Origin of the sequence: Streptomyces sp. NPDC049970 (assembly GCF_040660235.1) — a bacterium.
Classification (GTDB): Bacteria; Actinomycetota; Actinomycetes; order Streptomycetales; family Streptomycetaceae; genus Streptomyces.
In genome coordinates this window covers 1-89476 of record NZ_JBFALP010000018.1, presented here as the reverse complement: position 1 = coordinate 89476, position 89476 = coordinate 1, and the positions used below count along the sequence as shown (strand labels likewise).

83 protein-coding genes and 2 riboswitches are annotated in these 89476 nt (G+C 71.3%); of the genes, 28 read left to right on the top strand and 55 right to left on the bottom strand.

Annotated features, from left to right (window positions below; translation table 11 throughout):
- Positions 1 to 110: 110 nt before the first annotated feature.
- The 16 genes from AB0I83_RS25995 to rsmH all read right to left on the bottom strand — a co-directional run bounded on the left by AB0I83_RS25995 (position 111) and on the right by rsmH (position 18141).
- Positions 111 to 1274, bottom strand: a complete 1164-nt coding sequence (locus tag AB0I83_RS25995; RefSeq protein ID WP_363306330.1) for a DivIVA domain-containing protein — start codon at positions 1272 to 1274, stop codon at positions 111 to 113.
- A gap of 49 nt (positions 1275 to 1323) precedes the next feature.
- Complete coding sequence (locus tag AB0I83_RS25990; RefSeq protein ID WP_150490233.1) at positions 1324 to 1620, bottom strand: YggT family protein; 297 nt, start codon at positions 1618 to 1620, stop codon at positions 1324 to 1326.
- A gap of 68 nt (positions 1621 to 1688) precedes the next feature.
- The gene (gene sepF, locus AB0I83_RS25985) at positions 1689 to 2300 is read right to left on the bottom strand and encodes a cell division protein SepF (RefSeq protein ID WP_356537184.1); all 612 of its coding nucleotides are present in this window, start codon (positions 2298 to 2300) and stop codon (positions 1689 to 1691) included.
- Between the two features lie 127 nt (positions 2301 to 2427).
- Complete coding sequence (locus AB0I83_RS25980) at positions 2428 to 3147, bottom strand: YggS family pyridoxal phosphate-dependent enzyme (protein ID WP_356537185.1); 720 nt, start codon at positions 3145 to 3147, stop codon at positions 2428 to 2430.
- Positions 3148 to 3153: 6 nt separating this feature from the next.
- Entirely contained in the window at positions 3154 to 3885 is a 732-nt protein-coding gene (gene pgeF / locus AB0I83_RS25975) for a peptidoglycan editing factor PgeF (protein ID WP_363306329.1), read from the bottom strand.
- Positions 3886 to 3902: 17 nt separating this feature from the next.
- On the bottom strand, positions 3903 to 5117 hold the full coding sequence (gene ftsZ, locus AB0I83_RS25970; RefSeq protein ID WP_356844135.1) for a cell division protein FtsZ: 1215 nt from the start codon (positions 5115 to 5117) through the stop codon (positions 3903 to 3905).
- Positions 5118 to 5393: 276 nt separating this feature from the next.
- Entirely contained in the window at positions 5394 to 6188 is a 795-nt protein-coding gene (locus tag AB0I83_RS25965) for an FtsQ-type POTRA domain-containing protein (protein WP_363306328.1), read from the bottom strand.
- Between the two features lie 49 nt (positions 6189 to 6237).
- Positions 6238 to 7332 (bottom strand): undecaprenyldiphospho-muramoylpentapeptide beta-N-acetylglucosaminyltransferase, encoded by a 1095-nt coding sequence (gene murG, locus AB0I83_RS25960; protein ID WP_356537192.1) that lies wholly within the window; start codon positions 7330 to 7332, stop codon positions 6238 to 6240.
- A gap of 6 nt (positions 7333 to 7338) precedes the next feature.
- Entirely contained in the window at positions 7339 to 8799 is a 1461-nt protein-coding gene (gene ftsW, locus AB0I83_RS25955; protein WP_363306326.1) for a putative lipid II flippase FtsW, read from the bottom strand.
- 109 nt (positions 8800 to 8908) lie between these two features.
- Complete coding sequence (gene murD, locus AB0I83_RS25950) at positions 8909 to 10342, bottom strand: UDP-N-acetylmuramoyl-L-alanine--D-glutamate ligase (RefSeq protein ID WP_363306325.1); 1434 nt, start codon at positions 10340 to 10342, stop codon at positions 8909 to 8911.
- Positions 10324 to 11394: a phospho-N-acetylmuramoyl-pentapeptide-transferase gene (gene mraY, locus AB0I83_RS25945; RefSeq protein ID WP_356537198.1), complete on the bottom strand. Its 1071-nt coding sequence runs from the start codon at positions 11392 to 11394 to the stop codon at positions 10324 to 10326. Before mraY ends, murD begins: the two co-directional genes overlap by 19 nt.
- Positions 11391 to 12809 carry a UDP-N-acetylmuramoyl-tripeptide--D-alanyl-D-alanine ligase gene (gene murF / locus AB0I83_RS25940; RefSeq protein ID WP_363306323.1) on the bottom strand — a complete coding sequence of 473 codons (1419 nt, stop codon included), beginning with the start codon at positions 12807 to 12809 and terminating at the stop codon, positions 11391 to 11393. Before murF ends, mraY begins: the two co-directional genes overlap by 4 nt.
- 4 nt (positions 12810 to 12813) lie before the next feature.
- On the bottom strand, positions 12814 to 14397 hold the full coding sequence (locus AB0I83_RS25935; protein WP_356537201.1) for a UDP-N-acetylmuramoyl-L-alanyl-D-glutamate--2,6-diaminopimelate ligase: 1584 nt from the start codon (positions 14395 to 14397) through the stop codon (positions 12814 to 12816).
- Between the two features lie 163 nt (positions 14398 to 14560).
- Complete coding sequence (locus AB0I83_RS25930; RefSeq protein ID WP_356537203.1) at positions 14561 to 16549, bottom strand: penicillin-binding protein 2; 1989 nt, start codon at positions 16547 to 16549, stop codon at positions 14561 to 14563.
- Positions 16550 to 16553: 4 nt separating this feature from the next.
- Complete coding sequence (locus AB0I83_RS25925; RefSeq protein WP_363306322.1) at positions 16554 to 17120, bottom strand: cell division protein FtsL; 567 nt, start codon at positions 17118 to 17120, stop codon at positions 16554 to 16556.
- Between the two features lie 49 nt (positions 17121 to 17169).
- Positions 17170 to 18141, bottom strand: coding sequence for a 16S rRNA (cytosine(1402)-N(4))-methyltransferase RsmH (rsmH, locus tag AB0I83_RS25920; protein ID WP_356537207.1), 972 nt, complete (start codon positions 18139 to 18141; stop codon positions 17170 to 17172).
- Between the two features lie 410 nt (positions 18142 to 18551).
- Here rsmH and AB0I83_RS25915 point away from each other — a divergent pair, with 410 nt between their 5' ends.
- From AB0I83_RS25915 to AB0I83_RS25900, 4 genes are all read left to right on the top strand, one after another.
- Positions 18552 to 19106: a carbonic anhydrase gene (locus AB0I83_RS25915; RefSeq protein WP_363306321.1), complete on the top strand. Its 555-nt coding sequence runs from the start codon at positions 18552 to 18554 to the stop codon at positions 19104 to 19106.
- 193 nt (positions 19107 to 19299) lie between these two features.
- Positions 19300 to 20352, top strand: coding sequence for a MoxR family ATPase (locus AB0I83_RS25910; RefSeq protein WP_363306320.1), 1053 nt, complete (start codon positions 19300 to 19302; stop codon positions 20350 to 20352).
- Complete coding sequence (locus AB0I83_RS25905) at positions 20352 to 21725, top strand: DUF58 domain-containing protein (protein WP_363306319.1); 1374 nt, start codon at positions 20352 to 20354, stop codon at positions 21723 to 21725. The genes AB0I83_RS25910 and AB0I83_RS25905 overlap by 1 nt, the downstream gene beginning before the upstream one ends.
- Complete coding sequence (locus AB0I83_RS25900) at positions 21722 to 24142, top strand: DUF3488 and transglutaminase-like domain-containing protein (RefSeq protein WP_363306318.1); 2421 nt, start codon at positions 21722 to 21724, stop codon at positions 24140 to 24142. The genes AB0I83_RS25905 and AB0I83_RS25900 overlap by 4 nt, the downstream gene beginning before the upstream one ends.
- Before the next feature lie 473 nt (positions 24143 to 24615).
- On the opposite strand, the gene AB0I83_RS25895 is transcribed toward AB0I83_RS25900, so the two are convergent.
- From AB0I83_RS25895 to AB0I83_RS25885, 3 genes are all read right to left on the bottom strand, one after another.
- Positions 24616 to 25020: a DUF3040 domain-containing protein gene (locus AB0I83_RS25895; protein WP_356537216.1), complete on the bottom strand. Its 405-nt coding sequence runs from the start codon at positions 25018 to 25020 to the stop codon at positions 24616 to 24618.
- Positions 25021 to 25320: 300 nt separating this feature from the next.
- Positions 25321 to 26079 (bottom strand): methyltransferase, encoded by a 759-nt coding sequence (locus AB0I83_RS25890; RefSeq protein WP_356842872.1) that lies wholly within the window; start codon positions 26077 to 26079, stop codon positions 25321 to 25323.
- 129 nt (positions 26080 to 26208) lie between these two features.
- Positions 26209 to 26730, bottom strand: a complete 522-nt coding sequence (locus tag AB0I83_RS25885; protein ID WP_363306317.1) for an SAV_6107 family HEPN domain-containing protein — start codon at positions 26728 to 26730, stop codon at positions 26209 to 26211.
- A 181-nt stretch (positions 26731 to 26911) separates the two neighbouring features.
- On the opposite strand from AB0I83_RS25885, the gene AB0I83_RS25880 reads away from it, so the two are divergent.
- The 5 genes from AB0I83_RS25880 (at position 26912) to AB0I83_RS25860 (ending at position 33068) form a co-directional block, all read left to right on the top strand.
- Positions 26912 to 27829 carry an ATP-binding cassette domain-containing protein gene (locus tag AB0I83_RS25880; RefSeq protein WP_363306316.1) on the top strand — a complete coding sequence of 306 codons (918 nt, stop codon included), beginning with the start codon at positions 26912 to 26914 and terminating at the stop codon, positions 27827 to 27829.
- Positions 27801 to 29888 (top strand): YhgE/Pip domain-containing protein, encoded by a 2088-nt coding sequence (locus AB0I83_RS25875; RefSeq protein ID WP_363306315.1) that lies wholly within the window; start codon positions 27801 to 27803, stop codon positions 29886 to 29888. The genes AB0I83_RS25880 and AB0I83_RS25875 overlap by 29 nt, the downstream gene beginning before the upstream one ends.
- A 29-nt stretch (positions 29889 to 29917) precedes the next feature.
- Entirely contained in the window at positions 29918 to 30529 is a 612-nt protein-coding gene (locus AB0I83_RS25870) for a TetR/AcrR family transcriptional regulator (protein WP_356537226.1), read from the top strand.
- Positions 30530 to 30917: 388 nt separating this feature from the next.
- A complete protein-coding gene (locus AB0I83_RS25865; RefSeq protein WP_356537228.1) occupies positions 30918 to 31535 on the top strand; it encodes a DUF4126 domain-containing protein in 618 nt (205 codons plus the stop codon).
- 30 nt (positions 31536 to 31565) lie between these two features.
- Entirely contained in the window at positions 31566 to 33068 is a 1503-nt protein-coding gene (locus tag AB0I83_RS25860; protein WP_363306314.1) for an NAD(P)/FAD-dependent oxidoreductase, read from the top strand.
- Between the two features lie 40 nt (positions 33069 to 33108).
- Here the strand turns inward: AB0I83_RS25860 and AB0I83_RS25855 are convergent, their stop codons facing one another.
- The 5 genes from AB0I83_RS25855 to AB0I83_RS25835 all read right to left on the bottom strand — a co-directional run bounded on the left by AB0I83_RS25855 (position 33109) and on the right by AB0I83_RS25835 (position 37870).
- Positions 33109 to 34098 (bottom strand): hypothetical protein, encoded by a 990-nt coding sequence (locus tag AB0I83_RS25855; RefSeq protein ID WP_363306313.1) that lies wholly within the window; start codon positions 34096 to 34098, stop codon positions 33109 to 33111.
- A gap of 50 nt (positions 34099 to 34148) precedes the next feature.
- Positions 34149 to 35066 (bottom strand): methylenetetrahydrofolate reductase [NAD(P)H], encoded by a 918-nt coding sequence (gene metF, locus AB0I83_RS25850; protein ID WP_356842879.1) that lies wholly within the window; start codon positions 35064 to 35066, stop codon positions 34149 to 34151.
- Positions 35067 to 35305: 239 nt separating this feature from the next.
- The gene (thiE, locus tag AB0I83_RS25845) at positions 35306 to 35956 is read right to left on the bottom strand and encodes a thiamine phosphate synthase (RefSeq protein WP_356842881.1); all 651 of its coding nucleotides are present in this window, start codon (positions 35954 to 35956) and stop codon (positions 35306 to 35308) included.
- Positions 35957 to 36203: 247 nt separating this feature from the next.
- A complete protein-coding gene (locus tag AB0I83_RS25840) occupies positions 36204 to 36569 on the bottom strand; it encodes an Rv2175c family DNA-binding protein (RefSeq protein WP_356536742.1) in 366 nt (121 codons plus the stop codon).
- Positions 36570 to 36628: 59 nt separating this feature from the next.
- Complete coding sequence (locus AB0I83_RS25835) at positions 36629 to 37870, bottom strand: FAD-dependent oxidoreductase (RefSeq protein ID WP_363306312.1); 1242 nt, start codon at positions 37868 to 37870, stop codon at positions 36629 to 36631.
- A 132-nt stretch (positions 37871 to 38002) separates the two neighbouring features.
- Positions 38003 to 38115, top strand: a riboswitch (TPP riboswitch).
- Between AB0I83_RS25835 and thiO the strand changes: the two genes are divergently transcribed.
- The 5 genes from thiO to AB0I83_RS25810 all read left to right on the top strand — a co-directional run bounded on the left by thiO (position 38113) and on the right by AB0I83_RS25810 (position 43270).
- The gene (gene thiO, locus AB0I83_RS25830) at positions 38113 to 39330 is read left to right on the top strand and encodes a glycine oxidase ThiO (protein WP_363306311.1); all 1218 of its coding nucleotides are present in this window, start codon (positions 38113 to 38115) and stop codon (positions 39328 to 39330) included. Its footprint overlaps the riboswitch before it by 3 nt.
- Positions 39327 to 39551, top strand: coding sequence for a sulfur carrier protein ThiS (gene thiS, locus AB0I83_RS25825; protein WP_363306310.1), 225 nt, complete (start codon positions 39327 to 39329; stop codon positions 39549 to 39551). The genes thiO and thiS overlap by 4 nt, the downstream gene beginning before the upstream one ends.
- Positions 39552 to 39553: 2 nt before the next feature.
- The gene (locus tag AB0I83_RS25820) at positions 39554 to 40348 is read left to right on the top strand and encodes a thiazole synthase (protein WP_356536748.1); all 795 of its coding nucleotides are present in this window, start codon (positions 39554 to 39556) and stop codon (positions 40346 to 40348) included.
- Positions 40349 to 40476: 128 nt separating this feature from the next.
- Complete coding sequence (pknB, locus tag AB0I83_RS25815; RefSeq protein ID WP_363306308.1) at positions 40477 to 42384, top strand: Stk1 family PASTA domain-containing Ser/Thr kinase; 1908 nt, start codon at positions 40477 to 40479, stop codon at positions 42382 to 42384.
- Between the two features lie 22 nt (positions 42385 to 42406).
- Positions 42407 to 43270, top strand: a complete 864-nt coding sequence (locus AB0I83_RS25810; RefSeq protein WP_363306307.1) for a deoxyribonuclease IV — start codon at positions 42407 to 42409, stop codon at positions 43268 to 43270.
- 32 nt (positions 43271 to 43302) lie between these two features.
- On the opposite strand, the gene AB0I83_RS25805 is transcribed toward AB0I83_RS25810, so the two are convergent.
- Positions 43303 to 43935 (bottom strand): sulfite oxidase-like oxidoreductase, encoded by a 633-nt coding sequence (locus AB0I83_RS25805; protein ID WP_356536753.1) that lies wholly within the window; start codon positions 43933 to 43935, stop codon positions 43303 to 43305.
- Between the two features lie 155 nt (positions 43936 to 44090).
- Here AB0I83_RS25805 and bfr point away from each other — a divergent pair, with 155 nt between their 5' ends.
- The gene (gene bfr / locus AB0I83_RS25800) at positions 44091 to 44570 is read left to right on the top strand and encodes a bacterioferritin (RefSeq protein WP_356536755.1); all 480 of its coding nucleotides are present in this window, start codon (positions 44091 to 44093) and stop codon (positions 44568 to 44570) included.
- An 80-nt stretch (positions 44571 to 44650) separates the two neighbouring features.
- Here the strand turns inward: bfr and AB0I83_RS25795 are convergent, their stop codons facing one another.
- Both AB0I83_RS25795 and AB0I83_RS25790 read right to left on the bottom strand, forming a co-directional pair.
- On the bottom strand, positions 44651 to 44914 hold the full coding sequence (locus AB0I83_RS25795) for a (2Fe-2S)-binding protein (protein ID WP_363306306.1): 264 nt from the start codon (positions 44912 to 44914) through the stop codon (positions 44651 to 44653).
- Between the two features lie 161 nt (positions 44915 to 45075).
- A complete protein-coding gene (locus AB0I83_RS25790; protein ID WP_363306305.1) occupies positions 45076 to 46422 on the bottom strand; it encodes a class II 3-deoxy-7-phosphoheptulonate synthase in 1347 nt (448 codons plus the stop codon).
- 103 nt (positions 46423 to 46525) lie between these two features.
- Here AB0I83_RS25790 and AB0I83_RS25785 point away from each other — a divergent pair, with 103 nt between their 5' ends.
- Positions 46526 to 46582: a trp operon leader peptide gene (locus AB0I83_RS25785; RefSeq protein ID WP_173317642.1), complete on the top strand. Its 57-nt coding sequence runs from the start codon at positions 46526 to 46528 to the stop codon at positions 46580 to 46582.
- Positions 46583 to 46679: 97 nt separating this feature from the next.
- Positions 46680 to 48590 carry an anthranilate synthase family protein gene (locus AB0I83_RS25780; RefSeq protein ID WP_363306304.1) on the top strand — a complete coding sequence of 637 codons (1911 nt, stop codon included), beginning with the start codon at positions 46680 to 46682 and terminating at the stop codon, positions 48588 to 48590.
- 21 nt (positions 48591 to 48611) lie between these two features.
- On the opposite strand, the gene AB0I83_RS25775 is transcribed toward AB0I83_RS25780, so the two are convergent.
- From AB0I83_RS25775 to AB0I83_RS25760, 4 genes are all read right to left on the bottom strand, one after another.
- A complete protein-coding gene (locus AB0I83_RS25775; RefSeq protein ID WP_363306303.1) occupies positions 48612 to 49616 on the bottom strand; it encodes a 2-hydroxyacid dehydrogenase in 1005 nt (334 codons plus the stop codon).
- Positions 49617 to 49706: 90 nt separating this feature from the next.
- Entirely contained in the window at positions 49707 to 50399 is a 693-nt protein-coding gene (locus AB0I83_RS25770; protein WP_363306301.1) for a response regulator transcription factor, read from the bottom strand.
- The gene (locus AB0I83_RS25765) at positions 50396 to 51631 is read right to left on the bottom strand and encodes a DUF5931 domain-containing protein (RefSeq protein ID WP_363306300.1); all 1236 of its coding nucleotides are present in this window, start codon (positions 51629 to 51631) and stop codon (positions 50396 to 50398) included. Before AB0I83_RS25765 ends, AB0I83_RS25770 begins: the two co-directional genes overlap by 4 nt.
- Positions 51632 to 51699: 68 nt before the next feature.
- Positions 51700 to 52404 (bottom strand): lysophospholipid acyltransferase family protein, encoded by a 705-nt coding sequence (locus AB0I83_RS25760; RefSeq protein ID WP_356536766.1) that lies wholly within the window; start codon positions 52402 to 52404, stop codon positions 51700 to 51702.
- A gap of 230 nt (positions 52405 to 52634) precedes the next feature.
- Here AB0I83_RS25760 and AB0I83_RS25755 point away from each other — a divergent pair, with 230 nt between their 5' ends.
- Both AB0I83_RS25755 and AB0I83_RS25750 read left to right on the top strand, forming a co-directional pair.
- A complete protein-coding gene (locus AB0I83_RS25755; protein WP_356536768.1) occupies positions 52635 to 53414 on the top strand; it encodes an alpha/beta fold hydrolase in 780 nt (259 codons plus the stop codon).
- Positions 53407 to 54078, top strand: a complete 672-nt coding sequence (locus tag AB0I83_RS25750) for a hypothetical protein (RefSeq protein WP_363306299.1) — start codon at positions 53407 to 53409, stop codon at positions 54076 to 54078. Before AB0I83_RS25755 ends, AB0I83_RS25750 begins: the two co-directional genes overlap by 8 nt.
- A gap of 73 nt (positions 54079 to 54151) precedes the next feature.
- On the opposite strand, the gene AB0I83_RS25745 is transcribed toward AB0I83_RS25750, so the two are convergent.
- From AB0I83_RS25745 to AB0I83_RS25720, 6 genes are all read right to left on the bottom strand, one after another.
- Positions 54152 to 54913, bottom strand: coding sequence for an endonuclease/exonuclease/phosphatase family protein (locus AB0I83_RS25745; RefSeq protein WP_363306298.1), 762 nt, complete (start codon positions 54911 to 54913; stop codon positions 54152 to 54154).
- A 74-nt stretch (positions 54914 to 54987) separates the two neighbouring features.
- The gene (locus tag AB0I83_RS25740) at positions 54988 to 55929 is read right to left on the bottom strand and encodes an ROK family glucokinase (protein ID WP_145802082.1); all 942 of its coding nucleotides are present in this window, start codon (positions 55927 to 55929) and stop codon (positions 54988 to 54990) included.
- A 75-nt stretch (positions 55930 to 56004) separates the two neighbouring features.
- Complete coding sequence (locus AB0I83_RS25735; RefSeq protein ID WP_356536773.1) at positions 56005 to 56496, bottom strand: DUF5304 domain-containing protein; 492 nt, start codon at positions 56494 to 56496, stop codon at positions 56005 to 56007.
- A gap of 80 nt (positions 56497 to 56576) precedes the next feature.
- Positions 56577 to 57758, bottom strand: coding sequence for an ArsA-related P-loop ATPase (locus AB0I83_RS25730; protein WP_363306297.1), 1182 nt, complete (start codon positions 57756 to 57758; stop codon positions 56577 to 56579).
- A 4-nt stretch (positions 57759 to 57762) separates the two neighbouring features.
- Positions 57763 to 58212, bottom strand: a complete 450-nt coding sequence (locus tag AB0I83_RS25725) for an SRPBCC family protein (protein ID WP_363306296.1) — start codon at positions 58210 to 58212, stop codon at positions 57763 to 57765.
- A 120-nt stretch (positions 58213 to 58332) separates the two neighbouring features.
- Complete coding sequence (locus AB0I83_RS25720) at positions 58333 to 59142, bottom strand: metallophosphoesterase (protein ID WP_356842898.1); 810 nt, start codon at positions 59140 to 59142, stop codon at positions 58333 to 58335.
- Positions 59143 to 59423: 281 nt separating this feature from the next.
- On the opposite strand from AB0I83_RS25720, the gene AB0I83_RS25715 reads away from it, so the two are divergent.
- Positions 59424 to 61220: an AMP-binding protein gene (locus AB0I83_RS25715; RefSeq protein WP_363306295.1), complete on the top strand. Its 1797-nt coding sequence runs from the start codon at positions 59424 to 59426 to the stop codon at positions 61218 to 61220.
- 162 nt (positions 61221 to 61382) lie between these two features.
- Here AB0I83_RS25715 and AB0I83_RS25710 read toward each other — a convergent pair whose 3' ends face one another.
- Entirely contained in the window at positions 61383 to 62525 is a 1143-nt protein-coding gene (locus tag AB0I83_RS25710) for a glycosyltransferase family 4 protein (protein WP_363306294.1), read from the bottom strand.
- A gap of 77 nt (positions 62526 to 62602) precedes the next feature.
- Here AB0I83_RS25710 and AB0I83_RS25705 point away from each other — a divergent pair, with 77 nt between their 5' ends.
- Positions 62603 to 63859 (top strand): glycosyltransferase 87 family protein, encoded by a 1257-nt coding sequence (locus AB0I83_RS25705; RefSeq protein WP_363306293.1) that lies wholly within the window; start codon positions 62603 to 62605, stop codon positions 63857 to 63859.
- Here AB0I83_RS25705 and AB0I83_RS25700 read toward each other — a convergent pair.
- From AB0I83_RS25700 to AB0I83_RS25680, 5 genes are all read right to left on the bottom strand, one after another.
- Positions 63816 to 65069, bottom strand: coding sequence for a hypothetical protein (locus tag AB0I83_RS25700; RefSeq protein WP_363306292.1), 1254 nt, complete (start codon positions 65067 to 65069; stop codon positions 63816 to 63818). The genes AB0I83_RS25705 and AB0I83_RS25700 overlap by 44 nt on opposite strands.
- A 16-nt stretch (positions 65070 to 65085) precedes the next feature.
- Entirely contained in the window at positions 65086 to 66099 is a 1014-nt protein-coding gene (locus AB0I83_RS25695) for a C40 family peptidase (RefSeq protein WP_363306291.1), read from the bottom strand.
- Positions 66100 to 66336: 237 nt separating this feature from the next.
- The gene (locus AB0I83_RS25690) at positions 66337 to 67362 is read right to left on the bottom strand and encodes an NlpC/P60 family protein (protein ID WP_356536789.1); all 1026 of its coding nucleotides are present in this window, start codon (positions 67360 to 67362) and stop codon (positions 66337 to 66339) included.
- Positions 67363 to 67815: 453 nt separating this feature from the next.
- Positions 67816 to 69180: an NYN domain-containing protein gene (locus AB0I83_RS25685; protein ID WP_363306289.1), complete on the bottom strand. Its 1365-nt coding sequence runs from the start codon at positions 69178 to 69180 to the stop codon at positions 67816 to 67818.
- 35 nt (positions 69181 to 69215) lie between these two features.
- Positions 69216 to 69458, bottom strand: coding sequence for a hypothetical protein (locus AB0I83_RS25680; protein ID WP_356536793.1), 243 nt, complete (start codon positions 69456 to 69458; stop codon positions 69216 to 69218).
- A gap of 169 nt (positions 69459 to 69627) precedes the next feature.
- Here AB0I83_RS25680 and AB0I83_RS25675 point away from each other — a divergent pair, with 169 nt between their 5' ends.
- Complete coding sequence (locus AB0I83_RS25675; protein WP_363306288.1) at positions 69628 to 70374, top strand: rhomboid family intramembrane serine protease; 747 nt, start codon at positions 69628 to 69630, stop codon at positions 70372 to 70374.
- A complete protein-coding gene (locus AB0I83_RS25670; RefSeq protein ID WP_104784870.1) occupies positions 70371 to 70652 on the top strand; it encodes an Lrp/AsnC ligand binding domain-containing protein in 282 nt (93 codons plus the stop codon). The genes AB0I83_RS25675 and AB0I83_RS25670 overlap by 4 nt, the downstream gene beginning before the upstream one ends.
- A gap of 47 nt (positions 70653 to 70699) precedes the next feature.
- On the opposite strand, the gene AB0I83_RS25665 is transcribed toward AB0I83_RS25670, so the two are convergent.
- The 6 genes from AB0I83_RS25665 to AB0I83_RS25640 all read right to left on the bottom strand — a co-directional run bounded on the left by AB0I83_RS25665 (position 70700) and on the right by AB0I83_RS25640 (position 77802).
- Complete coding sequence (locus tag AB0I83_RS25665) at positions 70700 to 72076, bottom strand: aminotransferase class V-fold PLP-dependent enzyme (RefSeq protein WP_363306287.1); 1377 nt, start codon at positions 72074 to 72076, stop codon at positions 70700 to 70702.
- 180 nt (positions 72077 to 72256) lie between these two features.
- Positions 72257 to 72374: riboswitch (SAM riboswitch) on the bottom strand.
- 85 nt (positions 72375 to 72459) lie between these two features.
- Complete coding sequence (gene trpD / locus AB0I83_RS25660) at positions 72460 to 73524, bottom strand: anthranilate phosphoribosyltransferase (RefSeq protein WP_356536797.1); 1065 nt, start codon at positions 73522 to 73524, stop codon at positions 72460 to 72462.
- Positions 73525 to 73645: 121 nt separating this feature from the next.
- Positions 73646 to 75271, bottom strand: a complete 1626-nt coding sequence (locus AB0I83_RS25655) for a cytochrome bc complex cytochrome b subunit (RefSeq protein WP_356536798.1) — start codon at positions 75269 to 75271, stop codon at positions 73646 to 73648.
- Positions 75268 to 76320 (bottom strand): Rieske 2Fe-2S domain-containing protein, encoded by a 1053-nt coding sequence (locus tag AB0I83_RS25650; RefSeq protein ID WP_356536800.1) that lies wholly within the window; start codon positions 76318 to 76320, stop codon positions 75268 to 75270. The genes AB0I83_RS25655 and AB0I83_RS25650 overlap by 4 nt, the downstream gene beginning before the upstream one ends.
- Positions 76317 to 77126, bottom strand: coding sequence for a c-type cytochrome (locus tag AB0I83_RS25645; RefSeq protein ID WP_356536802.1), 810 nt, complete (start codon positions 77124 to 77126; stop codon positions 76317 to 76319). The genes AB0I83_RS25650 and AB0I83_RS25645 overlap by 4 nt, the downstream gene beginning before the upstream one ends.
- Positions 77127 to 77181: 55 nt before the next feature.
- On the bottom strand, positions 77182 to 77802 hold the full coding sequence (locus tag AB0I83_RS25640) for a heme-copper oxidase subunit III (protein ID WP_205019672.1): 621 nt from the start codon (positions 77800 to 77802) through the stop codon (positions 77182 to 77184).
- 187 nt (positions 77803 to 77989) lie between these two features.
- Here AB0I83_RS25640 and AB0I83_RS25635 point away from each other — a divergent pair, with 187 nt between their 5' ends.
- The gene (locus AB0I83_RS25635) at positions 77990 to 78391 is read left to right on the top strand and encodes a hypothetical protein (RefSeq protein WP_356536804.1); all 402 of its coding nucleotides are present in this window, start codon (positions 77990 to 77992) and stop codon (positions 78389 to 78391) included.
- A 77-nt stretch (positions 78392 to 78468) separates the two neighbouring features.
- Here AB0I83_RS25635 and AB0I83_RS25630 read toward each other — a convergent pair whose 3' ends face one another.
- The 4 genes from AB0I83_RS25630 to coxB all read right to left on the bottom strand — a co-directional run bounded on the left by AB0I83_RS25630 (position 78469) and on the right by coxB (position 82941).
- Positions 78469 to 79722 carry an Ig-like domain-containing protein gene (locus AB0I83_RS25630; RefSeq protein ID WP_363306286.1) on the bottom strand — a complete coding sequence of 418 codons (1254 nt, stop codon included), beginning with the start codon at positions 79720 to 79722 and terminating at the stop codon, positions 78469 to 78471.
- A 125-nt stretch (positions 79723 to 79847) separates the two neighbouring features.
- The gene (locus AB0I83_RS25625; protein WP_356536808.1) at positions 79848 to 80246 is read right to left on the bottom strand and encodes a cytochrome c oxidase subunit 4; all 399 of its coding nucleotides are present in this window, start codon (positions 80244 to 80246) and stop codon (positions 79848 to 79850) included.
- Positions 80243 to 81976, bottom strand: coding sequence for a cytochrome c oxidase subunit I (gene ctaD, locus AB0I83_RS25620; protein WP_363306285.1), 1734 nt, complete (start codon positions 81974 to 81976; stop codon positions 80243 to 80245). Before ctaD ends, AB0I83_RS25625 begins: the two co-directional genes overlap by 4 nt.
- Positions 81973 to 82941 (bottom strand): cytochrome c oxidase subunit II, encoded by a 969-nt coding sequence (coxB, locus tag AB0I83_RS25615; RefSeq protein ID WP_356538174.1) that lies wholly within the window; start codon positions 82939 to 82941, stop codon positions 81973 to 81975. The genes ctaD and coxB overlap by 4 nt, the downstream gene beginning before the upstream one ends.
- Before the next feature lie 272 nt (positions 82942 to 83213).
- Here coxB and AB0I83_RS25610 point away from each other — a divergent pair, with 272 nt between their 5' ends.
- A complete protein-coding gene (locus AB0I83_RS25610) occupies positions 83214 to 84596 on the top strand; it encodes an aminotransferase class V-fold PLP-dependent enzyme (protein ID WP_363306283.1) in 1383 nt (460 codons plus the stop codon).
- Positions 84597 to 84611: 15 nt separating this feature from the next.
- On the opposite strand, the gene AB0I83_RS25605 is transcribed toward AB0I83_RS25610, so the two are convergent.
- Entirely contained in the window at positions 84612 to 85586 is a 975-nt protein-coding gene (locus AB0I83_RS25605; RefSeq protein ID WP_363306282.1) for a carbohydrate kinase family protein, read from the bottom strand.
- A 159-nt stretch (positions 85587 to 85745) separates the two neighbouring features.
- Here AB0I83_RS25605 and AB0I83_RS25600 point away from each other — a divergent pair, with 159 nt between their 5' ends.
- Both AB0I83_RS25600 and AB0I83_RS25595 read left to right on the top strand, forming a co-directional pair.
- Positions 85746 to 85943: a hypothetical protein gene (locus AB0I83_RS25600; protein WP_356538180.1), complete on the top strand. Its 198-nt coding sequence runs from the start codon at positions 85746 to 85748 to the stop codon at positions 85941 to 85943.
- Positions 85944 to 86111: 168 nt separating this feature from the next.
- Positions 86112 to 87551: a hypothetical protein gene (locus AB0I83_RS25595; RefSeq protein ID WP_363306281.1), complete on the top strand. Its 1440-nt coding sequence runs from the start codon at positions 86112 to 86114 to the stop codon at positions 87549 to 87551.
- A 73-nt stretch (positions 87552 to 87624) separates the two neighbouring features.
- On the opposite strand, the gene AB0I83_RS25590 is transcribed toward AB0I83_RS25595, so the two are convergent.
- Positions 87625 to 87981, bottom strand: coding sequence for an iron-sulfur cluster assembly accessory protein (locus AB0I83_RS25590; protein WP_327119342.1), 357 nt, complete (start codon positions 87979 to 87981; stop codon positions 87625 to 87627).
- 220 nt (positions 87982 to 88201) lie between these two features.
- Between AB0I83_RS25590 and nadA the strand changes: the two genes are divergently transcribed.
- Complete coding sequence (nadA, locus tag AB0I83_RS25585) at positions 88202 to 89389, top strand: quinolinate synthase NadA (RefSeq protein ID WP_363306280.1); 1188 nt, start codon at positions 88202 to 88204, stop codon at positions 89387 to 89389.
- The last annotated feature ends 87 nt before the right edge of the window (positions 89390 to 89476 follow it).

The following is an 89476-nucleotide window of genomic DNA, read 5'->3' as shown; positions in this document are numbered from 1 at the left end:
ACTGGCCCGGGCCCGCGGCCCCGCCCACGTCTGTGGGCCGGGCCCCGGGGAAACCCCGGGGCCCGGCCCTCTGCCTGCCGACGGCTACGCGCTCAGCGAGCGCGAACCGCTCAGTTGTCGTCCTCGTCGATCAGGAAGCCGCGCATCGGCGACGGAGCCTGCTGCATCGGCTGCGGCGCCTGCGGCCGCACCGGTGCCATCGGCTGCGTCATCGCGGGCGACATCTGCTGCTGGCCGCCGCCGTACGACGGGCCACCGCCCATCGACTGGTTGCCGCCGCCCATCTGCTGGCTGCCGTGGCCACCGTGGTTGCCGCCCATGCTGTGTCCCATCGCACCCGCACCGGCCGGAGCCAGGGAGGGCGAGGACGACAGCGAGGGGGCCGCGGGGGTCCTCGGAGGAGCCAGCGAGTCGTCGGACTGGGTCTCCAACTGTCGCAGCTGGCTCTCCAGGTACGACTTCAGACGGGTCCGGTACTCGCGCTCGAAGCCGCGCAGGTCCTCGACCTTGCGCTCCAGCGTCGCGCGGGCCGACTCCAGCGAGCCCATCGCCACGCGGTGCTTCTCCTGCGCGTCCCGCTCCAGAGCGTCCGCCTTGGAACGGGCGTCGCGCTCGAGGCCCTCGGCCCGGCTGCGCGCCTCGCCGACGATCTTGTTGGCCTCGGAACGGGCCTCCGCGATCGCCTGGTCGGCGGTCTGCTGGGCGAGGGAGAGGACTCGGGCGGCGCTGTCGCCACCGGGGCCCTGACCGGGCTGCTGCATCTGCTGCTGCTGCATTTGCTGCTGCTGCATCTGCTGCTGCTGCGGGGCGTGACCGCCCATGGGGCCGCCCATCGGTCCACCCATGGGACCGCCCTGCATCGGGCCGGGGCCGTGCGGGCCCTGAGGACCGGGACCGTGGCCGCCCTGGGGGCCATGGCCGCTGGGGCCGGCGGGGAGCTGCGGAGCGCCACCGGGCAGCTGGGGGGGACCCATCTGCGGGGGCTGCTGCTGCTGTACCGGCGGACCAGATATGGCGGCGGGCACAGGGGCCCCCGGCCGGTCCTGCTGCTCCGGCGGTTTACGCATTCCCTGCTGCTGGTTCTGCTGGTTCTGCGCGGCCGCGCGCGTGGCTGCTGCCAGCTTGGCGCGCAGATCCTCGTTCTCGCGAAGCAGACGGGTCAGCTCCGACTCGACCTCGTCGAGGAAGGCATCGACCTCGTCCTCGTCATAGCCTTCTCGGAGGCGGACGGTCGTGAACTGCTTGTTCCGCACGTCCTCGGGGGTCAGCGGCATCTCTTCTTCACCTCTACGTAGTCGTCGGCAGTCGGCAAGACCGTATCGTTCACACGCTGCTCGCAAGCTTGCCCACGATGCTGAGCAGAATGTAGACGATGATCATCAGAACGAAGAAGGACAGGTCGAGTGCCACGCCCCCGAGACGCAACGGCGGTATGAACCGCCGCAGAAGCTTCAGCGGTGGATCGGTGACAGTGTAAGTGCCCTCGAGAACGACCACCATCGCCTTGCCTGGCTGCCATGAACGTGCGAACTGGAAGACGTAGTCCATGACCAGCCGGAAGATCAGCACGATGAGGAAACACATCAGCGCGATATAGACCACATCCAGTGCGACGCCCATGTCCCGCGGTTCCCTCTCCCCTGGCTCTTGCAGCCCCGGCCTCACGGCCGGTGTTGTTCCCGGTGTTCTCAGCTCTGGTTGAAGAACCCGCCCTCTGCGATACGGGCCTTGTCCTCCGCCGTGACATCGACGTTAGCAGGCGACAACAGGAACACCTTCTGCGTCACGCGTTCAATGCTGCCATGAAGACCGAAGACGAGTCCCGCGGCAAAGTCGACAAGTCGCTTCGCATCGGTGTCGTCCATCTCCGTGAGATTCATGATCACCGGAGTGCCCTCACGGAAGTGTTCCCCGATGGTACGGGCCTCGTTGTAGGTCCTGGGGTGCAGCGTGGTGATCCGGTAGGGCTCACGCTCGGACACGACCTTGGGCATGATCACCGGTGCGTTCTTCTCCATGTTCGGGCGGTCAGGTGTGATGGATGCCACGGGTGCGATTCGGGCGGGTCGTCCGCTTTCCGCCGGGAGCTGAACCGGCTCCCGGGGTGCGGGCGGCTGTACCGCTCGTACCGGTTCGTCCCGTTCCCGCTCCACCTGATGCGGAGGCTGGTGCCGCCGCCGGTCCCGCTCGGGCTCCGGCTCGGGTTCGAATTCGTCGTCGGGGTCGAACCCCGGACCGTCGTACCCATCGTCCTCCACGAGGCCGAGGTAGACCGCCATCTTGCGCATCGCGCCGGCCATGCTCCGAGTCCTCCGCTCTGTGGTGGATCGGCATTCGTGTCACCAAGTGCCCGAGATCCACTCCGGCCTGCCCGCGAGAAGCGGGAATGACCATATTTTCTGCTGTGGTCCGACTTGCTTCGCGACGTTACCCGAGCCGGGGTCGGACTCCGAGCACCGCCGTACCGACGCGTACATGTGTCGCCCCGGCCGCGACGGCGTCCTCGAGATCCGCACTCATCCCAGCAGAGACCATGTTCGCAGCCGGATGGTTCCCGCGCAGGCTCGATGAGAATTCCATCAGGCGGTCGAACGCGGCCCGTTGCCGGCCCGCGTACGGACCAGCGAGCGGGGCGACCGTCATCAGGCCGTCGAGCCTGAGCCCCTCGGCCGCCTCCACCGCGGCGGCCAACTCCTCGACGGCGTCCGGGGCCACACCGCCCCGGTCACCGCGTTCGCCGCTCTCCGCGTCCAGGGCGACCTGGATGAGACAGCCGAGTTCCCGGCCGTCCCTCACCGCGGCGGCCGAGAGCGCGGTGACGAGCTTCACCCGGTCCACCGACTGGACGACGTCGGCGTAACCGGCCACGGACCGGACCTTGTTGGTCTGCAACTGCCCGACGAAGTGCCAGGTGAGCGGCAGATCGGCACAGGCGGTCGCTTTCGGCGCCGCGTCCTGGTCGCGGTTCTCGGCCACGTGACGCACCCCGAGCCCGTGCAGGATGCGCACGTCGCTCGCGGGATACGTCTTGGTGACCACGATGAGGGTCACCTCCGACCGGTCGCGGCCGGCCGAGGCGCAGGCGGAGGCGATGCGCTCCTCCACCTGTGCCAGGTTCGCCGCCAGTTGAGTCCTGCGGTCCGTCATGTCCTATCAGTCCAACCAGACATATCCGGCGAGCCGTCCTGTGGTGCGGTCGCGGCGGTACGAGAAGTGGTCGCCGGATTCCAGGGTGCAGAACGGCGAACTGTGCCGGTCGACGACGCCGAGCTCGTCGAGCTGGGTGTGGACCCCGGCCGTGACGTCGACGGCGGGGGTTCCCCAGCTGGTCCGGGACCACGACGCCGGCACGGCCTGTGCGACCTCGGCGCGCATCTGCTCGGGGACCTCGTAGCACCGCCCGCAGACGGCCGGCCCGGTGCGCGCGACGATGCGGGACGGTTCCGCGCCGAGCGCGGTCATGGCCTCGACAGCCGCCGGGACCACCCCCGCGATCAGACCGGGACGTCCCGCGTGAGCGGCCGCGGCCACGCCGGCCACCGGATCGGCGAGCAGTACGGGTGTGCAGTCGGCGGTGAGTACAGCGAGCGCGAGTCCACGCCGGGCCGTCACCACCGCGTCCACGGCGGGGATCTCCCGGGCATCGCCCCAGGGAGCGTCCACGACGGCCACGTCACGCCCGTGCACCTGGTTCATCCACACGACCCCGGCCGGGTCGAGGCCCAGGGAGCGGGCCGCGCGTTCACGGTTCGCGCGGACGGCGGCGGGGTCGTCACCGACCGCGCCGCCGAGGTTGAGCTCCTCGTACGGAGCGGCGCTCACTCCGCCCCACCTGTCGGTGAAGGCGAAATGGGCGCCGCCCGAGGAGGAATCCGCGGTGTGCACCGCGTCCTGCGGACCTATCACTTCAAGAAGTCCGGTACGTCCAGCTCTTCGGCCTGGCTGTCCTGGTAGGGACGGGCCGTCGGGACATGCGGCGGAGAGACAGGCGGAAGCGTGTTCTCGTTCGCCACCGGTGCCGGCTCGGCCGGCGCCTGGGGCTCCTCGCGCGGGGGCACGGAGCCGAGTCCGCCCGTGGAACGGGTGGGCTCGGTGACGCGGGCCGGCGCGGCCGGCTCCTCCCGCTTGCCGGCACCCGCTCCGAGTACGGTCTCCCGGCGGGTCGGCGGCTGTCCGCCGTCGAAGCCCGCCGCGATGACGGTGACCCGCACCTCGTCGCCCAGCGCGTCGTCGATGACCGCGCCGAAGATGATGTTCGCCTCGGGGTGGGCCGCCTCACTCACCAGTTGCGCGGCCTCGTTGATCTCGAAGAGACCCAGGTCGCTGCCGCCGGAGATGGAGAGCAGGACACCGCGGGCGCCGTCGATGGACGCCTCCAGGAGCGGCGAGGAGATCGCCATCTCCGCGGCGGCGACCGCGCGGTCGTCGCCGCGGGCCGAACCGATACCCATGAGCGCCGATCCGGCCTCGGACATGACCGACTTGACGTCGGCGAAGTCGAGGTTGATCAGACCCGGGGTCGTGATGAGGTCGGTGATGCCCTGGACGCCCGAGAGCAGCACCTGGTCGGCCGACTTGAACGCGTCGAGCACGCTGACCTGGCGGTCCGAGATGGACAGCAGCCGGTCGTTGGGGATGACGATGAGGGTGTCGACCTCTTCGCGGAGCTCGGCGATGCCGTCCTCCGCCTGGTTCGCGCGTCGCCGGCCCTCGAAGGTGAACGGGCGGGTGACCACGCCGATCGTCAGGGCGCCCAGCGAGCGGGCGATGTTGGCGACGACGGGTGCGCCGCCGGTGCCTGTGCCGCCACCTTCACCGGCGGTGACGAAGACCATGTCGGCCCCCTTGAGGACCTCCTCGATCTCCTCACGGTGGTCCTCTGCCGCCTTACGACCGACGGCCGGGTTCGCCCCGGCGCCGAGGCCGCGGGTGAGTTCACGGCCGACGTCGAGCTTGACGTCGGCGTCGCTCATCAACAGTGCTTGCGCATCGGTGTTGATCGCGATGAACTCGACGCCCTTGAGACCGACCTCGATCATTCGGTTGATGGCATTGACACCACCGCCGCCGACACCGATGACCTTGATGACTGCGAGGTAGTTCTGCGGTGCTGCCACGTCGAAGGCCTCTCGCCTCGAGTTACGTGTCGTCGCTTCGCGGTAGTCCCGCCGCGACGACGGATGCCGATTGGGTCGGTCCGGACGCCGACCCAAACCCTAACGTTGAAGTTCAGGGTTACCAGTGTGTCTGCTTCTTGGACTCTTCCGAACAGGACACTAAGTCGACAAGTGGCGCACGTTCAACGAACACGCCGAACCTCCCGTTTTTCTTTTCACCCTATGTGATCACCCGTAGCGCTGACCAACCAGGGGGCTGGCCTGGCCAAACGTGCGTCAACTCTTCGACGCCGCAGGGGCGGTGGGAGCACTCACGTCGAAGTGTCCCGCTTTGGGGGACGCTTTCATGAGAGCGGTGAGCACCCGCGCCTTGACGGGCCCCTCCTCACTACTGCCCCACATCACGGTGCGTCCACGGGTCAGCTCGAGAACGGCCGAGTCGTACGAGGTGATCCGTACGGACTCGGTCTCGCCGGCGAGCTTCCCCGGGAGGTCTCCCGCGATGCGGACCGCTTCCCGCAGCAGACGGTCACTGCCGAACCGGCGCAGGCTCGGTGACCGTTCAGGTGCCAGTTCGAGCAGCGGCACATGACGGGGCGCCTCGTCCACGGTAGCGAAGCGAACGCCCTTCGCGTCCACCTCGATGAACTCCTCGCCCTTCTCGACCAGCAGAACCGGCTTGCGTTCGGTCACTTTAAGGCCGATACCGTGCGGCCATGACCGTACGACATCCACGGAGTCGATACGAGGCAACTTCTGGCGCAACCTGTCCGCGACGGCGTCGGTGTCCACGGAGACCAGCGGATCCCCGACCGGGGCCGCGGCGGCGGCCTCGACCTCGGCCCGGGTCAGAACCTCGGTGCCGGTCGTCGTCACGCGCTCCAGGCGCAGCCAGGACGACCCGTACAGGACCCAGACGGTGGCCGCGGCGATCAGGACCGCGCCAAGTACGGCCAGGACCAGCCGCGTACGGCCGGTCAGCCGGCGCCCCTCGGGGCTGATGTGGGGCGGGCGGGCCGGGGTGTCCGCCCGCTCGGCCTCTCCGCGCTGGGCGGTCGTCGGTCCGGCCACGCTCGCTCCTTCACCGGACCCGGGGCGCACGCCCCGGGTCCGCGCCGCCTCACGCCTGGCGGCGTGCGGCAATCGCCTCGTACACCATGCCGACGAGGAGGTCGTCGGCATCCCGTCGCCCGAACTCCGCGGCGGCACGGGACATCTCGTACAGCCGGTGCGGGTCCGAGAGGACCGGCAGGACGTTGCCCTGCACCCATTCCGGGGTGAGGGCCGCGTCGTCCACCAGCAGACCACCGCCGGCGTTGACCACCGGCTGGGCGTTGAGCCGCTGTTCGCCGTTGCCGATGGGCAACGGGACGTAGGCGGCGGGCAGCCCGACGGCGGAGAGCTCGGCGACGGTCATCGCGCCCGCGCGGCAGAGCATCATGTCGGCCGCGGCGTACGCGAGGTCCATCCGGTCCACGTACGGTACCGGGATATAGGGCGGCATACCGGGCATGTTGTCGATGCGCGGCAGTTCGTTCTTCGGACCGACCACGTGCAGGATCTGGATTCCCGACCGCTGGAGCAGCGGTGCGATGCGCTGGACCACCTCGTTGAGGTGGCGCGCGCCCTGCGAGCCGCCGGTCACCAGCAGGGTCGGCAGGTTGGGGTCGAGGCCGAAGGCGGCACGCGCCTCCGGGCGGGCCCGGGCACGGTCCAGGGTGGCGATGGTGCGGCGCAGCGGGATGCCGATGTAGCGCGCGCCCCGCAGCTTGCTGTCGGGCGTGGAGACCGCGACCCCGTGGGCGTACCGGGAACCGATCTTGTTGGCCAGGCCGGGCCTGGCGTTGGCCTCGTGGACGACGATCGGGACACCGGCGCGCTTGGCCGCGAGGTAGCCGGGCAGCGCGACGTAGCCCCCGAAGCCGACGACGCAGTCCGCCTTGGTGCGCTCGAGGATCTGCTCGGCCGCCTTGATGGTGCCGCGCAGCCGCCCCGGGACGGTGATCAGTTCGGGGGTGGGCTTACGTGGCAGCGGTACCGCGGGGATCAGTGCCAGGTCGTACCCCCGCTCCGGTACGAGCCTGGTCTCGAGTCCGCGTTCCGTGCCGAGGGCAGTGATTCCCACGGTCGGGTCCTGCCTCCGCAGGGCGTCTGCGAGGGCAAGCGCGGGCTCGATGTGCCCGGCGGTCCCCCCGCCGGCGAGTACGACATGCACCGAAATTCACCGCTCTCCGGACGGACGCTTCGTGACGCGCCGTCTCATCGTCTTCCATCTGACCCCGGGCCTCCGCATGGCCAGGGCCGCTCTCGCCGCAGGGTCCTCTCGCGCGAAGGCGATCATGAGCCCGACAGCGAACATGGTCGGCAGCAGGGCCGAGCCCCCGTAGGAGAACAGCGGCAGCGGGACACCGGCGATCGGCAACAGGCCGAGCACCGCACCGATGTTGATCACGGCCTGCGCCGTGATCCAGGTGGTCACGCCTCCGGCTGCGTACCTCACGAAGGGGTCCTCCGTGCGTCCGGCCACGCGGATACCCGCATAGCCTAGAGCCGCGAAGAGGGCCAGCACCGACAGCGTCCCCGCCAGACCCAGTTCCTCCCCGGTGATGGCGAAGATGAAGTCGGTGTGCGGTTCCGGAAGTTGACCCCATTTTTCCACACTCGCACCGAGCCCGGAACCGAACCATCCGCCGGACGCGAGAGCGTAGATTCCGTGCACCGCCTGCCAGCAGGAGTCGCCGGGGCCGGGCTCGGACGCGCCGATGCAGCCGAGCCGTGACATCCGGTTGGGGCTGGTCTTGATGAGCACGAAGCCGATGAGGACGGCGAAGGCGAGCACACCGGCGAAGAGCCTGGTGGGAGCGCCCGCCAGCCAGAGAAGGCCGAAAAGGATCGCGGTGAGGATGATCGCCGTCCCCATGTCACCGCCGAGCATGATCAGTCCGAGGATCATGAAGGCGACGGGAACGAGCGGCACGAGCATGTGCTTCCACTGCGCCAGCAGCCGCTTGTCCTGTTTGCGGGCGAGCAGGTCGGCACCCCACAGGATGAGGGCGAGCTTGCCGAACTCGCTGGGCTGGAGCTGGAACGGGCCGCCGAGATAGATCCAGTTCTGGTTGCCGTTGACCGACATCCCTATCCCCGGCACCTGGACCAGGACCATCAGGAACACCGTGCCCATGAGCAGCGGGTAGGCCAGCGCCCGGTGCAGCTTGACGGGCATCCTGGAAGCCAGCAGCATCAGCCCGGCACCGATCACCGCGGCGATGAACTGCTTGCGGAAGAAGTAGGTGCTGGGCCTGGAGAGCTCCAGCGCCTTGATCATCGAGGCTGAGTAGACCATGACGAGGCCGAGGACGGTGATCAGCAGTCCGGCGCCGAGGATCAGGTAGTACGCCGTCAGAGGGCGGTCCCAGGCGCGGCGCGCCCGCTCGTAGGCCCGCCGCACTCCGGAGTCCCGGCGCGGCCGGGGCGGTGTGCCGCCGCCACGGGGCCCGCCGCGGGGCGCGGGTGCTCTGCGGGGGCCGGCTGCGGGGCGGCTCCGCAGAGCCAGCCCCGGGGGCAGTCCCGGGCCCGCGGGCAGCGGCCCGGCGGGCAGGGGCGGGGTGAACGCCCGGCTGATCGCCGCGGTCGCCCGTGAGCGGCCCGCTCCGGGCCCGGCTGATCTCTCGTCGGCCGGCATTGTCGCTGTCCCCTCCACTGCTCGTGCCCGGGGCCGTCGCCGGGGCGCCCGCGGCGGTGCGGCCCGTGCCCCGGGTCCCCCGGAGGGTACGGCGCGGAGGCCGGGCCCGTCAGGCGCTCTCGTCGGCGAGTTCGCGGACCGCGTCCGCGAACGCCTCGCCCCGCTTGTTGTAGTTGACGAACATGTCCATCGAGGCGCAGGCCGGGGCCAGCAGTACGGTGTCGCCCGGCCGCGCCAGCCGTGCGGCTTCGCGGACCGCCTCGGACATCGCCCCAGTGTCGGTCCGGTCGAGGTCGACCACCGGTACCTCGGGGGCGTGTCGCGCCAGGGCTTCCCGGATCAGCGCCCGGTCGGCGCCCATCAGCACGGCTCCCCTCAGCCGCTTCGCCGCACCGGTGACCAGCTCGTCGAAGGTGGCGCCCTTGGCGAGGCCCCCGGCGATCCAGACGATCGGCTCGTAGGCCGCGAGGGACGCCTCGGCGGCGTGGGTGTTGGTGGCCTTGGAGTCGTCGATGTACGTGACACCGCCCACGTCGGCGACGTGTTCGATGCGGTGGGCGTCCGGACGGAAGGCCCGCAGGCCGTCCCGTACGGCGGCGGGCTCCACGCCGAAGGCGCGGGCGAGTGCCGCCGCGGCGAGGGCGTTGGCGATGTTGTGGGGGGCCGGCGGGTCGACGTCGCCGACCTCGGCGAGTTCCTGTGCCTGCTTCTGCCTGTTGGCCACGAAGGCCCGGTCGACGAGGATGCCGTCGACCACCCCGAGCTGGGAGGGCCCCGGTGTGCCGAGGGTGAAGCCGATCGCCCGGCAGCCCTCCTCGACGTCGGCCTCGCGTACGAGGTCCTCCGTCGCCTGGTCCTGCGCGTTGTAGACGCAGGCGACGCTGTTGCCCTCGTAGATCCGGCCCTTGTCGGCGGCGTAGCCCGCCATGGACCCGTGCCAGTCGAGGTGGTCCGGGGCCAGGTTGAGCACGGCGGCCGAGTGGGCGCGCAGTGAGGGCGCCCAGTGCAGCTGGTAGCTGGAGAGCTCGACGGCGAGTACGTCGTACTTCTCGTCGCCGAGCACCGCGTCCAGCAGGGAGACCCCGATGTTGCCGACCGCGGCCGTACGGAGCCCGGCAGCCTGGAGGATCGAGGCCAGCATCCGTACGGTCGTGGTCTTGCCGTTGGTTCCGGTGACGGCGAGCCACGGTGCGGCGTCGGAACCCCGCAGCCGCCAGGCGAGTTCGACGTCGCCCCACACGGGGACGCCCGCCTCGGCCGCCGCCTGGAAGAGCGGCTTGCCCGGCTTCCAGCCCGGGGCCGTGACGACGAGCTCGGTGGACTCGGGCAGGGTGTCGCCGTCGCCGAGGCGCACGGTGACCCCGAGGGCCTCCAGTTCGGCGGCCTGGGCACGGGAGCTTTCGTCGTCGCCGTCGTTCACGACGGTGACGAGGGCACCGCGCTCGTGCAGGGCACGGGCGGCGGGCATTCCGCTGACGCCGAGCCCGGCCACCGTGACCCGCTTGCCCTGCCAGTCCACTTCGCTCACTTCTTTGCTGCCCATCCCGCGTAGAAGAGGCCGAGGCCGACGATCACGCACATGCCCTGGATGATCCAGAACCGGACCACGACAAGGACTTCGGACCACCCCTTGAGTTCGAAGTGGTGCTGGAGCGGCGCCATCCGGAAGACCCGCTTGCCGGTCATCTTGAACGAGCCGACCTGGATGACCACGGACATGGTGATCATCACGAAGAGCCCGCCGAGGAGCGCGAGCAGGAACTCGGTGCGGGAGCAGATCGCCAGGCCGGCCAGCGCGCCGCCGAGTGCGAGCGAACCGGTGTCGCCCATGAAGATCTTCGCGGGCGAGGTGTTCCACCACAGGAAGCCGAAGCAGGCGCCCATGAGGGCCGAGGCTACGACCGCGAGGTCGAGCGGGTCCCGCACCTCGAAACAGGCTTCCGGGTTGGTGAGGGTGATCGCGTTGGCGCAGGACTCCTGGAACTGCCAGAGCCCGATGAAGGTGTACGCGCCGAAGACCATCACGGACGCGCCGGTGGCCAGGCCGTCCAGACCGTCCGTCAGGTTCACGCCGTTCGACATCGCGAGGATCATGAACAGCGCCCAGACGCAGAAGAGCACCGGGCCGATCGACCAGCCGAAGTCCTCGACGAACGAGAGCCGGGTGGATGCCGGGGTGTTGCCGCGGGCGTCCGCGAACTGGAGCGAGAGCACCGCGAAGGCGATGCCGACGATCAGCTGGCCGGCCATCTTGGCCTTGGCCCGCAGGCCCAGCGAGCGCTGCTTGACGATCTTGATGTAGTCGTCGAGGAAGCCGACGAGGCCCATCCCCGCCATCAGGAACAGGACGAGGACACCGGAGAAGCGGATCGGCTCGCCGGTGATCACCTTGGCCAGGACGTACGCGATGATCGTCGCCAGGATGAAGGCGATACCACCCATGGTGGGCGTGCCCTGCTTGCTGCCGTGGGTACGCGGGCCGTCGTCCCGGATGAACTGCCCGTAGCCCTTGCGGGCCAGGAGTTTGATCAGCAGCGGAGTGCCGACCAGGGTCAGGAAGAGCCCTATGGCCCCTGCGAAGAGGATCTGCCTCATCGGACGGCGACCTCGCCCTCGGTCGTCTCCAGCAGCGCCATGGCGACCCTCTCCAGGCCGACCGACCGGGACGCCTTCACCAGCACGACGTCTCCCGGGCGCAGTTCACTGCGCAACAGGTCGACGGCCGCCTCTGCGTCGGACACGTGCACCGACTCCTCACCCCACGAACCCTCGTTGTATGCGCCCAGTTGCAGCCAGGAGGCTTCTTGTCCCCCGACCGCGACGAGCTTGCTGACGTTGAGCCGGACGGCGAGCCGTCCGACCGCGTCGTGCTCGGCGAGCGACGCGTCACCGAGCTCGGCCATCTGACCGAGCACCGCCCACGTGCGCCCCCCTCCCGCCTGTCGGGCCTTGCCCATGGCGGCCAGCGCACGGAGTGCGGCCTTCATGGATTCGGGGTTCGCGTTGTAGGCGTCATTGACGACCGTCACACCGTCCGGACGCTCGGTGACCTCCATGCGCCAGCGGGAGAGGGTGCCCGCCCCGGAGAGCGCCTCGGCGATCTCGGTCACGGACATGCCCAACTCATGGGCGACGGCGGCCGCGGCGAGCGCGTTCGACACGTGGTGCTCACCGTACAGGCGCAAGGTCACGTCGCTGCACCCGGTGGGTGTGTGGAGCGCGAAAGCGGGGCGGCCGTCGTCCGTGAGCCGCACGTTCTCTCCCCGTACGTCCGCTTCCGGGGCCTCTCCGAAGAGGAGCACCCGGGCTTTTGTGCGGGAGGACATCGACCGCACGAGGGGATCGTCGGCGTTGAGCACGGCGACGCCGTCATCGGGGAGGACCTCGACGAGCTCGCCCTTGGCCTGCGCGATCGCCTCGCGGCTGCCGAACTCCCCGATGTGCGCGCTGCCCACGTTGAGGACCAGGCCGATCCGGGGCGGCGTCAACCCGGCGAGGTAGTGGATGTGGCCGACGCCCCGCGCGCCCATCTCGAGCACGAGGTGGCGGGTTTCGGCCGTGGCGCGCAGTGCGGTGAGCGGCAGGCCGATCTCGTTGTTGAGGGACCCGGGCGTCCACACCGTGGGCGCCTTGCGCTCCAGCAGCTGCGCGATGAGGTCCTTCGTGGACGTCTTGCCCGCCGAGCCGGTGAGCGCGACGACGGTGGTGCCGAGGCGCTCGACGACCGCGCGGGCGAGGGCTCCGAGCGCCGCCACGACGTCGTCGACGACGATCGCCGGGACACCGACGGGGCGGGCGGCCAGCACGGCCACGGCGCCCGCGTCGACGGCGCGCTGCGCGTAGTCGTGGCCGTCGACCCGCTCACCCGCGAACGCGGCGAACAGGGAGCCCTGCCGCACCTCCCGGGAGTCGATGACGACGGGTCCGGTGACGGTGGCGGACGGGTCCGGCACGTCGGACGGCTGCCCGCCGACGATTCCGGCGATCTCGGCGAGGGAGAGGGTGATCACTTGGTCATCCCTGACTGTTGTTCTCGTGGGTGTGTGCGCGGGCTTCGGGGGCGGGCACGGCACCCGTGCGCCCCAGGGAGTGCTCGATGGCGGCGCGCAGGACCTTTCGGTCGTCGAAGGGGCGTACCACTCCGTGGATGTCCTGACCCTGCTCATGGCCCTTTCCGGCCACGAGCACGGTGTCCCCGGGCTCGGCCCGGGCGACCGCCGCGGCGATGGCCGCACCCCGGTCGGCGTCGACGAGCACATCGCCGCGCTCGTGGACGGGTACCTCGGCCGCGCCGGCGAGCATCGCGGCGAGGATCCCGAGGGGGTCCTCGGAGCGCGGGTTGTCGGAGGTCAGTACGGCGGTGTCGGCGAGCCGTGCCGCCGCGGCGCCCATGGGGCCGCGCTTGGTCGTGTCGCGGTCGCCGCCGCAGCCGAGCACGAGGTGCACCCGGCCCTCGGTGACCTTCTGCAGGGAGCGCAGGACGGATTCGACCGCGTCGGTCTTGTGCGCGTAGTCGACGACCGCGAGGTACGGCTGTCCGGCGTCGACGCGTTCCAGCCGGCCGGGCACGCCGGGTACGGCGGCGACCCCGTCGGCGGCGGTCTGCGGGTCGACACCCGCGACGGCGAGCGTGACGATCGCGGCGAGGGTGTTGGCCACGTTGAACGGGCCGGGCAGCGGGGCCCTGGCCGTGACGCGCTCGCCCTTGGGACCGACCACGGTCAAGGTGCTGTCCTGGGGGCCGACTTCGACGTCCTCGGCACGCCAGTCGGCGTCCGGGTGTCCCTCGGCGGAGAAGGTGACGACCGGGATGGACGCCTCCTCGACCAGCCTGCGGCCGTACTCGTCGTCGAAGTTGACCACACCGAGCTTGCTGCGCTGCGGGGTGAACAGCTGCGCCTTGGCCTGGAAGTAGTCCTCCATCCCGGAGTGGAACTCCATGTGCTCCGGGCTGAGGTTGTTGAACACGGCGACGTCGAAGACGCAGCCGTCGACCCGGCCGAGGACCAGGGCGTGGCTCGAGACCTCCATCGCGACGGCCTCGACACCTCGTTCGCGCATGACGGCGAACAGGGCCTGGAGGTCGGTGGCCTCAGGGGTGGTGCGTTCCGACTTGATGCGCTCGTCGCCGATCCGCATCTCCACGGTGCCGATCAGCCCGGTGCTCCGGCCGGCACCGCGCAGGCCGCCCTCGACGAGGTAGGCCGTGGTGGTCTTGCCGGAGGTTCCGGTGATGCCGATCTGGAGCAGGCCGACGCCCGGCCGTCCGTAGATCTCGGCGGCGATCTCGCCCATCCGGCCGCGTGGGTTCTCGGTGACGAGGACCGGGAGGCCGGTGGCGGCGGCGCGCTCGGCTCCCGACGGGTCGGTGAGGATGGCGGCCGCGCCGAGACCGGCGGCCTGGTCGGCGAAGTCGGCGCCGTGGAGGCGGGCACCGGGCAGGGCCGCGTACACGTCCCCGGGGCGTACCGCCCGGGAGTCGTGGGTGATGCCGGTGACCTCACCGGCATCCTGCGGTCCGGCACCGAGCCGGGCTGCCAGCTCTCCGAGGGACGTCGGCCGGAGCCGGTCCGGTCGGGGCGCTCCCGGGTAGGTCACAGGCGCGTCCTTCTGAGTGGTTTGGAACTGATCAGCGTGGGGCACGGCGGTGAGCGTACCGGGCGGACCCGGCCTCTCGCGAAGTGAGGGGCCGGGGTTGCGGTACTTCTCGTTCCGGTTGCCGGGTTCGGGGGTGATGGTCGTCACTGAGGGTTCCCCCGAGTCACTCGCCGGGTTTGAAGGTGACCGGAAGCCTGGCGGGATCACTGCCGGACGGGGCGGTCTGGAGGGTCTTGAGGGCGAACTCCATGACCTTCTTGTAGATGGGCCCGCAGATCTGACCACCGAAGTAGCTGCCCTTGGTGGGGTTCTGGATGGCGCAGTAGACGGCGATCTGCGGGTCGTCGGCGGGGGCGAAGCCGGCGAAGGACGCGGTGTAGCCCTTGTAGACGCCCCGCACGGGATCCACGCGGTTGGCCGTACCCGTCTTCCCCGCGACCCGGTAGCCCTGGATGTGGGCCTTGGTGCCGGTGCCCTCCTGGTCGTCGACCACGGACTCCAGCATCCTGGCCAGGGTCCTGGCCGTCTTCTCGCTGACCACCCGGGTGCGCTCGGGCTTCTCGGAAGCCGTGTATCCGCCGTCGCCGTCCTTGCTGCCGCGCACCAGGGTCGGCTCGATGCGTACTCCGCCGTTGGCGATGGTCTGGTACACGGAAGCGGCCTGCATGGCGTTGAGCGAGAGCCCCTGCCCGAAGGGGATCGTGAACTGCTGGGACGTCGACCAGTCCTGCGGCTTGGCGAGGATGCCGGGCGACTCTCCCGGGTAGTCGAGCCCGGTGGTGCTGCCGAGGCCGAACTTGCGCAGGTAGGAGTACAGGACCTTGTTGGCCTCGGCCTGCGTCCTGCCGAGCTGTCCGGTGGCCAGGATGGTGCCGATGTTGCTCGATTTGGCGAGTACGCCGTTGAGCGTGAGGTACCAGGTGGGGTGGTCGACGTCGTCCCGGAAGAGCCGGTCACCGCGGTGGAGGCGGTTGGGGACGGTGACGTGCGTATCGGGCGTGGCGGCCTCCTCCTCCAGTACCGCGGCCATGGACATGACCTTGCTGGTGGAGCCGGGCTCGTACACGTCCTGGAGCGCGGCGTTGCCGAGGCCGGCCGAGTTGCTCTGCGCGAGATCGTTCGGGTCGTAGCCGGGGGCGTTGGCCATGGCCAGCACCTCGCCCGTCTTCGTGTTCTGGACGATGACGTAGCCGCGGTCCGCCTTCGACTTCTCGACCTGGTCGGCCATGGCCCGCTGGGCGGCCCACTGGATGTCGCGGTCGATCGTGAGCTCGACGTCGGTACCGGCGACGGCGGGGATCTCCTTTGAGCCCGCGGTCGGCACGGGACGGCCGCCGGCCTGGGCGTACCTGATCTTGCCGTCCTCGCCCTGGAGCCGGTCGTTCAGCTGTGCTTCCAGGCCACCGCCGCCCTTGCCCTCGGCGTTGACGAATCCCAGTATCCCGGCGGCCAGATCACCGTTCGGGTAGACCCGCCTGGTCGTGGGCTCCTGGAGGACCCCGGCCAGCACGTTGGCTCCGGGACCGCCGTCGGCCCTGTCCTCCGCGGCCTTCTCCGCGAGCACGGACTTCAGGTCCTTGATCTGCTTCCAGACCTGCGGGGTCTGGCGTCGCGCCAGGACGGTGTAGCGGCTCTTGGGGGTCGAGAGCTTCTTCGTCAGCTCGGCGACGTCCTTGTCGAGGATCGGGGCGAGCAGTGCGGCAGCCTGCGCCGGCGCGTCGGGCGCCTTGCTGTCCTCGGGCGTGAAGAGCTTCGGGTCGGCCGTGATGTCGTGCGCGTCCACGCTGGTGGCGAGGGCGATGCCGCCGCGGTCGGTGATCTCGCCCCGCTCGGCGGCGATCGTGTACTCGAGGTAGCGGTTCTTCTCGGCCTTGGCGGCGTAGGCGCTGGCGTCCACGGCCTGGACCTGGAGGAGCCGGACGACGAACGCCAGCATGACGAGGGTGAGGCAGAGGCTGATCAGGCGCAGCCGGGGCCGTGGACTGCCCAGGCGGATCGGCCGCCTGGAGCCGCCCCGCCGTCTCGCGGTGGCCGTGCGCCCTGGGCGCCTGGCCTCGGGACGGGCGGCCGGGCGCGGACGTCCGGATCCCGCCGCGTTGCGGGGGCGTGCGGGGCCGGGCACGCGACGGCGCGGCGGTTCCTTGGTCGGCACTGCGTCACCTGCCGGGGCTGTTCGAGGGCGAAGTCGTCGGGGTGGTCTGCGTCGTGGAAGGCGGCGGGGAGGAGCCCGGCGGCGCTGAGCCCGCGGGGGACGCGGACTCGGCCGCCGACGCGGACCCCTCGGCAGCCGAGGCGGACGCCGAGGGCTCGGGCGCGCTCGTCCGCGGCGCCGGGGCCTCGGTCGGGGTGGGGTCGGCGGTGGCGCGCTCGCGCACTCCGCGCACGGTGCCGTCCGGACTCAGGAACGCGGGGCTGCCCCCGGGCACCATGCCGAGTTGCCTGGCCCGGCGCTCCAGCGCGTCGGGCTCCGCGTAGGCGTCGACGTCCCGTTGCAGGGCCTGCTGCTCGTCGGTGAGCTCGGTGGTCTCCCGCTTCAGCTTGCTCAGCCTGAACGATCCTTCGTTGAGCGCCGAGTTCAGCACCAGCAGCGAGATCAGGCCACCGGTGAGCAGGAGCACGACCAGCAGGACGAAGGGGGTGCGGGCGGCGGTGCTCGGCCCCGACGGCATCAGCCGGGCGAGTCGGCCGGCCCGTCCCTTCATCTGCTCGGCCGTCCTGGTCACCGCGCTGCCACCGGGCCTCCCGGTGCCGGGCGCACGGCGCGGGGGGCGCTCATCGCTCCTCCGCGCGGATGCGTTCGGCGCCGCGCAGCCGGGCCGGGGCGGCACGTCTGTTCTCGGCCACCTCCTCCTCGGTCGGGAGTTCGGCGCCGCGGGTCAGCAGCTTGAGGCGGGGCTGGTAGCGCTCGGGTACGACGGGGAGCCCGGGGGGCGCCGTGTTGGCGGCGCCTGCCGCGAAGACCTGCTTGACCAGCCGGTCCTCCAGCGAGTGGTAGGAGAGGACGGCGATCCGGCCGCCGACGGCGAGGGTGCCGACCGCAGCCGGAACAGCCCGCTCCAGGACGGTGAGTTCACCGTTGACCTCGATCCTGAGCGCCTGGAAGGTGCGCTTGGCCGGATTGCCGCCGGTGCGCTTGGCGGCCTGCGGCAGGGAGTCGCGGATCAGCTCGACGAGGCGCGCGCTGTTGCTGAAGGGTTCCTTCTCGCGTTCGCGCACGACGGCCGAGACGATGCGCTTGGCCTGCTTCTCCTCGCCGTACGCCCGCAGGATCCGCACGAGCTCGCCCGGGGGGTAGGTGTTGAGCACCTCCGCCGCGCCGATGCCGGTCGTCTGGTCCATGCGCATGTCGAGCGGAGCGTCCTGCGCGTAGGCGAACCCGCGGTCGGCCTCGTCCAGTTGCATCGAGGAGACGCCGAGGTCGAACAGCACGCCCTGGACCTTGTCGATGCCGAGCCGGCCGAGGACCTCGGGGAGCTCGTCGTAGACGGCGTGCACCAGGGTGGCGCGGTCGCCGTAGGGCGCGAGGCGTTCGCCGGAGAGCCGCAGCGCCTCCTTGTCCCGGTCGAGCGCGATCAGCCGGGCTTCGGGGAAGGCGGCGAGCAGCGCCTCGCTGTGCCCGCCGAGCCCGAGGGTGCAGTCCACCACGACCGGGGGCCCCGCTCCTGGGCTCGTCGTCTCCAGAGCCGGGGCCAACAGGTCCAGGCATCGCTGGAGCATCACCGGGACATGGCGGGTCTGGCTCAAAGCGCCCTCTCAGGCTCTGTCCCGTGTATGGCCGCACGTACGGTCGGGTCCCCGCCCGCCCGGAAGGGGAGGTCCGCCGGCGCCGGGGAAGGAGGCGTCGGCCGACCGGCGAGCGGGCAAGGGCCGGGCCGCACGTGCGCCGCACATCACGGGAGCGCGAAACGAGTAAACATATGCACAATGCGCGGGCGTGTCGGTAACTTCGCGTCACTTTAGTCCACCCTGCCATTCGATCCGTTCCCGATCAACGAACCGCGCAGCGCGTCGCGGTACCGCGACGCGACCGGGAACCTCACCCGGTCGGGTGCGTGGCGTGAGGCTTGTGGGTTACCTCACAACAAGTCTCGTTGACGTCCTTTGTCCCGAACCACAGCACGCCACGAGCGAACGCGGCGGCTAACGTCGTAGCCATGTCGACATCTGCGCAGTCTTCCACCGAGACCGATTCCTCCGCAGCCCGTTCCGACGGGGCGGTGACCGACCGGCTGGTCAAGCTGAACACCCGCTACGCCGAGGCGTTCAGCGACCCGGGCATGGACGCGCGGCCGGTGCTGCGCGTGGCCGTGGTCGCGTGCATGGACGCCCGCCTGGACCTCCACGCCGCGCTCGGCCTCGAGCTCGGCGACTGCCACACCATCCGCAACGCCGGCGGCGTCGTCACCGATGACGTCATCCGTTCGCTGACCATCAGCCAGCGGGCGCTCGGCACCCGCAGCGTCATACTGATCCACCACACGAACTGCGGTCTCGAGTCGCTCACCGAGGACTTCCGGCAGGAGCTGGAGCGCGAGGTCGGCCAGCGGCCGGTCTGGGCGGTGGAGGCGTACTCCGACGCCGACCAGGACGTACGGCAGTCGATGCAGCGCGTGCGCACGTCGCCGTTCCTGCTCCACACCGACGACATCCGCGGGTTCGTCTTCGACGTGACCACGGGCAAGCTGCGCGAGATCCTTCCGTCCTCCTGACGCACACCCCCGACATACGGACCACATCCGGCATATCGCCCCCACTTGTCCACAGGCGAGTGACACGAAGCGGTAACGGCAACAAGAATGCGGGTGTGACATCTCTCCGGGTCCTCCGGAGAGTGTCCGTATTTCGGGGCGGGCCGGGCACTTCGGTGCCCCGTTCCGTGCACAAGGGGCCGAGGAGGGCCGGGTGACGACCTATGACGATCGAGCGAGCCTCACAGATCTGACGACGACCGCGGAGCGGGTGCGCAGGTCGGTCGAGGGTGTGATCGAGGGCAAGCCTGAGGTCGTACGGCTTTCGCTGACCGTGCTGCTGGCCGAGGGCCATCTGCTCATCGAGGATGTGCCCGGGGTCGGCAAGACGATGCTGGCCAAGGCCCTGGCACGGTCCATCGACTGCTCGGTGCGGCGTATCCAGTTCACCCCCGACCTGCTCCCCTCGGACATCACCGGGGTGTCGATCTTCGACCAGCAGCAGCGGGACTTCGAGTTCAAGCCCGGCGCGATCTTCGCCCAGATCGTGATCGGCGACGAGATCAACCGTGCCTCGCCCAAGACCCAGTCGGCACTGCTGGAGTCGATGGAGGAGCGTCAGGTCACGATCGACGGCCACACCTACGAACTGCCCGACCCCTTCATGGTCGTCGCCACCCAGAACCCGGTGGAGATGGAGGGCACGTATCCGCTGCCGGAGGCCCAGCGCGACCGCTTCATGGCACGGGTGTCGATCGGCTACCCCAGCGCGGAGGCCGAGCTCCGGATGCTCGACGTGCACGGAGGGGCCTCGCCGCTGGACGACCTGCAGCCGGTGGCCCACGCGCACGACGTCGTGAAGCTGATCGAAGCGGTACGCGCGGTCCACGTGGCCGAATCCGTGCGGCGGTACGCCGTGGAGCTGGTGGGGGCGACTCGTCAGCACCCGGACCTCAGGCTCGGGGCCTCACCGCGCGCGACCCTGCACCTGCTGCGCGCGGCCAAGGCGTCGGCGGCCCTCGCCGGGCGGGAATACGCCCTTCCGGACGATGTCCAGGCACTCGCGGTGGCGGTGCTCGCGCACCGGCTGCTGCCCACGGCGCAGGCCCAGCTCAACCGACGTACCGCCGAACAGGTCGTGGTGGACATCCTGCAGCGCACACCCGTACCGACATCGGGCGGTAGGGCCTCGCAGGCACCGGCACAACCGCAGGCCCGTCCGGGCGGCCCGGTGTACGGCGGGCAGCCCGGCGCACGGCGGCTGTGATGGCGGCCGGGGGTCCCGGTCCGGTGGAGAGCGGAGACGCCAAGGGCGGTCTGCGGGCGGCGCTCGGCGGACTCACGACGCGGGGCCGGTCCTTCCTGGCGGCGGGTGTGGCGGCGGCGGTCTGTGCCTACGTGCTGGGCCAGGGGGACCTGCTGCGGGTAGGCCTTTTGCTGGCCGTGCTGCCCCTGGTCTGTGTCACCGTGCTCCACCGCACCCGCCACCGGGTGTCGGGCAGCCGGCGGCTGTCGCCGTCCCAGGTGCCCACCGGCTCGGAGGCACGGGTACACCTGCGGATGCACAACGTGTCCCGGCTGCCCACCGGCCTGCTCATGCTCCAGGACCGTGTTCCGTACGTGCTCGGCCCACGGCCCCGGTTCGTGCTGGACCGGGTTGAGGCGGGCGGTGTCCGGGAGGTGTCCTACCGGGTCCGGTCCGACCTGCGCGGACGCTATCCGCTGGGTCCGCTGCAACTGCGGCTGAGCGATCCGTTCGGGATGTGTGAGCTGACACGCTCCTTCAGCGCGTACGACACCCTCGTCGTCATCCCGCTCACCGAGCGGCTTCCGCCGCTGCGGCTGGCCGGGGAGGCGTCCGGGTACGGCGACGGCAGGCAGCGGTCGCCGGCGCTGTCCGGCGAGGACGACATCATCCCGCGCGGCTACCGCCACGGCGACGACCTGCGCCGGGTGCACTGGCGTTCCACCGCGCGCTACGGCGAACTGATGGTGCGTCGGGAGGAGCAGCCGCAGCGGGCCAGGTGCACGGTGCTGCTGGACACCCGGCGGATCGCCTACCAGGGCGCCGGACCGGGCTCGGCCTTCGAGTGGGCGGTGTCCGGGGCGGCGTCCGCCTTGGTGCACATGCTGGAGCGGGGCTTCGCGGTGCGGCTGCTGACCGACGACGGGAACGCGGTGCCGGGCGACAGCGCCGACGGGTTCGCCGGGTCGACGCAGGAGTCCGCGGACTCGGCGGGTCTGATGATGGACACCCTGGCGGTCGTGGACCACTCCGAGGGGGGCGGACTCTCGCGCGCGCACGACGTGTTGCGTGGCACCGACGAGGGGCTGCTGGTGGCGTTCCTCGGCGACCTGGACGAGGAGCAGACGGCGGTGGCGGCCCGGATGCGGCAGCGGAGCCGCGGTGCCGTCGCCTTCGTGATGGACGGCGAGCACTGGGCACGCGGCCGGGAAGCGGGCGCTTCCGGTCCGGCCGCCGACCGTCTGCGGCTGCTGCGTGAGGCCGGCTGGACGGCGGTGCCGGTGGCACCCGGTGCCGAACTCTCCCAGCTGTGGCAACAGGCGGGCCAGGAGCGCTCGGGCGCGCATTCCGGGGCCGCTGACTCGACGACGGGATTCTCCGGGGGATGGTCATGAGCGGGCGTACCCGGCTGGCGCTGTGCGCCTTCGCGGCCACGATGGCTGCGGCGGCGGCTCTGCTGCCCTTGGTCGAGACGTCGAAGTGGGTCCTGCAGGCCGGCTTCCTGCTGGCGCTCCAGAGCGGGGCGGGCGCGCTCGCCCGCCGGGTCTCACCGGCGCGGATACTGACGGTCTCGCTCCAACTGGTCGTGACCCTGCTGTCGCTGACCCTGGTGTTCGCCAGGGAGCAGGCCCTGTTCGGTGCCCTGCCGGGACCACAGGCGGTCCGGTGGCTCGCCGAACTGCTGACCGTGGGCGGGGACGACGTCGGCCGGTACGCGATCCCCGCACCGGCGACGGACGGCATCCGGCTGATGCTGATCGGCGGGGTACTGCTGATCGGGCTCGCCGTGGACGTCCTCGCAGTGACGTTCCGCGCGGCGGCCCCGGCCGGTCTGCCGCTGCTCGCGCTCTACTCGGTCGCGGCGGGGCTCTCCGACGGCGGGGCGGGTTGGCTCTGGTTCCTCCTCGCGGCGTCCGGCTACCTGCTGCTCCTGCTGGCCGAGGGCCGGGACCGGCTGTCCCGGTGGGGGCGGGTGTTCGGCGGCGTCTCGCATACGTCGGGCGGTCTGGCGGCGGGGCTGGAGGGCGCCGGGAAGGCCTTGGCCCCGGTCCGGACGGGGCGGCGCATCGGCGCGGTGGCGCTGGGTGTCGCGCTGGCCGTGCCCGCGGCGCTGCCAGCGCTGGACGGCGGGCTCCTGGGGGGCTCGGGCGGTGGGTCCGGCCGGGGCAGCGGCGGTGGCACGATCTCCGCGGTGAATCCGCTGGTCTCGCTGCAGAACAACCTGAACCAGCCGGAGAACCGTGAGGTGATCTCCTTCCGCTCCAACGCCGACGAGGCGCAGGACCTCTATCTGCGCATCCTGGCCCTGGACCAGTTCAGCGGGGGCGAGTGGCGCCCGTCGACCCGGCGGCTGAAGGACGTGCCGGACAGGCTGCCGCAGCCGCCAGGCCTGGGCCAGGACGTCAAGGTCACCGAGGTCAGGACGAACGTATCCGCGTCCCGTTCCTACGCCCAGACGTATCTGCCGCTCCCCTACCCGGCGAGCGAGGTCGACGTCCAGGGCCGCTGGCGGTACGAACCCGAGGGCCGCACCCTCGTCGGTGACAACGGCCAGACGACACGCGGCGCGCGGTACGAGGTCAGCAGCCTGGTCGTCGAGCCGACGGCCGCGCAGCTCGCCGGGGCGATGGCACCGCCCGCGGACCTGGTGCGGGAGTACACGCGGGTCCCCCGTTCGCTGCCGGACGTGGTGGCCGAGACGGCCGAGCGGGTGACCGAGGGAACCTCCGACGACTACGAGGCAGCCGTGAGGCTGCAGGACTGGTTCGCCGCGAAGGGTGGCTTCCGGTACGACACGACGGTGACGTCGGGGACCGGAACCGCGGCGATCGAGCGGTTCCTGAAGGACAAGGAGGGCTTCTGCGTCCACTTCTCCTTCACGATGGCCGCCATGGCCAGGACCCTGGGAATCCCGGCCCGGGTCGCGGTGGGCTTCGCGCCCGGCACCGTCCAGGCGGACGGTTCGGTCTCGGTGGGGCTGCGGGACGCGCACGCCTGGCCGGAGCTCTACTTCCAGGGGGTGGGCTGGACCCGCTTCGAGCCGACGCCGTCGCGGGGCAGCACCCCGTCGTACACACTGCCGGACGCGCCCTCGCAGGATCCGAGCAATCCGGCCGCGCCGACCGAGGGCACCTCGACCGCGCCCACGGCCGTGCCTTCGGCCACCGATTCCTGCCCGGCACAGTTGCGCCGCGTGGGTGAGTGCGGTGCGTCGGCGGCTCCCGGGGTGGTGGATTCGGGCGATCCGGGAACCCCGGCCGGCACCGTGGTGCTGTGGACGCTCGGCGTTCCGGCGGTGCTCGCGCTCCTGTTCCTGCCGATGCTCTGGAGGCTGCGGCTCCGGGGCAGGCGCCTCGGCTCATCCGTCGGGCGTACGCCGGCGGATGCCACGGCCAGGGTGATGGCCGCCTGGCGGGAGCTGACCGACACGGCCTGGGACCACGGCATCGCGCCGGACGACTCGCGGACCCCCCGGAAGGCCGCGGCCCGCGTCGTGCGGCTGGGCGGCATCGACGGCACTGCCGCCGCAGCGGCACATCGGGTGGCCGGAGCCGTGGAACAGGTGCTGTACGCGCCCGAGCCCCGGCCCGCCGACGGTGTGGCGGAGGACGTCCGGGCCGTGCGGGCCGGGCTGTGGGCAGCGACCGGGCGCTGGGGCAGGCTGCGGGCGACGCTGGCACCGCGTTCGGCCGTTCGGGTGAGCTGGGCCCTCTCGGAACGCCGGACGGAACTCGGCCGCCGCTGGGCCGACCGTATGGCGCGCGACAACTGGCGAACGAGGCTGCGCCCCCCGTCACGCCAGCAGGGCTGAACCTCCGGGGCCCGTTCCCGGCCCGGTCCGGGGGCGGCCAGAAAGGTCCCGGCCCGGCCCGGGGGCGGCCTGGTCCGGTCCCGGGGCCGGCCTGGTACCCGGCCTTGCCCGGCCGCCGGCCCTGTCCGGTCCCGGGACCTTCCTTGTCCGGGCCGCCCCTGGACCTCGGCCCTGCCCGGTCTTGGGCCCTGCCTGGCCCTGGGCCTGCGCAGCCGGGATCCCGGCACGGGGCTCACCGGGATTTCGCAGGTCAGCCCGGTCGGCGGACCCGGACGGGCAGGTGGCGCCGTCCCTCGACGACAGTCGGCCGTGCCGGCCAGGAGGGCGGTCACCGCCTCGTGCGGACACACGTGAGGGGCGGTCGCCTCGCGGCGACCGCCCCTCACGTGTCGAGGACCGGCGTCAAGTTCTCGTTGTGCGCGGTCCGCGTCCGGGCATGATGGCAGCCTGCCATCGGCCGGGAAGCGGACGGCTCACTGGCCCTGTTCGTCGCGGCGGCGCTGCCACCGCTGTTCGATCCGGTTCATCACTGACCGGCGCTGCCTGGGGTGTCGGCCTTCGCCTCCGCCCCCGCTCGCGTCCCCGGCCGGCTGCTGCTCACCGGGCTTGGGCGCTTTGCGCCACCCGGTGACCGCCAGCACGGCGCAGCCCAGCATGACGAGGAACCCCGCCACACTGACCCAGGTCTGCTGGAAAACCATTCCGGCCATGAGGAGCGCGATACCCACCAGAAAACCGGCCACCGCCTGGTAGACCCGTCGCCGGGTGTACCTGCGCAGCCCGCTTCCCTCAAGCGCTGTAGCGAACTTGGGATCTTCGGCGTACAGCGCTCGCTCCATCTGCTCGAGCATTCGCTGCTCGTGCTCCGAGAGCGGCACGGAGTCCTCCTCGTCGTCGGCCGCGGGGGCGACCGGTATGCGGCCCTTCCAGGATAGGCAGGGATTCGCCCCCGTGAAACCCGCCCTCTAGCCATAGCCAGTCCGGACCGCCATGTCGGCACGGCTGCTGAGGCGTAGATTCCCCGACCTCCGATCCGTCATGCCGGATGGTGTCACCCGATCATACGGGGCTCTCGGCCCGATCGGGGGTTCTGAGCGGTACTCCGTCTGCAGCTGCGTTGCTGATCAGCCGTGCTCCGGTCGCTCCGCGGCCGTCCCGTGGCGGCTCCCCGGGCCGGCTCAGGCGCGCTTCTCTCCCAGAACGTGCAGCTGGGTCGCCACGGCGTGGAACGCGGGCAGCTCCGCGACGGCCGCCTCCAGCCTGAGAAGCTCCTCCATCGCACCCGGCTCGGTGTCGACCAGAACACCCGGGACGAGGTCGGCGAAGACCCGTACGCCGTGGACGGCGCGGACCTCCATGCCTGCGTCGGTGACCAGTCCGGCCAGCTGGTCGGCGGTGAACCTGCGGGGCACGGGGTCGCCGTCTCCCCAGCGGCCGGCCGGGTCCGTCAGCGCGTTGCGGGCCTCGGCGAAGTGCCCGGCGAGCGCCCTGGCCAGGACCGCGCCGCCGAGGCCGGCGCCGAGCAGGCTGAGCGCGCCGGAGGGGCGGAGGGCGTCGACGGCGTTGCGTACGCCTTCGGCCGGGTCGTCGACGTATTCGAGGACGCCGTGGCACAGCACCGCGTCGTAGGCGGCACGGTCGGCCACCTCGAACAGGCCGAGGATGTCGCCCTGGACACCGCGGACGCGGTCGGCGACCCCGGCCTCCTCGGCGCGGCGCTCCAGCGCGAACAGCGCGTTGGGACTGGGGTCGACGACGGTCACCCGGTGGCCGAGCCGGGCGACGGGCACCGCGAAGTTGCCGGTGCCCCCGCCGGTGTCCAGCACGTCCAGGGCTTCCCTGCCGGTCGCCTCGGCCCGGCGCTCGAGAGCGTCCTTGAGGACCTCCCAGACCACGGCGGTACGGAGGGAGGCGCGGGGGCGCAGCTGGTCCGACACGGCAGTTGACTCCTCGGCACGGTGCCGCCGCGGACGGCGGAGCGTGAACGGTGCAGGTGGTACGGGCTCTCCACCTTATTGCCTCGCGCCGCCCGCGCGGTCACCCCGCGTCCTGCCGGGCCCCGGCCGCTACCGGGGCAGGTCCTTGCGCGGCTGGGGAAGCACCGGCTGGAGGACGAGGAGCCGCTCGACCAGACGCAGGAACATGGCCGCGTCGCGCAGCAGATCGTCGGCGTCGCGGCTGGTGGCCGCGCCGGGTATGCCGGCTTCCGCGCGGGCCCGGCGCTGGGCTCCGGAGGCGAACAGCGCGCTCCACTCCGTGAGTTCGGGCGCGATTTCGGGGAGCACCTCCCAGGCGCTGCGGATGCGCTCCCTGCGGCGCCTGCTCGTCTCGGGTCGGCCGCGGGCGGCGAGGACGGCGGCGGCGGAGCGCAGCGCGGCGAGGTGCGCGGTGGCGTACCGCTCGTTGGGGACGTCGAGTACGGCGGCCTCGTCCAGGCCCGCGTGGGCCTGTGCGAGCAGATCGAGAGCGGCGGGCGGCGCCGCGGTGCGGCGCGTTACGGGGTGGACGTCGGTTGCCGGACCGGTCAGTGAGGGGGCAGGGCTGCCTGTGCGGCGCCGCGGTGCGGCTGCTGCGGACGAGCTGGCCATGACGAACCTCCTGTCGTCGTGTGACGGCTCCGTGGCCGTATGTACCCATCCTGACGGCACCCACTGACAATCCATCAGAATACGGCCGTGACCAGCGGCTTTGCTTCGGGCGTGAGTTCGGGTTAGCTTTTGCACTGAGTTTTTGCACTGACCAGTCAGTCTAAAAAATGGGGGTGGGTTCGTGGACGGCCCGCACGGAGCGGCGCTCAGCGCCGAGGGCTTCGGACTGAAGGGCCCGCGCGGCTGGACCTTCCGGGATGTGACGTTCAGCGCCGGGCCCGGATCCCTGGTGGCGGTCGAGGGCCCTTCCGGGTCGGGCCGCACCTGCCTGCTGCTCGCGTTGACCGGACGGATGCGCTCCACGCAGGGCCGGGCGGAGGTCGGCGGCGAGCGCCTGCCAGGCCGGCTCGCCGCCGTACGCGGGTTCAGCGCCCTGGGACCGGTCCCCGGGGTCAGTGAGCTGGATCCTTCGCTCACGGTCGCCGAGCACCTGCGGGAACGCGCCCTGCTGCGGCGCCGCTTCGACGGATCGCTGCGCTCCCTGCTGCACCCACGCGCCGAACGCGCCGCGGCCCGGGCGGCGGTCGGGACGGCGCTGGAGACCGCCGGGCTGGACCTCGCGGACCTGCCCAAGGCCGAGCGGACCTCCGTGCGGGACCTGGAGCGCCTGGAGGCGCTCCGCCTGTCCGTGGCCCTCGCGCTGATGGGCCGCCCGAGGCTCCTCGCGGTGGACGACACCGACCTCAAGCTATCCGCCCAGGACCGGGCCCTGGCCTGGGACCTCCTGCGCGGCGTCGCGGACGCCGGGACGACGGTGCTGGCGGTGTGCAGCGAGGCGCCCGAGGGTGCGCTCGTCGTGCGGACGCGGCCCGCCGAGGACGATTCGGCGCCCATCGGCGCGCCGGCCGAGGAGCCCACCGGTGCGACGGCCGGGGAGCCGAACGGTGCGACGGCCGGGGACCGGGAGGCCTCCCGGTCCGGACCGGTGGATCCCGGGGCCGCCCGCCCGGGACCGGGGGAAGCGGCGCCCGCGACCGCCGACGACACGACGACCCGGAAGGACACGGCAGATGCGATCGCCGAGACTGGCCGCGCTTGAGCTGCGGAGGTTCGGCAGGGGCAGGATGCCTCGTGCCGCACTCGTGGCGCTCCTCCTGCTGCCCCTGCTGTACGGAGCGCTCTACCTCTGGTCGTTCTGGGACCCGTACGGACGGCTCGACCGCATCCCCGTCGCCCTCGTCAACAACGACAAGGGTGCGAGCGCCGGCGGCGAGCGTCTGGCGGCCGGTGACGAGATCACCGGCCGGCTGCTCGACTCCAAGGTCTTCGACTGGCACGAGGTCGGTTCCGCCGAGGCCGAACGCGGCGTCGAGGACGGGACGTACTACCTCTCGCTGACCATGCCGTCGGACTTCAGCGAGCGCATCGCGTCGAGTTCCGGGGAATCCCCCGGCACGGGCGCCCTCCAGGTGCGCACGAACGACGCCAACAACTACATCGTCGGGCAGATCTCCAGGACGGTGTTCGCCGAGGTCCGCAGCGCCGCTTCGACCAAGGCGTCACGCGGCTTCCTGGACAAGATCTTCATCAACTTCTCGGGCCTGCACGACGCGACCGCGAAGGCGGCCAAGGGCGCGGACGACCTGGAGAGCGGTCTGGCGAAGGCGAAGAAGGGCTCCAAGGACCTCGCGGACGGCCTCAGAACCGCCAAGTCGGGGAGCGGAACGCTCTCCTCAGGCCTGGTCAGGCTCGACAAGGGCGCGGGCGACCTGGAGACGGGCTCCCGGCAGGTCGCCGGAGGCACCCAGGCCCTCGCCGACAAGGTCGACAAGGTCGCCGCCGACGTACGTCCGTTCCTGAAGGACAACGGCAAGGCCATCGGCGACACGGCCAGGCTGGTCTCCGACTCCTCGAAGGCCGTACGGGACAACCTCGACCTGCTGGTGGAGGCGGCGCCCACGGCCTCGGCCGCGGCGCACAAGGCCTCCGACGACCTGTCCGAGGTCCACCGCCTGCGCTGCGAGGAGGAGCCGCTGCCCGATCCGGGAGTCTGTCCGCAGCTCAAGCGCGCCAGGACCGCGGCGGCCGACGTGGCCGCGGTCTCCGACGACGTGAACGCCCTGGTGACGAACCAGAAGGGCGACCTGACGAAGCTCCGCGGCCAACTGACCACCCTGCAGAAGCAGGCCGACGCGCTCGCGAAGCGCTCACCGGACCTCGACACGGACGTGGAGTCCGCGGTGGCGAGGATCAACGCGCTCAACACCGGGGCACACAAGGTCGCCAAGGGCGCCGACACCCTGCACACCGGTCTGGGAACAGCGAAGACCGGCGCCGGGAACCTCGACAAGGGGGTCAAGAAGCTCAAGACGGGTGCCAGGAGCCTGGACAGCGGGCTCATCCGGCTGGGCGACGGCTCCGCGACACTCGCCCAGGGACTGAACGACGGCGTCGGCAGGATCCCTGACTACGACAAGAAGGACCGCGACGCGCGTACCGGGGTGATGGCCGACCCCGTACAGCTCGCCTCCTCCTCGCTGCACGCGGCGCCCAACTACGGGACCGGGTTCGCCCCGTACTTCATCCCGCTCTCGCTGTGGGTGGGCGCGATGGTGGCGTACATGCTCATCCAGCCGCTCAACCGCCGGGCGCTCTCGGCCGGGGCACCGGCCTGGCGCATCGCCTTCGCCGGCTGGCTGCCGGTGGCCGCGATCGGCCTGTTGCAGGTCGCCGCCCTGATGTCCGTGCTGCACTGGCGGCTCGGCCTGCAGATGACGCACGCCGCCGGGACGATCGGCTTCCTCGCCCTGGTGACCTGCTGCTTCGCCGCGATCGTGCAGTGGCTCAACGCGCGGTTCGGCGCGGCGGGGCGGATCCTCGTGCTCGCCGTGCTGATGCTCCAGCTGACCTCGGCCGGCGGGACGTATCCCGTCCAGACCAGCCCCGGGTTCTTCGGTGCGATCCACCCCTATCTGCCGATGACCTACGTGGTGGACGGGCTGCGCCGGCTGATCACGGGCGGCGGACTCGGCCCGGTCTGGCAGGGCTGCGCCGTGCTGCTGGCCTTCACGGCGGGGGCGCTGGCGCTGACCGCTCTCTCCGCCCGCCGCAAGCAGGTGTGGACGCTGGACCGGCTGCATCCGGAGCTGAGTCTGTGACCGCGCCCGGACCTGTGAGAATCGTCGGCATGGACAGCAGTAGCACCACGCGCCGCCAGGCCACCCGGCAGAAGCTCTACGAGGCGGCGGTCACCCTCATCGCCGAGAAGGGCTTCTCCGCGACGACGGTGGACGAGATCGCGGAGCGGGCCGGGGTGGCCAAGGGCACGGTCTACTACAACTTCAAGAGCAAGACCGAGCTCTTCGAGGAGCTGCTCCGGCACGGGGTCGGACTGCTCACCGAGTCGCTGCGGACCGCCGCCGACTCCACGGAGGCACGCGGCGGCACCCGCGTGGAGGCGCTGGACGCGATGATCCGGGCCGGTCTGGTCTTCATCGACCGCTACCCGGCCTTCACCCAGCTGTACGTCGCCGAGCTCTGGCGCACCAACCGCGCCTGGCAGTCGACCCTCCTGGTTCTGCGCCAGGAGGCCGTGGCCGTCGTCGAGGGGGTGCTCAGGGAGGGTGTCGCCGGCGGGGAGCTCAGCGAGGAGATCGACATCCAGCTGACGGCCGCCGCGCTGGTCGGGATGGTGCTCGTCGCGGCCCTGGACTGGCAGGCGTTCCAGCCCGAGCGGACGATCGACGACGTGCACTCCGCGCTGTCCCTGCTGCTGCACGGCCGCGTCAGCGGGCGCTGAGGCGGGGCACCCCCGGGCTCCCGGGCCCCACGGTTCAGCAGGCCGGGCAGGCCCGCACACGCACGACGCCGGTCCGGTGGAATTCGATCCCCCCGAATTCCACCGGACCGGCGTTCGTGCAGCCGCGAAGCCCTCCCCCGTGGCCCCGTTTCCCCCGTGGCCCCGGGGCTCCGCGCCGTGCGCCCCCGTTACGTCCGGGGTGCCGCGCCCTTCCGCCGCCCCGTGCCGGCGGTCCTGGAGCGGCGCCCCCTCCGTGGTCTCCACTCTGCCGTCCGCGCAGGTGGCAGCCCATCCGCGCCCCTACTCATCTCCCGTACTAGGTAGAGATACTCAGGCCTGTGCGGAAGCCCCCTACGGACAGGCCCTCCGACTGGTTACGATCGCCTCCGTGTCCGTACTCCCCCTGGTGTTCACAAGCGGCTGGGCGAGCGGGATCAACGCCTACGCGGTGGTCCTGCTCTTCGGTGTGTTCGGCGTGACCGGGCTCTCCGACGAGGTGCCGGAGTCGCTGCAGCGCACCGATGTGCTCGTGGTCGCCGGTGTGCTGTTCCTGTGCGACGCGGTGGCCGACAAGATCCCTTACGTGGACTCGGCCTGGGACACCGTGCACACGGTGATCAGACCCTTGTCAGGTGCGGTGGTGGCGGCCTTGCTGGCCGGTGGGAGCGGGTCGCTGCCGGAGCTCGCCGCCGGGGCGGTGGGCGGCTCGACCGCACTGCTGAGCCATCTGGTCAAGGCGGGCACCAGGATGGCGGTGAACACCTCACCCGAACCCTTCAGCAACGTCGGGGTCAGTGTCGCGGAGGATCTCGGGGTCGCCGGGATCATCACCTTCGCGATCTTCAACCCGGTGGCGGCGGCCGTGATCGCCGGCGTACTGCTGCTCCTCGGCCTGGTGGTACTGGCCTTCCTCGCCTCCCGCATCCGCCGGTTCCTGCGTCGCAGGGCGCAGCGACGCGAGGAGAGACGCCTGGCCGGGGCGGGCGGTCACTGGCCTCACGAATGAGTGTCGGTGGCACCCCTTAAGGTCACTGACATGGCACGAATCGTGGTGATCGGCGCCGGGACGGGCGCGATGGCGGCGGCCGCCCGGCTCTCCGTGGCAGGCCACCGTGTAACGGTGTACGAGCGGTCGCGGACCCACGGCGGCTCGGTAGGCCGCCATGCCCGTGACGGCTTCGTCTTCGACACCGGCCCCGGCCTCCTCCATCTCCCGGCGGTCTACCGCGATCTGTTCGTGAAGACGGGCAAGCAGTCGCTGGAGCAGTGCGTCTCTCTCAGCCAGGTCGACCCGGCGAGCCGTCACATCTTCGCGGACGGCACGTCGGTGTCGCTCCCCAACGCTTCGAGGGCCGGGGTGGTCGGGGCCCTCGACCGGGCACTCGGTGACGGCGCGGGGGCCCGCTGGGGAGAGTTCCTGGACCGGGCGGGCACCGCCTGGGACCGCTCACGCAGACCCCTGCTGGAGGAGCCGCTGCGCGAGGACCGCCAGGCCCTGGCCCGCGACCCCTACCCCTCGGTGCGCCGGCGCAGGCTGCTCGGGCCCGCCCGGCAGGCGTCCACCGTGGCCGAGGTGGGCGCCTGGGAGCTGGCCGACCCCCGGCTGGCCGCCCTGCTCGACGGGTACGCCCTGTCGTACGGACTCGACCCGCACCACGCCCCGGCTGCCGCCGCCCTCCTGCCGTACATGGAGGAGACGTTCGGCAGCTGGTACGTCGCCGGGGGCATGCGGGCGCTGGCCGACGCGGTGTACGAGCGGTGCCTGGCCCGCAAGGTGGAGTTCGTCTTCGGTGCCGAGGCGGTCCGGGTGACCGAGAAGGAGGGCCGGGCGTCGGGCGTCGAGCTGGCGGACGGCACCGGCGTGGAGGCCGATCACGTCGTCCTGGGCGCGTGGCCGGGTCCCGGTCTCCTGCCGGCCGGGGCAGGGTGGCCCGACGGGAGGGCGGAAGCCCTTCAGGCGCCGGTGCCGGGCCGCTTCCTCGTCCTGCTGTCGCTGCGTGGCGCCAGGGAGGCGGCTGCCGTGCACCGGACCGTGGTGCACGGCGACCCGGGCGAGGAGCGGGAGGCGGTGTTCGGCGGACGGACGGCCCGGCAGCCGACGGTGACGGTGCTGCGCCCCGACGATCCGGCCACCCGCCCGGACGAGGAGCACGAAGCGGTGACGCTGGTGGCGACGGTGGCCCCGCAGGGCCCGGTCGACTGGACGGACAGGGCCCTGCGCGAGGGCTTCGCGCGGACGGTCACCGACCGCGCCGCCCTGGCGGTGCCCGGCCTGCGCGAGCGGATACTCCGGACCGAGGTGCGCACCCCCGCCGAGACCGCGGCGGACACCGGTGCCGAGGGCGGTTCGGTGCCGGCTCCGGCTCTGGCCGGAGCGCGGGGGGCGTATCTGCACTCCGGGAACCGCAGCCCGCTGCCGGGCCTGTACCTGGTGGGCGGCTGGTCCCATCCGGGCGGCGGGCTGGCCCATGCCGGGATGTCTGGCGCATTGGTCGCCGGTCTCGTGGTGGAGGGCGACGGCTTCCGCGGCTCGCGGTGAGGGGCGGGAGCCGGCCCGGGGCGGGGCGCCCCGGGCCGGGTCAGTAGCGGTACTGCTCGTTCTGCCCGGTGTCGTATCCGTTGCCGTAGGGCGCGGGCCGCGCGGGTTCCTCCGGCGGCAGCGGCGGGTACTGGTCGTTCTCGCGCTGCTGCGGGACCCAGACGCCTCCGGGCGGGGTGTCGGCGGCGTACTGCCCGGCGTAGGGATCGGCGGGCTGCTGCCGGCCCGTGTCCGTTCCGTAGGAGGGGTCGTAGCCGTTGGCGTCGTCGTACGCGGCGTACTGGCCGGTGCCCGAGCCGGCGTAGGGGTCGGAGTAGGCGGGGTAGCCGGTCTGTTCCGAGCCGTGGTCGTAGTGCCCCGTGTAGGTGCCCTGCGCCTGGTAGGTCTCCTGGCCGGGGTAGCCGCCGCCCTCACCGTAGGAGTTCTGGCCGGGGTAGGGGTCCTGGCCCTCGTACGAGTTCTGGGTGGGGTAGGGCTGCTGGTCGGGCTGCTGACCGTAGCCGGTGTACGGGTCGTACGCGGCGTACTGCGGCTGCTGCCCGGCAGGGGCCGGGTCGGCGTAGACGCCGTACTGCCCGGTGTCGTCCGGCATCGGCTGCGGCTCGTAGACCGCCGAGGGGGCCTGGGAGGCGTCCGCGTAGTGCGGCCCGGCGTCCGGCGGTCCCTGCGGTCCGGGGTCCGGGGAGCCGCCCTCGTACTCCAGGCCGGAGACCTCCAGCACGGGCTCCTGGGTGGCGGGGCCGCCCGAGCCGCGGCGGCGGCGGCTCTCACCGGGGCTGCCGCCGATGGCCCAGCCCGTCGAGAAGCCGCGCCGGAAGGAGAGCGTCACATAGGTCTGCCCCGTGGCGAAGGCGATCGCCCCGAGGACGATCACCGGTACGGAGGCGACCAGGACACCGACGACCACACCGAGGAAGCCGCCGAAGGCGAGCAGCCGCCAGCGGAGCCGCGCCTTGTACTGCAGCAGCACCTCGCCCAGCAGCCACAGCGCCACTATGCCGAATGCGATGTAGAGGACCGTCCAGCCCACGCCCGCCCCCTCCTACGGCCACCGCCCCGGTTGGTGGCGGGTACGGCCGGTCACGACTGCTTGTGCAGTCCGAGATTCTCGTAGATCTCGAGTGTCGCCGTCGAGTTGTTGAGCGTGATGAAGTGCAGCCCCGGGACACCCTCGGAGAGCAGTTTCGCGCAGAACTCCGTGGCGAACTCGATGCCAATGGAGCGTACAGCGGCCGGGTCGTCCTTCGCGGCGAGGATCCGGTCTTTCAGCGACGAAGGCAGGGAGGCGTTGCTGAGCTGGGCGAATCGCTCGAGCTGCTTCACGCTCGTGAGCGGCATCACCTCGGGGATGACCGGGGTGTCACAACCCGCTGCGACCACGCGGTCACGCATCTGCAGATAGCTCTCCGGGTGGAAGAACATCTGCGTGATCGCGTAGTCGGCACCGGCGCGGCACTTGTCCACGAAGTGACCGATGTCGGAGTCCCAGTCGGCCGAACGCGGATGCATCTCGGGAAAGGCGGCCACGCCGACGCAGAAGTCGCCGGCCTCCTTGATGAGCCGAACCAGGTCGGCCGCGTACCGGACGCCCTGGGGGTGCTCGACCCACTCCCCCATCGGGTCACCGGGCGGGTCCCCGCGCACGGCGAGGATGTTGCGGATCCCGGCGTCGGCGTACTGCCCGACCATGTTGCGCAGCTCGGCGACGGAGTGGTCGACGGCCGTGAGGTGCGCGACCGGGGTGAGCGTGGAGTCCGCGGCGATCCGCTGCGTCGCCCGGACCGTCCCGGCCCGGGTCGACCCTCCGGCGCCGTACGTCACGGAGACGAAACTCGGTCCGACCGCCTCGACCCGCCGCAGGGCGTTCCAGAGGTTCCGCTCGCCCTTCTCGGTCTTGGGCGCCCAGAACTCGAACGAGTACGACGTCTCGCCGGACGCGAGCAGCTCACGCACGGTCCGCGCGTGATCTGTCCTGGTGGAAGGTGTGCCAAGGGCCATACTGGGAGGTTAACCAGGGCCGGGCGCTCCCCCAACCAGAGGGAGGGAATTGACCGGAATGAGGTGGCTTTTGTCCACCCATCGGACACCTCGCTCGGGCACCCTCGCGGGCAGCTCTTCGGACACCCCCTCGGGCATCTCCCAGGCAGCTCCCCGAGCACTCGCGTCGGACGTCCCGGCAGGGCACCGCCGACGGCCCCCGTCCGCCGCCGTCTTGGGCGGCGGACGGGGGGACGGGCTCAGAGGGCGCGCGCCCGGACCCGCCGCGCGAGGGCCTCGGCCGCCGCCGCCGGATCCGCGGCCTCGGTGATCGCGCGTACGACCACGACACGGCGCGCGCCGGCGTCCAGGACCTCGTCCAGGTTGCCTGCGTCGATCCCACCGATGGCGAACCACGGCCGCGCGGTGCCGAGCGAGGCTGCGTAGCGGACGAGGCCGAGGCCCGGGGCGTACCGGCCGGGCTTGGTCGGGGTGGGCCAGCAGGGACCCGTGCAGAAGTAGTCGACGCCGGCCTCGGCGACGGCCGCGTCGACCTCGGACTCGGCGTGGGTGGAGCGGCCGATCACCACGTCGTCGCCGATGACGGCGCGGGCGGCGGGCACCGGAAGGTCCCCCTGCCCGAGGTGCAGCACGTCGGAGCCGATGGCGTGGGCGACGTCGGCCCGGTCGTTCACCGCGAGGAGTGCGCCGTGGCGTCGGCAGGCGTCGGCGAACACCGCGAGGTGTTCGAGCTCCTCGGCCGCCTCCATGCCCTTGTCGCGCAGTTGGACGATGTCCACGCCACCCGCCAGCACGGCGTCGAGGAACCCGGGGAGGTCGCCCTGCCGCTTGCGGGCGTCCGTGCACAGGTAGAGCCGGGCGTCGGAGAGCCGGTCGCGGCGCGTGGACATGATGAGTTCCCCCGTCGTGCGTGAATGGAGCACCGGTGCTCCCGTGGAGCGCGTGTGCACGTGGATGAGCCCGGTGCGTGGATGGGCCCCGGTGTCGACGGACCCTGGGCCCTGGACCCGGACGGGCCCTGGTGCCGGGCCGTCGACGGAGCACGCGTAGGTGGCTCGGCCGCCGCGTCGGAGACAGCCGGGGAGTGGGGTGCGGGCCGTGTGTGCCACGGCCCGCACCCCACTCACGGTCGTCCGGTCAGACGGCGAGCGCCTGGGCGCGGCGCTTCACCTCCGTACCGCGATTCTCACTCAGGGCCTGCGCGGGTGTCCCGGGCAGGCTCGGGTCGGGGGTGAAGAGCCAGTCCAGCATCTCTTCGTCGGTGTAGCCGTCGTCCCTCAGGAGCGTCAGGGTCCCTGCGAGCCCCTTGACCACCTTGTCGCCGTCGATGAAGGCGGCAGGCACCTGGAGCGCCCGGTTCTCACCACGGCGTACGGCGATGAGCTGGCCGTCCTTGACCAGCTGCCGTACGCGCGTCACCTGGACATCGAGCATTTCCGCGATGTCGGGCAGGTGGAGCCAGGCGGGGACGAGAGCATCGATCTTTGCGTCAATCTCGGTCACAGGGACAAGCGTGCCATCCCGGACCGACAGTCGGTACCCGGGCCGACCGTACGGGGCTGTCAGGGCCCCGGGAGGACCGCCGATTTCAGCGGTACGGAGGAGTCGGCGGCGAGTGCCGGATCGATCCGGGCGCCCGATTCGACCAGCTTGCGGCCCTGGGACAGGTCCCGTGGCCTGTTGACCGCCAGCACCGCGACCAGGACACCCTGCCGGAGCCAGCAGACCGTCCAGGACGGATCCGCGGGATCGCCCCGCCACAGCAGCGCCTCGGCTGCGGCGTGGTGGCCGGCGTACTGCACGAAGCGGCCGAACTGCTCGGACCAGAAGTAGGGCACCGGGTCGTACGTCCCGGGTACGCCCGTCGCGAGGGCGGCAGCGACCACCCGGGGGCCCTGGAGCGCGTTGTCCCAGTGGTGGACGAGCAGGCGCTCCCCGTAGCGGGCGGAAGGGAAGGAGGCGCAGTCGCCCACCGCGTACACGTCCGGCAGCGAGGTGCGCAGCGAGTCGTCGGTGGTGACCGAGCCGTCCGGGCCGAGCGCGATTCCCGAACCGGCGAGCCATCCGGTGGCGGGCCGGGCACCGATGCCGACGACCACCGCGCCGGCGGGGATCGCCCGGCCGTCCGCCAGACGGACGGTGCCGGGTTCGACGCGCGCGACCCGGGCGTCCGTCAGGAGCCGGGCTCCGCTCTCGGCGTACCAGGCGGCCATGGGGGCGGCGACCTCTGCGGGCATCGTGCCGGCGAGGGGGCGGTCCGCGGCCTCGACGACGGTGACCTCGCAGCCGGCGTCGCGGGCCGCGGTGGCGAACTCGGCGCCGATCCAGCCGGCCCCGACGACGACCACGTCGTGCTGCCGCTCCAGGACGGGCCGCAGCCGCGCGGCGTCGTCGAGGGTGCGCAGCAGGTGGACGCCGGGTACGCCCTCGGTGCCGGGCAGCACGACCGGCTCGGCTCCGGTGGCGACGACCAGCACGTCGTAGCCGAGGGGCCCTTCCGGGGTGTCCAGTTCGTGCGCCTCCGCGCGCAGGCCGGTCACGTCGAGCCCCAGGCACAGGGTGATGTCCAGGTCCTCGAAGTCGACGTCGAAGGCGGAGTCCTCGGCCTTGCCCAGCAGGACGGCCTTGGACAGCGGCGGGCGGTCGTACGGCTGGTGCGGTTCGGCGCCGACCAGGGTGACGGGCCCCGCGTAGCCCTGTTCGCGCAGGGCCACGGCCGTCTGCACGCCGGCCATGCCCGCTCCCACGACCACGACACCGCGCGGCCGGTGTCCCACTGCCGGGTCCTGCGTCTGCTCGCTCACCCGTCCACCCTAATCACCTGACATGAGGTCAGTTCGCGAGCGCCCCAGCACGCTCGTCCCGGCGCCCGGGGACCGGGCCGCGGGGCACTGCTCCCTTACCGGGCGAGGGCCGCGGAGTTAGGGTGGCCACCGTAAGACACTCGCGGGAGTCCGGGCGTACCGGGCTGAGAGGGAGGCTGACCGGCCTCCGACCGTACGAACCTGATCCGGGTCATGCCGGCGAAGGGAGGGGCTGGACACCCATGGGCATCTCCGCTGACAGTTCCGACGTCCTGGTCGTCGGAGGCGGCATCATCGGGCTGGTGACCGCCTGGCGCGCGGCCCAGCGGGGGCTGAGCACCACGCTCGCCGATCCCGAACCGGGCGGCGGGGCCGCCCAGGTCGCGGCCGGCATGCTCGCCGCCGTCACCGAGCTCCACCACGGCGAGCAGACGCTGCTCGGCCTCAACCTCGCCTCCGCCGCGCGCTATCCGGAGTTCGTGGCCGAACTGGAGGAGGCGAGCGGGCGGACCGTCGGCTTCCGCGCCTGCGGGACCCTGTCCGTAGCGCTGGACTCCGACGACCGGGCCCATCTGCGGGAACTGCACACCCTGCAGCAGCGGTCGGGGCTGGAGTCCGAGTGGCTCAGCGGCCGGGAGTGCCGCCGCCTGGAGCCGATGCTCGCGCCGGGTGTGCGCGGCGGGCTGCGGGTCGACGACGACCACCAGGTGGATCCAAGACGGCTGGCCTCGGCACTGGTCACGGCGTGCGAACGGGCGGGCGTCGCCTTCCGCCGTACCTGGGTCGGGCGCCTGCGCGTCACGGACGGCCGGGCCGTGGGAGCGGTCCTCCGGGACGGTACGGAGTTGGCGGCCGGCCAGGTGGTCCTCGCCGGCGGGAGCCTCAGCGGGCGGCTGGAGGGGGTGCCCGAGGCGGTCGTGCCACCCGTGCGCCCGGTCAAGGGGCAGGTGCTGCGGCTGACCGTGCCGGCCGCGTACGCGCCGTTCCTCAGCAGGACCGTGCGGGCCGTCGTACGCGGCAGCCACGTGTACCTCGTACCGCGCGCCGACGGTGAGCTGGTGATCGGCGCTACCAGTGAGGAGATGGGCTGGGACACCACGGTCACCGCGGGCGGGGTCTACGAACTCCTGCGTGACGCCCACGAGCTGATCCCGGGCATCACCGAACTGCCGCTGACCGAGACCCGGGCGGGACTGCGGCCGGCCTCGCCGGACAACGCGCCGATGCTGGGACCGACGGCGCTGCCCGGTCTGCATCTCGCGACCGGGCACCACCGCAACGGCGTCCTGCTGACCCCGGTCACCGGCGACGTGATGGCGCACGTGCTGACCACGGGTGAGCTGCCCGAGGTGGCCCGCCCCTTCGCACCCGGCCGCTTCGCACGGGCCCCACGGGCCGCCGCACCGGCGGTCCCCGCTTCCCGGTACACCGCCCCCGCGCAGCAGGAGCAGTCCGTATGACACAGCACGTGCCCGCCTCCGTCTCCGTGTCCGTCAACGGGGAACACCGCGACCTCCCCGCCGGCACCGCGCTCGACGCCCTGGTCGCGGCACTGACCCCGGCACCGTCGGGGGTCGCCGCCGCCGTAAACGAGACCGTCGTCCCGCGCGGCCGGTGGGCCGCCACCGCACTCGCCGACGGTGACCGCGTCGAGGTCCTCACCGCTGTCCAGGGAGGCTGACCGTGTCCGACGACCTCTTCACCCTGGGCTCCACCGCCTTCACCTCCCGGCTGATCATGGGAACGGGCGGTGCCCCCAGCCTCGACGTGCTGGAGCGTTCACTGATCGCCTCGGGCACCGAGCTGACCACCGTGGCGATGCGCAGGCTCGACCCGACGGTGCGGGGTTCGGTGCTGTCCGTACTGGAACGCCTCTCCGTGCGGGTGCTGCCGAACACCGCCGGCTGCTTCACCGCGGGAGAGGCCGTGCTGACCGCGCGGCTGGCCCGGGAGGCGCTCGGCACCGACTGGATCAAGCTGGAGGTCGTGGCCGACGAACGGACCCTGCTGCCGGACCCGATCGAGCTGCTGGACGCCGCGGAGGTCCTGGTGGACGACGGTTTCACCGTCCTGCCGTACACCAACGACGACCCGGTTCTGGCCCGCAGGCTGGAGGACGTGGGGTGCGCGGCGATCATGCCGCTCGGCTCCCCCATCGGCTCCGGGCTCGGGATCCGCAACCCGCACAACTTCCAGCTGATCGTCGAGCGGGCCGGGGTCCCGGTGATCCTGGACGCCGGTGCGGGGACCGCGTCGGACGCGGCGCTGGCGATGGAGCTGGGGTGCGCCGCTGTGATGCTCGCCTCGGCGGTGACCCGGGCGCAGGAGCCGGAGCTGATGGCGGCGGCGATGCGGCACGCGGTGGACGGCGGGCGGCTGGCGTACCGGGCGGGACGCATCCCCCGCCGCCATTTCGCCGAGGCCTCCTCGCCCACGGAGGGCAGGGCGGCCCTGGATCCGGAGCGCCCGGCCTTCTGACCTCCGGGCACCGGCGGCCGTCACCTGGTCACAGCACGTGCATACGCCTGTCACGGCTCGGCACCGGAACGGCCCCCGGGAGGCCCTGGCCCATCCGCGGTGTCCGTGGCAGCTCGTAGACTCGACCCGTGGACACGACCCTCCAGGACCCCCTCGTCGGGCAGCTGCTCGACGGCCGCTACCGCATCGATGCGCGCATCGCCGTCGGCGGTATGGCCACGGTCTACCGGGCCGTGGACACCCGGCTCGACCGGGTGCTCGCCCTCAAGGTGATGCACCCGGCCCTGGCGACCGACGTCGCCTTCGTCGAGCGCTTCATCCGCGAGGCGAAGTCCGTCGCCCTGCTCGCGCACCCCAACGTGGTGGCCGTCTTCGACCAGGGCGCCCAGGGCGCGTACGTCTATCTGGCCATGGAGTACGTCGCCGGGTGCACCCTGCGCGACGTGCTGCGCGAGCGCGGTGCCCTGCAGCCGCGGGCCGCCCTGGACATCCTGGAGCCGGTGCTGGCCGCGCTGGGGGCCGCGCACCGGGCGGGCTTCGTGCACCGGGACATGAAGCCGGAGAACGTCCTGATCGGCGAGGACGGCCGGGTCAAGGTCGCCGACTTCGGCCTCGTGCGCGCCGTCGGCACCGTCACGGACACCACCGGATCCCTCCTGGGCACGGTGTCGTACCTCGCCCCGGAGCAGATCGAGCAGGGCACCGCCGACACCAGGTCCGACGTGTACGCCTGCGGTGTCGTGCTCTACGAGATGCTGACCGGCGGCAAGCCGCACGCCGGGGACACCGCCGCCCAGATCATCTACCAGCACCTCAACCAGGACGTCCCGGCGCCCTCCGCCTCCGTCCCCGGACTGGCCGCCGGGCTGGACGCACTGGTGGCGGCCGCCACCGCGCGCAGCCCCGAGCTGCGCCCCCACGACGCCGTGGCGATGCTCGCCGAGGCCCGCGAGGCCCGGAGCGCGCTCTCCGAGGAGCAGCTGGACGCGGTGCCCCCGCAGGCCCTCGCGGAGGTGCGCGACGGCGCCGACGACCGTACGAGCGTGATCCCCCGGGTGATCCCCGCCGGCCAGGGCACCGCGCACCACACCAGCCGGCTGGAGATGCCGCCGGAGCGGGTGGGGGGGCGTGGCCGGTTCGTCCTCGGCGGCCGGCGCGGTGTGGTCGCCGCACTCGTCGCCGTACTGCTGGTCCTGGGGGCCGGCACGGGCGTCTGGTATATCAACTCGGGCCAGTTCACCCGGGTGCCCTCGCTCCTGGGCCGGACCCAGAGCGCGGCGGAGCAGCGGCTCTCGGACGAGGGCCTCGACCTGAAGGGTGTCGAGCGGGCCTACAGCGACACGGTGGAGCGCGGCACCGTGATCAGCAGCGATCCCGGCTCGGGCGAGCGGATCCGGGGCAACGACGCGGTGGGGCTGGTGGTCTCGCGCGGCCCGGAGATCGTGAAGGTCCCCGACGTGGAGGGCATCGCGCTCGCCGACGCGCGGCGGGAGCTGAAGGGTTCGGGGCTCGCGCCAGGCATGGTGACCCGTGAGTTCAGCGAGGATATCGGCCGGGGCGAGGTGATCCGTACGGACCCGGAGATCGGTTCCGAGCGCCACGCGGACTCTGCGGTCGCGCTGGTCGTCAGCAAGGGCAGCCCCGTCGACGTGCCCGATGTCACGGGGCTCGGTGTCGAGGAGGCCGAGGCGGCGCTGGACGAGGCGGGTCTGAAGGCCGAGGTGCTGCCCGACCGGGTCGACTCCCCCGAGGAGCAGGGCGGGATCGCCAGGCAGTCGCCCGAGAGCGGCGCGGAGGCCGCCGAGGGCGACACCGTGGAGCTGACGGTCTCCAAGGGCCCACGGATGCTCGCCGTTCCGGACGTCACCGGGAAGGACGTCGAGGAGGCCCGGAGCGTACTGGAGGAGGCGGGGTTCGAGGTCGAGGTCGACCGCCCGTTCCTGTCCTTCAGCGACACGGTCGCGCGTCAGTCGACCGAGCCCGGGAAGAAGGCACCGGAGGGTTCCACCATCACCATCAGGACCAAGGGCCTGTAGGACCACGAAGGACCGGCAGCAGATGCGCAACCCCGTAGGCGGACACGTCCCCGTGGCCGGCGGACTCGCCAGGACCGGCCTCGGCTACGCACGCGAGCTGGCGGCGGAGACCGTGCAGGTCTTCGTCGCCAATCCGCGCGGCTGGGCCACCCCGCCCGGCAATCCGGCGCAGGACGAACTGTTCCGTTCGCAGTGCGCGGCCGAGTCGGTCCCGGCGTACGTCCACGCCCCGTATCTGATCAACTTCGGCTCGCACACCGAGGCCACCGTCGAGCGGTCGGTCCTGTCCCTGCGGCACTCGCTGCGCCGGGCCAGGGCGATCGGCGCGCTGGGTGTCGTGGTGCACACCGGATCGGCGACCGGCGGGCGCCCGCGTGCCGAGGCACTCGCCCAGGTGCGTGCGCACCTGCTTCCGCTGCTGGACGAACTGACCCACGACGACGATCCGTTCCTGCTTCTGGAGTCGACGGCGGGGCAGGGTTCCTCGCTGTGTTCGCGGACGTGGGACTTCGGCCCGTACTTCGAGGCCCTCGACTCCCATCCGAAGCTGGGCGTCTGCCTGGACACGTGCCACATCTACGCGGCGGGGCACGACCTGACCGGCCCGTCCGGAATGCGGCAGACCCTGGACCTGCTGGTGGACACGGTCGGCGAGGGGCGGCTGAAGCTGATCCACGCCAACGACTCCAAGGACGTGGTGGGGGCCCACAAGGACCGGCACGAGAACATCGGATCCGGCCGTATCGGAGCCGAGCCGTTCCGCGAGCTGTTCTCGCACCCGGCGACCGAGGGCGTGCCGCTGGTCATCGAGACGCCCGGCGGCAAGGAGGGGCACGTCGCGGACGTGGCGCGGCTGAAGGAGCTGCGGAGCGGCGCCGTCGGCTGAACCTCCCCGACGTGGGCACGGCTCCGGGCGGTTCAGAGCTCGGGACCGTCCCCGGGCTCCTCCTGGTAGGAGTAGCGCTGCTCGCTCCACGGGTCACCGATGTTGTGGTAGCCGCGCTCCTCCCAGAAGCCCCGGCGGTCGGCCGTCATGTACTCGATGCCCCGGACCCATTTGGGGCCCTTCCAGGCGTACAGGTGCGGCACCACCAGCCGTAGCGGGAAGCCGTGTTCGGCGGTGAGCAGTTCACCGTCCTTGTGGGTGGCGAACAGCGTGCGGTCCGACGCGAAGTCCGCGAGCCGCATATTCGAGCTGAATCCGTATTCGGCCCAGACCATCACATGCGAGACATGGGGGGCAGGCGGTGCCAGTCGCACGATCTCGCGTGCGAGGATTCCGCCCCATTCGGCTCCGAGCATGCTGAATTTGGTCACGCAGTGGAGGTCCGCCTCGACGGACGAGAAAGGCAGCGCCGAGAATTCGCGGTGATTCCAGCAGTGCTTGTCGCCGTCGGCCGTGGCCCCGAAGACCCGGAACTCCCAGCGGTCGGGTTTGAACTTGGGCACGGGCCCGTAGTGGGTGACCGGCCAGCCGCGCTGCAGCCGCTGCCCCGGCGGAAGCCCGGGCTCCTCACCTGTGCCGCGTTCCCGGCTTTCCGGCTGACCCATGCCTCCATGGTGACAGACAGCCAGGGGTGGTCATGACCAGGGGAGAGTTGATCAGCGCAACTCGTACTAAGCGTGTACTTACTGGACGGCCGGATGGCTCGGTGCGAGGATGCGCCGAAACATGCCCAGTTCACCGGTTGGAAGGAGCCTCTGCGATGCAGGGCGACCCCGAGGTCCTCGAGTTCCTCAACGAACAGCTGACCGCCGAATTGACTGCCATCAATCAGTACTTCCTGCACGCCAAGATGCAGGAGAACTTCGGCTGGACGAAGCTGGCGAAGTACACCCGGTCGGAATCGTTCGACGAGATGAAGCACGCCGAGCTCCTCACCGACCGGATCCTCTTCCTCGACGGCCTGCCCAACTATCAGCGGCTGTTCCACGTGCGGGTCGGCCAGACGGTGACCGAGATGTTCCAGGCCGACCGCCAGGTGGAGGTCGAGGCGATCGACCGCCTCAGGCGCGGCATCGAGATCATGCGGGCCAAGGGCGACATCACCTCGGCGAACATCTTCGAGTCCATCCTGGAGGACGAGGAGCACCACATCGACTACCTCGACACCCAGCTGGAGTTGGTCGAGAAGCTCGGTGAGGCGCTCTACATCGCCCAGCTGATCGAGCAGCCGGAGAGCTGACGAGCAGTTCCCGGGGCGGGCCCCCGCGGCGACCAGGACGCGGTGGTCCGGGAGCAGTGATCCGGGAGCGGTGGCCCGGTTCAGGCGGCTTCGGAGAGCCCGGCGTCCGCGGTGGCGGCGTAGGGGGCGGGCTCGGCGGCCGTGGCGCCGGTACGACGTCCTGCGGCGAGCTCGCGGCTGGGGCACTCGCCCCGGCCCAGCAGCGCCTGGATCCGTCGGACGCAGCCTCCGCAGTCGGTGCCGGCCTTGCAGGCGGACGCGATCTGGCGGGGCGTGCACGCTCCGCCGTCCGCATGCTTCCTGACCTGCGCCTCCGTAACGCCGAAGCACGAGCAGACGTACATGCGGTTCACCTCCCGACGGGTCGTCGATCGCTGCGCCGTCCCGATTCCCGGTGAGGCTAACCTAACCTTACCTGTCGCTCCTCGCGCGCAAAAGCCCCGGTACGCCTGTGGGGCACGGATCACATCGATCCGTGCCCCACAGGTGTCACCAGGAGTGGTCCTTACTGGTCGCGGTACATCTCGGCGACGAGGAAGGCCAGGTCCAGGGACTGGCTGCGGTTGAGACGCGGGTCGCAGGCCGTCTCGTAGCGCTGGTGCAGGTCGTCCACGAAGATCTCGTGGCCGCCGCCCACGCACTCGGTGACGTCGTCACCGGTGAGCTCGACGTGGATGCCGCCGGGGTGCGTCCCGAGCTGCTTGTGCACCTCGAAGAAGCCCTTGACCTCGTCCAGGACGTCGTCGAAGCGGCGCGTCTTGTGGCCGGACGCGGCCTCGAAGGTGTTGCCGTGCATCGGGTCGGTCACCCAGACCACGGTGGCTCCGGAGGCGGTGACCTTCTCGACCAGGTCGGGGAGCTTGTCGCGGACCTTGTCGGCGCCCATGCGGACGATGAAGGTCAGTCGGCCGGGCTCGCGGTCGGGGTCGAGGCGGTCGACGTAGCCGAGTGCCTCGTCGACGGTGGTCGTCGGGCCGAGCTTGATCCCGATGGGGTTGCGGATCTTCGAGGCGAACTCGATGTGCGCGCCGTCCATCTGCCGGGTGCGCTCACCGATCCAGACCATGTGGCCGGAGGTGTCGTACAGCTGTCCGGTCCGCGAGTCGATGCGGGTCAGCGACGACTCGTAGTCCAGCAGCAGCGCCTCGTGGGAGGCGTAGAACTCGACCGCCTTGAACTCGGCGGGGTCGGTGCCGCACGCTTTCATGAAGTTGAGCGCGTTGTCGATCTCGCGGGCCAGAGCCTCGTAACGCTGGCCGGAGGGCGACGACTTCACGAAGTCCTGGTTCCAGGCGTGCACCTGGCGCAGGTCGGCGTAGCCACCGGTGGTGAAGGCACGGACCAGGTTCAGCGTGGAGGCTGACGCGTGGTACATCTGCTTCAGCCGCTGGGGGTCCGGGATGCGGGCGGCCTCGGTGAACTCGAAGCCGTTGACGGAGTCGCCGCGGTAGGTCGGCAGTGTCACGCCGTCGCGGGTCTCGACCGGCTTGGAGCGCGGCTTGGAGTACTGGCCGGCGATCCGGCCGATCTTCACGACCGGCACGGAGGCCGCGTAGGTGAGGACGGCGCTCATCTGGAGCAGCGTCTTCAGCTTGGCGCGGATGTCCTCGGCGGACACGCCGTCGAAGGCCTCGGCGCAGTCACCGCCCTGCAGCAGGAACGCCTCGCCCTTGGCGACGGCTCCCAGGCGGGCGCGCAGCTGGTCGCACTCGCCCGCGAAGACGAGCGGCGGATACGACTCGAGGTCCGCGATCACTTCGCGCAGAGCCCCGGCATCGGGGTACTCGGGCTGCTGCGCCGCGGGAAGGTCTCGCCAGGTGTGGCCACCGGCGACGGAGGTATTGGCGTTCACGGTCACCCTGACAACATTACGGGGTCGGGGAGCCGGTCCATTCGCGCGCTCAGCCAGTGAGACGTGCGCTCATCCGACCACCACGTCCGCTAGGGTTCGTGCCATGTTCGCGCCGACGATCCAGAACTGGTGGTGGACCGCTCATCCGGCGGCCCGCTGACTCGTAGCGCGTACAGACTTCGAGAAGGCCGCCCCGAGGGGCGGCCTTCTCTGCGTACCGGCGCCGGGAACCGTCCCTCCATCCGGAAGGAACGCCCATGCCCGACCGTGCCGTCGACCTCCCGTCCCTCCTGCTCCGGGACGACTCCCCGCCCTTCGCGCTGCTGCGCAGGCGCACTCCGGGACGGGACCACGACACCGTCGAGATCCTGACCGGCGAGGTGCGGGAGGTGGACCGGCTCGCCGACATCCCGGTGGGCGAGATGCCCTCGCTGGCCCTGGTGCCCTTCCGGCAGATCGCCGAGCGCGGATTCGACGTACGGGACGACGGCACGCCACTGGCCGTGCTGGTCGCCGACGCGGTGTACGAGCTGCCGCTGGCCGAGGCCCTCGCGCAGCTCCCCGGCCACGGGGTACGGGTACGGGACGGTGCCTTCGACGTGACCGACGACGCGTACGAGGACGTCGTCCGGCGGGTCGTCGAGGACGAGATCGGGCGGGGCGAGGGCGCGAACTTCGTGATCCGGCGGACCTTCGGCGGCGAGATCCCCGGTTTCGGCCGGGCCGACGCGCTGGCGCTGTTCCGGCGGCTGCTGGACGGCGAGCGCGGGGCGTACTGGACGTTCGTCGTGCACACGGGGAACGCGTCGGCGGCGGGGGCGGGCGGCCGGACACTGGTCGGCGCCGGCCCGGAGGTGCATGTGCGGATGTCCGGGGGGACGGTCGTGATGAACCCCGTCAGCGGGACTTACCGCTACCCGGAGGAGGGGCCGACCGCAGAGGGGCTGCTGGCCTTCCTCGCTGACCGCAAGGAGACCGAGGAGCTCTCCATGGTGGTCGACGAGGAGCTGAAGATGATGTGCACCGTCGGCGACATGGGCGGGGTGGTGATCGGCCCGAGGCTGAAGGAGATGGCCCATCTCGCGCACACGGAGTACGAGTTGCGCGGGCGTTCCTCCCTGGACGTGCGCGAGGTCCTGAGGGAGACCATGTTCGCGGCGACGGTCACGGGATCCCCCGTGCAGAACGCCTGCCGGGTCATCGAGCGGTACGAGCCGGGGGGCCGCGGCTACTACGCGGGGGCCCTCGCCCTGCTGAGACGGGAGCCGGGCGGGGCGCAGACCCTGGACTCGCCGATCCTGATCCGTACGGCCGACATCTCGGCGTCCGGCCGGCTGAGCGTGCCGGTGGGGGCGACGCTCGTACGGCGTTCCGATCCGGCGGGCGAGGTCGCCGAGACCCATGCGAAGGCCGCCGGGGTGCTCACCGCCCTGGGTGTCAGGCCCGGCCGGCCCCGGACCGAGGCGGACCGTCCGGGCCTGGCCTCCGACCCGCGGGTCCAGGCCGCCCTGGACGGGCGGCGCGGCGGGCTCGCCCCCTTCTGGCTGCGGATGCGGGAGCGCACGAGTGAGCTGTCGGGCCACGCTCTGGTGGTGGACGCCGAGGACACCTTCACGGCGATGCTGGCGCACCTGCTGCGCTCCTCGGGCCTCACGGTGTCGGTGCGCCGCTACGACGAGCCAGGACTGCGCGGGACCGTGCGTGCCCATGAGGGGCCCGTAGTGCTGGGGCCGGGTCCCGGGGACCCGGGGGACGCGGCGGACCCGAGGATGCGGATCCTGCGGGGGCTGACCGCCGAGCTCCTGCGGGAGCACCGGCACGGGCTGCTGGGGGTGTGCCTGGGCCATGAGCTGATCGCGGCGGAGCTGGGCCTGGAGACCGTACGCAAGGCCGTGCCCCACCAGGGGGCGCAGAGCAGGATCGAGCTGTTCGGCAGGCCCGAGACGGTCGGCTTCTACAATAGCTTCACCGCGCGCTGCGACGAGGCCGCGGCGCAGGAGCTGGGCGCGCACGGTGTGGAGGTGAGCCGGGACCCGGTCACCTGCGAGCTGCACGCGCTGCGGGGCAGAGGCTTCGCCTCTGTCCAGTTCCACCCGGAGTCGGTGCTGACGCTGCGCGGCTCCACGATCGTGACCGAACTGCTCGCGGCGCTTCCGGTGCCCGGCTGAGGCCGGCTCCGGGCGCGGCCCTCAGCGTGCGGGGAGCGCCGGGACCAGGACGTTGTCGCTGCGGCGGCCCGCCAGGTAGTCGGCGACGTTCCCCACGGTCGCCTCGATGATCTCTCCCACGGCGTCCTTCGTGTAGTACGCCTGGTGCGAGGTGACGATGACGTTCGGGAAGGTGACGAGGCGGGCCAGGGTGTCGTCGTCGATTCCCTCCAGGGACTTGTCGACGTAGAAGAGTCCCGCCTCCGCCTCGTACACGTCGAGCCCTACCCCGGTGAACCGGCCGGCCCGCAGTTCGGTGACGAGCGCCCGGGTGTCGACGAGGCCGCCGCGGCTGGAGTTGACCAGGATCGCTTCGTCCTTCATCGCGGACAGGGCCTCCGCCCCGATGAGGTGTTGGGTGGCGGGGAGCAGCGGCACGTGGAGGCTGATCAGGTCGGCCTCGGCGAGCAGCTGCTCCTTGTCGACGTACCTCATGCCGAGCGCCGTGCAGGCGGGGTTCTCCGCGACGTCCCAGCCCAGCAGTTCCATGCCGAATCCGTGGGCGATCCTGGTGAACGCCTCACCGATCTTCCCGGTGCCGAGCACACCGGCGGTACGCCCGTGCATGTCCCGGCCGAGCAGCCCGTCGAGCCGGAAGTCGAAGTCCCGGGTGCGGCTCACCGCGCGGACGACGCGGCGGTTGACCGCCATGGCCAGGGTCCAGGCGAACTCCGCGACCGAGTAGGGCGAGTAGTACGAGACCCGGGCGACCCGCAGGGCGAGCCGCTCGGCGACCTCGAGATCGATGTTGTTGAAGCCGGTGGAGCGCTGGGCGATCATCTGCGTGCCGCCCGCGGCCAGGGTCTGCAGGACGCGGGCGCCGAGGTCGGCGTTGACGCTGGTGGAGATGATCTCGTAGCCGGACGCGATCGGAGCGGTGTCCTCGGTGAGGAAGACGTCCAGGCAGCGGACGTCGTGGTGGCCGGCGAAGGCCGCCTCGATCAGAGGCTTCTCGTCGGACTGCACACCGAATGCCAGGATTTCCACGACGTCTCCCGAGGGGGTGGGGCCGGTTGTCGCGAATATACGGCCCCCGCCCCCGGCGCGCCGCCCGGAGCACCCGTACCGCCCGGCCCGTCACACGTCGTCGAGGCCGGCCTCGATCGCGTAGCGCACGAGCTCCACCCGGTTGTGCAGCTGGAGCTTGCCCAGGGTGTTCTGGACGTGGTTCTGCACGGTCCGGTGGGAGATGACCAGGCGTTCGGCGATCTGCTTGTACGAGAGTCCCTTGGCGACCAGCCGCAGGACCTCGGTCTCGCGGTCGGTGAGCTGCGGGACCTTCGGGTCGTCGGCCGCCGCGGGGGCGGGGCCGGAGGCGAGCCTGCGGTACTCGCCGAGGACGAGTCCGGCGAGGCCCGGTGTGAACACGGGGTCGCCCGCCGCGGTGGCGCGCACGGCGTCGGTCAGTTCCCGGGTGCTTGCCGACTTGAGCAGATAGCCGGTGGCCCCCGACTTCACCGCCTCCAGTACGTCGGCGTGCTCACCGCTGGCGGAGAGCACCAGGACGCGCAGCCCGGGGTGGGAGCCGACGAGCTCCTTGCAGACCTGGACGCCGGGCATACCCGGCAGGTTGAGGTCGAGCACCAGCACGTCGGGGCCCACCGCGACGGCCCGGCGCACGGCGCTCGGCCCGTCTCCGGCGGTCGCGACCACGTCGAATCCGGACTCGGTCAGATCGCGGGCGACGGCGTCGCGCCACATCGGATGGTCGTCGACGACCATGACCCTGATGGGCCGCTCGCCGGATGCCTGTGTGTTCGGTGTGCTCATCGGGCCGATCCTGCCTTCCCCCGTGAAATCTTCGGAACCTTCAACTCGACCTCGGTGCCCTGGCCGGGTACCGAGATCAGCTCTGCCGTGCCGCCCAGGTCGCGCAGCCGCCCGCGGATGGACAGGGCGACACCGAGCCGGCCCTCTCCCTCCGCCTGGTCGAGCCGGCCCTCCGGGATGCCGGGTCCGTCGTCCCGGACCGTGACGATCACCTCGTCCGGCTCGTCCTCCACCAGGATCCACGCCTGGGCGTCCGGCCCGGCGTGGGCCCGGACGTTGTCCAGCGCGGCCCTCACGGCGGCGGCGAGTTCACGTGCCGCCCGCGCGGAGAGCGGCACCGGGGCACCGGGCTCGGCGAAGGTGACCCGGGAGCCCGCGTGCGGGGCGAGCAGGGCGCGCAGGTCGTGCTCGGACGCCTCGGAGCCGGCTTCGAGTGCACCGGGGTCCGGGTCGACCCTGCGGACCACGGCTCCCTCGGCGCTGTCCTCGGAGACCCTGGTCGTGGGCACCAGGCCGCTGGAGACCAGGGTCCGCAGGGCGACCTCCTGGTCCCCGGCCATCCGGCCGAGCTCCGCGGCCTCGCCGCCGAGGGCGGTGCCGCGGCGCTGGACCATGGACAGGACCTGCAGGACGCTGTCGTGGATGTCGCGGGCGAGCCGCTCCCTCTCCCTGGTGGCGGCCTCGATCTCCAGGGCGCGTGCCAGGGTGCGCTCACTGGCGCGGGCGACCTCGACGACGTATCCGATGGCGATGGAGGCGACCCAGACGAGCAGCACGTTGTGGAACGTGTCCTCGCTGGGCTCGCCCCGCTCGACGATGTTGGCCGCGGCGACGAGCGTGGAGGCGAAGGCGGCCCAGCGCCAGCCGCCCTTGAGCGCGAAGGCGAGGACCGAGCCGGCTGTCCAGATCGACGGCAGCGTCGGGCCGTCCATGTGCTGGGCGTCGGCGTCGGCGAGGGGGGTCAGCAGGATGCCGGTCATCGCCACGACGAGGTCCAGGCCGAGGAAGCGCTTGGTGCAGCTCGCCGCGTTGGCCACCCTGGGGAGGGTGGCGAGGGTCCAGAGGGCGAGGAACGCCAGGAACGCGAGGGCGACCCAGGTCCGCTCGTACTTCTCCAGGCCGAAGCCCGTGAGGAGGGCCGCGTAGACCAGTGTCAGCACGCGGTACGCGGTCAGCGCCCTCCACAGCGGCTGCTCGACCGACATCCGTACGACCCGTTCACGCCCGGCCATGTGCCCCTCCCCCGGTTCCCGCCCGTTCCATGTTCCCCGACCCGGGCCGCCCGCGACGCCCCGGACCGCTACGCGCTCTTGTTCTTCGCGTCCTCGGCGATCTGGCGCTTGGCCGCGGTCGCGTAGATGTCCACGTACTCCTGGCCGGACAGCTTCATGATCTCGTACATGACCTCGTCGGTGACCGAGCGCAGGATGAAGCGGTCGCCGTCCATGCCCTGGTAGCGCGTGAAGTCCAGCGGCTCGCCGATCCTGATGCCCGGCCGCATCAGCCTGGGCACCACCTGGCCCGGTGGCTGGATCTTCTCCGTGTCGATCATCGCCACGGGGATGACGGGCGCGCCGGTGGCGAGGGCCACGCGGGCGAGGCCGCCGGGCTTGCCCCGGTAGAGCCTGCCGTCGGGCGACCGGGTGCCTTCGGGGTAGATGCCGAAGAGGCCACCGCTCTCGATGACCTGGATGCCCGCCCTGATGGCCGCCTCACCGGCTCCCCGGCCGCCGGAGCGGTCGACCGGGAGCTGCCCGACGCCCTTGAAGAAGGCGGCGGTGAGCTTGCCCTTCACCCCGGGCGCGGTGAAGTACTCGGCCTTGGCGATGAAGGTCACCTTGCGGTCGAGCACGGCCGGCAGGAAGAAGGAGTCGGAGAACGACAGGTGGTTGCTCGCGAGGATCGCCGGCCCGTGCACGGGGATGTTCTCGAGGCCCTCCACCCATGGCCTGAAGGCGAGCTTCAGGGACCCCCCGATGGAGAACTTCATTGCGCCGTAGATCAACTCTTGTGCCTCCTGTGTGCCGTCCGGGAGACCTTAGCCTGTGGTGCCCCGGCCTCTTCCTCCCGGACGGGGGCGGTCTGCCCCCGCCGACGGCCTGCGGGCGGCGACGGCCCCGGCGGGACTGCTCGCACGGTGACGGCCCTGGTCGGTGTCGGTCCGGTCGCGTACGGTGAAGTAATCCTTCCGCACACCCCTCGCACCCCGCCCCGCTTCATGAACAGGAGACCCCGGTGCCGGTCCTCCCTGGAGCCGAGCCGTTCCGCCACGACGGCGGAGAGGTCGGCGTCCTCCTCTGCCACGGATTCACGGGTTCGCCGCAGTCGCTCCGCCCCTGGGCGGACCACCTCGCGGAGCGCGGACTGACCGTGTCCCTCCCGCTGCTGCCGGGACACGGCACACGCTGGGAGGACATGGCCGTCACGGGCTGGCAGGACTGGTACGCGGAGGTGGACCGGGAGCTGCGGTCCCTGCGGCAGCGGTGCTCCAGCGTCTTCGTCTTCGGCCTGTCCATGGGCGGCGCCCTGGCGCTGCGCCTCGCCGCGAAGCACGGGGACGGTATCGCCGGCCTGGTGCTGGTGAACCCGGCGAACAAGGTGCACGGCCTCTCGGCGTACGCCCTGCCGGTCGCCCGGCACCTGGTGCGTACGACGAAGGGGCTGACGAGCGACATCGCCCTGGAGGGCTCCGAGGAGGTCGGCTACGACCGGGTGCCGCTGCACGCCGCGCACTCGGTGCGGGCCTTCTTCCGGCTGGTCGACGCCGATCTGCCCCAGGTCACGCAGCCCCTCGTCCTGCTGCACAGTCCGCAGGACCACGTCGTGCCGCCGGCCGACTCGGCGCGGATCCTGAGCCGGGTGTCGTCGAGGGACGTCGAGGAGATCCTGCTGGAACAGAGCTACCACGTCGCGACGTTGGACCACGATGCGGGGCGGATCTTCGACGAGAGCTACCGGTTCATCGGCCGCCTCGCACCCGTCGCAGGCGAGAAGGGGGGCACGTCCGATGGCTGAGCACGACGCGGAGCGCACGGGCAGTGACGAGGAGCGCGAACCGCGCCCCACGGAGGGGACGGCCGTCCCCGAGGGCACCCAAGGGGCGCGTCCGCTCGACGAGGCGGCGGCCTGGGATGCGATCGTCGCGGGATACGGCGAGGAACCGCCGGACCCGCCGGGGGCCAAGCCCTTCAAGTCGATCGAGAACCTGGCGCTGCTGGACGACGACCAGTTGAACGTCCTGGACCCCGCGCCGGAGGCGGGCTCGGGCGAGGACCCGGACAAGGGCACCGCGGGGAAGGCACCCGGCGGGCCGGCGGAGAAGAAGCCGCTCGGCGGTTCCGTCGTCTTCGCCCCCGGTGTCGCCGGACCGCGTGACTACACGGTGGCGGAGCCCGGGGACGACGACATCGACGACCCGGACGACGGCGGGGAGGGGCACTTCGTCCCGCCGGAGCCGCCGCCGCTTCCCGAGGCCGACGTGACGGCGAAGTTCGCCTGGCTCGCGGTCGTGGGCGGACCGGTACTGATGCTGCTCGCGGTACTGATGCAGTGGGAGATGACGTGGTGGCTGACCACGCTCTCCATCGGCGGCTTCCTCGGCGGCTTCGCCACTCTGGTGGCGCGCATGCCGCACGACGACGAGGAGGACGACGACCCGGGACGCGGCGCGGTCGTCTGACCTGCCGCGGACACGACCGCCGCACACGGTCCGGCGCGCTGCGGGGCGGCGGCCTTCGGCTTCGCGGCCCGGCTCAGCCGCCTGCGGGCACCCTGAGGGCCGCCAGCACCGGCAGGTGGTCGGTGGCCGCCCGCAGGTCCGCGTCGGTGACCCCGGGCAGACCGGCGGGGACTCCGCAGCCGAGCACCTCGATGCCGTCGGTCGCGAACACCGCGTCGATCCGCTTGCGCGGGGCGTCGGGCGGGAAGGTCAGCTCGCCGCCCCACGGCCGTACGGTCCGGCAGTCCTGGAGCCGTCCGGCCAGCCGGCGGAACGCCCGCCCCTCGGGTACGTCGTTGAGGTCGCCTGCCACGACCGCGTGCGGTACGCCCATCGCTCCGATCCGGTCCAGCACCATGTCCGCCTGGGCCAGGCGCTCCACGCCCGTCAGGCTCAGATGGCAGCTCAGGACACCGATCCTGGCCCCGGCGATCCGCACGACGGCGGTGGCGAGCCCCCGCCGGTGCTGCCCCGGGGTCAGCGGGAGGAGGACGTCCTCGGTGTGTTCCACCGTGGCCCGAAGGGAGCAGAGGAGCATCGGACCCGCCGCGGTGGCCCCGCCGCTGAGCATCACCAGGTCGGTCATGGCCGCGAGGCGGGCCGCGGCCTTGCGCCACCGGAAGAAACGCGGAGCCTCCTGGACGCACACCAGGTCGGGTGCGCAGGCGCGGATGACCCGGGCCAGCGCCTCGGTGTCGTCACGCAGTGAGCGGACGTTGTAGCTGAGCACCCGGACGACGGCCGAACCGTCCGGCTCGGTACGGGAGTCGGGCAGGGACATCGGCGTCGTGACCATGGGAGGCACGATACGGCGGACGCCCGTCGCTCCCCGGAGGGCGCGACGGGCGTCCGGTGTTCCGTGGCGGGCCGTCAGCCCTGGCGGGCCAGGTCGGCCGCGCCCACCAGGCCTGCCTTGCCGCCCAGTTGGGCCGCGAGGACCTGCGCGTGCGGGCGCCACTCGCCACCGATCAGCCAGCGCCGGAAGGACTTGCGGATCGGGTCGAGGACCAGCTCGCCCTCGTCCGACACACCGCCGCCGACGATGAAGGCCGACGGGTCGAAGAGCGAGGCGAGGTCGGCGAGTCCGGCTCCGGCCCAGCGGGCCAGCTCGCGGAACGAGTCGACGGCCACCGGGCAGCCCTGGCGGGCGGCCTCGCTGATGTGCTTGCCCTCGATGCCCTCGACGGAGCCGTCACCGAGGCCCAGCAGGATCGTGGCGTTCTCCGGGGTGGCGTTGGCGCGCTGCTTCGCGTAGCGCACGAGCGCGCGCCCGGAGGCGTACTGCTCCCAGCAGCCCTGGCTGCCGCAGCCGCAGAGCAGCCCGTCCGGGACGACCCGGATGTGCCCGAACTCCGCCGCCACACCGAAGCGTCCGCGGCGCAGCTTGTTGCCGATGATGATGCCGCCGCCCAGGCCGGTGCCGAGCGTGATGCAGATGACGTCGTCGTGGCCCTGGCCGGCACCGAAGCGGTACTCGCCCCAGGCCGCCGCGTTGGCGTCGTTCTCGACGACGACGGGCAGGCCGACGCGCTGCTCGACCTTGTCCTTGAGCGGCTCGTGGCGCCAGTTGATGTTCGGAGCGAACAGCACGGTGGCGCGCTTGTCGTCGACGTATCCGGCGGCGCCGATGCCGACGGCCTCGACGTCGTGGCCCTCGCTCGCTCCGGACACCGCGGAGCTGATCGCGTCCACGATGCCTTCGGCGGTCGGCGGGGTCGATACCTTGAACGTCGAGAGGATCCGGCCCTCTTCGTCGACCACTCCAGCCGCGATCTTCGTGCCGCCGATATCGACGCCGATGGTGAGTCCCATGAATCCCTCAGTTTCGGTCGAGCCCCGCTACGGCCAACCGTACCCGAGCCGGGGACGGGTACTTCCTGCCCAGGGTCAGTCCAGGTCGATCTGTTCGCTGCCGCCGTCGCCCTCGCCGCGCGGGTCCGAGGGGTCCTCGGACGCCTTCTTCGCGGGGCCGGGGGTGTGTCCGGTGCCGGCCGACGCACCGCCGGCCCCCTCGGTGCCGCGGGTCCAGCGGCCTTCCTGTCCCTCGACGGCGGAGCGGTAGGCGGCCTTGAGCTCGTTCCCGGCCGCGGCGAGGTGGTCGAAGAGCTCCGGGTTGCGCTCGATGACGGGTTCGACGGCGGACCTGGCCTGCCGGATCACCTGCTGCACGGTGCCCTGTGCGGCCATGCCGAGCAGCGGCGACTGAAGGGAGGAGACCTTGTCCGCCACCGCGTCCATCAGCTTGCGCAGCTCGTCCGCCGCGGAACCGGGCTCCTGCCCGTACCGGGCCCTGCGGCGGGCCTTCTCCGCCTCGAAGTCCTCGGCGCAGGCCTCCGCCCACGCGTCGTCGTCGACGGGACGATCGGTGGATTCAGTCATGGCGGACTCCTGCGACGCGGTTGTCTGCGTGACCGTGCGGGCCACGTACTACCGACGTTACCCGAACGGTGGTATCCCGTTCATCGTGTGCGTGGCCAGAGCGCCGGGTCGGGCGTGAACCGGACACGCAGGACGCCGTCGGTCAGCGCGGCCCCGGAGACGGTGCAGCGGCGCAGCGCGGACTCCAGGCGCACGATCCGGTGGAACGGGCCTGCGGTGAGGAGGAGTTCGTCGCCTCGCCGGACGAGCTTGAGGTCCTCCTTGACGGCTCCGGGCAGCGGCAGGCACCAGGAGATGACTCCGTCGTCGGCCCGCTCGGTCCACCAGGAGTCCTCGGCGTGTCCCGGCGACCGGTCGTCCGTCGCGCACGTCTCGGCGAGAACGGCCAGGTCGTCGACGGTGCGCGGCTCGTGGCCGAGATGGGGGGTCTCGCGTACGGGCGTACCGGGCTCCCACTCCTGGTGCCACTGGTCCAGGCACTTCTCCTGGCGGGCCGCGAGATCGGCGAACCAGGGGTCGGCGGAGTGCCGGGGCAGGACCCGTGCCGCGACGACCGCGTCGACACTCAGCCCGTGCAGGGCCAGTCCGGTACGGGCCGCGCTCAGCGCCTCGCCGGCGGCCGGCCCGGGTTCGGCGACCAGCCGCACCGTGGTCGCGGCGTCCTCGATCAGTGCCTCGACGGCGGCGAGTTCGGCGTCCTTGCGGGCGGCGGCCTCGTACAGCCATCGGGCGGGCATGGGCACCCCGGCGAGCTGGGCGAGCACCGGGCGCAGGGCGCGGGCGGCCTGGCGCTCGCGGGGCAGGAGACGGCGGAGGTAGCGGCGCAGCTGCCCGGGCAGGGCGAGCAGGGCCAGGGCATCCGTCAGCGGGGGGAGGTCGACGACGAGTACGTCGTAGCCGTGCCTCGCCCAGTCGCCCTCGGCGGCACGGCGCAGGGTGTGCAGGACGGCGAGCTGCGCGCTGCCCGGCAGCTCGGTGAGCTCCTCGGCGTCGAGCCGGTTGGCGCCGAGGAGGTCGAGGACCCCGGAGGCGCGTTCCTGGAGGTCGAGGAGTTCGCCGCGGAAGTGTGCGGCGGAGTCGACGCGGACGCATTCCAGCCGCTCGGCGGCCTCGGTGGGTTCGGCGCCCGCGGGAAGGGCGGGCACGGCGTCGGCGGAGACCAGGAGTGTGCGCCGGCCGCTGCGTGCCGAGGCCAGCGCGGTCGCCGCCGCGACGGTGGTACGGCCTGCGCCGCCGGGGCCGGTGACGAGGACCGTACGCACGTGATCAGGCCTTGGAGACGGACTCGACGCGCTTCTTCAGGCCGGCGAGGGCGCGGTCGATGATGACCTTCTCCGCCTTGCGCTTGATCATGCCGAGCAGCGGGATCTTGACGTCCACGGCGAGCCGGTAGGTGACCTCGGTGCGGTTGCCGTCGCCCAGCGGCGCGAGCGCGTAGCTGCCGTCGAGCGCGCGCAGCATCTGGGACTTGACGAGGGTCCAGCCCACCTCGTACTGGCTGTTCCAGGTGTAGGCGAGGACGTGGTCGTCCTTGATCGCGCCGGCGTCCAGGACGAGCCGGACCTGCTCTGCGCGGCCCTGGTCGTCGACGGCGAGGATCTCGGCCTCCTTCACCTCTCCGGTCCATTCCGGATAGCGGTCGAAGTCGGCGATCACTCCCATGACGTCGGCCGGTGCCGCCTCGATCGTGATGCTCGAGCTGGTGTGTTCAGCCATCGCCGTGGCCCTCCAGTGCGGTGTACCGGTCGCGTTCGGCAGAGGCCTGCCGTGTGCAGGCTATCGCGTGTCCACGGCCGTCCCGTCCGCGCCCCGGCCGCCGGCCGGTGCCCGTGTCGCTCACCACTCCAGGGCCCAGGGGCGCCCGGTCGACGCGAAGTGGCCGACGTTGACGCACTCGGTGACGCCGATCCGCATCCGGCGGACCAGGGGCTGGTGGACATGGCCGAAAATCGCATAGCGGGGACGGGTGCGCCGGATGGCGTCCAGGAGGGCGTGGCTGCCGCGTTCGAAGCGCCGGGCCACCGTGTCGTACGTCAGCTCGGGGACCTCGGGCGGGATGTGCGAGCACAGGACGTCCACCGGCCCGAGCGCCTCGACCTTGGCGGCGTACTCCTCGTCGCTGATCTCGTACGGGGTGTTCATCGGGGTCTTCAGACCGCCGCCGACGAAGCCGAAGACCCGGCCGCCGATCTCGACGCGTTCGCCGTCCAGCACGGCGGTACCGGGGTTGGCGTACTCGGGCCAGAGCGCCGGCACGTCGACGTTGCCGTAGGTGGCGTAGGTCGGCGTGGGCAGGACGGCGAACATCTCGGCGTACTGCTTGCGTACGGCGGACAGGATCGCCGCGTTGCGGTCCCGGCCCGCCCACAGCTCCTGGCCGAAGGCACGGGCCTCCTCGAAGCGCCGCGCGGTGCGCAGTTCGACGATGCGGTCCGCGCTCTCCCGGCCGAACAGGTCGGGGAAGATCCCGCGTGAGTGATCGGCGTAGTCGAGGAAGAGGACCAGGTCACCCAGACAGATCAGGGCGTCCGCGCCGTCTCCGGCGCGCGCCAGTGCCTCCGTGTTGCCGTGGACGTCGCTGACGACGTGCACGCGTGTCCGCGGGGTGGTGGTCGTGTGTCGATCTCGGGGTGCGCCGGCTCGCATGGACTTCACCCTAGATCTCGGCGCACCGCTCTGGGTAGAGGCCGTCGGACCTGCGATTACTTCCGGATCGGGACACGGGTGGACTAATGTGCGCCGAAGGACCACCGATATGTGTGATGCATGAGACATCTGACCGGGACCCCCTTTCCGGAACCGCTTACCGGTGGGTAACGTCCGGCCAGTCCAGTCGTGCTCACCCCACTGAGCATCTGCCAGTCTTGGACCGCATCCGGTACGTCGCACAGAGCCGTGGAACCGGAGCCCTATGAGGAGCAGCAGTCTTGCGCGAGTTCAGCCTTCCGGCCCTGTACGAGGTCCCTGCGGACGGCAACCTGACGGATCTCATCCGCCGCAACGCCTCTCAGCACCCCGATGTCGCGGTGATGAGCCGGAAGGTGGCCGGCGTCTGGACGGACGTCTCGGCGACACAGTTCCTCGCCGAGGTCGAGGAGACCGCCAGAGGCCTGATCGCGGCGGGCATCCAGCCGGGTGACCGGGTCGCACTCATGTCCCGCACCCGCTTCGAGTGGGTGCTGCTGGACTTCGCCATCTGGAGCGCGGGCGCGGTCACCGTGCCGGTCTACGAGACCAGCTCCGCCGAGCAGGTGCAGTGGATACTCGGCGACTCGGGCGCGGTCGCGGTCGTCGTCGAGAGCGACGGCCACGCGCGGACCGTGGCCTCCGTACACGACCGGCTCCCCGGCCTGGAGCACGTCTGGGAGATCGACCGGGGTGCGATCGCCGAACTCGCCGCGTCGGGCGCCTCGGTCTCCGCCGAGACGCTGGACATGCGCATGGTCAGTGCCAAGGCCGACGACCCGGCGACGATCGTCTACACCTCGGGCACCACCGGACGCCCGAAGGGCTGTGTGCTGACGCACCGCAGCTTCTTCGCGGAGTGCGGCAACATCGTGGAGCGGCTCAAGCCCCTCTTCCGTACCGGCGAGTGCTCCGTCCTGCTCTTCCTGCCCGCCGCGCACGTCTTCGGCCGGCTGGTCGAGGTCGCCTCGGTGATGGCCCCGATCAAGCTCGGCTGCGTGCCGGACATCAAGAACCTCACCGATGAGCTGGCCTCGTTCCGGCCGACGCTCGTCCTCGGCGTACCGCGGGTGTTCGAGAAGGTCTACAACTCGGCGCGCGCCAAGGCCCAGGCCGACGGCAAGGGCAGGATCTTCGACCGGGCGGCCGACACGGCGATCGCGTACAGCCGTGCGCTGGGTACGCCGCCGGGTCCGTCGGTCGGCCTGAAGGTCAGGCACAGGGTCTTCGACAAGCTGGTGTTCAGCAAGCTGCGGGCGGTGCTCGGCGGCCGGGGCGAGTACGCGATCTCCGGCGGCGCACCGCTGGGCGAGCGGCTCGGCCACTTCTTCCGCGGTATCGGCTTCACGGTGCTGGAGGGCTACGGCCTGACCGAGACCTGTGCGGCGACGGCCTTCAACCCGTGGGACCGGCAGAAGATCGGCACGGTCGGCCAGCCGCTGCCCGGTTCGGTCGTCCGGATCGCCGACGACGGCGAGGTGCTGCTGCACGGCGAGCACCTGTTCGCCGGGTACTGGAAGAACGAGGCCGCGACGGCCGAGGCGCTGGCCGACGGCTGGTTCCACACCGGCGACATCGGCACGCTCGACGAGGACGGCTACCTCGCGATCACCGGCCGCAAGAAGGAGATCATCGTGACGGCGGGCGGCAAGAACGTCGCCCCCGCGGTGATCGAGGACCGTATCCGCGCGCACGCGCTGGTCGCCGAGTGCATGGTGGTGGGCGACGGACGGCCGTTCGTCGGCGCGCTGCTGACGCTCGACGAGGAGTTCCTCTCCCGCTGGGCCGAGGAGAACGGCAAGCCGGCGGGTTCGACGGCCGTGTCGCTGCGCGAGGACCCGGATCTGCTCGCCGAGGTGCAGCGCGCCGTGGACGACGGCAACGCGGCGGTCTCCAAGGCGGAGTCCGTACGCAAGTTCCGGGTCCTGGCGAATCAGTTCACCGAGGAGGCCGGCCACATCACGCCGTCGCTGAAGCTGAAGCGCAACGTCGTGGCTAAGGACTTCGCGGACGAGGTCGAGTCGATCTACCGGGGCTGAGCCCGGACGGACTCGGCGTACGAGGAGGGGCCCGCACCACGACCGGTGCGGGCCCCTCCTCGTACGCGCGTCGCGAGGTAGGTGTCCGAAGCGCGTCCCGGGGCGCGTACGCCGAGCGGGGTTACGACGCGCGCCCCTCTGCCGACGTCCCGGGACGCGGGCTCAGAGCAGCGTCTCCAGCTTCCCGGCGAGCAGGTCCCAGCGCCACTTCTCCTCGACCCAGGCGCGGCCCCGCTCCCCCATGCGCCGCCGCAGCTCGGCGTCGCCGAGCAGGGTGACGATCCGGTCGGCGGACTCCTCGGCCGAGCCGCCCCGCACCACCCAGCCGGTCTCGCCGTCGAGCACGGCGTCCGGGGCGCCGCCCGAGTCGCCCGCGACGACCGGGAGTCCGGTCGCGGACGCCTCCAGGTAGACGATGCCGAGGCCCTCGACGTCGAGCCCGCCCCGCCGGGTGCGGCAGGGCATGGCGAACACGTCGCCGGCGCCGTGGTGCGCGGGGAGTTCCTCCCACGGCACCGGTCCGGTGAAGCGCACGGAGTCCTGCACACCCGTCTCGGCGGCCAGCTTCCTCAGCTGCCCCGCGTACGGGCCACCGCCCACGACGAGCAGGACGGCGTCGGGCACCTTCGCCAGGATCGCGGGCATCGCGAGGATGAGCGTGTCCTGGCCCTTGCGCGGCACGAGCCGCGACACGCATACGACGACGGGCCGGTCCGCGAGACCGAGGCGGGCCCGGATCCGGTCCCCGCCCGATCCGGGGTGGAACGTCTTCTCGTCGACACCCGGCGGGAGCTGGACCATGCGTCCCGCGGCCTCGGGGGTGAGCGCGGCGGCGATCCTGGAGCGGGTGTACTCGCCGAGGTAGGTGATGGTGTCGGTGCCCTCGCCGATACTGCGCAGCAGCTGCCGGGAGGCGGGCAGCTGGGCCCAGCCCGCCTCGTGGCCGTGGGTGGTGGCCACGATCCGGCGCGCTCCGGCCCGTCGCAGCGCGGGCGCCATCAGCCCGAGCGGGGCGGCCGCGCCGAACCAGACGGAGGAGCACCCGTGCTCCCGCAGCAGGTGGACGGCCCGGCGGGTGACCCGCGGGGTGGGCAGCAGCATCGTCGTACGGTCGCGTACGACGGTGAAGGGCTGTTCGGCGTCGAAGGCCGCGGTGGCCTCGGCGCCCTCCTCGCCCCGCTTCCAGGTGGAGGCGTAGACGACGAGCCGGCCGGGATCCAGGCGCAGCGCCATGTTGTGCAGGAAGGCCTGGATACCGCCGGGCCGGGGCGGGAAGTCGTTCGTCACGATCAGGGTCTTGTCCATCGCCGCCGACAGTACCGGGCGGCCGGACGGCCCTGCCTGACGGCTCCCGCACAGCCGCGACCCGCATCATGGCGTGTATGACGGTCAGGGCGGGTGCGAGCGGCCGGGGGCTGTCCCTCGCCGTGTGGGGTCTGAGCCGGGCGGTGCTGCTGCTCTGCGTCTTCAAGGTGTTCACGGTGCCCGGCCCGGACGTCACGAGCGACGTCTCGGTGATCTACCGGGGCTGGTACGAGGTGTTCCACGCCGGTTCCTACCCGCTGGACGACGTCACCTGGCAGTACCCGCCGGCCGCCGCGCTCGCCGTGCTCTCCCCGGATCTGCTCCCCTTCCTGGAGTACGCCTCCGCCTTCTTCGTGCTCGTGCTGCTCTGTGACGCGCTGGTGCTCGGGCTGCTGCTCCGCGCGAGCGGCCGCCCGGACGGCGGGAGCGCGGGGGTGTGGCTGTGGGTGCTGGGGGTGCCGCTGCTCGGGCCGACGGTCTACGCCCGGTACGACCTGATGGTGACGGCCGTGGCGGTCGCGGCCCTGCTGGCCGGCGTCCGCCACCCCCGGGTGATGGGGGCCCTGGTCGCCTTCGGGACGCTGCTGAAGGTGTGGCCGGTGCTGCTGCTGGTGGGCACGGCACCCGGGCGGGCGACACGGCGGTCCTGGTCCGCCGCCGCGGTGACGGCCGCCGTGGCTGCCTCGGTGGCGGCGGTGGCGCTGCCCGGCGCGTTCGCGTTCCTGACGTTCCAGCGGGACCGCGGCCTGGAGATCGAGTCGCTGGGGGCGCTGGTGTTCCACGTCGCCCGGCAGTTCGGCTGGGACGGCCGGGTGGAGCTGCGCTACGGCTCGATGGAGTTCGCCGGGCCGCACGTCGCGCTGGTGAGCACGCTTGCCCTGGTGCTGAGCGTGTTCGCCTTCGGCTGGCTGCTGGTGTGGCGGCTGCGCGCCCGTACGTTCGCGGTGCACACCCCGGCGGACGCGGCGTTCACCGCGGTGCTCCTGTTCACCGTGACCAGCCGTGTCATCAGCCCCCAGTACATGGTGTGGCCGCTCGGTGTCGCCGCCGTCTGCCTGGTCTTCCGGGGCAGCCGGATGGGGCTGCCCGCGTGGCTGGTGCTGGTCGCGACCGGGGTCACCCTGCTGGAGTTCCCGCTCGGCTTCGCCCATGTGGTCGCCGGTGACGCCGAGGGTGTGGCGCTCATGGCCGTGCGCAACGGCCTGCTGGTCGTGGCGACGCTGTGCGCCGGGCGCCGCCTGTGGCGGGGGACCGTGCCGGGTGGCCGGCGTGGACGGGCGGCTGAGCGGGTCAGCCCAGCCGGGCGCGAAGGTACTCCCGCCACCGCGCCGTGAAGTCCTGGGGTGTCGTGCCGAGCACCGACTGCATCGCGTGCTCCACCGCCCCGTCGCGTCCGGAGCGGCTGCCCACGGCCTTGTAGAAGGCGATCAGCTCCTCCTCGCCCCAGTCCCGCGCGATCAGCTCGCAGGCCAGCCAGGCGCCTTCGTAGGCCCGGGAGAGCTCGGCCGGGTCCTCGTCGAAACCGAAGTCCTCGTCCACCGGCAGCCGCGCGGGCAGGTCGCCGCCGCGCACCGCCTCGGCGAGCTCGGGGGCGATCTCCGCGGCGGTGCGGCTCTCCTGGCGGTAGGCGGTCCGGTCGGCGAAGCCCTCGGAGAGCCAGACCGGGGTGGCGGCCGAGGTGTGGGCGCGGGTCGCGACGTGTGCGGTCTCGTGCGTGAGGACCACCCGCTGCCCGAAGTCGCCGAGCATGCCGTACGCCTGCGGGTTGACGACCACCCGGTCCGCGGGCGCGCGGCCGGTGCCGCCGACCTCACCGGTGGTGACCGCCGCTATCCCCCGGTAGCTCGCGACGGGCGAGCCCAGGAGCCCCGCCATGTCCTCGACGGTGCGGGGCACCATCACCACAACACGCTCCGCCCAGGGCTCCGGCCAGGCTCCGGTGACCGAGGGGACGGCCCGGTCCGCGGTGGCCGCGATCCGGCGGAGTTCCGCCTCCGGCCGCCCGACCCCCAGGACGAGGCTGCGCGTGCCCCGTACGACCTGGACGTCGCCCTGCTGCCAGAGCTGCCCCGGACCGCCGTCGGAGGCCCGGTCAGCGGCGATGTACCAGCTGCGGCCCTCGCCCCGGCGGACCAGCTCCACCTCGCGGGAGGAGGACATGGGCGCCTTGTCGTAGTCCTTGATCCGGTAGCGCAGTTCGACCTCGGCCGTGACCCGGTCGTCGCCCTGGCCGGTGACGTCCTTCACCTTGTACGCCCATGACTCCAGGGGGACGTCCGCGAGGTTGAGCAGTTCGGTGCGCTGGGCCGCCCGGAACGACGTCGCCCGTGGATCGAGGGCGGCCAGATAGGCGTCGGTGTCGTGCGCCATGACAGCGGCGGCACGGCGGTCCAGGGCCGCCGAGACCTGCCGGGCGGTGGGGCCCGTGGCGGTGTCCCGGGGGGCGGCGCAGGCGGGCGCGACCAGCAGGACGGCGAGCACGGCCCCTGCCGTGCCCCGTCCGCGGGTGGGCACCCGCCGCGCGTCCTGTGTCCGAACAGCCATCCCGCCGATCGTACGGTCAGACGCGGGTGACCGAGGAGACGGGCATCATGCCGACGGGGTCGTAGCGGACCGGGGCGCCGGGGTACGGGGCGTGGATGACCTGGCCGTTGCCCGCGTACATCCCGATGTGGCTCGCGTCGGCGCGGTAGGCGACGAGATCGCCGGGCCGCGCCTGCGAGAGCGGCACCACGCGGCCCGCGTACCGCTGCGCCTGCGAGGTCCGGGGCAGGCCGACCCCCGCCTGCGCGTACGCCCACTGCATGAGGCCGGAGCAGTCGAACCCGGCCGGGCCGTTGGCACCCCACACGTACGGGCGTCCCAGCGCCTGCCGGGCCGCCGTGAGGGCCGCCATGCCGCGCGCCGAGCCCGGTGCGGACGTCCCGGGCGCGGCCGAGCGGGAGGCCCGGCCCAGCTCCTCGCGGTCGGCGGCGGGCAGCGCGCGCAGCAGCTGCCGGGCGCGGGCCAGCTTGCCCTCGACGGCGCGCTTGTGGCGCGCCAGGGCCGCCCGGTCACGTTCCATGGCGGCGAGGGCTCCGGCGGCCTCGGCACGGCTCTGGGCGATCCTGCGCTGGGCGCGGTGGAGCTTGTGCAGGATCACGGTCCTGCGCTCGCCGGCCCGGTCCAGGGCCGCGGCGCGGTCCAGGAAGGTGTCGGGGTCCGAGGAGAGCAGCAGCGCGAACGCGGGGTCGATGCCGCCCGAACGGTACTGGGCGCCGGCCATCGAGCCGAGGGTGTCCCGCATCCGGTTGACGTCCTCCTGCGTCCGGGCCGCCGAGTCCTGGGCCCTGTCGAGCCGGTCACGCATCCGGCCGAGGTCCTCCCGGGCCGCGTTGTACTTCTCGGTGGCCCGCTCCGCCTCCTCGTGGAGCCGGTCCACCGCGGCCCCGGCGGTCTCGTGGGGCTCCTGCGTCCGGGCACTCGCCGGCGCGGTGCCCAGGGTGGCGGCCGCGGTGGCCGCGGCGGCGGACAGGACGGTGGCCCGGACGCCACGGTTGAGGCCGGGACGGGTGGGGCGGCGATGCGACACCACAGGAAGCCGCACTCCCTTCCGCTGTACGCAGATGTGCGCAGCCCCTGCCGCCCGGGGCGGGCGGACCGACGCACGGGAGCTGCACGGCAGCGCAGAGAGTAACCGTCTAGCTACAGACCGACAAAAGGCCGTACCGGGAGGCGGAGGGGGACGAAACTCCACCGCCCCGCCGGTGACCTGTGGTCTCCGGCGGGGCGGTGTGTCGTCAGGGGGTGGCGCGATTCGCCCGTTCGGGCGTCAGACGCGCACGCCGAACTGGAAGGTGCCCATGTAGTCCATCGACTCGTAGCGGACCACGGCGCCGGGCTTGGGGGCGTGCAGGATCTGGTTGTTGCCCGCGTACAGGCCCACGTGCGAGGTGTTGTTGAAGAAGACCAGGTCGCCCGGCTTCAGGGCGCTGCGACCGATCCGGGCACCGTCGTTGATCTGGGTGTACGTGGTGCGGGTGATCTGGACTCCGGCCTGCGCGTACGCCCACTGGGTCAGCCCCGAGCAGTCGAACGAGTTGGGGCCGGTGCCGCCCGAGACGTACGGCTTGCCCTGCTGCGTGGAGGCGGCCTGGAGGGCGGCGGCGCCACGGGCGGAGGCGGGGAGCTCGTTGCCGAGTTCGACCCGGTCGCCGGCGGCGCGGCTGGCGCGCTGCTCGTCCTGGGCCATCTTGGCGCGCTCGGCGGCGGTGAGGGTGTTGAGCAGCTTCTGGGCGTCGGCGAGCTTGCCCTGGTACTTCTTCTTGTTCTCGTTGAGCGTCTCGCGGACGTCGGCGAGGTCGGTGAGCTTGGCCTGCGCCTCCTTGCGCTGCTGCGCCAGGGTGCGCTGCTTCGCCTGGATCTTCTGCAGCGACTCGGCCTGCTTGGCCGTCAACTGGTCGAGCGCGGAGGCCTGGTCGAGGAAGTCGTCCGGGTCGGAGGAGAGCAGCAGCTGCACCGACGGGTCGAGACCACCGGAGCGGTACTGCGCCGTGGCGAGCGAACCGAGCTCACCACGCAGGGTGTTGAGCTCGTCCTGGCCGCGGGCGACCTTGTCCTGGAGAGCGTCGGCCTGCTTCTTGAGCTTGTCCTGCTGCTCCTTGGCACCGTTGGCCTTCTCGGTGGCGGCCTCGGCCTCGTGGTAGAGCTTGTCGACCTTCGCCTTGACCTCGCTCTTGGTCGGCTTCGGGTCGGCGTGTGCGGCCTGGGAGGTCAGGGCCACTGCTGCTGCTGCGGTCGCGGTGAGCACGGTCACGCGGGTGCGGCTCGGCTGCTTGGGACGACGGTGGGACGCCACGAAGGCGAGCTCCTTCTTCCTCGAGCCGCCTACCGGGCTGTGGGGGATGGCATCCCCGGCTCCGCGCAGGACGGATTCGGCGGTTCCTTCGCTGTCGCCCCGGGTGGGCGATCAACCGTGCGAAGGTTCGAGGCCTGACCATAGTGACCACCTTGTGATCAGTTCAAATCCTCACGAGCAAAATCTCGTCACACCAGGCACTTCTTTACTTTCATCACACTGCGTGTAGCGGCGACTTGACGGTACGTTCCATAAAATCCGGCAAGTCGCCCATGACGCACATGGCGCCCCAATGGCTGTCCCGCAATTCCCGGTGGATCAGCGCGCGGCGTCAGATGCGGTGCATCGCAAGGCGGAGGGACGTCCGCACACTGGACGTATATGGACGTTCCGACAACGCAGCGAGGTGCCGTAGCTGTCGTCGCGCGCCCGCCGGGAATCGCGGGACAGCCCTTAGACGCGTGAAAGGCGCTTGAGGAGCAACGCGGACGCGACCGGTCTCGCTCCGGCCTTCGCGACCCCGTCCGCCACCTCACGGTCGGTGGAGACCACGACGACGGGCCTGCCGACCGGCTCGGCGCGCGCGAGCTGCCTGATCAGCTCGTCGGCGGTCACCCCCGCCTTGCTGAACAGCACCCGCACGCCGCGAGGTGGTGCGAGCAGGACCGGGACGGCCAGTTCGGCACCGTCGAAGACACAGGTCATCTCGGCGCCGGTCTGGGCCGCGAGCAAGGAGAGCCCGCCCAGGAGGCGCAACCGCTGCTTCTCCAGCGGCATCTGCGGATAGCCGGTCTTGGTGACGTTGTAGCCGTCGACGATGAGATGCGCCTGCGGAAGCGCGAGCAGCTGGTCCAGCAGCGCCGGATCGGTCTCCGAAAGCGCCCTGGCCGCGATGTCCTTGGGCGACATACGGCCCGGCTCCACCGCCTCGACGCCGTCCGCGGGACGGATCGACGAAGGGGGCAGGGCCAGTTCGCGGCGCAGGCCCTGGGCAGCTTCGAGCACGGTGTCCAGGAGCAGCCGCAGCCGCATGTCCTCGACCGACCGCCCCTCCCTGGCCGCCCTGCGGCCCGCCTCGACCGAGGCCTCCGCTTCGGCGAGCCTCGCCTTGAGCCGCCGGGTCTCGCTCTCGGCCGCGGACACCTGCGCCGCACTCTCGGCGCGCACGGTCTCCGCCTCGGCACCGATCTTGCGCAGCGCGGCCTCCCCGCGCTTCACCTCGCTGAGGACGCTGCGCAGTTTGCGCTGCAGGGAGTCGGCCTCCTTGCGGGCCGCGTCCAGCTCCGAGCGCAGCCGCTCGGTGTCGGCCCTGGTCTGCCCGCGGGCGTGGTCGAGCTCCTCGCGCAGCCGCTCCAGCTCCCGCCGGGTCTCCTCGTCCGCACGCTCGGCGTGGGCCCGCTGGACCTCCTCGCCGGCCGCGGCGACGAGCTTGACCCAGCCGGCCGGCCGCAGCACGTACGCCGCCGCGGCCACGTCGACCGGGTCGGCGGCGGCGGGGGGCGCACCGGAGCTCAGCGCCTCGGCAAGCTCCGGCTGGGTCTGGCCGATGCGCTCGCCGACACGCCGGCGGAACACCGGGTCGCCCTCCAGCGCGGCCGCCATCGCGTTGCCCGCGAACTTGGCGCGCCGGGTCGGCGTGAAGCGGGCGTACTGCCGGAGCTGGGCGGGGAGTTCACCGACGGTCAGGCCGCCGAAGGCGTCCGAGACCAGCGCCACCACCTTGCGGCGCACGCCCTCGGGCAGCGGACGGTCGAGCGACTCCGCGGAACCGTCGGCCGCGTCGGCCGGTTCGGCGCCGCCTGTCGGCTGCTCCACCATCCATCACCCCAATATGTAGGTCCGCGCGACCCCCGTCAGGAGCCGGCGCCCGGCCTGTCGACCAGTTCGATCTGGTCCACCGCGTTGCACCAGCGGCAGCGCACGGACTCGATGGTCTCACTGACCACCTCCCGCTCCTCGACACTGGACTCACCGGCCAGGTCGAGATGCACGTACTCGACGACCTTGGAGGAACGCGTCACGTCGAAACGGGTGAGGTTGCCGCAGAGTGTGCAGCGCCAGCGGGTCCCGTCCGTCGGCTGGGGAACCGTCGTCATCGTTGCGTCCTCTTTCGTCGTTCGCCGAGTCCTGTGTGCCCAGGTCTTCGATCTCGCGGTGCGCCGTCGAACCTGCGGATGTCGTGCGGCAACCCTACGGCCTCGGGTCTACCCACCGGCACGGCGAGGCGGTCTGCCCCGTTCCCGCCGGGTGCGTCATGCTCTGTACGTGATCGATCGGCAGGAAGTCCACTGGCGGGAACGGACCAGAAGGCTGGGGGCGGTGGCCGGCGGAGCCCCGGTCACGTACGGGCTCATGGCGCTGTGCTGCGCGGTGTTCCTGATCAGCCCGCTCTCCGGGTTCAACCCCTCCCACGGCGAGGGGGACGCCCTCCTCGCCGCGCAGGCCGGCTACTTCGAGCGGTGGGGGGTGATCCCGAGCGAGCTCCTGAACGGCTCGGCGCACTCGGCGCTGACCCCGCTGACCGCCCTCTTCGTGCACGGCAGCTGGCTGCACCTGCTCGGCAACATGCTCTTCCTCTACGTGTTCGGCGCGATGGCCGAGGAGCGCATGGGGCGCGTCGAGTTCCTGTTCTTCTACCTCGCGTGCGGCTACTTCGCCCTGGTCGCCTACGCGGTCGTGCACGCGGGTTCCGACCAGACACTGGTCGGCGCGTCGGGGGCGATCTCCGCGGTGCTCGGCGCGTTCCTCCGCCTCTTCCCCCGGGCCCGGGTCACCAGCCTCTTCCCGTTCCTCTTCTTCCTGCCGCTCCGCTTCCCCGCCTGGATCGTGCTCGTCTTCTGGTTCGTGCTCCAGTGGCTGGCGGCCCAGGGGGCGGGCAGCGGCCCGGGCGTGGCGTACCTCGCCCACGTGGCGGGCTTCGCGACGGGGTTCCTCTACGCCTGGGGACGCCATCGGGGTGGTACTAGAGTGAAGTCTCCAGCCACGGCCACCGAGGGAGAAAGCCAGCCGTGATCACCGCGATCGTTCTCATCAAGACCAGCGTGGACCGGATTCCCGAGATCGCCGAGGCCATTGCCGCGCTGGACAGCGTCAGCGAAGTCTTCTCGGTCACCGGTACGTACGACCTGATCGCCATGGTCCGGGTGGCCAGGCACGACGATCTGGCCGATGTCATCCCGGGCCGGATCAGCAAGATCCAGGGAGTGGAGGGCACCGACACGCACGTGGCCTTCCGCACCTACTCGCAGCACGACCTTGAGGCGGCCTTCGCCATCGGCCTCGACGCCTGACACCGGACACGGCTCCTCGGCCTGGCCGGAGCCGTGTCCGGGGCGGATCAGACCTGCGAGGTACCGCGGTCCGGGACGCAGCGGCCGTCCTCGGTGCGGTAGACCCAGCGCGCTCCCGAGCTCACCAGCTCCCGGACCGCTCCGAGGAACCGCTCGATGTGCTCGTCCGGGGTGCCGGCGCCGAAGCTCACCCGGATGGCGTTGAGGGACCTCTCCCCCGGTGCGGCATCGGGCGCGCCGCACTCGCCCGGGTCCTGCGGCTCGCTGCCCAGCAGGGTCCGGACCAGCGGGTGCGCGCAGAAGAGCCCGTCGCGCACCCCGATGCCGTACTCGGCGGAGAGAGCGGCGGCGAAGTGCGAGCTGCTCCATCCCTCGACCACGAAGGAGATGACGCCGACCCGGGGGGCGTCGTCGCCGAACAGCGAGAGCACCCTCACCTCGGGGACGCCGGCCAGTCCGTCGCGTACCCGGGTGACGAGCTGCTGCTCCCGCTCGACCAGCCGGTCGAAGCCGGCCTCGGTCAGGGCCTTGCAGGCGGCGGCGATGGAGTAGACGCCGATGACGTTGGGCGAGCCGGCCTCGTGCCGGGCGGCCGTGGTGTGCCACTCCACGTCCACACCGCCGTCGGTGCGCCGGGCGACCTTGCGGGAGGCTCCGCCCCCGGCGAGGTAGGGCTTCGCGTCTCGCAGCCAGTCGGCCCGGCCCGCGAGGACACCGGAACCGAACGGGGCGTACAGCTTGTGTCCCGAGAAGGCGATCCAGTCGACGTCCAGCTCCGCGATGTCGACCGGGTGGTGGGGTGCCAACTGGGCGGCGTCGAGGACGATCCGGGCCCCGTGGGCGTGCGCGGCGGCGGCCAGCTCCTTCACCGGCCACAGTTCACCGGTGACGTTGGACGCGCCGGTGACGCAGACCAGCGCCGGACCGCGGGGGTCGCGGTCGGCCAGTGCCCGCTCCAGGGTCTCGACGGCCTGTCCCGGGGTGCGCGGGGCGTCGAGGTAGTCCACCCGGGTGTCGCGCCAGGGCAGCAGTGAGGCGTGGTGCTCGGTCTCGAACACGAAGACCTGGCAGTCGGCGGGCAGCGCCGCGGCCAGCAGGTTGAGGGAGTCGGTCGTCGAGCGGGTGAAGACCACCTGGTCGTCCGCGCGGCAGCCGAGGAACTCCGCGACGGTGGTCCGGCTGGTCTCGAACAGGTCGGTGGAGAGCTGCGAGAGGTATCCGGCGCCGCGGTGGACGCTGCCGTAGTACGGGGCGTAGGCGGCCACGTCGTCCCAGACCCGCTGCAGGGCCGGGGCGCTGGCCGCGTAGTCGAGGGCGGCGTAGGTGACACTGCCGCCCGTGACGAGCGGAACAGTGACATCGGCACCCAGAACCGGCAGCGGGGCACAAACGGACTGGTCGACGGCAGCGGTGGAGACAGACATGGCGAACTCCCGTGAGAGACAGGCGAAGTCCACGCGCCGGCGATCCGACAGGTCGCGGCGGCGCGGGAGAAGAGAGAAGAAGGTGCGCGGAGTAGGGCGTCGTGCCCTATCGCATTCGCTTGCTCACAAGAGGCTCCCTGGGACCAGGACCCCAAGGGGTGGCGTACGACGACGCCGAGGGGCCCGCGCTTGCCGCAGACCTCGCTGCCTGCGGCCTGGTCTTCACCCGGGGCACCCCGCCACGGACGGAGGGTTGCCGGACAGCGGGCCGGGGCCGTAGTCGCTGTCACTCATGACCTGCGCAGCATCTTGCCATATGCGTGGCCACGCGCAAGGGCGCGGTCCGCGATGCGGACCGCGCCCCTGTTCGCCTCGTGCGCGCCTCAGGCGTTGCTGGCGGTCACCCAGCGCTCCAGCGCACGCCTCGCCGCGCCCGAGTCGATGGCCTCCGCGGCCCGGCGCATCCCCCCGGCGAGCTGCTCGTTCAGCGTGCCCTCGCCCGGGTCCAACGCGACCAGGGCGGCTGCCGAGTTGAGGAGTACCGCGTCCCGCACGGGACCGGTCTCCCCGGCCAGCAGGCGGCGGGCGACATCCGCGTTGTACGACGCGTCGGCACCGCGCAGGGCCTCGACGGGCACCACTTCCAGCCCCACGTCACGCGGGTCGAACGCCTCCTCGCGGACAGTGCCGTCACGGACGACCCACACCCGGGAGGTGGCCGTGGTGGTCAGCTCGTCGAGGCCGTCGTCGCCCCGGAAGACGAGCGCGGAGTTCCCCCGGTCCGCCAGCACCCCGGCCACGATGGGCGCCATCTTCGGGTCGGCGACGCCGATCGCCTGGGACCGCACCCGGGCCGGGTTGGTGAGCGGCCCCAGGATGTTGAACGTGGTCTGGGTGCCGAGCTCCTTGCGGGCCCTGGCCGCGTACCGGAGGGCTGGGTGGAACTTCACCGCGAAGCAGAAGGTGATACCGGCTTCCTCGGCGACGGAGACGACGCGCTGCGGCGTCAGTTCGAGGTTGACCCCGAGCTTCTCCAGCACGTCGGAGGCACCGCTCGCCGAGGAGGAGGCGCGGTTGCCGTGCTTGACGACCTTCGCGCCCGTGCCGGCGACGACGATCGCCGACATGGTGGAGATGTTGACCGTCTTGGCCATGTCGCCGCCGGTCCCCACGATGTCGACCGTGTGACCGGGCACCTCGATGGTGTGGGCGTGCTCGTACATGGCGCGGACGAGTCCGGTCACCTCGTCGACGGTCTCGCCCTTGGCCCGCAGCGCGACCGCGAACCCGGCGATCTGGACGTCCGTCGCCTCGCCGCTCATGATGCGGTTCATGGCCCAGGCGGTGTCGTCCGCGTCCAGGTGCTCGCCGCGCAGGAGGGGGGTCAGCACGCCGGGCCAGGTACGGGCCGCCACGCTGTCGCCGCCGTCCGGGGTCACAACGTTCATGGTCCGCTCCTGGGGGTCCACAGCCGATAGAAGATGCCTCCACCCTATCCAGCCCGGAGACAGCGAAGAGCCCCGTCCATCGGATGGACGGGGCTCGCGCTGTGGCGGTCAGCTGAGGTGATCAGTGGTGGCCGTGGCCGCTGGTGATCTCCTTGTACTCCTCGGCGGTGGGCTTGGCGATCTGGCTCTCGTCGCCGAAGTAGCTCTTGCTGAGGCGTGCGCGCAGCTTCTGCAGAGCCGAGGGCTTGCGCTCGACACCGTTCTCGTCGACCGTCGGGCCGATCTCGACCGGCTTGTACTGCTCGTGCGCGGTGAGCGTGTGCAGCTGCCCCTGGCCGAGCGGCTCGTGGATCTCGACGAACTCACCGTGCGGCAGGCGCTTGATGGTGCCGGACTCGCGCCCGTGCAGCACCTTCTCCTTGTCGCGGCGCTGGAGGCCGAGGCAGATCCGCTTCGTGACGATGAACGCCAGGACCGGGCCGACGAAGAAGGCGATCCGTACGAACCAGCTGATCGCGTTGAGCGACAGGTGGAAGTGGGTCGCGAAGATGTCGTTGCCGCCGCCGATCAGCATGACGATGTAGATCGTCACCCAGGCGACGCCGAGCCCGGTGCGGGTCGGGGCGTTCCGCGGCTTGTCCAGGATGTGGTGCTCGCGCTTGTCCCCGGTGATCCAAGACTCGATGAACGGGTAGAGCGCCAGGGCCCCGAGGATCACACCGAAGAGGACCAGCGGGATGAGCACGCCCAGGACCAGCGTGTGGCCCCAGAGGTTGATCTCCCAGCCCGGCATCACGCGGACGAAGCCCTCGGCGAATCCCATGTACCAGTCCGGCTGGGCGCCCGTGGACACCTGGTCGGGACGGTAGGGGCCGAGCGCCCAGATCGGGTTGATCGAGGCGATGGCCGCGATGATCGCGATGAAGCCGAAGACCAGGAAGAAGAAGCCTCCGGCCTTGGCCATGTACACCGGCAGCAGGGGCATGCCGACGACGTTCTTGTTCGTACGGCCGGGGCCGGCGAACTGCGTGTGCTTGTGGAAGAACACCAGGATGAGGTGGCCGACCACGAGCCCGAGCATGATGCCCGGCAGCAGCAGGATGTGGATCGAGTAGAACCTCGCGATGATGTCCGTGCCGGGGAACTCCCCGCCGAACAGGAACATCGAGATGTACGTACCGACGATGGGCATCGACAGGATCGCGCCCTGGGTGAAGCGCACACCCGTACCGGAGAGCAGGTCGTCCGGGAGGGAGTAGCCGGTGAACCCGGTGAACATGCCGAGCACGAACAGCAGGAAGCCGAACAGCCAGTTGATCTCACGCGGCTTGCGGTACGCGCCGGTGAAGAACACCCGGAACATGTGCACGAACATGCCGGCGAGGAAGATCACCGCTGCCCAGTGGTGGATCTGCCGGACCAGCAGACCACCGCGGACGTCGAAGCTGATGTCCAGCGTCGAGGCGTAGGCCTCGGACATCCGGATGCCCTGCATCGGCTCGTACGAGCCGTGGTACACGACCTCGTTCATGCTCGGGTGGAAGAACAGCGTCAGGTACACACCCGTGAGGATGATGATGATGAAGCTGTAGAGGCAGATCTCACCGAGCATGAAGGACCAGTGGTCCGGGAAGATCTTGCGCATGTTGGCCTTGGCCAGGCCGTAGATGCCCAGCCGGCCGTCCGCCCAGTCGGCCACCCGCTCACCGGCGGGCGCCTTGCGCTGTGTTTCCGTCGCAGTACTCATCCGCGCTCCCAGAAGGCAGGACCGACGGGCTCTTCGAAGTCACCGAGCGCCTCGAGGTTGCCCTCGCTGTTCACACCGATCCGCAGCTGCGGAAGCGCGTGACCGGCCGGACCGAAGATGACGCGGGCGCCGTCGGAGAGGTCGAAGGTGGACTGGTGGCACGGGCAGAGCACGTGGTGCGTCTGCTGCTCGTACAGGCTGATCGGGCAGCCGACGTGGGTGCAGATCTTGGAGAAGGCCACGATTCCCTCGTGGGCCCACTCGCGCTCCCGCTTGTCCTTGATGTTGTCCGGCTCGATGCGGATGATCATCAGGGCGGCCTTGGCGATCTGCGTCTGGAAGTCGTGCGCGTCCTCCTCCAGGCCCTCGGGCATGGCGAAGGTGAGCGAACCGACGACGACGTCCTCGGGGCGCAGCGGCTCCATCGTGTTCATGTTGACGAGCTGCTTGCCCTTCGCCCACAGGGTGGAGCGGAGCTTCTTCTCCGGCAGCGGACCGAGGTCGCGCAGGAGCACCACACCGGAGAGCGGCACGAAGGCCAGCGCGCCGAACATGGTGTTGCGGATCAGCTTGCGCCTGCCGAGCGCGGACTCCTCGGCACCGGCCGCGAAGTCGGCCATGACCTTGGCCTTGACCTCCGGCGTCGCCTCGATGGCGTGCCGGTCGTCGGCGACCTCCACGTCGGACATCAGGGTGCGCGCCCAGTGGACGGCGCCCGCGCCGATGAGGAACAGCGCCAGGCCCAGGGTGAGCCCCAGGGAGAAGTTGAGCGCGCTCACGTGGCCGAACGGCCAGATGAAGACGATCTTGTCGACCGGGAAGATGACGTACGAGGCGATGAAGCCGACCGTCGCCAGCATGGACAAGGTGAACATGAACGCGACGGCTCGCTCGGAGCGCCTGGCGGCCCGTTCGTCGATGTCCTGGATGCGCGGCCGGTGGGCCGGCAGCCCCGGGTCGGCGAACGGATCGTCCGCGACCGCTACCGCGCCGTGCGCGGCGTCCTGCGCTTCCGGCAGGTTCTCTTCTGGAATCTGTTGGCTACTCATGACTTCTTGGCCTTAGCGGTGTGGGCCGCGACCCAGACGGCGATGGCGACCAGTCCGCCCAGTCCGAAGATCCAGCCGAAGAGACCCTCACTCACGGGGCCGAGGCCACCGAGGGAGAGCCCGCCGGGGGTCTCGGCGTTGTCACCGTTCACGGTCTTGATGTACGCGATGATGTCTTTCTTCTCCTGCTCCGGAAGGGTGGTGTCCGGGAAGGAGGGCATGCTCTGCGGGCCGGTCTGCATGGCCTCGTAGATGTGCTTCGGGCTCACGCCTTCGAGGGTGGGGGCGTACTTGCCGTGTGTCAGCGCGCCGCCCTCGCCGGTGAAGTTGTGGCACTGCGCGCAGTTGGTGCGGAACAGGTCGCCGCCCTTGGCCACGTCGGCACCCGCGGGGTCGACCTGGCTCTCGGTGGGCGTGATCGGACCGGCGCCGAGCGACGAGATGTACGCCGCGAGCTGGTCGATCTCGGCCTGGTCGTAGATGACCTTCTTCTTCGGGATCTGGGCACCCGGCTGCTGGGCCGGCATGCGTCCGGTGGCCACCTGGAAGTCGACGGCGGCGGAGCCGACGCCCACGAGGGACGGCCCGTCGGTGGTGCCCTGACCGCCGGTTCCGTGGCAGCTGGCGCAGCCCACGGAGTAGAGCTTCTTGCCCTCGTCGATGGCGAGGGACTGGGCGGTGTCGTCGGCCTGCGCCTTACCCGCAGGTGCGAACGCGGCGTACAGCCCCCCGGTGGCCGCCAGCGCGAGGAGTAGTACGACGACCGCCGCCAGCGGATGGCGTCGTCGTGCGGAGAGCTTTTTCACGGATTACCCCGGTGTCAGGATCTTCTGCGTCGATGGTGGGTGGGTGCGAGCCCGGTTACTTGATCATGTAGATCGTGGCGAACAGGCCGATCCAGACGACATCGACGAAGTGCCAGTAGTAGGACACGACGATGGCCGCGGTGGCCTGCTCATGGGTGAATCTCGAGGCCGCGTATGTCCTGCCCAGGACGAGCAGGAAGGCGATGAGACCGCCTGTCACATGCAGACCGTGGAAGCCGGTCGTCAGGTAGAACACCGAACCGTACGGGTCGGAGGACAGGGAGAGACCCGCGTCCTTGACCAGCTCGGTGTACTCGAGGACCTGGCCTCCGATGAAGATCGAACCCATCACGAACGTGATGATGAACCAGGTGCGGAGCTTCTTCACATCGCCCCGCTCCGCGGCGAAAACGCCGAGCTGGCAGGTGAGGGAGGAAAGCACCAGGATCGTCGTGTTCGTCGCCGAGAACGGGAAGTTCAGATGGTGAGCCATCTCCTTCCAGTGATCGGGTCCCATCACCGATCGCAGGGTGAAGTACATCGCGAAGAGGGCCGCGAAGAACATCAGCTCGGAACTCAACCAGATGATGGTTCCGACGCTGGTGAGGTTCGGCCGATTGACCGACGGGTGCGCGTGCCCGGTTTCTACTGTCGTTGCTGTCGCCACGACCGACATTATGTCGGTCGCTTATCCCGCCCTCACTCCCGGGGGTGCCGTTCGGTGTGTCAGTGCTGTGTGTCCGCACCGAACGGCCCATCGAATCACTGTCGTCACCGGTGCTGACAGGCTGTCCGCCGGAGTACGATCCGCCCATCGGTTCATGCCCCGAGAGCCCCGAAGACACAGACGTCACGGAGGAACAATGCAGCCGACCGCCACGGTCCTGGTCTACAGCGACGACGCCAACACCCGTGAGCAGGTGAGGCTCGCCGCCGGGCGCAGGCCTGCGGCGGACGTGCCACCGGTGGAGTTCCTGGAGTGCGCCACCCTGCCGGCCGTCCTGAGCGCCATGGACCGGGGCGGCATCGACGTCTGTGTGCTCGACGGCGAGACGGCGCCGGCGGGCGGCATGGGCGTGTGCCGGCAGATCAAGGACGAGATCTTCGACTGCCCGCCCGTGCTGCTGCTGATCGGGCGCCCGCAGGACGCCTGGCTGGCCACCTGGAGCCGCGCCGACGCCGCAGTGACGCTGCCGGTGGACCCGGTCGACTTCGCGGACACCCTCGCGTCCGTCCTGCGCCGCAGGCTGTCCGTGGAGGCCTGAGGCCACGCGGCGCGCGGCGGAGGGGCTCCGAACCCCTCCGCCGCGCTCTCCCGGGGTGTTGCGCACTCCAGGCCTGATCAGACCTGGGGACGCAGTCGCGCCGTCTGGACGTCGGTGCCGGCGTCGGGCGAGCCGCTCCGCAGGGCGCTCCCCTTCTGCCAGGCGTCCCAGGCCAGGTTCCAGTCGCCGAAGCCGTTGTCGAACGGCGTCATGGTCTCGCCGTCGCTGCCCACGACCTTGACGACGTCGCCCTCGCGGACCGTCTCGAAGAACCACTCGGCGTCGGCGGTGCTCATGCCGGTGCAGCCGTGGCTGACGTTGGCACTGCCCTGCGACCCCGTGGACCAGGGCGCGGCGTGCACGTACTCGCCGCTCCAGGTGACCCGGGTCGCCCAGTAGACGGGCAGGTCGTAGGACTCCGAGGAGCCGGAGGCGATGCCGATGCTCTCACCGCGCATCCGTACGAACTGCTCCTTGGCCAGCACGACCTTGACGCCGTTGCGCGTGTCGAAGCCGGGCTTGCCCGTGGTGACCGGAATGGTGTTGATCACCTCACCGTTGCGCAGCACCGTCATGGAGTGGTCCGAGGCGTCGGTGATCGCTTCTATCCGGTCACCGGTCGTGAGCTTCAGGGGCTTGGCCGCGCCCCCGTACAGCGCGTTGCTCACCTTTATGCCCTTGAGGTTGCTGCGTACGTCGATCGAGGCGTCGGCGGGCCAGAACTCCTTGGGGCGGTAGTGCAGGGTCTTGTCGTCGACCCAGTACCAGGAGCCGGTGACGGCCGGCGTGGAGCGGACCTGCAGCCCGCGCTCGACGGTGGCCCTGGCCGCCCGGTCGGTGACCGGAGCGCTGAGTTCCGCCGTGAGGGGCTGTCCGACGCCGTAGGTGCCCGCCTGCGGGCCGAAGTCGACCTTCAGGAACTTCTTGGCCGCCGTCGTGCCGAAGCTGTACGTGCGGCTGCCAGGGGCCCCGTCGTCGTTCTCCGTGGTGACCTTGACGGTGTATCGGGTTCCGGCGGCGAGCGAGGTGGTGGAGTGCCACCGCTTGCCGTCCGCGTCGAGCTCGCCCGCCAGGTGGCGGCCCTCGGTGTCGACGGCCGTCACGTCCGTGATGGTCACGTCGTCGTCCTTGACGGTGAATTCGAGGGGCTTGTCGGGGTCGGCCTTCTTCTTCCCGGAAGGGCCGTTGAAGGAGACCGTGTCGGCTGCGTCGTACGGCTTGAGCGACAGCGGATGGCCGTCGGGCTCTCCACAGGCGGTCGCACCCGCTACCAGGGTCACGACCAGCACGGTGCAGCTCACTACGGTGCGGATGCGCGGCGTGTGGTTCATGAACCCACGCTAAGAAGATTCATCCGATCCAGCGCGTTCAGTGACTGCAAACGGGGGCCCGGCCCGCTCGTTACTGAGCGGGCCGGGCCCCCGTACGGGTGCTGTGCGTCCTTGGGCGGCGTGTCTTACTGGGTGCGGTTCTCGCCCCGGTAGTACTCGAAGACCCAGCCGAAGAGGCCGACCAGGAGCAGCGGGGCCGCGAAGTACGCGAGCCACCAGCCGAAGACGACTCCCATGAAGAGGAAGGCACCTCCGATGGCGAGCGAGAGCGGCTGCCAGCTGTGCGGCGAGAAGAAGCCCACCTCGCCGGCCTCGTCCGCGACGTCGGCCTCCTTGTTGTCCTGGGCCATCGCGTCGACCCTGTTGGCCGTGAAGGCCAGGTAGAAGCCGATCATGAGGGTCAGGCCGAAGGAGAGGACCAGCGCGGTGGTGCCGACGGGCTCCTTGGACCACACGCCGTACGTGACGGCCATGGCCCCCATGAAGAGGCTGAGCCAGAGGAAGAGCTTGCCCTGGATCTTCACTTGCCGTCCTCCTTGCCCGCGAGAACCTTGTCACCCTCGGACAGGTGGTCCAGCTGCTCGAGCGCCGCGATCTCCGGGTGGTGCAGGTCGAACGCCGGGGATTCGGAGCGGATCCGCGGCAGGCTGATGAAGTTGTGCCGCGGGGGCGGGCAGGACGTAGCCCATTCGAGCGAACGTCCGTAGCCCCAGGGGTCGTCGACCTCGATCTTCTTGCCGTACTTCGCGGTCTTCCAGATGTTGTAGAAGAACGGGAGCATCGACAGACCGAGCACGAACGAGGAGATCGTCGAGATCGTGTTCAGAGCGGTGAAGCCGTCGGCGGCGAGGTAGTCCGCGTAACGGCGCGGCATGCCCTCGGCACCGAGCCAGTGCTGCACCAGGAAGGTGCCGTGGAACCCCACGAACAGCGTCCAGAAGGTCATCTTCCCGAGCCGCTCGTCCAGCATCTTGCCGGTGAACTTCGGCCACCAGAAGTGGAACCCGGCGAACATCGCGAAGACCACGGTGCCGAAGACGACGTAGTGGAAGTGCGCGACGACGAAGTACGAGTCGGAGACGTGGAAGTCCAGCGGCGGCGAGGCCAGGATCACGCCGGTCAGGCCACCGAAGGCGAAGGTGATCAGGAAGCCGACGGACCAGAGCATCGGTGTCTCGAACGACAACGACCCCTTCCACATCGTGCCGATCCAGTTGAAGAACTTCACACCGGTGGGCACCGCGATGAGGAACGTCATGAACGAGAAGAACGGCAACAGGACGCCGCCCGTGACGTACATGTGGTGCGCCCAGACCGTCACGGAAAGGCCGGCGATGGAGATCGTCGCCGCGACCAGACCGATATAGCCGAACATCGGCTTGCGGCTGAATACCGGAATGATCTCGGAAATGATTCCGAAGAACGGTAGGGCGATGATGTACACCTCTGGATGGCCGAAGAACCAGAAGAGGTGTTGCCAGAGCAGTGCGCCACCGTTCGACGCGTCGAAGATGTGTGCGCCGAATTTTCGGTCGACCTCCAGCGCGAAGAGCGCGGCTGCCAGGACCGGGAACGCCAGCAGGACCAGAACACCGGTCAGCAGGACGTTCCACACGAAGATCGGCATACGGAACATCGTCATGCCGGGGGCGCGCATGCAGATGATCGTGGTGATGAAGTTGACCGAACCGAGGATCGTGCCGAAGCCGGAGAAGGCCAGACCCATGATCCACATGTCGGCGCCGACACCCGGCGAGCGGACCGCGTCCGACAGCGGGGAGTAGGCGAACCATCCGAAGTCGGCCGCACCCTGCGGGGTGAGGAAGCCGGCCACCGCGATGAGCGAGCCGAAGAGGTACAGCCAGTACGCGAACATGTTCAGCCGCGGGAACGCCACGTCGGGCGCGCCGATCTGCAGCGGCATGATCCAGTTCGCGAATCCGGCGAACAGCGGCGTCGCGAACATCAGCAGCATGATCGTGCCGTGCATCGTGAACGCCTGGTTGAACTGCTCGTTCGACATGATCTGCGTGCCGGGGCGGGCCAGCTCGGCGCGCATGAAGAGCGCCAGAAGGCCACCGATGACGAAGAACGCGAACGATGTGACCAGGTACATCGTGCCGATCGTCTTGTGGTCAGTGGTGGTCATCCACTTGACGACGACACTTCCCCGCTGCTTGGGCCGCACCGGCAGCTCATCCTCGAACGAGTCGTCTGCTGCCGCGGCACCCTGGGATTCATTGAGGATGCTCACAGTTTGTTGGTCTCCGCATTCCTGGCCGGGTCCGTCTGCTCGATGCCTGCCGGCACGTAGCCCGTCTGACCCTTGTCCGCCAGCTCCTTGAGGTGCTGCTGGTAGCGCTCGGGAGAGACGATCTTGACGTTGAAGAGCATCCGGGAGTGGTCGACGCCGCAGAGCTCGGCGCACTTACCCATGTAGGTGCCCTCCTTCTTCGGCGTGACCTCGAAGGAGTTGGTGTGGCCCGGAATGACGTCCTGCTTCATGAGGAACGGCACCACCCAGAAGGAGTGGATGACGTCACGCGAAGTAAGGACGAAGCGGACCTTCTCCCCCTTCGGCAGCCACAGGGTCGGACCCGGGTTGCCGTTCTGCGGGTTCCTCGTACCGGGGACACCCACGTCGTAGACGCCGCCGGCGCCCTCGGGGAAGTCCTCACGGAACCTGTTGGGGATGGCGTCGAGCTCCTTCGGGACCTCGTTGCCGGCGGAGGGCTGGCCCTCCACCTTCTCGATGTAGTTGAAGCCCCAGCTCCACTGGTAGCCGACCACGTTGATCGTGTGGGCCGGCTTCGGGCTGAGTTCGAGGAGCTTCGATTCATCGCGCGCGGTGAAGTAGAAGAGCACCGAGACGATGATGAGGGGGACCACTGTGTACAGCGCCTCGATAGGCATGTTGTACCTGGTCTGCTGCGGTACCTCCACCTTGGTCCTGCTACGCCGGTGGAAGATGACGCTCCACAGGATCAGCCCCCAGACGAGGACACCCGTGGCGAGCGCTGCCGCCCACGAGCCCTGCCAGAGGGAGAGGATCCGAGGGGCCTCTTCCGTTACCGGGGTGGGCATACCGAGGCGGGGGAAATCCTCCCAGTTGTATGAACAACCGGAGGCCGTCGCCAGGACCAGGCCCGCAGTCAGCACCTGCGGCAGCTTCCGCCGCATCGGGCGCCGCGACGAGCGGTCGGAGCCGTTGGGACTCACGTAGCGCCTTCCCGAGAGTCTCGCCCGCACGGTCGGCGCGCCCGTCTCACTTGGTCGGTCGCCGGCCCTGACGCGGGCAGGGGTTTGGATGTTTATGCGGACCAAACCCTACTGGACGCTATTTGGGGTCGCGCGGGGAGGGTGCCCAACGCGCCGCCCGACACCCCGAAGGGGTGGAATCCGCGCCTCCGGCCGTCATCTGACGCACCCTCTCCCCTCGGGGGAGGCGGCCCGCCACCTGGGGAGGGCCTCCCGCGGGCTAGCGTGACGGCGTGCCCTACTTCGACGCGGCTTCGTCCGCCCCCCTGCACCCGGTCGCCCGCCAGGCGCTGCTTGCCTCCCTGGACGAGGGCTGGGCCGATCCCGCCCGGCTCTACCGCGAGGGACGGCGGGCCGCGCTGCTCCTGGACGCGGCCAGGGAGACCGCCGCGGAGGCGGTGGGCTGCCGGCCGGACGAGCTCGTCTTCACCTCTTCGGGCACCCGGGCGGTGCACTCGGCCACCGCCGGAGCACTTTCCGGCCGTCGGCGTGTCGGCCGGCATCTGGTGCTCTCCGCCGTCGAGCACTCCTCGGTACTCCATGCGGCGGCGGCGCTGGAGGCGGCGGGCGGGTCGTCCACCGAGGTGCCGGTGGACCGGACGGGAGCGGTGGACCCGGCGGAGTACGCCCGGGTGCTGCGCGCGGACACGGCCCTGGCCTGCCTGCAGTCCGCCAACCACGAGGTGGGCACCGAGCAGCCGGTGGCGGAGACCGCGGAGATCTGCGCCGACGCCGGTGTGCCCCTGCTGGTGGACGCCGCCCAGTCACTGGGCTGGGGTCCGGTGCCCGGCCGCTGGTCGCTGCTGACCGCGAGCGCGCACAAGTGGGGAGGGCCGGCCGGTGTCGGGCTGCTCGCCGTGCGCAAGGGGGTCCGGTTCGCGCCCCGAGGGCCCGCCGACGAGCGGGAGTCGGGGCGGGCGGCGGGTTTCGAGAACATCCCGGCGGTCGTGGCCGCCGCGGCCTCGCTCCGGGCGGTACGCGCGGAGGCGGCGGCCGAGGCCGTACGGCTGCGCGCCCTGGTGGACCGGATCCGGGCGGAGGTGGCGACCCTGGTGCCCGATGTGGAGGTGGTCGGCGATCCGGAGCGGCGGCTGCCGCACCTGGTGACCTTCTCCTGTCTCTATGTCGACGGGGAGACCTTGCTCCACGAGCTGGATCGTGCCGGTTTCTCTGTTTCGTCCGGTTCATCCTGCACGAGCAGCACCCTGACGCCGAGCCATGTCCTGAGGGCGATGGGCGTGCTCACCGAGGGGAACATCCGGTTGTCGCTGCCCGCCGGCACCTCGCCGGACGAGGTCGACCGCTTCCTGCGCGTGCTGCCCGGCGTGGTGGCCGGGGTCCGGGAGAAGCTCGGCGCGCCCGCAGGGGCGGGCCCCTCGGCCGTGCCGCGAGGCTCGCTCGTGGTCGACGCGCTGGGCAGGCGCTGCCCGATCCCGGTCATCGAACTCGCAAAGGTGATCGGGGAGGTACCCGTGGGCGGCACGGTGACGGTGCTGGCCGACGACGAGGCGGCACGCCTCGACATCCCCGCCTGGTGCGAGATGCGCGAGCAGGAGTACGTGGGTGAGGAGCCGGCGGACCGGGGCTCGGCCTATGTGGTCCGCCGGCTCCTGTGACCCGTTCCGCTCGTGTCAGGAGAGGTGCTTGCGGACCTCGGCCGCGGCCTCGTCGCCGTACGCCTTGGTGAAGCGGTCCATGAAGTGGGTGCGGCGCAGGGTGTACTCCTGGGTGCCGACGGTCTCGATGACCAGGGTCGCGAGCATGCAGCCGACCTGGGCGGCGCGCTCGAGGTCCACACCCCAGGTGAGCCCCGAGAGGAAACCGGCGCGGAACGCGTCGCCGACGCCGGTCGGGTCGGCCTTGCGCTCCTCCTCGGCACAGCCGACCTCGATGGGGTCCTGGCCGGCCCGCTCGATGCGGACGCCCCGGGCGCCGAGCGTGGTGACGCGGTGGCCGACCCTGGACAGGATCTCCTCGTCGCTCCACCCGGTCTTGGACTCGATGAGCCCCTTCTCGTACTCGTTGGAGAAGAGGTACGTGGCGCCGTCGAGGAGGATGCGGATCTCCTCGCCGTCCATCCGGGCGATCTGCTGGGAGAAGTCGGCGGCGAACGGGATACCCCGCGAGCGGCACTCCTCGGTGTGGCGGAGCATCGCCTCGGGGTCGTCGGCTCCGATGGACACCAGGTCGAGGCCGCCCACGCGGTCGGCGACGCTCTTGAGCTCGATCAGCCGCGCCTCGCTCATCGCGCCGGTGTAGAAGGAGCCGATCTGGTTGTGGTCGGCGTCCGTCGTGCAGACGAAGCGCGCCGTGTGCAGGACCTCGGAGATACGGATCGATCCGGTGTCCACGCCGTGCCGGTCGAGCCAGGCGCGGTAGTCGTCGAAGTCCGCTCCGGCGGCACCGACCAGGATCGGCTGGGTGCCGAGCACACCCATGCCGAAGGCGATGTTGGCGCCGACTCCCCCACGTCGCACGTCGAGGTTGTCGACCAGGAAGGAGAGCGAGACCGTGTGCAGCTGGTCGGCGACCAGCTGGTCGGCGAATCGGCCGGGGAAGGTCATGAGGTGGTCGGTGGCGATGGAGCCTGTGACTGCAATGCGCACGGGGAGCTGCTCCTGCGGAAGGCGAAGGGAACGCGTGAGCGCGCCCTCCGGGACGGCGTGACAGTTCACGCTACCCGGTGACGCCACCGTGCCTGAAAGGTCAAAACTACCCGATAGTAGGGCTTTCTACCTGGGCTCCACCCTGCGTACGGTGCGGATATGTCGAACACGATCGTTTCGCATGAGTCCGAGATGAGCCTGGCCGAGCTGCGCGGTGACTGCGCCCGGATGGCACCGCACTGGGTCGTACCCGAGAGGAGCGCCACGAAGCCGGTGGAGCCCTCACGCATCCACGGGGTGACCGTGCCGCCGTCCTCCGCCCGGCTGATCGACGGCATGTCCGAGTACGGGGACTGATCAGGACCGCCCGCACGGCTCCGCGTGCGGGCGGTCCTGGCCCTCGGCGCGGTTCCACGGCGGTCGCGGTGGAACCGCTCGCTCCCCTGCCCCGTCCCACCGGTGTCCCCCGGCCCCGGGGGACGGACGATGTGCCAGTGACGGCCAGGCAGCCGAAGGAGCGATCCGGTGAGCACCGAGCGACCCGAGAATGACGTGACCGGTACCCGGCGGCGGCGCTCGCCGTTCGCCGTGACCTCGGTGGCGGCAGCCGTGCTGCTGGCCGGAGGCGGGGCCGCGTACTGGGCCTCGAACGCGTCGGGCGACGGCGGTACGGACACCGCCCCGGCCGCGTCCGGGGACGGCACTCCCCCACTGCTCGGGCTGGACCGCGCGGACGGCCCGTCGGCACCGCCGCCGGGCATCGCGCCGGGCGAGCCCGACCCGCACGGCGACGGCGTCGTCTACCGCGCCGAGGGCGAGCTGCCGGACGGGCCCGCCTCGGCCGCCGTGCGGCGCGCCACGGGCACGGTGACCTCCGCCGAGGTGGCCCGGCTGGCGAAGGCCCTCGGACTGCCGGGGGTGCCGCGCTCGGAGGGCACGGCGTGGAAGGTGGGCAGCGACGGGGACGGTTCCGGACCGGTCCTGCGGGTGACCAAGCAGGCGCCCGGCACCTGGACCTTCGACCGCTACGCCTCCGGGCCGGACAACTGCGATCCCGGGCCGGCCTGCGAGAAGCGGGATCCCGCGCCGCCCTCCGGTTCACCGGTCGACGAGAAGACCGCCGAGGCCGCGGCCGCCCCGGTGCTCAAGGCCGTGGGGCAGGACGACGCCGCGCTCGACACGCGCCAGCTGATGGGCGCGGTACGGGTGGTGAACGCCGATCCGGTGGTGGGCGGACTGCCGACGTACGGCTGGTCGACCGGGATCCAGGTGGGTGCCGGAGGAAAGGTCGTCGGAGGCACCGGGAGCCTCAAGGGCCTGGAGAAGGGCGACAGTTACCCCGTGATCGGCGCGGACGAGGCGCTCAGGCAGCTGAACGCGGAAGGCGGGCGGACCGCGAAGGGCACCATCGGCGGCTGCGCGACCCCCGTACCGCTGGAGGACGGCTCCTCGCCGGAGCCCGGCTGCGGTTCGCCCGGCGGGACCCCGGGGAGCACCACCGCGACGGTCGAGAAGGCGGAGTTCGGACTCGCGGCCCGGTACGCCGACGGGGAGCGGATCCTCGTGCCCTCCTGGCTCTTCTCCGTACGGCCCGAAGGCGGCGGCCCGGTGAACACGGTCGTCCGTGTCGCGGTGCACCCGGACCATCTGAAGCCGGAGAGCACCCCGTCGGCCCCCGAACCCACGAAGGACCCCGGGGCCGGGGGTACGGGGATCACCTCGTACAGCGCGGACGGCCGGACGCTGGAGGTCGCCTTCTGGGGCGGCGTGTGCAGCACCTACACGGCGCGCGCCACGGAGACGGACTCGGCGGTCCGGATCACGGTCACCGAGTCGAAGCCGGATCCCGGGAAGGCCTGCGTCATGATCGCCAAGGAGCTGACCCGGACGGTGACGCTGGACTCGCCGCTGGACGGCCGCACGGTGGTCGACGCCGGATCGGGCGAGAGGGTGCCGCGCACCTGACCCCGGCCACGGATACGACGACGGCGGCGCCTCCCGGTCCGGGAGGCGCCGCCGTCGTCGTACGTATCAGGGTTTAGCTGAAGGAGTCACCGCAGGCGCAGGATCCCGTCGCGTTCGGGTTGTCGATCGTGAAGCCCTGCTTCTCGATGGTGTCCACGAAGTCGACGGAGGCACCGCCCAGGTACGGGGCGCTCATCCGGTCGGTGACGACCTTGACGCCGCCGAAGTCCTTCACGACGTCGCCGTCGAGCGAGCGCTCGTCGAAGAAGAGCTGGTAGCGGAGGCCCGAGCAGCCGCCGGGCTGAACGGCGACGCGCAGCGCCAGGTCGTCACGGCCCTCCTGCTCCAGCAGGGTCTTGACCTTGGATGCGGCGGCGTCGGACAGGAGAATGCCGTCGCTCACGGTGGTGGTCTCGTCCGATACGGACATCTGCTTCTCTCCCGGGTTGTACGGACTGCTTGCCGACGGTCCAACCATCGGGGCCTCGGATTCATTCCGGGCCGGGCACGTGCCTGTTCCCTTCATGCTCGCACACCACCCCCGCGAGGGGATGCGTCACATCGACGCTATCGGCATCGTCAAGCTGACACAAAGGGGCTATGATAGATAACGTCAATTAGACGAAAAGGCGTTCCGCAGAAAAGAAAGGGTGCGTGTCGTGACCACCGCCCAGCCCCTGGATGTCCAGCCGACGCCCCTCGCCCTCCTGCTGCTCGGCCGCGAGGCCGACCCGCGGAGCGAGCGCGGGGTCGAATGCCCGGGCGACCTGCCCTCCCCGTCCGACCCGGACCTGGTGGAGCGGGCCCGTGCCGCCAAGGAGAAGCTCGGGGACAAGGTCTTCGTGCTCGGACACCACTACCAGCGCGACGAGGTCATCCAGTTCGCGGACGTCACCGGCGACTCCTTCAAGCTCGCCCGGGACGCCGCCGCCCGGCCCGAGGCGGAGTACATCGTCTTCTGTGGCGTGCACTTCATGGCCGAGTCCGCGGACATCCTGACCGGCGACGACCAGAAGGTCGTGCTGCCGGACCTGGCGGCGGGCTGCTCGATGGCCGACATGGCCACCGCGGAGCAGGTCGCCGAGTGCTGGGACGTGCTGACCGAGGCGGGGGTCTCCGACCAGGTCGTGCCGGTCTCGTACATGAACTCCTCCGCCGACATCAAGGCCTTCACCGGCAGGCACGGCGGCACGATCTGCACCTCGTCCAATGCGAAGCGGGCCCTGGAGTGGGCCTTCGAGCAGGGCGAGAAGGTCCTCTTCCTGCCGGACCAGCACCTGGGCCGCAACACGGCCGTGCGGGACATGGGGATGACCCTGGAGGACTGCGTCCTCTACAACCCGCACAAGCCGAACGGCGGCCTGACCGCCGAGGAGCTGCGCGGCGCGAAGATGATCCTGTGGCGCGGGCACTGCTCGGTGCACGGGCGCTTCTCGGTGGAGTCCGTCGACGACGTCCGTGAGCGGATCCCGGGCGTCAACGTGCTGGTGCACCCGGAGTGCAAGCACGAGGTCGTGTCCGCCGCGGACCAGGTCGGCTCCACGGAGTACATCATCAAGGCCCTGGAGGCGGCGCCGGCCGGTTCCAAGTGGGCGATCGGTACGGAGCTGAACCTGGTCCGCCGACTGGCGAACCGTTTCGCCGCCGAGGACAAGGAGGTCGTCTTCCTCGACAAGACGGTCTGCTTCTGCTCGACGATGAACCGGATCGACCTGCCGCACCTGGTGTGGACCCTGGAGTCACTGGCCGAGGGAAACCTGGTCAACCGGATCCAGGTCGACGCGGAGACCGAGAAGTACGCGAAGCTGGCGCTGGAGCGGATGCTGGCGCTGCCGTAGGGAAGTTCCGCGTGGAGAAGGCCCCCGACGACGTCGGGGGGCGGGAGCACCCCCAGCGCGGGGGCCGGCCGCCGGACCGGGCGCCCG

Coding starts and splice junctions, on each gene's coding strand:
- AB0I83_RS25995 (WP_363306330.1), bottom strand. CDS start 1,274: ATGCCGCTGACCCCCGAGGACGTGCGGAACAAGCAGTTCACGACCGTC.
- AB0I83_RS25990 (WP_150490233.1), bottom strand. CDS start 1,620: ATGGGCGTCGCACTGGATGTGGTCTATATCGCGCTGATGTGTTTCCTC.
- sepF (WP_356537184.1), bottom strand. CDS start 2,300: ATGGCCGGCGCGATGCGCAAGATGGCGGTCTACCTCGGCCTCGTGGAG.
- AB0I83_RS25980 (WP_356537185.1), bottom strand. CDS start 3,147: ATGACGGACCGCAGGACTCAACTGGCGGCGAACCTGGCACAGGTGGAG.
- ftsW (WP_363306326.1), bottom strand. CDS start 8,799: ATGCCGGCCGACGAGAGATCAGCCGGGCCCGGAGCGGGCCGCTCACGG.
- murD (WP_363306325.1), bottom strand. CDS start 10,342: ATGGGCAGCAAAGAAGTGAGCGAAGTGGACTGGCAGGGCAAGCGGGTC.
- mraY (WP_356537198.1), bottom strand. CDS start 11,394: ATGAGGCAGATCCTCTTCGCAGGGGCCATAGGGCTCTTCCTGACCCTG.
- AB0I83_RS25915 (WP_363306321.1), top strand. CDS start 18,552: ATGTCGACATCTGCGCAGTCTTCCACCGAGACCGATTCCTCCGCAGCC.
- AB0I83_RS25905 (WP_363306319.1), top strand. CDS start 20,352: ATGGCGGCCGGGGGTCCCGGTCCGGTGGAGAGCGGAGACGCCAAGGGC.
- AB0I83_RS25900 (WP_363306318.1), top strand. CDS start 21,722: ATGAGCGGGCGTACCCGGCTGGCGCTGTGCGCCTTCGCGGCCACGATG.
- AB0I83_RS25885 (WP_363306317.1), bottom strand. CDS start 26,730: ATGGCCAGCTCGTCCGCAGCAGCCGCACCGCGGCGCCGCACAGGCAGC.
- AB0I83_RS25875 (WP_363306315.1), top strand. CDS start 27,801: ATGCGATCGCCGAGACTGGCCGCGCTTGAGCTGCGGAGGTTCGGCAGG.
- AB0I83_RS25870 (WP_356537226.1), top strand. CDS start 29,918: ATGGACAGCAGTAGCACCACGCGCCGCCAGGCCACCCGGCAGAAGCTC.
- AB0I83_RS25860 (WP_363306314.1), top strand. CDS start 31,566: ATGGCACGAATCGTGGTGATCGGCGCCGGGACGGGCGCGATGGCGGCG.
- metF (WP_356842879.1), bottom strand. CDS start 35,066: ATGGCCCTTGGCACACCTTCCACCAGGACAGATCACGCGCGGACCGTG.
- thiE (WP_356842881.1), bottom strand. CDS start 35,956: ATGTCCACGCGCCGCGACCGGCTCTCCGACGCCCGGCTCTACCTGTGC.
- thiO (WP_363306311.1), top strand. CDS start 38,113: ATGGGCATCTCCGCTGACAGTTCCGACGTCCTGGTCGTCGGAGGCGGC.
- thiS (WP_363306310.1), top strand. CDS start 39,327: ATGACACAGCACGTGCCCGCCTCCGTCTCCGTGTCCGTCAACGGGGAA.
- AB0I83_RS25810 (WP_363306307.1), top strand. CDS start 42,407: ATGCGCAACCCCGTAGGCGGACACGTCCCCGTGGCCGGCGGACTCGCC.
- AB0I83_RS25805 (WP_356536753.1), bottom strand. CDS start 43,935: ATGGGTCAGCCGGAAAGCCGGGAACGCGGCACAGGTGAGGAGCCCGGG.
- bfr (WP_356536755.1), top strand. CDS start 44,091: ATGCAGGGCGACCCCGAGGTCCTCGAGTTCCTCAACGAACAGCTGACC.
- AB0I83_RS25795 (WP_363306306.1), bottom strand. CDS start 44,914: ATGTACGTCTGCTCGTGCTTCGGCGTTACGGAGGCGCAGGTCAGGAAG.
- AB0I83_RS25780 (WP_363306304.1), top strand. CDS start 46,680: ATGCCCGACCGTGCCGTCGACCTCCCGTCCCTCCTGCTCCGGGACGAC.
- AB0I83_RS25770 (WP_363306301.1), bottom strand. CDS start 50,399: ATGAGCACACCGAACACACAGGCATCCGGCGAGCGGCCCATCAGGGTC.
- AB0I83_RS25765 (WP_363306300.1), bottom strand. CDS start 51,631: ATGGCCGGGCGTGAACGGGTCGTACGGATGTCGGTCGAGCAGCCGCTG.
- AB0I83_RS25750 (WP_363306299.1), top strand. CDS start 53,407: ATGGCTGAGCACGACGCGGAGCGCACGGGCAGTGACGAGGAGCGCGAA.
- AB0I83_RS25745 (WP_363306298.1), bottom strand. CDS start 54,913: ATGGTCACGACGCCGATGTCCCTGCCCGACTCCCGTACCGAGCCGGAC.
- AB0I83_RS25740 (WP_145802082.1), bottom strand. CDS start 55,929: ATGGGACTCACCATCGGCGTCGATATCGGCGGCACGAAGATCGCGGCT.
- AB0I83_RS25735 (WP_356536773.1), bottom strand. CDS start 56,496: ATGACTGAATCCACCGATCGTCCCGTCGACGACGACGCGTGGGCGGAG.
- AB0I83_RS25725 (WP_363306296.1), bottom strand. CDS start 58,212: ATGGCTGAACACACCAGCTCGAGCATCACGATCGAGGCGGCACCGGCC.
- AB0I83_RS25720 (WP_356842898.1), bottom strand. CDS start 59,142: ATGCGAGCCGGCGCACCCCGAGATCGACACACGACCACCACCCCGCGG.
- AB0I83_RS25710 (WP_363306294.1), bottom strand. CDS start 62,525: ATGGACAAGACCCTGATCGTGACGAACGACTTCCCGCCCCGGCCCGGC.
- AB0I83_RS25705 (WP_363306293.1), top strand. CDS start 62,603: ATGACGGTCAGGGCGGGTGCGAGCGGCCGGGGGCTGTCCCTCGCCGTG.
- AB0I83_RS25700 (WP_363306292.1), bottom strand. CDS start 65,069: ATGGCTGTTCGGACACAGGACGCGCGGCGGGTGCCCACCCGCGGACGG.
- AB0I83_RS25685 (WP_363306289.1), bottom strand. CDS start 69,180: ATGGTGGAGCAGCCGACAGGCGGCGCCGAACCGGCCGACGCGGCCGAC.
- AB0I83_RS25680 (WP_356536793.1), bottom strand. CDS start 69,458: ATGACGACGGTTCCCCAGCCGACGGACGGGACCCGCTGGCGCTGCACA.
- AB0I83_RS25665 (WP_363306287.1), bottom strand. CDS start 72,076: ATGTCTGTCTCCACCGCTGCCGTCGACCAGTCCGTTTGTGCCCCGCTG.
- trpD (WP_356536797.1), bottom strand. CDS start 73,524: ATGAACGTTGTGACCCCGGACGGCGGCGACAGCGTGGCGGCCCGTACC.
- AB0I83_RS25655 (WP_356536798.1), bottom strand. CDS start 75,271: ATGAGTACTGCGACGGAAACACAGCGCAAGGCGCCCGCCGGTGAGCGG.
- AB0I83_RS25650 (WP_356536800.1), bottom strand. CDS start 76,320: ATGAGTAGCCAACAGATTCCAGAAGAGAACCTGCCGGAAGCGCAGGAC.
- AB0I83_RS25640 (WP_205019672.1), bottom strand. CDS start 77,802: ATGTCGGTCGTGGCGACAGCAACGACAGTAGAAACCGGGCACGCGCAC.
- AB0I83_RS25635 (WP_356536804.1), top strand. CDS start 77,990: ATGCAGCCGACCGCCACGGTCCTGGTCTACAGCGACGACGCCAACACC.
- AB0I83_RS25630 (WP_363306286.1), bottom strand. CDS start 79,722: ATGAACCACACGCCGCGCATCCGCACCGTAGTGAGCTGCACCGTGCTG.
- AB0I83_RS25600 (WP_356538180.1), top strand. CDS start 85,746: ATGTCGAACACGATCGTTTCGCATGAGTCCGAGATGAGCCTGGCCGAG.
- AB0I83_RS25590 (WP_327119342.1), bottom strand. CDS start 87,981: ATGTCCGTATCGGACGAGACCACCACCGTGAGCGACGGCATTCTCCTG.